Here is a 114,171-nt window from a genome sequence, read left to right on the forward strand (position 1 = left end):
GGCTGCAACTCGCCCACATGAAGCTGGAATCCGTAGTAATCGTGTCTCAAAATGGCACGGTGAATATGTCCCTGCTCCTTGCACACACCGCCCGTCAAACCACCCGAGTGAGGTCTTGATGAGGCCGTCGTATACGCGGCGGTCGAATCTAGGTTTTGCAAGGGGGGTTAAGTCGTAACAAGGTAGCCGTAGGGGAATCTGCGGCTGGATCACCTCCTAACGAATTTGATTTCGGGTTAAAAGCGGTTACTGGACAAACTGTAAAATTGCCGGTGTCGACATGAATAAGGTTCATTCGCCAGGATGGTGGCGGAGCGATCGGGTTCGAATCCCGGTGAGCCGGTTTAGATGCACCTCGAGATGTGAGTCACGAGGGAAGGGCTGAGAGTCAAACCAATGACTTTGCGAGGCCGTGTAAAGGTTGCACTCAGGACGTTAAATGGGTTTAGCGGAGCATTAGTATAATCCTACCATTGGATGGCTCGGTTCAAGTGCCGATGAAGGGCGTGCCAAGCTGCGATAAGCTCCGGGTAGACGCAAGGAATCTATGATCCGGAGATACCCTAATGGGACATCCTAACGCTTCGGCGTTTATCCGTAAGGATAGGGAACGCCCCGAATTGAAACATCTCAGTAGGGGCAGGAGAAGAAATCAACCGAGATGTCGTTAGTAACGGCGAGCGAACACGACAGAGCTCAAACCGAATCCCGCAAGGGAGATGTGGTGTCAGAAGCCCACCGTACGATCCAGGATGTGAAGCGGAAGTTGCCTGGAACGGCACACTGCAGAGGGTGATAGTCCCGTACGCAGAAGCAGACTGGATCAGGTGGTGTCTTGAGTAACGCGGGTTGGAATTCTCGCGTGAATTCGGGGGTCATCAACCTCCAAAGCTAAATACAACTTGAAACCGATAGCGAAATAGTAGCGTGAGCGAAAGCTGAAAAGTAACCCTGAAAAGGTGGTTAAAAGCGCCTGAAATTGGTAGGAGATCGCGAGTTGCGGCATGAAAGGATCTTGCATGCGAAGGAACCCGTCGCGAGGCGGTAGTACGGGCATGCCTGCCAGTGTCGCAACGTACGTTTTGAAGAACGGGCCAGAGAGTTTATTCTGTTGGCGAAGGTTAACCCAAAAGGGAAGCCACAGGGAAACCAACAAGTCCGTAGCAGCAATGCATGGGACGGCGTATTAAAAGTGCGCGGAGTCAGCAGGATAAGACCCGAAGCCGGGTGATCTATGCGTGGGCAGGTTGAAGCGTGACGAAAGACCGGAGGTCGTTGGTGAGGTAGAGCACTGATTGGGGGAGCTGGGCGGGAAACTGCTCACCCCCCTGTCAAACTCCAAACTCCCCAACACCCTAGATGGTTGGAAGTCCGCAATGCGGGGTAAGCTTGTATTGCGTAAGGGAAACAACCCAGACCGTGGTTAATGTCCCTCAATGTAGGCTAAGTGTAAACACTGAAATTGGTCCTAGGTCAAAGACAACTGGAAGGTGAGCTCAGAAGCAGCTATCCTTTAAAAAGTGCGTAACAGCTTACCAGTCAAGATTTAGGGCGGTGAAAATGGACGGGGCTAAAGCCTACTACAGAGACCACGGAGCACCGAGAGGTGATCTGGTAGGGAGGCGCTCTGCGTGGGTAGAAGCTGGGGCGTGAGTTCCAGTGGACCGCGTAGTGTTGAGAATTCTGGCACTAGTAGAAGCATAGATGGGTGAGAATCCCATCCGCCGCAGGGGCTAGGTTTCCTCGGCAATGATCGTCAGCCGAGGGTTAGTCGGTCCTAAGGTGCGTCGTAACTCGAACGTACCGACAGGGAAACAGGTTAATATTCCTGTACTGTGTGGTTTTTAGCGTAAGCCCTGACGCTTTGGGGTATGCCCGGCGGGACCGTCGTCCCGTCCAAGCGTATAACCCCCTGGAGTACCGTAATGGTGAGAATGGGGAGAAAGCGTGATGGGGTAACCAGGCAAATTCCCGGAGCCCATGAAAAGGGAATCACACATCCGTACCGAGAACCGACACAGGTGCCCCTCGCTGAAGAGGTGAAGGCGTGTCGGATTTAATCGTAGTTAAGGGAACTCGGCAAATTGGCCCCGTAACTTTGGGATAAGGGGTGCCTGCCTGGAGATCAGGCAGGTCGCAGAGACCGGGTCGCACTAACTGTCTAATAACAACATAGGTGACTGCAACTCCGAAAGGACTAGTATAGTCACTGATTCCTGCCCAGTGCGAGTATCTGAATACCGGGTTCAACCGGACGAAGGACTCGTAAACGGCGGGGGTAACTATGACCCTCTTAAGGTAGCGTAGTACCTTGTCGCTTAATTGGCGACTTGCATGAATGGATTAATGAGTGCGATACTGTCCCTAACACGAATCCGTTGAACTTTTTGTCCTAGTGCAGAGACTAGGGACTCCTGATGGGAAGTGAAGACCCCGTGGAGCTTTACTGCAGCCTGTCGCTGGATTACGATAATTCTTGCGCAGCGTAGATGGGAGGCGTTATATCCTCCACTTTCGGGTGGAGGGGAGCCAACGATGAGACACCATCCTAGTTTTGTTGTAGTCCTCACTCTTACGAGGACACCGGTAGGTAGGCAGTTTGGGTGGGGCGCCACACCCTCGAAAAAATATCAAGGGTGCCCCAAGGTCAACTCATGTGAGTCAGAAACTCACAGAAGAGTGTCAAGAGCATAAGTTGGCCTGACGCGATCATGCAAAGCAAATGATCGCGAGAGGAAACTCGGGTCTAACGAACCAATATAGCCTTTTGGTGAGGCTTATTGACTACAGAAAAGCTACCCCGGGGATAACAGAGTCGTCGCCGGCAAGAGCACATATCGACCCGGCGGCTTGCTACCTCGATGTCGGTTCTTTCCATCCTGGCTGTGCAGCAGCAGCCAAGGGTGAGGTTGTTCGCCTATTAAAGGGGATCGTGAGCTGGGTTTAGACCGTCGTGAGACAGGTCGGTTACTATCTATCAGGAGTGTTTGGAGTCTGAGGGTAAGAATGAAATAGTACGAGAGGAACTTTCATTCGGCGCCTCTGGTCGATCGGTTGTCCGACAGGGCAGTGCCGAGCAGCTACGCGCCAAGGGATAAAAGCTGAAAGCATCTAAGCTTGAAACCCGGCCTAAAAAGAGACTCCGTTGAGGACTCGGATAAAAGATCCGTTTGATAGGCTCCGGATGTACGCACGAAGGCAACGACGTGTTCAGTCCGGGAGTACTAACGTCCAAACACTAGTGCTCACCACGTTAAACCCAGACGAAATTCTGAGTGCAAACCTTATATCCTATCCTGACATACGGGATAGGGTATCATCCTACACGGTCGCCAAGGTGGCGGAGCGGCCACGCGGTTGACTGCAGATCAACTACACTCCGGTTCAAATCCGGACCTTGGCTTTCGGCGGGGTGCGAAGCAGCCCGTCGTGGAGAAGTGAGGCAAAGCCGAACTTCGACTCCGGAGAGGTTCGTAAGGACCTCGACGATCAGCAAGCATCTAAAAACAACATGTGGTGATAGCGGCCATAGCTGTCGGGACACACCTGGTCTCATTCCGAACCCAGCAGTTAAGCCGGCACACGTAGTATGTTGTACTGAGGTACGCGAGTCCCCGGGAAGCATACCAAGCTGCTATCACCTTCCTTCTTACACGGTCACTGTTTTAATGAAATTTTACTGAAGAGCGAAGGCTCTCGTTATCATGTCACCGTATCGTTTTTTCGGATACCGGCAGGTCCGCGGCCTGCGTGACATGTATAAAAGAAGGATGACAGGGTCATCCGTTCAAAAATGATCTTAACGCCTCTTCCGGATTACAATCCCTGCTGCCACGACGATTGCCCCGAGCTGAGCGTAATGGAGCGGGGCGTGCTGGGTCGTCCGCTGGACCGGAGCGGTCGTTGTGGCTGTTGCCTGGGGCGTCGGACTTCCTGCATCAGTGACCTGGAACGGGATCTCTGTATAGGTGTCATCACCATTATTGGGGTCACTGAATGCAGCAACGAGTGCCTCTGCCGCGTCGTTGCCCTGCAGGCTGCCTGGACCGGAGATCCTGAAGAGGTCCGTACCGTTGTTCAGTTGCAGGCTGCGGACGTAATCCCCGCTGACATCGATGTCGAACGTGGTGTTCTCCATCGGGTGCTGGACAATCACGAAGTACTGGCCGCTTGCAAAGTGACTGGTGACCTCCTGGAGGACTACATACTTGTACGAGGCATCAGAGTTGACAGATACAATTGACTTGGAGTAGTAGTTCTTACCGAGGATCCAGATCTGGACATTAGATGGGATTCCTTCCGCAACTCCGGAAACCGTAAGGGGTACTCCTTTTGAAATTGTTGCTGAGGAGATCTCTGCAGTTATGAACGGCTTTTTCAGGATAATCCCGACATTGGCGGCAGCCGGGCCCAGCTGGTCCTTTGCTTTCGGCTGGCTCACAGCAAAGATGGTATACGTCCCGGCATCCACCGTAACATTAGACGTATAAAAGGCATATTCCCAGGACTTATCCGCTTTTGTTTTCACTACCGTGAATGAGTCCGGGTTTCCGCTGACTACTTCCTGCAGAGGCGAGGTGAGTTTTCCCCCGCCACAGGGGATGCCGGGTCCGTTCATGAAGGTACCGGGTCCGGTGATGAAGAGGTACGTGGTATCCGAATCATAATTATGGCCACTGAGAACCACTTTTTCTCCCAGGTAATATGACTGGTCCCCTTGTGCGGCAATGGTAACTCCCGTGTTTGCGGATGCACCGGATACCGGTCCTGCATCAGTGACCCGGAATGGGATAACCGTATAAGTGTCAGCCGTATGGGTATCATCGTGCGCCGTGGGATCGCTGAATGCGGCAACGAGCGCATCTTTTGCATCGCTGCCCTGCAGGTTTCCCGGGCCGATAATCCTGAAGAGGATTGTGCCATTGTTCAGTTTCATATTGCGGACATAATCCCCGCTGACAGCGATGTCGAACTGGTTGTTTACCATCGGGTGCTGGGCAATGAGGTAATATTGTCCTGCCGGGAGATTCCCTGACATCGCTTCAGTGGCGGTAAAGGTAAATGACGCATCCGGATTGACCGGAGTTTTTGTCGTGAACGCGTAGTTTTTGCCAATAATCCAGATCTGGACCTCCGGAGGAATTCCTTCCGCAATTCCGGTGATGGAGAACGGCTGGCCTCTGGTGACCGATGCAGGGGAGATCTCCGCAGTGATGAATGGTCTTTTCAGGATCAAACTCACCGTGCCGTAGGTTGTTGTATCATCAAACTGGTCTCTGGATGTGGGCTTACTCACGGCATAAATAGTATACGTCCCAGCATCCATCATGAGATTGGCCGTATAAAAGCTATACTCCCATGTTTTATCCGGTTTTGTAATCACCGTTGTAAACGTACTGGGATCCCCATTGACCGGTTTTTGTTTTGGCGGAGTAAGAGTCACGCCACCCTCCGGAATGTTGGGGCCGGTTATGAAAAGGTACGTGGAATCCGAAGCTGAATTGATCCCGGAAAGGTCCACTTCCTCCCCGAAATAATAGGACTGGCTTCCTCTTGCAACGATGGTAACCACCGGCTTTCCCCCCGCATCAACGGAATATGCTGATACAGGAGATATCAGCAGGACTACTGTACCTGACAGGAGAAGCAGCAGGATCAACTTCTCAAACCCGTACTGGTTGTTGTGGCCTTGCACTAACATATGTAAATGTATCAATATTTACAATATAAAATCATTCCGACTTGAATTTTTACTGGTTTCCTGCCGGAACCCTGCGTACCCGGGCATTCCCGGTGCTGCTATGAACAAGGAGACCCCCTGCAGATGCCCGGGATAAAAACGGTATGAGTCTGTGTCCGTCCCTACGGATCCGGAGCCGCGTTTGTATGCCTGAAATGGCGTTTCTCATCCCCTTCGGTATTGTTCCCGCCCCGCGGGTCCGGCTGCCCGGGGATCCCTCATGGATGGGCTTTGGCCGGCTCATCCTACCTACCGGTAAAGCACGGGCCGAAGGGGGTGGCAGCACCACAAGCCCCGGCCGCCATCTCTGAACAACTGCGGATACCCGCTTTTACGAGGCAGTCCCCGGTCTCTTGCGGTCCCGTTCCGGTATGCCGGATATCCCGTTGACCGTCCTGATCCGGCAGAGGTCAGCAACCGCAACACCGGAGGCTGCAAAGACCGCACCCATCAGGATCAGGCAGGCAAGGATGAGCCCATAATAGGTTATGGGGAGCACCAGATGGCCGAGGTACATTGACTGGCCATAGCCATGGTCGATGAGCTGCTGGGGCACCTGGCCGATAATGAGCGATACTGCCGCGAGTGCGAGGACAATCCCCCCGTATACAAGGATGCAGCCCATAATCTCGAACGGTCTCCTTTTCATGACAGAGAATGACGTTGTGATGGCGTGGAACAGTCCTCTCTTCTCCAGTACCAGTACCGGTAGTATCCAGAGAATGAGGAGGAACAGGATGAAGTTGATGGCTGTTATGATCAGCCAGAAGTGGAGCGTGGTGTAGAGTTCTCCCAGGGCATAGATATAGGGAATCCAGAAAAACGCCGACAGGACGGTTCCCGCTGCAATGGCAATAGACCAACTCTGGGTGATGATCCCGAACACGAGGGTCGATATGAGGGCCATTCCCATGGAGAGAAATACCAGCGGCCAGCGGAGGCCCTTTGTGATGGCGAGTCGTTCGTGAATCGTGGGGGGCTGGTTCCTCTCACTTCCGTGTACCGCCAGGACCTGACTTGTTACCAGGAAGGAGAAACAGGACACGCAGATCATCTCTGCCAGGAAGAACCAGGGATCGAGGTATAATGACATGCTACCCATGGATAGCGTGACCGGGAACGACAGTGTATCGTTGACGTGCATATTTCCCCATGATTCTGCCACGATCAGGAATGCCATCAGGAGCCCGGAGAGGATTGCAAACCAGAACAGGTGCCGGTCCCGGGCTACCGTTTTCAGGCTTCCTGTAGCGATGCTGACCCCCTGCCGTACATGGACGGATCTGCCGGCGGGCCCGCTGCCATCCGGGCTGTCGGCTGGAACTGTTTCAGGCAGGACCATGAGGGTCGCCAGTGCAGGACGAACGGTGGGTATTTTCGGGCACAGGCACAGCCACCGCCCAGCGGTAACAGAAATAAAGCGCATCAGCTCATCTCCCTGGAAGGTTCAGCGGATCTTGGCATCTGCCTGCTCTTTGCCTCCCTGAAAAGGTCCAGTACTGCAATCCCCCCGACCGTTGCCACGACAAACACAAGGCCGGCTAGGGCAAGAACGTACAGGAGGCCGGCTGCAATCCACGCCTCACTGGGGTGCGTGAACGTAGCGTTCATTGGGCCGGCAGCCCACCACACAAGATCAACCACGGAGAACCGGAAGAGCAGGAACGCGAGCCAGGCAGCGAATACTACCATTCCAAGGCCCAGGACGCAGGCCGCCACTTCACCCCGGATGTTCTTCATCAGGGTACATGATCCCAAAACAGCCTCCTTCAGGCTCTTCCTCTCAAGCACGAGGAGGGGCACGACAAACAAGGTAAGGACGAAGAGGAATACCGTGATCGCTGAAAGGATCAGGGTATCCTCGAGCGCCCAGCTGATCAGCCACCCCTCCCCGCCAAATACCGGCGGCAGGTTGGGAACGTAGAAGGTGGGTACGAGGACGAAGTTGAAGGGGAACGTGTAGCGCACGTTAAACAGGAATTCGTAGAGTGTACTCTGGAGTGCCGAGACGATATTGAATGGCTGGAACCATGCCGGCACATAGGAATACATGCCAGCGACATAGATCAGAGTGCCAGCGAGTGCCACGACCACGGACCACCCGGTAAGAGGCCTCAGGTATTTTTTTGCCTTGCTGAGTCCCTGGAAGAATGAGACCGTATCGCCTTCCTCTGAAGAGAGGCTTAAGACAAGGCCCGCCAGTAAGAATACCAGGCAGAAGACCGTCAGGAGCTCGATCGCAAATGTCTGGACAAGCAATGAGGGCAAACCGCCATAGTGAGAATCAACGAAAAGCAGCCACCGGGTGTTGCGAACGAAGAGCTCCCCCCGGGCGATGAATGGATGAACGAAGAGCTGAATCCCTGCGAGTGCGGCGACCACGGATCCCCCGGTAAGAGGTATCAGGTATTTTTTTGCCCGTTTCAGTCCCTGAAAGAATGAGACCGGACCGTCTTTCTTTGACGAGAGGCTTAAGGCGAGGCCCGCCAGTAAAAATCCCAGGCAGAACACCGTGAGGAGCCCTGCCACAAATGTCAGGACGAGCGATGGGAGGAGAGAGCCGGTATCGTCGAAGAAAAACCACTCTGGCATTACGTAGAGCCCCGCTTGGGCAATGAGGTGCACGGCCAGCACAAGTCCGACCAGGAGCGAGAACCAGAGGAGCTGCGGGTTATGAATCAGCGTTTTCGTACCTGACAGGGCAGCCCCGATTCCCCGACGGATCGTTTCCGGTCCGCCGGCCCCGCCATCCGGGCTCCCCTCATGGGCGGGTTCAGCTGGATAACCAATACCTGTCTGCGAGGAATGGAATACCGGCGGTTTCCGGCACAGGCCGAACCAGTGTTCAGTAATTTCAGATACCCGGGTCATTTTGTGCTCTCCCGGATCTTTGCGAGCAGTTCCTCTGCCATCTTCGTCGGGTCGGCGGTCTTTTCGAGTTTTATCCCCAGCTCGGCTGCGAAGTCCCAGATGAACTCGATGCATCTTGTGAACTCTTTGCAGGAGATGCAGTCGCCATCATGCTCGTACCAGACCTGCATGCCATGCTTCTCCGAGACCAGAATATAGGCATTGGTCTGGAAGGGTACAGATCTCCCGAACAGGATGCCCCGCTCTACATCGATCTTATCAATCTGGATTCTGTTTGCCCTGGCCATCTCCCGCAGCGAGGCATCGATCTTCTCGTTCATCGCAAGGAGTGCCTGGGACACTCCCTGCCTTGTTATGCCGAGCTCGTTTGCAATAGAGACATTTGACATCCCGCTGCGCCGCATCTTCCAGAACCCGAACTGTTTCTCATTGGTTGGAAGGAACATATGTAAATGTATGAACATTTACAATATAAAACATTTGTCAATCTCTCTTATTCGCATTTTTGGGATACAGATAATACATGTGGTACCGACGGGCGTTACCGGAGGTACTGTAATTTCTTCACCTGTGTGATACAGATGGTCGATTGCAGAATCCAGAAGTTAAGCCGGCACCCGTAGTATGCTGTACTGATGTACGCGAGCCCCCGGGAACCATACCGAGCTGCGATCACCTTCCTTCTTACACGGTATTTGTTCTTATGAAATTTTATTGGAGAGCGCAGCCTTTACAAAAAATGTCATTCTGTCCATACCGGGACAACATCAGGTTCGCGCCCTGAATGATGTGTTATCAAAACCTGTAGTGAACAGCGGCCCCGGCTCTTTTCGGGCACTCGGTCCCTGCCGTTTCAGGGAGGAGAGAACGATCCGCTGTCCCGATCCGCGTTCGGAAGAATCAGGGACCTGAGGCAGGGACTCCCATTTCAGCGGCGATATGCCGGAAGTCCTCCTCCGGGATCTCGATGAGCCCAAAGCGCATGACATAGCCCCACGCCTTCTTGTTCCGGATGAACTTCAGATCGCCGACCAGGGGTGCGGCCGGCACGTCTTTTGTTGCAACGTACTTCACCCTGCGCCGGAACGGCCGGAAATCCGGCGATTCTTCTCCCTGCCAGATCTCCTCATCTTCGACGAAGCCAAGCGCGGTGAAGGCCCCGAGCGGTTCATGTCCCGAATACTCTTCCTTCGGGGAATAGTAGACGATCCCATCTCCCGCATGCATCCGTACAAGACCCGATCGTTTGCCGTGCCCTGCCTGCGCAATACCGAGCGAGACACCGTGCACGACATGGTCCTTTGAGGCGACAACGATCCAGTAGCGTGGCATGCGATAAAACTCCCGCCCATTCCTCCCGTGTTCCAGACGATAAAAACTGAAAAAATTACTGGACCTTAATCTCCCGTTTCCCCGCCCACAGGCCGTGAAGGTTGCAGTACTCGAGGGCGTGGATGACGCCGCTCTTTGGCAGCTTTACACTCAGGATTATATCCGGTTGGGTCGTTACCGGATTGAATGATACCTTGCCGAGGAAAACCGGGTTGAAGGCCCGCCCCTCCTCTTCGAACATGATCATGATCCACCGGATCGAGTGCTCGACCGTATTCGGGTGGGGCCCCACGGATACCTTCAGGCTGAAGAGTTCATCAGGCTTCACCTGAGCCGGCGCCTCGATCTTCGGCGTGTGGCTCTCCCGCTTGCCGAGCGCTTCCCCGGCTGCGGCATCATACGTGTAAATCAGATCACCGAAAGCATGTCCTGTCATACATTCACCTTTATCCGTGTCTCCCTCTCGCCGCCGCCCGTATCGTGTCGGGCTTCTTCTGCGCCGGTCCCGTTTCGAGGAAGTCCAGCAGGGCCCGGTTGAGTTGTGCCGCATGGGTCCAGTTCAGGCCATGCGGGCCACCTTCCACTACGACAAGCCGGCTGTCTTCGAGCAGCTCATGCGTGAGCTTGCCCGATGCCGCCAACGGGACGATCCTGTCCGAATCGCCGTGGACGACAAGGGCAGGCACCCGGATCGCCGGAAGATCGTCGCGGAAATCGGTCAGCCATGCTGATACGCAGGCCAGGGTCGCGATTGCTGAAGCTCCCGCTGCGACTGTCCAGCTGAGCTGGACCGCCTGGTCGCTGATCAGGTGGTTTCCCAGAAGATCGACATTGTAGAAATCATGGAAGAACTGCGCAAGGAATTTCGGCCGGTCCTCCACGATCGCCTGCCGGATCCCGTCGAATACGGCGCCGTCAACACCTGCAGGGTTGTCGTCTGTCTTTAAGAGGAACGGCGGGATCGCCGAGATGAAGGCGACGCTCTTCACGCGCCGGGAACCATAGCTGCCGATATATCGTGCAACCTCGCCGCCCCCCATCGAGAACCCGACCAGCGATGCATTCTTCAGGTTGAGCTTCGTCATAACCCTGTGCAGGTCCTCTGCGAACGTGTCATAGTCGTACCCCGAAGACGGGCGGCCGGACCTCCCGAATCCCCGGCGGTCATAGGTGACAACCCGGTAACCTGCGTCCAGCAGTACCGGCACCTGTTTCTCCCACGAGGCCCCGGAGAGAGGCCACCCGTGGATCAGGACAACCGGCTCGCCTGAGCCCTGGTCCTCGTAATAGAGATCAATAGTTCCGGAGTTTTCTTTCCCAACGGTGATGTAAGGCATTTTTTCCTCCTCTGGTTGATCAACCTGCTCCCTTTCCCGTCTCCCGATAAAAAGGTATGCGCAATTTCCATTTTGAGAATAACCGTATGAAATACCTGCAAACCCGGGAATCCTGCCAACCGGCCCGGGCATGAAGCCGGGATGTACCGTAATCGATAGGTTCATCCCGTCCGGTCCCGATACACGCCGGCATGGCACAACCGCTCATTCTTGTCACGGGTTCCACGGATGGTATCGGGAAAGCCACTGCGACCGGACTGGCCACCGGGGGAGCCGAGCTGATCCTACACGGGAGGGACGAAAAGAAAGGGAAAAAGATGCAACGGGAACTGGGACAAAAAACGGGAATCCGCCCGGATCTCGTCATCGCCGACTTCGCCCGGCAGGACCAGATCCGCCGGATGGCAGCGGATCTCGCGTCGCGGTACACCCGGCTGGACGTCCTCGTCAACGACGCCGGGACCTACCAGAAGACCCGGCACATGACGGAGGAAGGAGTCGAGCTCACCTTTGCCGTGAACTACCTCGGCCCCTTCCTCCTCACGCACCTGCTGCGTCCGCTGTTCGGGAACGGATCCCGCATCGTCACCGTCGCCTCGAGTGCCCACTTCGATGTGGACCGGATCGACTGGGAGAACCTGCCGAAGGTCCGCCGGTACGATCCCTGGGGTGCATACTCGCTCTCGAAATTTGCCGATGTGACGTTCACCTATACTCTTGCCCGGAACCTCGAAAGGACCGGGATCACTGCCAACTGCCTGCACCCCGGGGTCGTTGACACGAAGCTCTCCCGATCCGCCGCTCCCGGTATTACCACCATCACGCCCGAAGAAGGGGCGCAGACCTCGATATATCTGGCACGCTTCCAGGAGGTGGCCGGGGTATCGGGCCGGTATTTCGACGAACAGCGGCAGGTCCGGTCTTCTGCATTGACGTACGACCGTGAAGTGCAGGAACGGCTCTGGAAGATGGCGGAGGAGTTGACCGGGATCAGCGGGGTCGCAGGGGACGATCGGTAAGTGCGAATACGGTGTCCGGCCATGAATCGCCCAACTCCTTTCCCGGCGGTAATCACCCGATAGAGACGATACGCCCGCTCATCCCCAGCCGATCAGTTCATACGACTGGAACGGGTCCTCCCCATCAAGGTATTTGTTGGGAAACTGGTACCGGACCGGCACGGGAATGCCCGGTGCGACCCAGAAGGTAACCGGGGTGCCATCGCGGAACCTGCCGGTATATGTACGGGCATTGGGATACGTACCCGCCGGCACCACAACGGATTCCGTGCCTCCGCCGGTAAGGGTAATATTCATCTCGCCAAACGGCGTGATCCCCATCTCGTACGAAGGCCGGTCCTCCCGGCTGAACTGCTCGACGGCAGGGAGATTTGCCCGGGGTTTCGCCGTCCCCATTATCGTCTCTGTCGTTGTCCCCCCGAGGAACGTATTCGTGGATGCTTCATAGTACCTGTCGGTGACCCTGATCGACCCGTTCGCCGTATGAGTGAGCACACTGCCGACCCATTCCGGATAATCCGCAGTTTCCGTAATTTTGTAATGGATTGAGGGAGTCCCCGTATATGTCTCCCGGGAGCGCTCAACCCTTTCATGCATCTCCCACTGGTAGCGGGGATTGGGCGGCAGGGTCTGGGTGATATTATTCCGGTATTCCACCCAGCGGTATGTGCCAAAGACCTTTGCCTGCGCCGGTGCAGTTGTCGTCCCTGCAGTAATGGCAGGGGCCGGGGGTGGCGGTATGATTGTGTTTTTCAGAACTGCCGGTGTGGATATAATCTCCGGTGCTGGCGATGATGTCACCGGAGATGATAACGAACGTGCATCGGTGCATCCTACGGATACCGCGGCAATGATCAGGATATAGACAATAAAAATCCGGTACAATGGTTCATTCATTCACACACTTCCGATGAGTGATCGTCTTGACGCATTCCCTCAGTGTGTTGCCGATGCCTTCCTGGCTCAGTTGTTGGCCTCGAAGATCTCTTTTCCGGGAGAACACGTAGATCGCGAGGAAGATGAGCGGGATGACGAGCACGGAGGCCGCCCAGGTCAGCGGCCGCCATGCAACAACGTCGCCAAAGAGCGAGTCTTTCTCATACTTCACCCCGGCATGCAGTGTCCCGGCATCGTAATAGACGAGCAGTGCGGAAAAGACCCCGGCTATGGCGAGCATCTTGAGATCCACAAGGCAGAACAGGCCGGCCACCAGCAGAAAAATCAGGAGGACGTTTTCCTGGTATGCCGGCCGGGATTCGGCCGGGGCTGTTGTCGCGGAGGGTGGAGTGGCCGGTACAGGCGATGGCTGGGCGGGAGCCCGGCATGGCACCCCCGGATCGGGATATGTCCGGGTCTTCCGGACTGATCCCTGAGGGCACCAGCCCAGCCAGCCCCGGATCACCTCAGAGATCCTCATCATCGGACGGGCTCCGCAATTACAGGAGTATCTCTCTCCGGGACCGGTTGGACAGTATTCGTTCTCCCGCTGGCATAGAGTGCCCCGATCGCGATCCCCGTCGCCGTGGAACCGACCGCCATCAGGATTCCGCAGGCAAGGAGGAACCCATAACAGACAATGGTCATCAGGACCTGTCCGCGGGAGACCTGGAGGAAGAAGTCATAGTCATGGTTGAGCAGGAGCGCCGACTGGCCGATCAAGAGGGCGATGGCAGCGACCGGAATGAGGATCGCCCCCAAGACGAGGATGCAGCCCAGCATCTCCCGCCAGGTCTTCTTTACGAGGGTAACGGACCCGGCAAGGGCCGGGAGCAGCCCCTTGTTCTCCAGCACGATGCCCGGCACGACATAGAGTGCGATCGCGAACAGGACGATGTTGATGACCATGATCTCGAATGAGAAATAAAGCGCGGAAAAGACCTCATTGGGAATATAGTAGGCATAGGGGATGTGGAAGAGCGTGAGCGAGATGCCGAGCTCGATCTTACCGATTACCTGGCTCTGGGATGTGATCTCGAAGAGGATAGTAGCCGCGAGAGCCATCACAACGGACAGCGCTGCAAGCGGGCCGGCATTCACGTTGACACCGTCGAACCCTTCCCGGATCGTGACCGGCTTTTTTACACCGTTCCCGTTCCGGTAGAAGACAAGGCCCGCAAGCAGAAGGGTAAAGCATGACAGGCAGATCCCTTCGATCAGGAAGAGCCGTATATCAAATACGCTGAAGAACGAATCTCCAAAGGGAATGAAGATACGGGCTGGCAGGGTGGAATCATAGTGTGTTACATTCCACCCTTCCGCCACGACCAGAAAGAGGATCACGAGGCCGGCAAGGAACGAGAACCAGAGCAGCCTTTTGTCCCTGATCAGGGTTTTGATGCTCCCTGTGGCGATACTAATTCCGCGCCGGATCCGACCCGGGCCCCCGGCAGCCCCGCCGCCATCTGACTGTGCGGGATTTACGGTGACGGACGGTATTACGAGAACCGCCGGGGCTGTGCGCATGACCGGTGCGTTCGGGCACCAGCCGAGATACCCGCGGATCACTTCAGAAATTTGCATTCTGGGGACACCTCGCAGCGGTAAATGAACGGGTCTTTTTATCGAACATCAGTACGCACCCTGTCTTCCGCTCCCATAACAGGATCAGAGTGAACACGTACCAGGGAATGAAGGCAAATCCCGTAGTAAAAGCAGGGAATGCGAGTGCCCCGGAGAGCGAGATGAGGAAGAGCATCGCCGAAAGGAGGAGGACGACGCCAAGCGGGATTGCGCCGGCGATAAGAAATGTAAGAATGTACTCCTTTTGCCCGGTCTTTATTGTCGCGCCTTTCTTGAGCATCCCAAGACTGTGCCACAGCCACCACCCGAAGAAAACAAAGACGCCCAGTCCTGTAACCACTCCAAGGCACAGCATTAGCCTCGTGAGATCGGCTGCCTGGAAAATCCAAACGAGGGGTATGGAGATAAAGGTAAAAAATACTGCCCAGAGGAGAACCTGGTTCCTGAACCGCTCCTGCCATCCGGTATGTGCAGGAATCCCGGCCCCCTGCACTCGCGAACTGCCCGCTCCGTTATCATGAAACACCGGCAGTTGTCGCATCGGAGTACGTGCGTTCGGGCACCACCCGAGCCACCCGTGGATCACTTCAGAGACCCGGGTCGTCATGGATATTCACTCCCATCCCGTTTTCCCTCGAACATCGCAGACAGAACCCCTGTCTCCCCATAGGTGTAGAGACCCGCGATCGCGATCCCGAGGACGGTTGAACCGATAAAAAGCAGGACGATCATCACCAGCATATAGGCAACGACGATGGCACCCGCCGTCGCAGCACTGAACCCGATCGCGATCATGGGGACGAGGGATGTCAACAGGACAGCAAATGCAATCAGGAAGAAGATGATGAAACAAACAAGTATCTCCCTCCAGGTCTTCCTGAACAGGGATAAGGATCCGGTGATTGCATGGATCAGGCTTTCATTCCCAAGGACAAGGAGCGGTACAACATAAAGGGTGAGAAGATAGAAAACGGCCACGAATGGAATCGAAATGAAGATCAAGGCAATGTTTCCCGCAGAACCGGGCGTCGTCGTTGCAGGGTTCATGATGAGAGAGAACGCGGTTCCGATGAGTGCCCCGATCACTGCCCAGCTGAGAAGAGGCCGCAGGCAGTTCCCAGCCTGCTCCAGTCCGTCCCTGACGGTCGCGGCCCGGCCCGAGAGGATGAGCGCGACTGATGCGATCAGCGCTGCCAGAAGATAGTAACTGAGAAAGGCACTGATCAGCCCGACGGTGAATGTCAGGACAATCCAAGGCAGCGACCCTCTCACGATCAGGACGGAGGCAGGGCCGGTCACGAGTTTTGTCCCCGGAAACAGCGGAGTGCCGGAGATGAACTGGAGGTACAGGTTTATGACGAGACTGAAGATCATCACCAGGCCGGCCAGGAGCGAGAACCAGAACAGCCGCCTGTTACGGAACAGGATTTTTATGCTCCCTGTTGCCAGTCTGATCCCCCGGTCGATCCGTCCCGATCCCCCTGCCCCTCCACCTGGCTGTGCAGGATGCGTAGTGACCGGCGGAGCAACGATAACCGGTGGAGCAGTGCGCATAGTCCGTGCATTCGGGCACCAGCCCAGCCATCCCCGGATAACTTCAGAGAGACGTGTCATCATACCATCGCCTTCACTTTCACAAACAGTTCTTCTGCCATCTTCGTCGGGTCGGCGGTCTTTTTGAGCCTGATGCCAAGCTCGGTTGCATAATCCCAGAGCAGCTCGATACATTCAGTGTACCGCTGGCACGTGCTGCAGTCACCGTCGTGCTCGTACCAGACCTGCACCCCGTGCTTTTCGGAGACGAAGATGATCGCCGCGGTCTGGAAGGGGATCGACCGGCCGAGAAGGATCCCCTGCCCGGCATTGATTTTGTCGATCGCGATCTGGTTTGCATTCGCCATCTCGCGCAGCGTGGTCTCGATCTTCTCATCCATGAGCAGGAGCGCCCGCGAGACCGCCTGCCTGGAGATCCCCAGCTGGTTCGCGATGGCGATGTTGGAGACGCCGCTTCTGCGCATCGCCCAGAACCCGAACTGCTTGTCGTTCGTTGGCAGGAACATGTGTCAACATTTGCATGTTGACTATATATAATTTGCCGGATGCCGCTGTTCCTCGTATCGGGTATTTTGTCATGCCCGGAATCTTCGGAAAACGGGGAATCCGGATACGGTTCCTGATAAAAAAAGGGGGGGGAAGTTTACCGGCGGCAGGCAACCAGCGGAATCTGACAGGAAGATGCTTCTGATCTTTCATCAGCTATGCATGCACGTGGTTCTCAGGTTAATACCCACGTTCTGGTGCGGTTATTTTTTCCGGAGTGCGATCTCGATTGCGATCCTGAGATCTTTATCCTCGAAGGGTTTTGAGATGAAACCGGCCGGCTGGGTCTCGGCCGCCCGGACAATGATCTCATCGTCGCTCTGGGACGTAAGATACACGAGCGGGGCAGCAGTTACCTCTTTCAGCAGCTTCGCGGTCGTTATGCCGTCGGTGGGTCCTTCAATTTTGATATCCATCAGGATAAGATCGGGATGGTGTTCTTTTGCCATTTTCACGGCATCGGCGCCGTTGGTCGCCGTTCCGCAGACTTCGTAGCCGAGCTTCTTCAGGCGCCAGATGGCGACCCGTGAGACAATATCGTCATCTTCAACAAGAAGGATCTTTGTCATCGTTCATTCACCTGTACATCACGCACGTCTTTTTGGATCATGCTCTCTGCACTCTTCCCCTCGTACGGCCTCCATACACCTTTTGGAACCGTGATCTCGAACAGAACCCCGCTCCTGAATACCCCGGTCTCCCGGATGGTCAGGCCGGTTATTCCTAGGATCTCCCGGATGATAAAGAGGCCGAACCCGGTATTTTTGCCATATCCCTGCTCAAAAATCAGGTTCTTCTCATCGGGCGGGACGCCTATGCCATCGTCGCGGTACCGGATAAGGAGAGCCCCATCCGGCACCATCTCTGTTTCAATCGAAATGTTCCGGACCGATCCGCCATGCCTGAAACTGTTGTCCATCAGGTTATAAAAGACCCTGCCGAAAAATGGATCGGCATAAATCTCGGCATCGGATCCGGGCAGATTCAGCTGGATAGAATCCCGCCCGATTGTCGATGCCGCGTACCTGATGCTCTGGCAGAGGCTCTGCCATTGCGGAGCCTTCACCCCCACGCTCTGGTAGTCCTTGGTAAAGATAATCTGGTCCTTTATCTTGATGATCAGATCGTGGATCTCCGAGGTGAGCACCTGCGCATTGCTGTCTGGCATAATCTCACCCAGCATATCGCAGAGGCCGAGAAGTCCGGTGATATTGTTCAGGACATCGTGGCGCGTCACGCTGTTCATCATGTTCAGTTTCTGGTTCGTCACCGCAAGTGCCTTCTCGAGCCGTTTCTGGTCTGCTATGTCAACGATAATCCCGCGTATTCCCGCATATTCATTTTCCCTGACGATTGGCGACGCGTACATGATAACCGGAAGCTTCTCCCGGTCCATTCTCATGAGGGGGAACTGGAGCGGGGGCACCTCTTCACCGCCAAGAATCTTCACGCATGATTCCCTGAAATGGCCCCGGTCAGCAATATCGACGAGGGAAAAGGCATCCATTCCTTTCGTAAAGTCATCGTATGAATACCCGGTGACATTCATTGCGCCCATATTGACATAGGTGAACCGGAAATTCCGGTCCGTCTCGAAGATAAACTGCGGGATGAGCTCGGCCAGCTCCCGGAACCGCATCTCGCTTTCCCGGACTGCCAGTTCAAGGCTTTTCTGTTCCGCGATATCAACGATGACCCCCCGGATTCCCGCAACGCGGTTTTCACCGATGATCGGGGAGGCATAGATGATAGCGCGAATTTCCTTGCCGTCAAGGGTAACGAGCCCGCATTCAAGGTGGCCACTGGCACTATCCTGCAGAATGTGGGCAAAAAAGCGCTGGGCAGACGGGCGATCAGACTCCTTCAGGATATCATATATGCCGGTCCTGTTCTGCGACAGGTCGTCATAGGCATATCCCGTCATCTCAATGGTATTCCAGTTGAAGAAGGTGAACTTCAGGTTTTCATCCAGTTCAAACACGATCTGGGGCAGGAGCTCGGCGAGTTCCCGGAACCGGGTCTCGCTTTTCTGGAGCGCTTCCTGTGTCCTGAGGGCTTCGGTTATATCGACGACGATGCCCCGGAACCCTGCGAGCGCTCCGTTACGATAGACCGCGGCGGTGTAAATATTGGCGGGCATCAGGGACCCGTCCTTCCTCCTGCAGTGGTACACATCGTACGTGGTTTTCCTGCCCGTGAGTATCATGGACAGGTTTCTCTGTACCAGCTCCCATTCTTCCGGAATGATGAAATCCCGCATGTTCAGGCCTGAGTCAAGCATTTCCCGGGTGATCCCGAAGACGTCGGCAGCATACTGGTTCGCAAAGAGAAGCCTGCCGGCCGTGTCTATCTCATAGACGAACTGGGGGAGAAGCTCGGCGAATTCCCGCGACCATGCCTCGCTCTCCCGGAGTTTTATCTCCGTTACGCTGAGGTTTTCATAATTGGTCCGCAGTTCCTGCTCGACGGCAGCCAGCTGCTCGTATGCAGCATTGAGCTCCTTGTTCGTCTGAAGAATCTCCTCTTCCGCGCGTTTCCATTCGGTGATATCCCTCGCGACAGCTAAAATGACCTCCTGTCCGGAGAACTGGTATTTGCGGGCGTTCACTTCAATGGGAATTATTGCCCCGTCTTTTCTCCTGAATTCAGCATAAAATGTATTGAACCCTCTTTCGGCAATCACTTTGCTGATCTCCGCCACCTCTTTCAGGTGAGCTTCCGAAAGGATATCCTTCACGTCCATCGCGAGGAGTTCTTCCCGGGTATACCCCAGCGCGCTGCACATGAAATCATTCACCTCAACGAATTCACCGGGAGCGCCATCCTGCCCGAGATGCATAAAGATCGCATCATTTGCATTGTCGAAGACACTGTGGAACTTTGCCTCACTTTCCTGCAACATTTTCTGGCTGCTGGCAAGGTTGTCAAACTGTTGCCGGAGTTCCTGCTCTACGGCGGCAAGTTGCTTATACGCCTTGTTCAGCTCTTCGTTTTTCTGGAGAATCTCCCGTTCCGCACGTTTGCGATTGGTGATGTCGCGGACAAAGGCGATGCTGTATTCGCTGTCCTCCTTCGTGACATAGTTCGACACGATTTCGACATCCATGATTTCGCCGTTCTTGCACCGGTGCCGCGTTGTGAAAAGGAGGGTTCCTTCGTTCTTGAGATTGGTTATGAATCTCTTCCAGATATCCGGGTTGAAATCCGGGTCCAGTTCAAAGATCTTCATGGATAGAAGCTCTTCCCGCGAGTACCCGGTATTCCGCGTGGCCGAGTCGTTCACGTAGAGCATCTTCCCCTCGAAATCGAGCCAGAAGACTTCGTCATAGGCATGGTCAGCGGAGGCTTTGAACAACCTGAGTTCATCTTCCATCCGTTTCCGGTCCGTGATGTCAACGATCGACGCCACGCTCTGGCTGGTACCGAGGAACAGCCCGATCATTACGATGACATCCAGAACTTTTCCCTCGCTGCTGATGATCTGTGCCTCGTACCGGTGAGGTACGGTTTTATCGCCGCCCCTTCTGCGCTGGTGATAGTCCCGCACCTGATCCCGGAAGTGCTCATCGAAAATGGTAAAGTAATTTATCCGGTTCTCAACTTCTTCACGACGGTAACCGAGGAGATTCAAAAATAAGGTATTGGCAAGCGAGATCGTCCCGTCATTTTCAATGACAACCATCGCGGTTCCGGAGTTCTCGAAAAGGGTCTGGTATCTCTGGATGAGGTCCTCCGACGCCTTCTTGAGCAGGGCATGGACAGCAGCCCGGTCCCGGATTGCGCGATGATATTTTGATTCGAGAGAGGAGGATTCCTTTCTGGCACGGTCGAAGGCAGTATTCAGCTTTTCCTGCTCTTCCGTTGAATGCTGCGCGAGGAGCGGTTGCAGTTCGGTCCAGAGTCGGTCAAGCTGTTTCATATCCGGTCAGGGAGGAGCTCGATGGAGACAAGGCTGAGTGTCTCATTATAGAAATCACAGGTCCCGGAGAGGTTGTGCCCTATCTCGCCATAGGTGAAGAAGCCTATCAGCGGGGCATTCCAGAGACCCGATGCCGCGGAGATCTCTTCTGCTACCATAGGCCCTGAAACGTGATGCCGTGCCATGCAGGAGAAGAGGAGGACGAGATCCGCACGGGGGTGCTGCCGGTGCCAGCTCGTGAGATCCTGGACCGATTTTTCGATAGTCTCATGCCCGAACGAACTGGAGAACCGCACCCTGGCTCCCTGGGGCACGGCTCCCGCAAAGACCAGGGAACCGGTCTCGAAATCGACAGCCAGAAACGCACGGAGGACTTCGGATCCATCCGGCCTCCTCACGAGAAGGGGGAAGGATATCCCCATATCCTGGAGGTCCTCATCATTCACATGGAGGTATTCCTTGAAGAGCTCGACCGGGGAGCGGTTGTTGATGGTCCGTACCACGTTCCCTTCCGAGGCGGTTATCACCATTTCCGCCCCCACGCCCTCCCATCCGCTGGTGGCAATGCCGTTCACTTCCACCCGGGACCGGTCCAGTACGATCACTGCCGCACCATCCCCCGACCAGCCGGTATGGGAAAAAACGTAGGTCCCGGAAAATTTCCTGTCATCTCCTGCAAGCCCCCCGAATATCCGGGTCCCGGGGTGGCTTCCCGATTCAATGCCCCGGACCAATGCCTCCCCGTCATTTTTAAGGCCCGCCATGGTGACGATGAAGGCCGGGCTGGCAAACGTCTTCTTCCCCCAGGCACCGATACGCTTCCCGAAGTCAAAGGATGATTCATCGCGTCTCTCAAAGAGTGCCACGGAAAAGACGGACGGATCGATATCGAGCAGACAGCACACGGCTGACTCCTCAAGTACGGGACCTTCTCCCTCCTCCCCCTTCAGGATCTCCCCGCAGGTCGAGCAGCCGAACACGGGGAACCCGGCCGAAGCGATTTGAGAAGCCAGGCCGGGAATACCGAGCGCAACGGAACTGAAGATGATCCCGAGCGTCGGGTGAAAATCTGAAAAATTCCTGATCCCTTCGGAAATTTCCCGTGTAGAATCCGCTGAAAAACAGAAACTATGGGAGGGCATCGCGTTCATACAATGATGGAGGGTGCAGATTAATAAATCTCTTGCTGATCAATCAGGATCAGGACGAGGAAGACATCTTCGGAAGCGGCTGCCCGGACGCTATCTGTCTTCGATCCTGGGGACACCGGGTATTGCCGGAGAACGGACATGGTCGCGTTTCTCCGGGGAGGGACCCGGGCTTGAAGGATCATAAGGGCATCTCCTTATGAAACCGATGAAAGTTCCCAAAAAGGTCGCGGAACGGAAGCAGGCGGCGGGATACGTTCCGTACGGTTCGTTCCCCGGTCTCATGGATGCCGGCAGTCCTGCCGGGGATCCCGGTTCCGGGGGATGGAGTGCGTTCTGGCTTTACCGGTGATCCCTGCCCATCGCGGGTCCGGGTACCCCTCCATTTTATTTACAAGTCCTGCTAAAAGAGACTAAATAATGATCCGCGAATCTCCTGAGGAATTCCTTGAAATTATCCGATCCCATACGCCTGACCCGAAACTGCCCCTTGCAGCGGCACGTCAGGACTTCTCTGCTTTTTACAAGGATATGCAGGAAGAGACGATCGGGAGCACGACCCACCAGGTCGAAAAGGTCATGTTCAGGGACGGTGTCGCGGGGTACTGGATCTCGGTCCCGGAATCGGATCCGGACCATGTCGTCCTCTTTTTCCACGGGGGCGGGTTCACGATCGGGTCAACCGAGGACCACCTCGGCCTCTGCCTGAGGCTTGCACGAGCTGCCGGGACAAAAGTCTTCTCGGTCGATTACCGGCTGGCCCCCGAACATGTCTTCCCTGCCCCGGTCGAAGATGCAGTCGCTGCCTACCGGTACCTCCAGTCACGGGGGTATGCCCCCCACCGCATCCTCCCCGCGGGAATCTCTGCCGGGGGCACCCTCGTCCTCGGGCTCCTTCTCACGGTCCGCGACCAGCACCTGACACTCCCCCCTGCCGCGGTCTGCCTGTCACCGGAAGTCGACATGCTCTTTGAAGGGGAGTCCGTAGCGAAGAACCAGGAGCGGGACTGGATCACAGCTGGCCGCCTCCACGCGATCCGCACCGTCTACCTTGCAGGCCATGACCCCCAGGACCCGATCGCATCCCCGCTCCATGCCAGTCTCGCCGGCCTCCCGCGGCTCTATATCCAGGTAGGGACGCACGAGCTGCTGGTATCCGATGTCGGGAAGTTCGTGGACAAGGCCCGCTGGGCCGGAGTACCGGTCCAGGCAGAACTCTGGGAGGGAATGTTCCACTGCTGGCAGGTATTTGCAGAGCAGATACCCGAAGCCCAGCAGGCAATCGAGCATGCCGGGCGGTTTATCCGCAGCATACAGGCCCGCTGAGGGGGGCGGACTCCCGGGAACGGTGAAGCACCATGAAAACCCTCCCCCTTCCGGTCATCTGCGCGACCGCGGCCCTCCTGCTCGTGGCGTATCCCGCAGCCGCATCGCTCTCCCTCTCCAGCGTCACGTATCTCCCGTCCCCGCCCCTCGTGCCGGGCGGTCAGCAGCACGTGGCCGCACGGTATATCCTGGCTCCCACTGCCACGTGCTCATTTTATCCCGTCGGCGCCTGTACTTCTGCCCCTGCCAGCACGTGCTTGTATATCAGTCCCGGGCCCTGCACATTTTACAGCGGCCACGAGCTCCAGATGCAGACCGGGCTCTCCGGTGCCCGATGGACCATCCAGGTCGTCGTGGATGGACTGAATACCGCAAACCAGACTGCCCGGGGAAGTGCCGCATTCCTGAGCGGCTTCCTCCTGTCCTACTCCTCCTATCACGATGTCTCGTTCATCGTTTCGGTCGACGGGACCGTGCCGCAGGCAGCCGGATCGCAGGTCGTGCTCCTGCAGGTGGAGGAGATCGACAACAGCAACCAGCTTGTCCCGGGCAGCGTGATGGCCATCACGCTGCCGGTGGCGGGGCAGCCGGAGAAGGCCGGGCCGGCGCCATCCCCCGCGTTCCCCCCGGCCCCCGCCCCGACGGCAGTCCCGACCCCACACTCGCCCGGTCTCTCTCTTCCTGCAGTGGTAGCCGGACTGGGCCTCGGGCTCCTGCTCAGGCGCAGGGTATGAGTCCGTGAGATCCAACCTTTTGGCCCCCGCTTCGTATGCGGCATAACCTTCATCTCGTTTTACCGTCCACGCTGTTAGTATGTTTGAACGCATTGGCAGAAGTTTCGAGCTGGTGAAGACGAGCTGGAATATTCTCATGGACGACAAGAAACTCCTCGTATTCCCGGTCCTTTCGGGAATCATCACGATCCTTGTCATCCTCTCGTTCGTCATCCCGCTCTTTGTTGCCGGAAGCTTCCTGAACACGACCAGGCTCCTCTTTTACGGGATCCTCTTCCTGTATTACGTGGTCAGCTACTTTGTGGTGATATTCTTCAACACGGCGCTCATCTCCTGCGTCAGTGCACGGCTGAACGGGAAGGATATGACCGTCAGGGAGGGCCTGTCCAGTTCCGCACGGCATATTCCCGCCATATTCGGCTGGGCGCTGATCTCCGCGACGATCGGGCTCATCCTCCACATCCTCGAGGAGCGGTCAGGCCTCGTCGGGCAGATCGTCCTCTCGATCGTCGGGGGTGTCTGGAGTCTGGTGACGTATTTTGTCGTCCCCGTCCTTATCTTTGAGGACAAGGGAGTCATCGGTTCCGTGAAAGAGTCCTTCTCCCTGATCCGGAAGACCTGGGGTGAGAGCATCATCGGTTCTGTATCGATCGTGGTCATCTTCGTGGCAGTCGGGGTTGTCGGACTCCTCTGCGTGCTTGCAACCATGTTCCTCGGGAACATGCTGGTGTCTGCCGCTGCGGTCATCCTCTTCCTCCTCCTCGTCGTGGTCCTCGCGGTGCTGTACTCCGCGATGCAGGGAATTTATGTCACAGCCCTGTACACGTACGCACGGACGGGCTCGGTCCCCGCGGCGTTCAGCAGGGAACTCATCCAGAATGCCTTTGTCCCGAAGCAGGCCGGCCCCGGCAACATCTGAACCATCCCTCTTTTTGGATCGGCAGACCCTTCTTTTGCCTGCTCCCGCGATCTCCGGTTGCCACCGCCCGCCCGTGGCGGGAGAAAAAAGGTATCGGTTTCATGCGTCAGGACTCCGGCATTTTTCGCAGGTTATTAGAATACCGGTGGACAACAGTACACCATGGCAACGGATGATGAAAAAGGAGTAAAACGACAGCACGGGAGGCATTTCTTCATACCGGCGGGAGTTCTTATCGGCCTTGGCGTGGGTCTGATTGCCGGGTACCCGGGAGCCGGTGTACTGATCGGCCTCGGCCTGGGTGTCATCGGATCCGGGTTCCAGACTGGAGAGTGTGCCGCACCTTCGCGGTGCTCCCACCGCTGGATATCCATGATCGTCGGGTTGTTCCTGATCCTCGTCGGGATCGCTACGGTCTGGTCACCGGCAAATCTCTGGCCGTATTTTGCCGCTGTTTTCCTGATAGCGCTCGGGTTGTGGTTCTTGGCACGCGGCGTCACCAGAACCGGATAACTCTCATCTTTTTTTCCGGGATAGTCCGGATTATCTGAGTCTCCCGGAGCAACCCTGCCCGGACCTCGTCAGGGTGTTGTTCCTGAAGAAACTTCCGGTCACCACATGGTGTAAGCAGGAGACCGCGGTGCTCTCCGCTTCAGGTATCCGGCTGGATGTACCCGCTGCATCCCTTTCAGGGCAGGGTATCGTGTTCACAAACCCTCCGGCAACCGGCGGTCCCCAAACCATATATTTACAAAAATGCACGCCCCATATATTCTATGAATAATTCTGCTGCATGGGCGGCATTGTGCGGCACAACCGTCCGGGAAAAACTTGAATCGCTGGGGATCGGGACCGGCAGGACTTTTGATATCCTCGTTCTGGACGAGACCGCCGGGAGATATGGTATCGACGTTTTTCTTTTTTTTGAAAAAGATCTTGCGCACTCCCACACGATCGGGGAGATCATGGATATGTTCCGGGATGTCTCCGAGTACGAACGGCCCTATATTAACATCGATGCGTTCCTCAGGTTCACGCGGGAAAACGATCCCTCGTTTGCGCAGACCATGCGCGAGTTCCCGCTCATGGTCGAGATCGTCTCGTCCGGGGAATATCAGCCCGGAACCGGCGCCAAAACCGTACCTTTTGTCACCGGGCTGATGCCATTCCTTGATGAACTGGATGCAGCCGGGGAATCTCCGGAGTAGGGTGAAGCGGGCGCCGGAAAAACCGGGCCCGCGGTGACAGTTTTTTCAGGATTGCTGCTTCTTATGCGGACCCGCGTTCCGGGGGGGCTTCCGGCTTCGGACAAGACACTATAAATTTTATGAGAACGCATGTTTTAAGGCATGAGTCTGTTCCCGAAAAAGAATTTGTTCTGGGTTTTTGATACCGTTGTCCCTAGCAAATATCTTCTCAAATTCAGGAAGATCGCTGTTTTTGAGCCGTTCATCGGCAATGATATCGCGACAAGGGGCCGGCTCTCCCACTATGGCTGCGATGAGCGGAAGGAGTTCGCGAGGGATCTCCGGAAGATCCGATCGGAGACCGAACTCCTCCTCGAGGATATCGAGGCGTACCATATCTTCATGGCAGTAAAACGGACCCGGAAGGTGCCGGGCGATATCGCCGAAGTAGGGGTATACAAAGGCGGTTCAGCGAAGATCATCTGCTCTGCCAAGGGTGACAAACCTCTCCACCTGTTCGACACGTTCGAAGGGCTCCCGAACGTGGACGACATCGACATGGTCTGGCCCTTTTACGAAGGGAAGTTCGCTGCCTCGTACGACCATGTCAGGGATTACCTGAAGGACGCCGGCGGGGTCTATTTCTACAAGGGGATCTTCCCCCATACCTCGGGCCCGGTCAGGGAAAAGTCATTCTCGATGGTGAACCTCGATGTGGACTGCTATGAGAGTACGAAGCAGTGCCTGGAATTTTTCTATTCCCGCATGAGTCCGGGGGGCATCATCATCTCCCACGACTATATCACGGCACCGGGGGTAAAAAAGGCGTTCGATGACTTTTTTGAGGCGAAGGCCGAACCGGTCCTGGAAACCGCCGGTTCGCAGTGCCTCGTGGTCAAAGTATAAAAAGAGGATAAAAAAACTCAGGTGTTTTTTTTAAAATTTTCAATCTTTGAAGATAAGTATACCGAAGATAACCAGCAACAGGCCGGCCAGGACAACAACGATGCCGATGAGGCCTTCTACCGCAACAACCACTTCCGGAAGGAATACCCAGATTGCATAAACGCCAAGGGCGCATAATACCAGCCCGAGGATCAAAGAGATAATTCCTGTCTTATCCATAACATATCCCGGATACTATTTTTTTATCTGCTCATATAAGCGTATTGTTCTCATCCGGGAGCCATCCACCCTGTGAAACGGGCGTTTTCCCCGAACCGGAAAGAATCATCGGACTTTTCAGCCGGCAGCACCGTGCAGGAACGATCTCTACCTCTCGTTCGACCTGTCCGGAGCTCATACGGGCCCTGGTACTTTTCATTCCCTGGTTTATCTGGTAAAATATATCTGCTCTGGAGAAATCATCGGTTGTCATAATTGACGCTCTTAGGGGCTACGGCATCTGATGCCTCCGCCCCCGCCGCTTGGGCAGCTCGAAAATATTCTGATAAATATTTTCTCATGTTCCTTCGTCACATCTCGCAAATGTCGAAACATTTTCTCGAGCCTGCCATGCCTTTGGCGATGGCAGCATCCCCCTCTATAGAGATAGTCCCTCATAAGGTCAGTGAAAATCCTGCCAAAAAGGGGGTCGAAGGTCGGCTGATGCCTCTCTTCTCCTCTTCGAGGTCATACGACCTCTCGGAGGCTCAAGGGGATGCTCCCCTTGCGTTGCCTCCCCCTCCGGGGAGACTGCTGTTCCCGAAGGGAAGAGCAGACTGGAGAAGAACTCGTCAGAGTTCTGCGACCTGAGAGTGGGGGTCACGCTCATAACCGTCAAAGAATATAAGCGAATCACACGATAAAATAGGTTTTTTACAGAGCAACTATATCCGGTTCCCCGGTATCTACGCTGAACCCGGTTGTAAGCTTGGTAACCGTATTCCTGATGCCGCGGGACCGGGTTATTGTCTCCGTATCAGCCGCAGGATCTCGATGTCGATCTCCTGCACGTCTTTTGTATGGAAGGAGAATGTCCGTTGTATGGGAAACGAGCCGCCGACCTTCTCGGTGATCTCGCCACGTCCTTCCGTGTATGTCCTGACAAACGGGGCGGATCCCGCATTGAAGATGCCGTAGGTGACCGGTGCGAGGACGAGGGCGAGGTCGATGAACGGGCGGTCGGCGTGTTCCTTCTGCGCCCCGAACGGGGGGTTCATAACAACGGTATCGAACGTTCCCGCCCGGGAAGAGAGCGAAGGGTCTTTCACGTCGGCAACGATAAACCCGGCGTCAGCCTGGAGAAGGGCTGCGTTCTCGTACGCCATCTCCACCGCTTTCGCGTCGGCCTCGATACCGGTGACCGACTCAGCGCCGAGAAGTGCGGCACCAATCGCAAGGATGCCGGTACCACTCCCGAGGTCGCAGACCCTCTTCCCTCCGATGTCCCCTTTCATGAGGGCGTGGTACAGCAGCCGTGCCGCAAGTGGTGCGGGTGTCTGGTACTGTTCGAGGGCAGCACGCGGGCGCGTAAATCCCGCAAGGCGCTGGAGCTTCATCTCGAGGCGCCTGAGTTTCATAGGATCTCGTCGATGGCGTACTCTTCCCAGCTCCTTTTACCGCAGAGGATCTCGAACTCCTGCGGGGAGAGGACGGGAACCGGGAACCGCACCTGGTCGTCGTACGCGAGACGGGGGCAAGCCGTGTTCACGTAACAGGCAAACCCGAGGTTGAGCAGCTCGGCGGGGCTGACCTCCTGCATCAGGACAATGACCGCGCCGGGGTGGAGCGGGACGAGCCGGCGGGCAAGGTCCATCCGCTGCTGCCCGCTCTTGGAGCTGACGATGATGCCCACGCCCGTTGCCCCCTTCGCCTTCTCCATTACGGCGAAACGGCGGCGCAGGAGAGCGTCGCCGTTCACTTCCTCTGCTGTCCCGGTGAGCGGGTCAAGAGCGATCACCCGTGCGCCGGTCGAGATGGCGATTCCGACCGGATGAAAGTGCCCGGTACCGACGAAAAGGACCTGGTCCACGCCCTCAATTCTTGCTGCGGTAAAGGAGCAGCCGAGGACCTGGCCCCTGCAGGGTGTCCGTCCGCTGCCACCGCCACAAACCCGCACATCAATCCCTTTCCTGTGCAGGAACTCTTCCATGGCGGGGATGAGGTGGGCGTGCTGTACCGTGGTGACAAGCCCGGTCGGTTTCCCGGAAAGAAACGGAAGAGCCTTCTCCAGAACTGCACAGTCAAAACCGATCTCGTATGGTTCGAAAATAACCTGCGGCCGGTCATCGACCGGTGTGTGCCCGAAGTGGACCAGCACGTCGGCATATTCGAGTGCCCCGAGTGCCAGGTCACAGGCCCCGTAGCAGGGATCACCGCTGATAATGACCTCGAATCCGGCCTCCCTGAGTGTGCGGGTACAGGAAGCTGCCTTGCGTTTCAGCCCTTCCGGGAACTGGAGGGCGACCCTCTTTGCCCCCCGCTGCTTTAAAACCCCGATGAGATCAGAGGTGCCGTTCAACCACACGCACCTTTTCCGTCACTTCAATTTTGACCAGTGACTTGTACGGGCGCCCGATATCCGGGTTCCCCCGCTGGATCGCGATGCAGACATCCACGACCTCGGCACCGGCAATCTCGAGGGCCTTGAGGAGTGCCCTCATCGTCCCGCCGGTGCTCACCACGTCGTCGATAATGACGACCCGGTCACCCTTGTACACGCCGTTTAAGTAGAGTTCGCCTTTCGAGTAGCCGGTTGTCTGGTGGACGGGGACTTCGTGGGGCAGGTTGTACACCCTCTTGCGCATAATCGTCATCGGGATGTCCGTCATTGTCGAGAGGACCGCGCCGATATGGATGCCCATTGCCTCGATGACAACGATCTTGTCCACACCGTTCAGGTCGAGCACTTTTATCATGGCGCTGCACACGTCGCGGAGGAGTGCGGGTTCTACGATCGGTACGCCGTCCGTAATCGGGTGGATGAAATAGTTGTACTCCCCGCGTTTCACCATGGGGCAGGTTTCAAGGGATTCTACCAGTCTGTCAAGCATGCTGTTCTCCAATATCTGTCAGAAATGCCTCGATGCGGTCCCGGTGCACGTGCGGCATGCAGACGATCCGCAGGTGCTTCCGGCAGGTCCACGAGACTTTCCAAGGTCCGGGGACACGCTCCTTCCCGCACACGAACGTCGCCACATTGACATCCGGTGTTGCCGCCCGCCGGATACCGAATGTCTCCATGCCCGCGATGAGCCGTTCCGTGTTCTTCATGCACCCTGCCACGACCGCCTTCATGCCCTCGACCCCGAGGTAATCGAGCACGGCAAGCGCAGCAGCAACCGGTGCACCGGGGCGGGTGCCGCCAAGCGTGAACTCCTGCTTGACCGTCAGGTACGGGGTGTCGATGTTCAGGACATGGAGCAGGTCCGGGTCCCGCGTGAGCAGGCAGCCCGCCGGGATCGTGCTCATGCCCATCTTGTGGGGGTCAACGGCAATCGTCGTCACTCCCGGAAGGGCGAAATCGAAGGGTACCGGGCGGGAGAGAAACGGGACCACCATGCCGCCAAAAGCCGCATCGACGTGGAAGAAGATGTCGTGCTGCCCGGCAATCCGTGCAAGGTCTTCAATGGGGTCGACCATCCCGTACTCGGTCGTGCCGGCGACTCCCACAAGGGCAATGCTACTGGCATCGATAAATTCTGCCGCGGCATCGGCGTCCATGCGGAAGTCCTTCCCCAGAGGCACTCTCCTCATCCCGAGGCCGAGGATGTCGCAGGCTTTTTTGAACGAGAAATGGGCAGATTCGGGAACGATCACGTTCGGGGACTTCACCCCGGGCTTCAGGACCTTTGCGAGCCGGAGGGCCTGGATGTTGGACTCGGTGCCGCCGCTCGTAGCATAGCCTCCTGCATCCGGACAGTGGAAGAGTGTCGCCAGCCTGCTGACGAGGAGCCGTTCAATCGACGTGGTCCCGGGAAAGAGCCCGGGGTCACCGAGATTGGCCTCCATGAACATGCAGTGTGCCTGCACCGCAACCGGGTGGGGGAGGGTGCACATGGAGCTCAGGATAAACGAATGGTCAATGTCCTCCCCCTTTTTCCGGGAGAAAAATGAGAAGAGTTCTTCTTCAGAACAACCCTTATTCAGCATCTTTTGTTCTCGCGGCTTCCAGGACGATGCGTTTTTCCGTCCGGGCGACCGCCTCGCGGATCTTGGCGATCGCGTCGATGTTTGCCGAGATGCTGGAGATCCCGTGTTCTACCAGCCAGACTGCCATCTTCGGGTCGGAACCCGCTTGGCCGCAGATCGAGCATTCGACGTCGTAGGCCCGGCACATCTGGATCGCGCTGTGGATCAGGCTGAGCACCGCCGGGTGCTGGGGCTGGTACATGTCCGCAACGTTCTCGTTGTTCCGGTCGATCGCGAGCGTGTATTGGATGAGGTCGTTCGTCCCGAACGAGGCAAATTTGATGCCGGCCCTGATGAAGTCCTCGATCATGATGGCGCTCGACGGGATCTCGATCATGATGCCGAGCGTGATCTTCTCGACATCCACGCCGGCCTCCCGCATCATTTCCTTTGCCCGGATGAACTGGTCGGGGTGGGAGACCATGGGGAACATGATGCCGAGGTTCTCGTACCCCTCCTTCCAGAGGCGCTTGAAGGACTCCACCTGGAGCCGGAACTGGTCGGGACTCTGGAGATCGCGCCGGATCCCCCGCCAGCCGAGCATCGGGTTGTGCTCGTGAGGCTCGTTCTCGCCGCCCATCATGTTCCGGAACTCGTCGGTGGGGGCATCGAGCGTCCGCACCCAGACAGGTTTTCCGGGGAAGGCGTCGAGCACGGTCTTGATCCCGTCGTGGAGCTCAACAACAAAATCCTCCTCTTTCTTGTTCGCAATGAACCAGCCCGGGGTCTTGTTGAGCCCGAGGATCAGGTGCTCGATACGGAGCAGCCCGACGCCGTCAGCGCCGGTCGCCGCCGCCCGCTGCGCCGCTTCGGGGATGGAGACGTTCACTTTCACGCTCGTCGCGGTGATGATCGGTGCGTGCCCGGCCACGCCCTGTGCGGCTGCCGCCTTTGCGGGGGCCGCGTGGGCTATCGCGCCGTCGTAGATCAGCCCCGTCTCCCCGTCAACCGTGATCAGCTGCCCGTTTTTCAGCACACTGGTCGCCGTCTTCGTGCCCACGACCGCCGGGGTGCCCAGTTCCCGGCTCACGATCGCCGCATGGCAGGTCATCCCGCCCTCGTCCGTCACGATCGCCGCGACTTTCCGCATTGCCGGCACCATGTCCGGGTTGGTCATACGGGTGACGAGGATGTCCCCTTCCTTTACGCTCCCGGTGTCCTTGACGTCCCTGATGATTACTACCTTTCCGGAGGCGATACCGGGCGCAGCCCCCTGCCCTTTCAGGATGATCTTTCCGCTTGATGTCTGCCCTGGCATGCCCTTTGCCTCCTTCTTCCCGATCGTGGTGATCGGGCGGGACTGGAGAATATAGATAGTTTTGTCCACGATACCCCATTCCACGTCCTGGGGGATACCGTAATGGTCCTCGGCAATCTTGCCGTACATCGCGAGCTTGGTTACTTCCTCGTCCGAGAGAACCTGTGCGTCCTGGCGGGCTCCTGCAATATCCACGACTTTTGTCCCGTTATCGCCATCCGCGATGATCTCGACTTTCTTGTTGGCGATGAAATGGTCGACGACTTTCTCGGCCCGCTGGTCAAAAACATAGTTGTCGGGCGAGACCGTGCCGGAAACAACGGCTTCGCCAAGCCCCCATGAGCCCTCGATAATGGTCTTCGGCTCTCCCGTGATGGGGTGGGACGTGAACATGACGCCGGCTTTCTCGGAATGGACCAGCTGCTGGACGACCACGGCGATGTTCACGGTATGGTCGTCGAACCCCTGCTTGGCCCGGTAGTAGATTGCCCGGGCACCGTACAGGGACGCCCAGCACTTCTGGACGGCGGTCAGGAGTGCTGCCTCGCCTTTGATATTGAGATATGTCTCCTGCTGGCCGGCAAAACTTGCGTCCGGCAGGTCTTCTGCCGTGGCGCTCGACCGGACCGCTACGATGAGGTCGTCTGGAGAGATCTTTTTGTAGGCCTTCTTGATCTCGTCGCGGATCGTCGCAGGCATCTTCGCCTTCAGCACCATGGCCTTCGCACCTTCGGCCGCTTTCTCGAGGGCCTCGTTATCTTCGACATCGAGCTTGTTATATGACGCAAAGATCTTCGCTTCAAGGCCGGTCTCGACAAGGAACCTGCGGAAGGCCTGGGCAGTGACCACGAAGGCTTTCGGGACGGGAAGACCGATCGACGCCATCTCTCCAAGGGAAGCCCCTTTGCCCCCTACCGAGATGATGTCTTCCTTCCGTATCTCCTCGAGCCACAGAATATTAGGCACATCTTTCATGCTCGCACCACTGTAAATGTCAACCTCACCTGTATAATAACTATCATCGTGTTGTCCCGCCCCGGGTCCGGAACAGCTGCAGGGAAGGGCGGGATATTCCGTGATTCCGGGGGAGCACCTGCACGGGAAGAATAACTCTCTTTAAGTATTGTGCTGATATTGTATGGGTTTTTATGGCAAACGCAAAGGTGCTCGTCAGCGACCCGCTGGCGGAAGAAGGGCTTGCGATCCTCAGGGCGGCGTGCGACGTTGATGTCATGACGGGCCTTTCCGAGGACGAGCTCTGCAGGATCCTCGGGGACTACGACGCCCTGCTCGTGCGGAGCGGCACGGAAGTCACCGCGAAGGTGATAGAGGCGGGGAGAAATCTCAGGTTCATCGGGCGTGCGGGTGTCGGGGTCGACAACATCGACGTGGACGCGGCAACGCGGAAGGGCATCCTCGTTGCCAACGCGCCGGAGGGCAACACCCTTGCGGCAACCGAGCACACGATGGCAATGATGCAGGCGCTCGCCCGCAACATCCCGCAGGCGAACGCGAGCCTGAAGAAGAAGGAGTGGAAACGCTCGAAGTTCATGGGCGTGGAGCTGAACGAGAAGACGCTGGGCATCGTCGGTTTCGGGCGTATCGGCCGTGAGGTGGCAAAGCGGGCGAACGCGATGGACATGAAGTGCGTGGCCTACGACCCCTTCATCACGAAGGAACGGGCGGCACAACTCGGGGTCGAGATGATGTCCATGGAGGACCTCTTCAAGGTCGCTGATGTCATCACCGTCCACACCCCCCTGATCGCAGAGACCCGGCACGTGGTCAATGCGAAGAGCATCGCCACGATGAAAGACGGCGTCCGGATCATCAACTGCGCCCGCGGCGGTATCATCGACGAGAAGGCGCTCTACGACGCAATAAAGAGCGGCAAGGTGGCCGGGGCGGCCCTCGACGTCTTCGAGGAGGAGCCCCCGCTCGAGTCCCCCCTCCTCTCTCTCGACCAGGTCATTGTCACGCCGCACCTTGGTGCGAGTACGGTCGAGGCACAGCTGAATGTCGCAGTCTCCGTTGCAAAGCAGTGCATCGAGGTGCTCAGAGGCGGTTCGGCGAAATATGTCGTCAATGCACCCATGGTCCCGCCGGAGCAGGCGGAAGTGCTCGAACCCTATGCCCAGCTGGCCGAGAAGATGGGCAGGTTTGCCATCCAGACCGCCGGAGGGCGTCTCTCGTCCGTAGAGTGCATCTATGGCGGGGAGCTTTCAGCCTATGCAGGCAGCATGAAGTTCGTGACGCGGCTTGCCCTCAAGGGACTCCTTGACCCGATCCTCCAGGAGCCGGTCAATATCGTGAACGCGGAGTTTATCGCACGGGAGCGGGGCATCGCGGTCAGCGAGACGGTCACGCAGGAAGCAAAAGGGTTCAAGAACCTGATCACGATCCGGATCAAGACCGACAAGGGCGGGGAGTCCGTCAGCGGGACCGTCTTTTTCAAGGGCCGGAGCCGGATCGTCGCCGTCGGTGGCTATACCATGGACATGATCCCCGAAGGATACGTCATCGTCTCCCGCCACCTCGACAAACCGGGAGTCATCGGCAGGGCTTCGACCATCCTCGGGAAGTGCAACATCAATATAGCGGGCATGCAGGTCGGACGGATCAACCCCGGAGAGCAGGCGATCATGGTCCTGAACGTGGACAGCGAGGTCCCTGCAGCAGTGATGGAGGAGATCCGCGGGATGCCTGGCATCTTCACCGCAACGTTTGCCAAGATATCGAGTGAACTGATCTGAGAATATTTTTTAATTCACCTTGCAGCAATCATTAGAGAATAAATTGAGTAAGTAATTTGCGATACCAACACAACGATTGCGATGAGGATCCTGCGATACGAATGAGCAGTTCGATCCCTCGCGGGATAGCCCCCCTCTCGCCCTCTTCCGCGGCAGGGTGGGCAAGCACCCCTGCCGCATTTGGGGGTCCAGCCCTCCGGGCTTAAGTGCGGTTTCATGGACTCTCCGATTAATACCCAATAGGGAAGACACTCAGTGAGACCCATGACACTATCCCCATGGGCTGATGCCTGATCAGCGGGGACTGCCGAAGGCTGTGGAGAAGATTTTCATTTTAAAAAATCTTGGACTGCGAAGCCGAAGGCGCAGCTCTCAGGAGCGGATAACGTTGGTTTAGATCTCTCCCCCCTTGCAGCCCGATCAGCCTAAACATGCGGAGGGGGTCGGATGGGGTAAAAATGATCCTGCACGGCTAAAGGTTCTGGCGACCTGAACCTTGCCCACTTTCCGGAATGTCCGTCGTTGGATCCGCCCAGTGCGGGATTGCGGGGCAGCATATTCACGGTGCCATGTGATGGCTTCATGCGGGATTACCCCATCCGACCCCCCCACACCTTCCGGGATCTGGGCCGGAATCCAGCAAATTTACGACAGTGAATATAGGATTTCTGGAGGTGGGATGGTCAGGGGGGTCGGGTGGGTTATGATAGGAGACAGTTGGATCAATCCGACCCGGATTTTTAAAAAAGACAGGACAACTCCGACCGTTCCTGAATAAAAAAGAATACTGCCAGCAACGGCTGGTAGCTGTCTCGTGTCTACGCTTCTTCGAATTCCAAGGGGTCATAGGACCCCGATGAGGAGAAGAATGCGTCACCATTCCTCGGATTCCGACAGGTCAATAGACCTGGACGATGAGAAGAACGCATCAGCGTTCTTCGAATTTCGAAAGGTTCATCAGAACCTTAAGGACGAGAAGAGTGCCTCAGCACTCTTCGTAGATCTTCACCGGTATCGGCAGGATGTCCGGCCGCTTGTCTGTCATGATGTACGTATACGACAGCACGTGTACCATGTATTCAAGGTAGCCTTTTGCGAAATCAGAGAGTGCCTGACTGCGCTTTCCGAGTATCAGGACATGGAACCACTGGATGAACAGGACAATGAACGCGATGATCCCGTAGACCCCGAGGACGATGCCTATGAGGATCCAGTAGACGATACGGATGAGCAGTTCGAGACGGCCTGCATCGTGTTCGAAGAGGAAGAGCTGTTTCTGTGTTGGTGTTTCATCGGTCATAATATACCAGTCCAGTGATTGGGGAGTCCGGGAAATAAACCAACCGCATTATCCGCTTTCGACGCGTATCCAGCTGCGGAAACAGGACACTAATTTTTAATAATACCAGAACAGATGTTATAGAGCATCATCCTTTCGCGGGCTCGTGGTCTAGTTGGCTATGACGTCGCCTTGACATGGCGGAGGTCCTGAGTTCGAATCTCAGCGGGCCCATCGTTCTCTTTTTCGTGTAGTGTACGTGTACAACCAGGACCGCTGCGGGATAATCCAATATCCGGACGCTGCCGGGCCGGAAAACAGGATTTCAGGAATTTATGGTCCCCCCATTGTCGGAAGATCCGGGGCCGGTTTTCCCGGACCTGCATTCGGGTAACGATCTGGCCGGGGGAGTTGAGGGACAAACGTATATAGGTATATAAGGTACAGTGAACCTGACACACATGAAGAGCACCTATCTCCTTATCGGATGCATCTGCCTCCTTGCATGGGCGGTTATGCCCGCACAGGCATTCACGGCAAAAGCGCTTACCATCAACCTTGATGCGAACGGTAATGCGCAGGTGGATTTCCAGTATGACCTCTCGTTCGCGGAGCAGGCCGCGGTATTTGTCAATATTGCCAACCCCTCTGCGGAACTCAAGACAGCCCTCGAAAACAACCTGAACCGGCAGGTCACCGTTGTGAAGGCGGATAGTTCCTCTGCCGATGTGATCATCCCCTCCTTTGCCACGATCAGCCTGTCTAACGGGACAGAGACGATGACGACCCCGGCATTCTCGTTTGCCAACGCTCAAGCGGCGATCAGGCAGTACTGGTGGGCCGGGCTCATCTCGGTCGACATGTCACCCGATGTGACGACCATTACGTTCCCGGACGGTTACCAGGCAACGTATAACTACCAGATCAGTTTCCCGTCCGTCTCCCATCAGATTGGGTGAACAGGTTTCTGCCCTCCGTCCCCGATATGCAGGGAGATTGCCGGAACCGTGCAGAAACCAATTTTTATTTTTCGATGCAGGATTTGTTCCCGCCTTGGAATGCTGATCCTGGCTGATTGTCTCCCGCTGCTCATATTCACCAGTAGACGATCCCTGCCGGCGAAATTCCCGGGTACCTTCTCCTTCAGGGACCGGGCATATAAACAAAAAAATCAGAGGATAGTTTATGTACATCCATTCCCCGCTGTTTCCGGTTGGTCTGTCGAGTGACATTTCTTACGTATTACCGGTGGTTTGCTACAAATCGAAATTCTGAAAACATAAAAAACTGTTATCGGGTACCAGGAATCCTTGGATTTCCTCGTATCTCCGTTCATTTCCATAGAGATATATAGTGGCCGCCTGCCTATACCCTCCTTACCTGAGTATGGTTTTGAGAGAAAGACTCCCGGGGAAAACCCTGCGGATATCCTCAAGAACGCTGAAAAATATTCAGGTAATGGTGGAAAGATCATGAAAGACCAGCCGGAGACCAACAAGACGACGGTGCGGGATTTTTACAACCTCGCGCTGAACCTCAAGAAGCCGGAAGAGGCGGTGGCAAAGTTCATGGGACCGTATTACCGGCAGCACAACCCGGGGGCAGGAGACGGCGCCGAAGCATTCATCGCGTTCGTCAGGGAATTTGTGAAGGCATTCCCTACGCTCCATTTCAATTTCAAACGGATCGTCGCACAGGGAGACCTCGTGGTCGTGCACAGCCACCTCGTCCGGCATGCAGGCGACCGGGGAATGGCCGTGATGGACATCTTCAGGCTTGAGAACGGCAAGGTGGTCGAGCACTGGGATGTGCTGCAGGAGGTGCCGGAGACCCCGGCGAACGATAATACGATGTTTTAGAATGGGGGCACCGGGTATTGGGAAAAATTCTATCCTATGTACTAAAGACCGGAGCAATTCTCCCTGGAATCTGAAGAGTTCCGGGGAAATAATCCTCTTTTTTGAATCCTCTGAAAAAACAGGATTTTTCCCTATTCCAGTGTCCTGCGGTAGGTGACGATCCCAAGGATGAACATCGCACCGGAGAAGATCAGCAGCGCGACAAGGTCCATTCCTATCACGTCGAGCCCCTGTCCCCTGAGAATGATTCCCCTCAGGGCATCAACCCCATAATATTCAGGGTTGATCACGGTGATCCAGCGAAGCCAGCCCGGCATACCGATAACCGGGTAGAACGCTCCCGATGTCATGAACAGGATGAGGTTGAGGAATGCAACTGTAGATGCATATTCCTGCTGGGCTGAAAATCTTGAAGCAAAAGAGACCACCAGACTGGTGACGCCGACACAGGCGATCAGGATCACCAGCATGACCAGCAGGAAATCTGCGAAGCTCTGGATGACGATGCCGGTAAGGAGGATATCGATAATAAATATGGTAAAGCCTGCAATGAATGCCCTGATGGTCCCGCTCGAAATGATACCGGCGATGATGCTCGTACGCTGGACCGGTGTAACCAGGTAACCCTCATGGATTCCGGCCTCACGGTCCTTGATGAGGGCTATCCCCCCGCCGAACATGGTAGAGGTGAAAATTGCCATCATGATGACACCGACACCGAAGAACTGGATGTATTTTATGTCTCCGTAGATATTGTTGATCGCTACCGGGTTGTTCGCCGCGAGTTTGGCGAGGACGCTGTTGAGCGCTGACTCGACGAGTGCAGGTATGATCGAATCTGAGCTGTCGACGTAAAGGCGGATGGTATGGTCACTGGATGCCTCCGACGGAAATACGATGACCGCGGATACGAGCCCTTTGTCAAGTGCATGTTTGGCCGTGATCTCATCGGAATATATCGTAACATCGAGGAGTTTGGGATAATCTGTCTGCGGAATATGGTTGAGTGCGTATGTGGCGCTGGTAAAGAGGGGGGTATCGTTGTAGGGCGGCCCTTCCTGGACAACTGCAACCGGTATATGACTGATCGTCCCACCAAACGCGTTCCCGAAGATCACGAGATACATGATGGGCATCATGAGCGTCATGACGACAACGAACGGGTTGCTCAGGAATTTCTTGAAGTCCCGGGTGAATATCGCGACGGCTCCCCGGATCATGACGGCTGCCTCCTGCCTCCAGGTTTTGCCCCCTCATTGGTCCCTGAATCCAGTTTGCTCCCGGTCAGGTAGATAAATACATCTTCCAGTGAGGGTGAATGGATCGATATGGAGTTCATCGGAAGGGAATAACCATCAAAGACATTGATAATGGCGGGCAGTACTCTGCTCCCGTTCTTTGCGGAGATGTTCAGCGTATTATTCTTGAATTCTGCCGAATTGACAAGTTGGTTGTCCCTGATCCCCGGGAGTACGCGGTCATCCATCGTATCGAGACCGATCTCGATCAGGTCCCCTGCAGGGAGGAGCTGTTTAAGATTTTCGAGCGTATCGAGAGCGATAAGGTGCCCCTGGTCGATGAAAGCGATCCGGTCGCAGAGTTTTTCCGCCTCATCCATATAGTGCGTAGTCAGGATGATAGTGGTTTTCTCCTTATTCAGATCAGCAATCTGCTTCCAGACTTCGCGACGGGCCTCCGGGTCAAGGCCGATCGTCGGTTCGTCAAGGAACAGGATGAGCGGGTGGTGAATGAAAGCACGGACGATCTCCAGTTTCCTTCGCATACCCCCGGAGAATGTCTCGACTCTCGCGTGGGCACGATCGGTCAGTTCAGTCATCGCAAGGAGTTCCCATATTCTTTTATCGAGGACATTTTCAGGAACATTCACCAGTTTGCCGTAAAAATCGAGATTATCATATGCAGTAAGTTCAACGTCGAGCGTGCTGTTTTGTGGGCAGACGCCGATAATGCTCCGGACTTTTTCGGGATCCCGGGTAATTTCGTAGGTATCGAGATATGCTGTCCCGGATGTTGGTGTGAGAAGGGTCGTCAGGATCCGTATCAGGGTGCTTTTCCCGGCCCCGTTCGGCCCGAGAAGACCAAAGATCTCCCCACGGTACACGTTGAATGAGACATCGTTGACGGCCGTTACGGTCTTTACCTTGCTTTTGAATATTTTTACAATGTTATCTATCCGGATGATACTGTCAGCCTCACCCTGGTCAGGAACGGGGTCTGTCATTCAGCCCTCCCCTGTCCCGGGGTTCGCCGCTGGAATACTTCGTTGCCCATCGGTATAATCTCCTCAGTTGATCTTGGCGAAAATCCTGTGCAGTTTTTCAAGAGACAAGCAGAGTTCTTTGAGATCTTCGTCATTCAGGTCGGAAAGAATTGCTTTGATATCTGTCTTATACTCCGCACCCGCCCGCCGGAGATGTCTGCTGCCGGCAGGAGTGATGCTGATGTTGATCACCCTCCGGTCCCGGGTATCGGGCATACGCTCGACATACCCGTCCCTGATCAGCTGGTCGACGAGTACCGTCATGTAGGGTTTCGATATGTACAGCCGCTTTCCCAGTTCCGACATGGTAAGGGGAGTGCCCTCCCTCATCAGGACACCGAGCGTGCGGTACTGTGCAGCATGTATACCGGTAGCGCAGTGCCCCGACCTGAAGATTTTCTTATGGTAAAACGGCAGGATGGAGAGCATAAGCACTGCAATCCTGTCCCTGAGATCCTCGGTCACATCTGGAGGGTTGGGTTTTATGGATTAATAGTTTTATGATCAAACTATTCTGTTTATAAACTGTGTCGTACCAGAGTTTCTCAGGGAATATCCCTGCCCCATTTGCAAGGAATTTTTGCGTCTGCCCGGGCCATTTTCCCCTTCTCGAAGCCTGCAGAAAGAACAAGAAATGACGACTGACACGTACCCATATCCAGTTCATCATCTTCATGACGACCGGTTGAACGGGCAAACGAGGGTCACGGACCTGTGCCGGTTTATAGTTTTTCGTATGTTATCCGGAAATGATACAAGTCAATCTTAAAAATTTTGTGCACCCTATCCTACTTCTCCTTCCACACCAGCCACATTGCGTACAGCATCGACAAGCAGGCCACTAGCAGAATCAGGGAATAGACGTCGGCCGGGATGTCTAGCGCAAGGATCCGGGCAAGGTCAAAGACCATGAAGAGCGCAAACGTGAGGGCGATGAACCAGCCATACGTCTTTTTCTTCTGCGTTGCGATGAGGACCCCGACCACCGCGATCACGATTTCGATGAGCGTGGCGATAAGTTGCAGGATGTCAGAGACTTGCATACTACCCACCTATTCCGGATAGATATTAAGCCATGCGGATTGGGATCCGGAGGTTCAGAGTATCAGATATGGCAGCTTCCACCGCCGTGTTTCTCAAAATACCGCTGGTGGTACTCCTCGGCCCGGTAGAACTCCGTGGCAGGCACGATCCGGGTCACGACCTTGCCGAACCCGAACCTTCCGGACACTTCCACACCTTCCTTGGATTTCCTTGCAGTTTTTCCCTGTTCTGCGTCATGATAAAAGATCACCGAGCGGTAGTTCGACCCGATGTCCGGCCCTTGCCGGTTGAGCTGGGTCGGGTCATGAATGGACCAGAAGACCTCCAGGAGCTGGTCGTACCTGACTTTTTCCGGGTCATAGGTGACCTGCACGACTTCCGCGTGCCCGGTCCTGCCGGAACAGACGTCCTCATATGTCGGGTTTTTCATCGTCCCGCCCATGTAACCGACAGCGGTGTCCAGCACCCCGTTTACCTTCCGGAATGCGGCTTCAACCCCCCAGAAGCACCCCGCCCCAAACGTCGCTTTTCCAGGATTATTCTCGGTTCCCGTCATCGCACTATCCATTATGCCGTGGACTGCTGTTACTATAAGACTCTTGTTACCGGGGGAATAACAGAGCCGGTATTTTTAATCCTTGAAACCAAATTCATCAGCATGAAGCGGCTGTACCATGCAGCTGAAGGGAAGATGCCCGGGGGTGCCGGTGCCGGCCCCGGTGAACCCCTGCCGTAGACCCGACGGTCATACGGCTGGTCCGGGTCGCCGAAACCCACCTCTCCCCTGGGACCGGTCTCATCGTCTGTCTCATTGCATGGATTGTCGCCCCGGAAAAACCCGGCTCCCGGAAGACAAGAGAACCGGTTATGGGATCCGGTGGGCAGGACTAACATTTCATCAGGAATCAGGACCAATTCATCCGGCAGGAATTCATGAAGATCCTCTTTGTCGTCTGCGGCGAGGGACTGGGACACGCTTCCCGCTGTCTCCATCTCGGGCATTACATGCAGCAGCAGGGCCACACCGTCCATTTTGCCGGCTACGGGAAATCCTTCGATTTCATGAGCCAGCATGGGTGTACGCACATCCACCGGATCCACCGGGAAGTCTGGCTCGAGGGGACAAACGGGTTCTTCAGCCTGAAAAAGACGCTGTGGTACTCAAAATCGATCGTGTTCGATATGGTCAGGTCAGCCATGAGCGTAAGAAACCTCATCCGGAAATACCGGTTTGACTGCGTTGTGTGCGATACCATGTATGGCGGGGTGATTGCATCCCGGCTCCGGAACGTCCCGGTCATTTTTATCACCAACCAGAACCACTTCAACGGTCATAACGGGACGACCAATCCGGTCTGGAAAAGCCTCAACTTCCTGATCCAGCGTTACCTGCGCCTGGCGACCCATGTCATCATCCCGGACTATCCTGCCCCGGACACTGTGAGCGAATACAATATCCTGGTCCCTGAAAACGAAAGAAGCCGGTACAGTTATACCGGTCCGTTCTATGATTTCGACCCTTCACGGTACACCTATTCCAAGAAGACCATTTTCACCAGTTTTGGCGGCGAGCCGTACAAACTTCCCATGTACCTCATGCTCAAGATGATTGCTGACCGGCGGAAGGATCTGTTCTTCGATGTTTTTTACACCGGGCCCGTGCTCCCGGAATCATCGGACAACTTCGAGTCCCACGGGTATGTCCCGAACCTGTACGAGCACCTCGCCGAAGCAAAAATTGCGATCGTGCACGGCGGTCTCACGACGCTGCATGAGGCCCTGTTGTTTGAAAAACCGGTGCTGATCATCATGGACCCGGACCATCCCGAACAGCAGAACAATGCAAAAAAGATTGTGGACATGGGTGCAGGCACTTCTGTTGATGGGAGGCGTGTTACGCTGGACATGCTGGAGAAAAAAATTGCCGAGACCATGGACATCACCCCAAAACCCTTCCGGGAGGTCCATGCCGCGATCAATGGCCGGAAAAATGCGACTGATATTATAACTGCTGTTGCAGCCCGCAGGCAACTTAATATCAGGGGCAAATCTTAATCAGGATCAGGTGTATCCATGCCGGTCAGTACCGAAATAACAACGCTCAGTATCGAGGATGATCTCCGTATCTGCCCGTCCTGTGGATATGAATACGGGTTCCATACTTCCTTCATCAACATGAATGCCGGGAAAGACAACCCTGTCAGGTGCACGCGGGAGGTCTTCCGGGTGATCCTTATCTGCCCGGAATGCGGGGCACGGTATGATGTGGGGTGGCGGGTCACTTTTGCAGAACCGGTAAGCAAGGTTGTGAAGACCACTGACCTCCGGCAGGTCTGCACCGACACCCTTTTTAAAGGTGGGCAGTAAATCATCGTCAGCGATCCGGGGCAGGGCATGATGCGGTGTGCAGAGTGCAAGGGAAAAGGCATGTGCGGCCTTGCCCGCTGCCCGATCGTGAGCCGGTTCCACGCCCAGGCTGATATGAAACCTGCGAGCAGTTACCAAGGGCGTGCCCCTTCGTTGTTCATCGGCAGTTTCGGGTACCCGGACGTGAGGGGAGGGCCCCTCATGGTCAATGATTCCGACAACCCCCCGGACTGGATCGGGCGGGCTCTCGGTATCGGGGAGATCGTGGGAATCCGTGCCCGCACGATCCGGGGGAGCACCGGGCTCCACGCCGTAGAGGACGATATCCGTGAGATCGCGATCTCCTCGGTCCCTCTCGATGTGGACGTGGCATTTGAAAGACCGGTTGCATTCCGCCTGAGTTTTGACGGGACCGTCGCCCCTGTCGGCTTCACCGGGTCCGTAAAAGAGATGGACGTCATCGGGAATGCGAGGGTGGAACGGGTTGTTGACCGGATCATTTCTGACACCGATGTTGGCGCAGCCGACGCTTGCCTCGCCCTCAGGAATTCGGATATTGACGTATACCGGATCTCAGAACTGATGACCGCCGGGCTCCTTGGCAGGAAGAGGAAGTTTGTCCCCACGCGCTGGGCGATCACGGCAGTAGACGACACCATCTCGGCAGACCTGAAAAAAGAGATCGGCCGGTTCCCGCCGATTGAAGAGGTCCTCCTCTTCTTCGGGGAACTGTATGGGAACCGCATAGCATGTATCATTGTCCCGGGCGACTGGAAGTACGAGATGATAGAGATCTGGGGCAGGAAGACACTCTGGGCCGGAGACGACGAGGTGATCGTTCAGGACTGGGAAGGGATGACGAAGCACGGCTATTCCCCGATCTCGGGGGCCTATTACTCTGCCCGGCTCGCTGTCTGCGAATACCTGAATAAGATACAGCGATCCGCACGGGTGATCGTGGTGCGCAGCATCTCGAGCGAATACTGGGCCCCGCTTGGGACTTGGGTGATCCGCGAGGCAACGAGGAAAGCCATGAAACTTCCACCCGTCTCGTGCGAATCGCTCGATACAGCAATCGGGAAGGCATCCGCCGTTCTCGGGTCCGGCTCATGGGTATCGCACAGCACCCTCATCCCTGAACTCCGGACGCAGCGGACGCTCTTTCAGTTCTGATACGCCTGCCCCGAGTTCACCTGGCGGCGATAACGGTCCCTGATGCCGGCAATCGTTTCCACGTCCGTTATGTCCTTGTCGTCCCGGATCCTGATAAAACGGGGAAACCGCAGGGCAAATCCCCCTTCATACGTGGGGCTGACCTGGAGCTCCGCGTACCCCACCTCGAAAACAAGCGAAGGCTCGAATCTCACTTCCTTTCCCGCCTCCGAGATAACGGAGTCTTTCAGCAGGCCATAGACCTCGGCGAGCTGCTCATCGGAAAACCCGGTCGCCACCCGGCTGAGCGGGACGAGTTTTCCCTGGTCCTGACAGGCGAGGAGGAACGAGCCGAAGAAGTGCGCACGCTTCCCTTCCCCCCATTCGGCACCGATGACTGCAAGGTCGAGGGTATCGACTTCCGGTTTTATCTTGATCCAGTTTTTCCCTCTCTGGCCGGGAGAGTAAGGGGAAAGAGGCACCTTGATCATGATGCCTTCATGGCCCGCTGCAAGGGCCGCATCGTAGGTCTTTTCTATCTCCCCGGCATCGCTGCTGACGACCTGCGGGGCGATGTACATCTTCACGACTTCTTCAAGTTTTTTCCGCCGCTCGTGAAACGGCAGGTCGATGAGGGTCTCCCCGTCCAGATAGAGGATGTCGAACACATTCGGCACCATCTCGACAGCTTCCTGTGCTTCCGCTATGTCGTGCCTGCGCCTGAACCGGCGGAGGACCGACTGGAACGGCATGGGCCTCCCGCCCTTTATCGCGATGACCTCCCCGTCCAGAATGACATCGTGGTCGGTTGCCCCCATCAGCTGCTGGATGACATCGGGCAGGGCGCCGGTCACATCCTCAAGCCTGCGGGAGTAGAGCCGGGCCCAGTTGCCTTTTTTATGGAACTGGAACCGGGAACCGTCATACTTATACTCGGCGGCGATCTCGCCATGTTCTTTGATCATGTCGGCGATGGTGCCCTGCTGCGCGAGCATCATCCTGACCGGGTGGAATACGGTTATCCTGACCTCCTTCAGGGCAGCGGGCCCGTTCTTTGCGAGCCGGGCAACCTCGCCGATGTCATTGAGGGCCTGCGTGGCATGCTCGACAAGAGCCGGGTCTACGCTGAAGGCTTTTGCGATGGCTTCCCGCACGCTTCCCTCCCCCACACCTATACGGAGCTCTTCGAGCATAATCCGGGCCAGGTACCTCCCCTCGAGCGGGTGGGCATTGCCAAGCAGACGGCGGACGGCGAGCAGTTTCTCCCGCTGCGACTTTTTCCCTTCCTCCTCCGCGATGCTGATCAGCTCATGGTATACCCGCACGATGTCGAGGTCCTCGTGAAAGAATGTGGTCTGGGACTTCAGCGAGAGCAGTTCCTCAACCGCCTGTCCGACATCCCCTGTCCTGTTTATCTTTTCGACGACCTGCTCTTTTTTCATGCCAGATACATACCCGATCGCCTCGTAGAGGAGGTTGGGGCCGATGCCGAGTTTCCGGGAACTCCAGTCAGGGAATATCCTCCCCATGACGAACCGGATAAAGACCGGAAGTTCCTCGTCCGAAAGGTCAGGAAGGACTCTGCTGATGATATCTATCATCTCCAGGCGCCCTGAAATCCCCTCAAGTTTTTCACAGGTCCTGGAAAATTCCATAAAAAGCATTGCGGTGATCGCTTGAGATGTTGCCCTGACAATGGGATTAACGTTTTGTTTTCCCGGACAGCTTTTGATACAAAAAATCCGGTTCTGATAAAACCGGCACAAATCCGGTAATCCTCACTTTAGCAAGGGTCCGGACTCAGGTTATGTGCATACCGGGATCACGTAGGATTGCCGTTCTCCTTACAGCGTGATAAACTGGGAATTGGAGGCAGTTGTCCCTGACTGGGTGGCAATGATTACCCGGTTTTCGTCATAGAAAAGCCCGAGCCCTTCGCGGGCACTCAGCATCGCTTTTTCCGGCGTGTTATTCATTTCGCTCAGGTGGGCGAGGATGACCTTTGGCACGTCTCTGCCAAAGGCACGCAGGCAACCGGCCGCTGCCGGGTTCGAGAGATGACCCCGTTTCGAGCGGATCCTGCGTTTCAGGGATTCCGGATAGGGCCCGTTCTCCAGCATCTCCGGGCAATGGTTGCTCTCAAGCACGACCCCGTCGCACAGCCTCAGGAGTCCGACCATAGTGGGTGTCATGATTCCGGTGTCAGTGCAGCAGCCGAGCCGGAGATCCCCATCCCGGATAATAAAACCGCACGGCTCTGCTGCATCATGGGACGTTGCAAAAGGCTCAATCACGAACCCCCCGACAGAAAAATGCTCGTGAAAACGGCACACGTGGCTGGCCACCGGTTTATTGGACGTGCGCCGGTTGGTCAGGAAATCGCTAAGTGTCCCTCCCGTCGCGTACACCGGTATACCGAGACGACGGGAGAGCACGTCGAGCCCTTTGATATGGTCGCCGTGTTCATGGGTTATGAGGATCGCTTCGATCCTGCCGGTGTCCAGCTCTGCACGCTCCATGCGAAGGAGGGTCTCTTTTGCGCTCAGCCCTGCATCAACGAGGACTGAACCCTCGCTCCCAGCAACTACCATGCAGTTGCCTTTGCTCCCGCTGGCAAGAACCGTACAGTGCATCGTCTCATTATTCGCAGTCTACGTATTAGAGTGTTTAACCCGGGTCAGGCAGTTAAAGATACCAAAGCAGAAATTTATTGGATGAGCGGCTGATTTTTGGGAGTACAAAAAAGAGTTGGGTGTTGTGTATCCGGCACTATTGTAAAAATTATTTTTTCAGCTTCAGGGCCTCATACTCGGCAAGGACCGGCGCTATGGTCTTTGTGGATATGGAACGCCTCACCAGCAGGGTAAGCTTCCGGCAGTAATGGATATGCGCTATCTGGAAACTGACAATAAGCCCGAAGCAGAAGCAGGTTATGATAATAAGGGTGTAACTTACGACATCAACCATGGGGTTTCCTCCTTACGTCTCCTTGGCAAGTTCATCCACGATAGGTATAACGGAATCGGTGTCCGAGCACTCTTTTGCAACTATCATGAACCTTTTCGTATAGTACATAATCAGAAGCTGGTACCCGAGGATCATTCCAATCGTGAACGTAATAATCCCTATACCTGTATAAATCAGAATATCGGTGAGCAAATCAGACATAGCGATCTTAATGACTGTTACTTTTGACAACCTGATAAATTTATTGAATACTCTCTGGCGAAATTCCTTTCATCCTTTTTCAGGCATTTCCTACCCCGGGATGATCTCTCCCTGCAGGAAACCCGGACCGGAGATATTTTTGCTGTCCCGGCCCTTAACCCCCCTGCAGACTCCTCCTTCGCCAGATATAAGAATGCCACGGTCCTCCTGTAACCTGTGAAATCCGGGATCTGAGATTCCCTGAAGTTCAACGTTCTGATGAGGGCGATCTTCCAGGGTGCTGAGGGGTCAGGCTCCAAAAAAGAAGTGATCCTGTAGGGGATTATGCGCGGTTAAAAGATGCCTTTTTGATAACTACCAATAATTCTGGTCATGGAGCCCGGTATCTGCGGGGATAAAAGATGACAATTCACCCTGAACCGGGATTTTCTGAAGAACTAATGTGAGAGAAAAAAATACGGGATATATCCTGCTGGATTTTCAGTACCCGATCCGGTCACCATGCCTCAGGGAAGGCCATATTCGTGTAAATATCCTCAAGCCTGGCCTTGTGGGCCCTCTCCATATTTGCAAGCTGGGAAAAGAGCAGCTGCTGTTCGACATCGGTCGAATGGCTGGCAAGCTGGGTATACATCTGCATCGCTTCAAGTTCCTTCTTGATGGCGATAACAAGCCCCTCGAGAGGTTTCATGCCCACGGACAGGGCAGGTGTCGGAAGGGCATCCCCGACTTTATAGTCCTTCCCGGCATCAAAATGGAATTTTGATACATCCCGTGAGAGGAACGCCTGGAGGAATTCCCGGTGTTTTTTCTCTTCGCCAGCAAGCTCGTTAAAAAGTGATTTCAATGCCGGGTCCTTCACCTTGTCAGAAACACTGCGGTAGAATGTGTATGCCTCGACTTCCCTGTCAATTGCGAGTGAGAGTATCTTCTTTGCATCATCTGTTTTCATCGTATACGCACCTTGTTTAAATGATTATTGACAATTTCCCTATTTAAGCACATTGATTTTATAAAAAATTGAAAAATCCAATACTATTATAAGAATTTTTATGTAAAACACGGATTTTCACAGACCTCTTGTGATTATATCCGATGCCTCCGGTTTGTCAGTTTCTCCACCAAAGAAGAGAACCATCTGATGAAGAAATTCGCCCGCACAATCTTAAAGACACCAAACGTCCACCACTCAGCCCTCATGGTTTCATCACCACGGTGCGGCGCATTCCGTAAATCCGGTAAAGAACGTCCTTTTGAAAAGGTTAATTGTTATAATCGTCGTTACTTTATTCTGATTATTGTTCACCCCCGTTTCATAATTTTCGGCATGTAAAAGAAATCTGAGCTTATATTGCCTGGTCAGCCACGTATGGACACCAACACTCAGCCTCTGGATCTTCCAGTACCACTATCCTTCTCCCTTTCTGAGCTTGCGGGTTCCCTTGGGGATTTCGGGACTATCATCCCTCTTGTCCTCGCCGTTGCTCTGGTGTCGGATGTCAATCCCCGTTACATTCTTCTCTTTTTCGGGATATGGTTCATCCTGACCGGCTTGTATTACCGCCTTCCGATCCCGCTCGAACCGATGAAAGCGATTGCGGTAGTTGTTATCGCTGCCGGAGCTGTCGGGGGTATTTCAGCAGGGGAGATTGCGGCATCCGGGCTTATACTTGGTATCATATTTCTTCTGCTTGGCTACGGGCGATTATTTGAGATCATCGAACGATGGGTACCCCAGAGTGTGGTCCGGGGGATCCAGCTGGGCCTTGCCCTGCTCCTTTTCAAGTCTTCGGCCGGTTTCGTGATCAAGGACCCGCTCTTCTTCAGTATCGGTATTGCCGTCATCGTGGGTTTTCTTATCCTGGTACGCTACCGCTCGTTCCCTGACCTCTCCTCTATCTGTGTTATTGCCGTTGGCTTCATCGGGGGAATTCTTATCTCCGGTATCCCCCCGGTCAGCCTGATCCCCTTCCCGCAGCTCGTGATCCCGCTTCCTGCTGATATCCCGTCAGCCCTTTCAACGCTGGTCCTGCCGCAGGTGGTCCTCACCATAGCGAATGCGATCCTTGCGACATCGCTCCTCACCAAAGACCTGTTCGGGAAAGATGTGCCCCCAAAAAAATTCTCGGCAACGATCGGGCTGATGAACCTGACATCCGTCCCCTTCGGGGGATTCCCGATGTGTCACGGCGCGGGGGGGCTGGCAGGACAGTACCGGTACGGGGCGCGGACGGGAGGCGCAAATGTATACGCAGGCCTGATCTTCATCGTACTTGCCCTTTTCTTTACTTCGCCCCAGGTCCTTTCCATCATCGCTGTGGGGGTCCTCGGTGCGCTCCTTGTCTTTGTCGGTATCGAGATGGGGCGTCACAGCTTCAAAACTGACAGCCTCTTCGTGACCGTTATCATCGGGGTGCTGGCTCTGGTCAGCTCCATGACAATCGCGTTCATCGCCGGTATGATCATCGTCTACCTGTACGGGTGGACGCGGGGTAAGAAGGTACAGAGTAGCTGCTGAAGGTACGACCATCCAGCCGATCGGTTATTTGGGCAGGGTGAATTATCGTACTACCATGGGCTTCAGCACCACATGTTTTGCGTGATCGGAATGAGGAGCCGGCATCTGATCCTGGCCCTTTGGCAGGGTATCAGGAAATTTTTTCATAATATTTCATGGAACCGCAGGCAGCACAGCGGTCGCCTTCGATCAGGTAGTCGGGGACGGTCTCTCCGCAGACGTTGCAGGTCACGGATTTCCATTTCCGTTTGGGCTTTACCCCTACACTGACCCATTCGTACGACAGGATCTGCCGCCCTGCCCGGAAAATCTCGTCCTGGAGGGTATCCTTCATCGTAGACTTGTTAAATGCAGGACTGTTGGCGTACCAGCTGTTGATGACAGGGAACTTTCTGAGTTTTTCCAGATCCACAAAGATCCGCACCGCTCTTGTTATAGAGCCGTCCGATGCTATGTTCATGGTGATGGCGAACTTGCCGATGGGGATGATGCGGAGCCGGTTGTTGCCGGTGGTGCAATGGGCGATTGCCTGGAGTGCATCCGGGGCGCATTTCGGGGTCTCGCAGACCGCGTAGAGTTTTTCGTCCGCAGAAGCTCCCAGGAGTTCGAGCGCATAGTCAACCATGAAGGCACCGATGAGCACTCCCGGTGCCGGGTAGGAGTGAAGGTCGACACATCTGAGGATGTAGCCCTTCAGGCGCTGGCTGACACCGCAGGCGTCCATGCGGGAATTCAGGTCTTCCGGATAGTCCTTGTGCGTACTGCCCTTCATCACCATGGTATTTGCAGAGATCTCATAAACATGTTATCAAAAATTTCCGGGCATTGGTCTGGTCCCATGAAAATCCTTTGTTGGGGTGAAGCACCCGAATCCCCCCTTTCAACGAGGCGTTTCTGTTAATCCCGGCCACCCTCCCCGGGACGGTTGCCGGACGCCGATTCGGATACCGGCGGGAGTGCCGAGGGGTAATTGCACGCGGCGAGGATCGCGTCGGCGTTCAAAGGTTTTTCTTCCGTCATGGTGGCGAGAAGGGAAGAGAGCGCGACAACCGAACCGGGGAGGCGGATGCCGAACACTTCCAGGGAGGGACAGGGGCGGCGGTTCCCCAGAACATAGTTCCGCGCACTCCAGCGGTCGACAACGATGCCTGCGGTGGCAAGGTACATGGAGACACGGGTGTACGGCATCGTCAGCCCGAGGGTGATGCAGAGGTCGACCATGGGCGAGCCGATCCGGGTGCCCGGGTAGAACGGCTCGTCGGCGCACCAGACGGTCCCGCAGATCGAGCAGGAGAACCGCCGGACCTCGACCCGGACCGTCCTCTTCCGGTCATCCTCAAGGAGGACGGCGAACTGTTTTTTCCTGGTATCGTACCCGGATGCCCTCCCCCCGCAGCGGGGGCACGGGCCGGATGTGCCGAAGACCGCGCCGTCGCATGCGGAGAGCGTCCCGCACAGGAGATCGGAGAGCATCGGGGGGATTCTGGGTTTTCTCATACCGGTCATTCCTTCCGGCACCCGGGACCGTAGCGAAGGACAGCGGGTAATCGTATTTCATTATTTCCTGGCTGTACTAAGCATGTCAGGTTCGATTATTTAAATTCCCACTGTTGTTCACCAGATTTCAGGAAAAATCCAGAATGCTTATATAATGTTCCGGTGTAACCGATCCTTCATTCAAATATAACTCATTAACAATCCATGAAAACCACCGTCCGTATCATCCGGTATGGAAGATCCCCGGGGAACATTTCATCAGTGTGCATGGAAGCCGCCTTGGGATCCATCACTGTTTTTGCGGGCGGCAACTGTGTGTGAACCAAGCGTGCATGTGTGGACAATTCAGGTGAACGTAAATGGCTGAAAACACTCTGTTAAAGTATGTACCAACGACCTGCCCGTACTGCGGTGTAGGCTGCGGTCTGAACCTTGTTGTCAATGACGGCAAGCTCGTCGGGGTTGAACCCTACAAGCGCAGCCCGGTGAACGAAGGCAAGCTCTGCCCCAAGGGCGCGACCTGCTGGGAACCGGTCCAGAGCCAGGACCGGCTGACCAAGCCCCTGATCAAGAAGGGTGACAAGTTCGAGGAGGCCTCGTGGGACGAGGCCCTCGATCTTATAGCGAAGAAGTTCAAGGAGACTTCCGACAAGTTCGGCCCCAAGTCCCTTGGGTTCCAGGTCTCGTGCCGTACCGTCAATGAGGACTGTTATATCATGCAGAAATGGGCACGGGTCGCGTTCAAGACGAACAATGTCGACAACTGCGCCCGCATCTGCCACGGCCCGTCAGTTGCCGGTCTCTCGCTCTCCTTCGGATCCGGGGCAGCCACCAACCCGTTCGAGGATGTGCTGAACTCCGACCTCATCGTCATGTGGGGTTCCAATGCGGTTGAGGCCCACCCGCTTGCCGCCCGGCGCGTCGTGCAGGCCAAGAAGAAAGGGATCCCGATCATCGTGGTCGACCCGCGGTACAGCGCAACTGCACGGCTCGCGGATGACTGGATCCGGTTCAACCCGTCCACCCACATCGCGCTCGCCAACTCCATGATGTACTGGATCATCAAGGAAGGCCTTGAGGACAAGGAGTTCATCAAGAACCGTACGAAAGGGTTCGATGACCTCAAGAAGACCGTCGAGAAGTATGCCGATGCCGAGAAGATCACCGGTGTCCCGACCGAGAAGGTCAAGGATTTTGCCCGTAAGTATGCCAAAGCAAAGAACGCGGTCATCATCTACTGCCTGGGCATCACCGAGCTCACCACCGGGACCGATAACGTCCGTTCGATGGGCAACCTTTCGATGCTCTGCGGCAACATCGGGCGCCCCGGCGTCGGTGTCAACCCGCTCCGCGGCCAGAACAACGTGCAGGGTGCCTGCGACATGGGCGCATACCCGAATGTCTACTCCGGCTACCAGAAGTGTGAGACAGCCGAGAACCGTGCGAAGATGGAGAAGGCCTGGGGAGTTACCGGCCTGCCTGACTGGTATGGTGCAACCCTGACCGAGCAGATCAACCAGTGCGGGGACCCGATCAAGGCGATGTACATCCTCGGTCTGAACCCGGTGGTCTCCTATCCCGATTCGAACCATGTGAAGGCGTCGCTTGACAAGCTCGACTTCCTCGTCATCCAGGACATTTTCTGGACCGAGAGCTGCCAGTATGCTGATGTCGTCCTCCCCGGTGCCTGTTTTGCCGAGAAGGACGGGACGTTTACGAGCGGTGAGCGGCGGATCAACCGTGTCCGGAAAGCTGTCGATGCCCCGGGCGAAGCGAAAACGGATATTGAAATTTTCATGCTGCTTGCAAAGAAGATGGGACTGAAAGGCTTCGACTTCAAGACCGCCGAAGATGTCTGGAACGATATGCGGGCATGCACTCCGTCCATGTTCGGTGCAACGTACGCAAAGATGGAGAAGCCCGAGTCCGTCCACTGGCCTTGCCCGACGGTCGAACACCCGGGGACCCCGATCCTGCATAGGGAGAAGTTCGCGGCTGCCGACGGCCTGGGGACATTCTTCGGCCTCGAGTACAAACCGCCGGCGGAAGTAGCGGATGCAGAGTTCCCATACACGCTCATGACCGGGCGTTGTATCTTTCACTACCATACGAGGACCCAGACGGACCGCAGCCCGACGCTGCACTACGAGGTACCCGAGTCCTATATCCAGATCAACACGCAGGATGCAAAAGAGCTCGGCATAAAGCAACACGAAAAGATCAAAGTACGCAGCCGCCGTGGCGAGACGATCACCATTGCACGGGTGACGGATGATGTGGCCCCGAAAGTGCTGTACATGCCAATGCATTTTAACGAGGGTGCCAACAACCTCACCAACACGGCGCTCGACCCGCTCTCCAAGATGCCGGAACTCAAGCACTGTGCCGTTGCAGTAGAAAAGATCAAGGAGGCGCAGTAACATGACCAAGAAAGGCGACATGCTCTATGCCTGGACGACAGATGCAGAGATCCAGAAGAAGGCGGAACTCGGCGGTGCGGTCACCGCCCTGTGGAAGTATGCCCTTGAATCCAAAACCGTGGATGCTGTTCTCGTGGTGACCAGGGGTGTCGACCTGTACGACGCGAAGCCCGTCTTCATCACCGATCCCAAGGATCTTACAAAGACCGCCGGTTCGCTCCACTGCGGTACGCTCCTGATCCCAAAACTCATAAAAAAATACCTTGACGGTGCCAGCGACAAAAAGATCGGCGTGACCGTCAAGGGCTGCGACATGATGGCGTTCTACGAACTTGCCAAGCGCAAGCAGATCGACCTCGACAACGTGATCATGATCGGCGTCAACTGCGGAGGGTCCGTCAGCCCGGTCCTTGCCCGGAAGATGATCGCCGACAAGTACGGGGTCGACCCCGAGGCCGTCCACAAGGAAGAGATCGACAAGGGCCAGTTCATCATCGAGTACGAGGGCGGCCATAAGGGCATCTCGGTCGACGAACTTGAGGAAGCAGGCTACGGGCGGCGGTCCAACTGCCGCCGCTGCAAGCTCAAGGTCCCGCGGCAGGCCGACCTCGCCTGCGGGAACTGGGGTGTCATCGGCCCCCGTGCCGGCAAGGCGACCTTCGTGGAAGTCTGCAGCGAGAAAGGTGCAAACCTTCTTGCCGGTGCCATCAAGAAAGGCATCCTCGAGACCGAGCCGGCAAACCCCAAGGGGCTCGACATCCGCGGGAAGGTCGAAGGCGCGATGCTCAAGCTCGGCGAGAAGTGGCGCAAGAAGGACTTCGAGGGGCTCGGGGAGGGCAAGGACCGTCTCAGGAAGATCATGACCGAGACTTCCCGCTGCATCAAGTGCTACCAGTGCATCGACCAGTGCCCGATCTGTTACTGTGTCGAGTGCACGACCAAGAACCCCGCCATGGTGCCCCCCGGCGAGCTCCCGGTCAGCTTCATGTTCCACCTGATCCGGTACGCCCACATCGCCTCGTCCTGCGTGAACTGCGGCCAGTGTGAGGAAGTCTGCCCTGCGGAGATCCCCAATGCGCTCTTCATGCACGCCCAGCAGGTGGAACTCGAGAAGATGTTCGGCCATACCCCGGGCATCAGCATGGAACTCCCGATCCTTGCCTACGCAGAGGAGAAAGTCGAGCGCGAGCGCCTGCATAATACCGGCAGCGACATGATCTATGAGAATGTGTTCAACCCGATAAAGAAATAATCCTTTTTTCATACCCTTCTTTAAAAAACCCTGATTCGACGGGATCAATTCGCAGTTTACCCAGACGCAGACCGTTATTGCGAGATTTGTCCAGAAGGATCGTAGTCTGACCGCTGCATGTGCCGTCCGCGTGAAAAGGGGGATTCAGGTTCCCGGGTATCCGGCCGGTGGCGCAGTTGGCGAAAGTTCCGTCAGGGTACTATCGTCCGCCATCCCGCGGATGATACCCGCATGAGATACGTCGTACCCCCCGATCCGTTTCAGGACAGCCTGGTACGAAGGGGAACGGATCAGACCTATGATCGTGCAGATGCGGGGATCCTCGAGCATCTCCTGCTGTACTGCCAGCTCGTAATTCTCGTATGCCAGCGGCACGAACCGGAGGCCGTACTTCCCGGCAATCCCGGAAGTGCACATGCCGGCATCGGCAAACCCGTTCCGGATCGCTGTTGCAACTGCCTGAGGGCCATATACCTCCTGCAGGTACCCGTTGATCCGTGCGGCCGGTATATCCCGCATCCGGAGAAGCGCATCGAAGACCTGGCGCGATGAGGAGTCTTTCCGGGTGTTGATGAAGCGGACACCGGGCAGGTCATCGAATGCAATCCCGTCGCGGGATGCGATCCCCTGTTCTATCTTGGCGATATGTACGAATGCCAGGTCCCGGGAGGGCCGGTGCTGCATGAAAGGATCACCCGTGGAAAACAGGGGCGATGCTATGGGAAGGCTCACCGGTGCAGCATGGCAGGCATGGCGTCTGAGCGCGAAAAATCCTCCGTCATTCCCGACATTGCTGGCATGAATGAACAGCCCCTCATCGTGGGCAATGGCGGCAAGTTCTTCGAGAGCGGGGTCAATGGAACCGGGGAAGAAAAGTGTCCGGTCGACACTTCCCGGATCAGTTGTCAGGAGTACGTCAAGCTCGTGGCCGGTTTCGTACCCTTCCACGGGTGCAGGAATATGGGTATACCCGTTTGCTTTGACGGTTGCCATCTGGACCACGGGCCCGCGCACAAATGGCGTGCCCCAGAGGGTAGTGCCGATCCGTCCCACGAAGACCGGGACAAACTCGTCGAATCCAAGATCGGAGGTGAGTGCCTGTGCGAGCCTGACCCGGACCGGATATTTCGGGGACGGCGGAAATCCCCAGGACTCAAGGAGTGGGGCGGCAAATTCCCGGAGGGCTGTCTGCGCAGCAAGGGGATATCCCGGCAGGCCAAGCACCGGTTTTCCCTGGATCTTTCCGAGCAGCACCGGTTTGCCGGGCTTGACCGCCACCCCGTGGAAGAGCAGTTCGCCAAGGGAGCTGATGACGTCTGCCGTAAAGTCCCGGGTGCCGGCCGATGAACCTGCTGAGATGATTACAAGGTCATTTTCCTTCGCCGCCGCAAGAAGTGATTCCGCAATCAGGTCGGGATCATCGCTGACGATCGGGAACCGCGTGCACTTCGCGCCGATCGCCCCGAGGAAGACCTGCGCCATGATCGTGTTGCTCTCGACAACCTGCCCCGGGCCGGGCCGGACCCCAAGCGGCACGAGTTCGCTTCCCGTGGGGATGATGCCGATATTGACTGCCCGGGCCTCGATATGGGTTATCCCGTAGGTTGCTAGTGCCCCTATGTCGAATGCCCGTATCACATGGCCTTTGGGGAGTACCAGCCGCCCCTCCCGGATATCCTCCCCAGCAGGGCGGACATGCTGCCAAGGGGCTGCCGATTTCCGGATCTGGAACCGGTCGCCAACCTCCCAGGTGTCCTCGATCATGATGACCGCGTCAAACTCCGGAGGAACGATATTGCCGGTATTGACCCGGGCAAACACCTCCAGTGTAACCGGCTCCCGGTCTGTTGCCCCGACCGTATCGCGGCTCCGGACCGCGATGCCGTCCATTGCGGAGATGTTCACCTCGGGCACGGAATATTTCGCATACACCGGTGCTGCAACAACCCGGCCTGTGGACCGGGTAAGCGAGACAATCTCCGTACACTGCGGTGCCTGAAATGACGACTTCATCAGGGAAAGCGCCTGTTCCAGAGAACAGAGCGAGAGATACCGTTTCACCATGTGTATACCTGTCCTGGTTGTTTCCATGCTCCTGTTCGTTGCTGACAGCGTTCTCCGTGCTGTTACGCTCCGCCCGTATATCGTATTGACTGAACCTTTTCCAGATGTAAAATACTATATCTTAATGTTCTTGGATAAAAGAATCGATTGGATTCTTGTCCATCATTGCCAAGAAAAAGGATCCTTTTATCCCACGGTGACGTTCTTTTCCACTTTTCCTACTGCGGCCAGGTAGACCGGCCACTGGGTCTCCGGATCAAGGTTTGCCAGTTTGACCATCAGGTCGTCATGGAACATGTCTGTAGGAAAGACTTCATACCCAAGACCTGCGGCAGCGAGGATGAGGTTCTGGCAGGTATGCCCGGCCTCGATCAGGACACTCCGGTACCCGCGGTTCCCCAGTGCCCAGACCGAGCGGTACGGCACGGCAACCCAGAGGAATGTGATGGCAGCCCGGGTCATAATCTTGAAGTTTAAGCTTGCCGTGCTCATCTCGAGCGTCAGGTCGGAATCGAGCCGTTCGGCAACAATGCTGTTTGACTTCGGGAGGTACCGGTACAGCCCTGTCTCCAGCCCTTCCACATCGCTTGCCACAAAGTAGGTCTCCAGCGGGTAGCGCGCACCACTTGACGGCACATTGCGGAGCTGGATGGTCTCTGCAACGATCTTCCTGAACCCCTGCGTGCACCAGAGCAGGTACGAGAGTTCCTTAAGATTGATACTGGAGCGGGAGAAGAACCCGACCGGCTCCCAGTTCTCGATGGCTTTCCTGACCGGTACGTCCGGTACCTTGAACCGTTTCGGGCTGGGGAGCTTGATAATTGTCTGGCCTTCCCTGACCGGGAGTTCGCGGGGGGGTTCCGGGACACGGAGAAGAAGGTCGACCGTGGAATAATCCGGGTACTGCGTTCCTTTGATGAATTCCTTACCAATATTTTTCATGACAACATCCTCATTAAATGGGTATTTTGAAACTGAAGGAAAAAGGGTACCGGTTGTTCCGGCCTTATGTGTGTGACGGGCAGGCGGTTCATGCCGCTGCTTTCAGGTACAGGTTCGCATACACGACCTGGCCCTTGCTCTTGGGGTGGCGTTCCCCGAGGTCGCCGATGTAGTGGTCGAGCTTTACCTTGACACCATCTACTTCCTTCTCAACGATGTCGACCTTCTGGAACCCGGGCATCATGAACTTGATATTCCCGAGCACGTACATGTCACCCTTGACCATCTGGCCGCCGACACGGCCCTCTACATCGCCTTTGATGATGACGGTACCGCCCTCTGCATGGGTGGAGACGTGGATGAAGGCGTTCTTCTCGATGATGATGGTGCCGCCAAGCATGAAGGTGCCGATATCATTGCCGGCACTTCCCTTGATCCGGATGGTGCCGCCCTTCATGCCCCTCCAGTCGCCGCGGTAGGCGCAGCCGACATGGTTCTGGGCATTGCCGTCCACAAGGATCTCGCCGCCATGCATCTGGATCCCGCAGAAGGAATCGACGTTGCCCTTGATGTGGATCTTGCCGCCTTTCATCCAGCCGCCGACATACATATCAGCATTGCCGTTGACGGTGACAGTCCCGGCGGTCATCTTGCTACCGATATACTTGACGCGGCTGCAGTCGCCGGCAATAACGACGTCGGTGTCTGCCGCTGAATCGCCGCCATTACCGCTGACCGTGAAGAAGTCACCAATCTTGACATGGATCTTGCCTTCGTGGCCCGGGAGCTCTGCAATCTGTGCAGCGGTCTTTCCTGCGAATGCGTCAGGGGTGATGCTGTAGCCCTCGAAGATGAGTTCGGAGATCTTGGTTGGTTTTAAGGTAACAGTTGCCATGATCGCACCTCAGGCCTCCACGTCGACATCGATGACGAACGGGTGCGGGGCGAGGTAGTCCCTGACCGGGTAGTTGATGAGGTCGACTGTGTATTCTTTCGTGAAGCTCTGGGTAATATCGCGCTTGACCTGCGGGTTCTCGGGCATCTTGACATTGACCCAGACGGTCCGCTTGTGGCCGTGGCTGATAACCTCGCCGTCCTTCACCACAACTTCGCCGGACTTGATGAAGCAGGCAGCCCGCTGGAACGCCTTCTCGATCTTCTCGGGGTCAGAGGGCATGCTCTTGTAGTTGAGGTCGAAGATACCGACATCGGCGTTCATACCGGGGGCAAGGCCACCATAGATATTGGACATGCCGAGGCACTTTGCCGGACCGGACCGGGTCATCTGGGCGATCTCGAAGAGGGTGAGTTCGCGGTCGATGTTGTGGATGGTCGTGGCGTCGATGACCTTGTCCTTGTGTTTGAACGAGTCGAGCACCGCTTCACGGGCCTTCTTGGACATCAGCCACTTGATAACCCGGGGGTACCGGGTGAACGGCCCTGCGTTCGGGTGGTCGGTGGTTATGAAGGTCCGGTTCATGTCCTTTGCATAGAGGGCAAGCTCAAGGCCGATCGCCCACTGGATGTCGCAGACCTTGATGTTCGGGTCGTACACGTACGGGACGACACCGGCAGCGGTCTCCATCTCGACATCGACATTTACCCATTTGAGATGGTTGAGGCTGTGGAGGTGGTGCTCGAAGGGACCGTCGGCAGTCATCGTGGTGGTCTCATCGAGGGTGACATTCCCGGTATCGACCGTGATCGTCTTGTTCTTGTTCACGTAGTCCATGACTTCCTTGGCCTTGGACTCGAAATCGCCCCAGCTGGTTCCGCCATACGAGTGGAACTGGAGATGGGTGGAGTGCATGACCTGCTCGCGGCCGAACTTGTTTTTTGTCTTGATGCCCTCGGCAAGCTTCAGGGAGTCGATGGTGCCCTCATAGTTACCGGGGTTCCCGAGGTTATTCTGGTGAATATGCATCGAGTGCGGGAGACCGAGGTACTCGTTTGCCTTGAGGAGACCGGTGATGATCTCACGGGGGGTGATCTCGAAGTACGGGACCGGGTCATCGAGGCTTAAGCAGTTGAGGCCCCAGCCCCAGGCGGCGGTGCCGCCGGGGTTGACGCACTTGACGCCAAAGCCCTTCGTGACATTGAGGAGCCAGGCGATATAGGCCGCCGTGTTCTCGACCTCGCCCTTCTTGAGGTAATCCATGACGAACCAGTTGTTCCCGAAGACCGGGAGTGCTGCCTCGTCGATGATCGGGGTGTCGTGGATCTCTTCGTGGATATGCGGGGAGTAGAGGGGGGGCATCGCGGCTTCCATGACGAACGCGTACCCCATCCTGGCATAGTCGTACCCGGTCTTGAAGGTGCTCGGGATCGAGAATCCGGACTCTATCCGGTAGCCCTTCTGCGCCATCGCGCTCCTGCAGGTTCCTGCACAGAGCTTGTCCTCGGGCCTGAACAGGCGGCCGATATTCACCTTGGGTCCTGCGACATGGGCGTGGACATCCACAGCGCCGGCCATGACGGTCTTGCCCTTTGCATCGATCACTTTTGCGGAGGAGCTGACCTTGTCAACGATCTTCCCGTCCTTGATGGCGACATCTGCGACATCGCCGTCCATCTTCCGGGTCGGGTCGACAACGAATCCGCCCTTGATGATAATTTCTCCTGATGCCATCTTCAGCTCACCGCCGGGTTCTGGGGGTATTTACGGTCTGCCTTTGCAACGAGCCAGATCGGCTCGGTGTTGGTCAGTTCGCACATCCGCTCGTACACACGGTCGAAGAGTTCTTCGTCGCTCGGTACGCCCGGCAGGCCCTTGATGACCGACCGGAACTGGATCGGGACATTGTCCATACGATAGACTACGCCCGGCTCGTCCACACCGGCAATCCTGACCGGGATGTGAAGGTCGGCGATCTCGCTTGCCATACAGAAGTTCGGGTCCACGGTGATCCACGGGTGCTTCTTGAGCTGCTTGACCGCCGGGATGGGGAAGTGGGCGCCGGCATCGGTGCCGACATTGACAAAGCAGTCCACTTCGTCCCGCATTGCAAGGTCGATCGAGCTCGTCTCGCCCGGGTTCATGTGGGCGTGGGTGCCCTTACTGAGGTCGATACAGTACGGGAACCCGAACTGCCAGGCCCAGACCTGGCCGGGACCGGTGATGTTGTAGTGGCCCCGCATTGCCATGATCGAGCACTTGGTGTGGGTATTGAGGTCGCGGGTCAGGCTGATGGCGGCATCGATGTTGTGGTTGCGGCCATCCGTGTGCGTGCAGCCCATACCGAAGAAGATCATGCAGAACTTGGCATTCTTCATGATCTCGACCGCCTCCTTAATCTTCTCTCTCGGGATACCTGCAACCTTCTCAGGGATGTCGAAGCCCCGGAGCACGGTCCGGAAGGCATCGAAGAGCTCGTAGTCATGGCCCTGGTCGAGCATCAGGTGGTGGTCGGCGAGTTTTGCGGTATCGGTTTCGCGCGGGTCGATAGAGAGGATGGTACGCTGCATCTGGCCCTTCTGGGTGAAGAAGCCGCGGGGGAAGATCGAGTACCGGGAGGTGTGGCGGGGGTGGGCGTGCATCGGGTTGCATCCCCAGAAGACAACGACATCGGCACGGTTCTTGACTTCTCCAAGGGTGCAGCTCGGGTAGCCATTATCGAACATGGCAAGGAACGATGGGCCGTGGCAGATGGTCGCACAGTTGTCGAGCACGGCACCGGCCTTCTCTGCGATGCGGGCGACGGCGCTCATGCCCTCGCAGTTGGTGGAGCCGAAGCCGTAGATGAGCGGTTTCTTGGCCGCGATGAGCGTCTTAGCGAAGTAGTCGACCGCCTCATCGTAGCTGATCTCCTTCATCGAGCCGTCCGGCTGGCGCATCCGCGGGAGTTTCGGGCGGGTTGGATCGTTCGCGTGGTGGAAGAGGTTATTCCCGATGATACAGGCGTTGTGCACCTCAAGGATCTTGGTCTCGTCATCGGAGACCAACACTTCGATGTCGTCGCAGGATGAGCCGCAGTACGGGCACCCGACGCCTTTGATCAGTTTTGGCATATTAGTTCCCTCCTTTCCAGAGCCCGACAGCGCCCTGCACGAGCTGGAGGGCGGTCTTGAGTTTTTCCTGGGGTGCCGGCTCGATGGTGACCGGGAACCCGCTGTACTGCGGAGTGCCGGTTGACTGGGTCCGCGGCGGGACGACCTGGTTGGCCCAGACGCCCTGCCGGATGTGGGCAAGGCCGGGTGGCACGTACTGGGTCGGCTCGATGGCTTTCACAATCACACTGCCGCATTCGCTGGTGACCCGCACATTGGTGTTTCTCCAGATGCCGAGTTTCTTCATGTCTTCAGGGTTCATCTCACAGATCGAGCAGGCGTCGAAGTAGTCAGGGTTGGTCTTCCCCTTCTCCATCGCAGCGCCTTCCTCGACCGAACGCTGGGTAATCATGTTCAGGGTAATTTTTGCCATGGTTCATCCTCGGATTATATCGATACCATCGCGCCGGTCTCGCCCCGTCCGGAGAGGGAGATCACATCATACGGGCAGGCCCCGACACACACCCCGCACCCTGCGCAGAGTTCCATCTTCACGTCAAGGCTGATCGATTTCCCGTCCTTGACATGGTAGATCTTCTCTTTTGTCACTGGGTTGACCGTGTGGAGCTCGAGGGCATTGACCGGGCAGGAAGCCACGCAGTTTCCGCAACCGGTACAGCGGTCTATGTTTACATGTACTGAAAACGCCATGCACATCACATCAAAATTAAAAGTTAATGTATCTTTCACAGACAGATCTTTGGTTCATTAAAATTAATAAACCTTTTGAAAATTACATTCATGGCTATTGAATCCGGCAAAGGATCAGACGATAAGATAGCGAATGAGGGCCTGTATCCTGTAAGAATTCACCGTTCTCTATTTCAATAAATCACGGTGCGGATTGAGTCGCTTTTGGCTCCTTCATCCAGAATACCTGAAATCATGCTATTTCCGGAATCAGGTAAAATCTTCTCTCACAATAAAACGATAACATTTACCAAATTATTTTTACTCTCCTGACAAATAGTGAAATGGTGTTAACTCGTGAGTCTCAACAACATCGACACCAAGCAGGTGAAGGAGTACAAAAAGGAGATCCAGGCGGATCCCAAACAGGCAAAATTCACTGCACGGATCGAGGGCGACTGGCTCTTTGAAGATGGCGGTCCGCAGTTCAGGTCCACGGTCAAGGTGAAGGACGGGACCTATACCATGGAGGCGAGTCACCCGAACTTCGCCGGCCCCGGCATCCGTCCCGGCCCGATGGCCTTCGGCCTCTTCTGGTTTGCGGCATGCTACACAAGCACCTATGTGACCGAAGCCGCCATGAGGAACATCCAGCTGAAGTCGGTGAAAACCAAAGTCGAGGCAGACCTCGATTACACCACGCAGTTCGATCTCGGGGACAGCCCGCTCGTGAACGAGTACCGGATCATCATCGAAGTATCCGGCGATGCGACCGATGCCCAGCTCAACGATCTCAAGGAGTATGCACTGAAGCGCTGCATGGGCATGTTCACGATCACCCATGCGATCCGGCTCAGACCGGAGCTGAAGATTCTCAGGTAAAATCTCAGAGGTTAACTATGTCAGATTACACAAAAATGTGGCAGTCACTGGGTCTTGATCTGAAGAACCATGACGCACTTCTCTCGGTTCTTGGAAAAGCGTATTCGGATATTTTCCTTTCACAAAAGAACCGCCCGGAGGGAATGAAGTACTTTGATTTTGTCATGAGCGAAGTTCACGGGCTCCGCATCAAGGAGCTTATGGATGCCAAAGCGCAGGGCCGGAAAGTGATCGGCTCTTATTGCGTTTTCGTTCCGGAAGAGTTGGTCCTTGCTGTGGACGGTGTAGCGGTCGGATTGTGCGCCGGAGCAGAATTCAATTTTGAAGGCGCTGAAACGTTACTGCCGAGGAACACGTGTTCGCTCATCAAAGCCGCGTTCGGGTTCAAGCTCGGCAAGGTATGCCCCTATCTGGAAGCCAGCGACGTTGTGGTGGGAGAGAATACCTGCGATGGCAAGAAAAAGGCCTATGAGATACTGGGCCCGCTGGTAAAAGACCTGTACGTCATGGACCTTCCCCAGACAAAATCTGAAATGGGCAGGGCTTTGCTGAAAGAGGAATACCGCAAGTTCATCGCAAAACTCGAAGAAGTTAGCGGGAAAAAAGTAACCGTTGCATCGTTGAAAAAGGCGGTCGAAATCGTCAATGCGAAACGGATGGCAATGAAAAGACTTGCCGCGATTCGCGCTGCCGATCCGGCGCCGATATCCGGACTTGACGCCCTGCTGGTAAACCAGGTCTTTTTCCATGATGACCCGCTCCGGTTTACCGAATCGGTCAATAAACTCTGCAACGAGCTGGAGATCCGGGTGAAAAACGGAACAGGCGTGTTTCCAAAGGGAACAACACGTGTAGTGGTTTCAGGATGCCCCATGGCCGTTCCGAACTGGAAAGTGCCTGTACTTATCGAATCAAGCAAGGCTGTGATCGTGGGCGAAGAATCCTGCGTGGGTGAACGGGGCACCCGATGGCTGACTGAAGTAAAGGGTAACACGGTGGATGAAATCCTTGATTCTATCACCGACCGGTACTTCAATATCGACTGCGCTGTCTTTACCCCGAACCCATCACGGGTCGATTACGTGAAAGAGATGACGAAAAAGCTCCACGCACAGGGTGTCATCCACTACAGCCTGCAATTCTGCCAGCCCTACATCATGGAAAGCGGTCCGGTTGAGAGAGAGCTGGAAAAGTCGGGCGTGCCGACATTGCGCCTGGAAACTGATTACAGCCAGGAGGATACCGGACAGCTCAAGACAAGGATTGAGGCATTCGTCGAGCGCCTGAAGAAAAAATGAGATACGCGGGAATTGACATCGGATCGCGTACCATCAAGCTTGCCGTGCTTGAAAACGGCAAGCTTGTCCTTTCCCGCAAGTCGGTCACATCTCACAACCCGCTCGAGACGGCGCAGGATCTTATGGACGGTGCGGTATTCGATGGTATCATTGCTACCGGATACGGGCGGCATCTGATCAAAGGGCATTTTGCCTGTCCGGTGATCAGTGAGATAACGGCTTTTGTCTTGGGTGCCCGGTTTTTCACGACCACCTGCGGATCAATTCTTGATATCGGCGGACAGGACACAAAGGCCATTTCACTGGATAGTGAAGGCAATTTATGTAAATTCGAGATGAACGACCGGTGTGCTGCTGGGACAGGCCGTTTCCTTGAGGTCATGGCGACTGTGCTCGGGTTCACCCTGGAAGAATTCTCGGCAGCGGCTCTTTCTGCCCGGAGAGCAGGGAAGATCAACAGCATGTGTACCGTGTTTGCAGAATCTGAGGTTGTGTCTCTCACTTCACAGGGCGCGAATCGCAATGAGGTGGCGTTGGGTATTCACAAGGCCATTGTAAGCCGTTCCGCGGGTCTCCTGAAACGGGTTGCACCACCGGGGAGAATATTTTTTGCCGGAGGTGTTGCGTTGAACGACTGCGTGAGAATCCTTCTCGAAAACGAGATGGGCAGACCTGTTTTTGTCCCACCCGATCCTCAAATCGTGGGTGCGATTGGGGCCGCGCTGAGCGCATCAGAAGAGGGGTAGGTTCGCATCCCGTTTTTTTATCGATACGGTCTTGAATTCCAATATGGAATCTTTTTTTTTAACTTTGTGAAATACACGAAACAGGAAAATTGCATCGAAATCCATCCAATTTTCTCATACCGAGGGCTCCCCGCATCAGGGCCTCGCGCGGGATTGGGGTTCATCAGAAGCATGAAGGTCGGCTAGGGTCTCCCTTCACGTCATCAATGTTTTTCAAACATCTCTGACCACGAAATCGAGAAGAACCGTCAGGTTCTTCGAGTCATGACGGGGTAATTACCGGTCTCCAAACATGGCCGGATTTGAGGCCGCCACGGAGCCATCTGATTTTAAAAGAATATGACCCGCTGGTGGCCGGCCTGCACGCCCTTTGGCGGGTAAAAGAGCAGCTGACCGAGTTCCGTCATCCCGATGTCCAGCACGGCATTCAGTTTCGGGTTCTTACTCATGCCCCTCCGGTGCAGTGAGGGCTGGAATGCATAGAACTGGAGTTTCTCATTGCCGGCAACGGCATTGATGATCTCCGGGAGGCTGAAAAATTCCGACTCTTCGTCCCGCGTATGATTACCTGTGAGGGTATAAATGCCATCCTCGATGAAGATCACCCTCGTCAAGATGCCCTGGGCAGCGCAGGCGACAGCAAGGGAGAGTGCCCCGGATGCCATCTCCGTTCCATAGGGTGTCCGGGTGATAAGAATGATGAGTGGGGGAGCCCGGCCGCTTTCCCGGGGGGAGAAGGAATGTTGCTGCGCTTCCTTTATCAGTTGTATGGATACGACATTATCCCCGAGGATGGTATGGTTATGCCCGAATCTCTCGATCAGCTCGCTGATGGAACGGATCCGGAACGGCCGTATGGTACACGCCGAGACCACTTGGCCCTTCCCGTCATCCCAGGTACTGTACCCCCGTTCGGTAGCATAGCGGCTGCAGGCGATCATCTGGCACTGCAGCCCTTTCTTTGCTGCTTTGTCTGCAACCTCCTCCAGTCCCTTGCCGATATTCCCGCGCTCGGTCGGGTGCTGGCCCGTATGACTCAGGTGGACACCGTCGAGATACGCATACAACTCTACCGAGGCATGGACCTCGAGGGCTGCAGCCAGGCATCGTACCGCGGAGACTGATGAGTGGTTCATATACGGTGATTCAACCTGCAGGTACCCGATTGTGCTCGGTACCGGCTGTTCATGCTGCCGTGCGATCTTTGCCACGTCGTTCCAGAATGACTGCTGGCCACTGATGCCAAGACGATTGTGATCAATCACCTGGTCGTGGTATTTCATCTTCAGGCCTTCGATGGAGATGCCCCGGAGGGCGAGCTCGTGCCGGTCGCAGATGATCAGGACTGATGGCAGCGAGAGGATGATCTCCCAGATCCGTACCGTTTCAGGTTCAATGAGGCTGTAAAGTGCGTCCCCGGTAAGAAGGAAAGTAAAGATGCCCTCTTGTTGTGCAGTATGGTGCAGGAGGTTCTCGGGATTGAGCTTCACGAAGAAAAATTTCAGGCTCTCCTCGATCCAGCCAAGCCGCTCCTGCGTAATAGCCCCTCCGAGGAGAAAAAAATGTACGGTCATGACGTCATTCTCTGTTAAAGGTATACGAACATGATTATTATGGGTTGTGTTAAAAGCGTCTGGTTATTTTTACGGGGTTATGGGAAGATGCCACGGAAAGATAGTATTATGATGAATTATTCTCGGCCATTTTTTCGCGGACTTCATCGATATGCATCACCATATCAAACGCCGGACCGGTGAGGCAGTATCCCTGCTTGTCGAGAGCATAGACCGGGAACTTCACAAGCTCCTCCGGTACCGGCTGGGCCGTGAGTTTCTTGAAATTGAGAAGGTCCCGGATATTCAGGCCGATCTTGTCGCAGATCTCCCTGAGCTCTTTGATCCAGCGCTTTAAATCCCGCACGTCCGAACCGTCCCACTTGAAGACCTGGTAGATCTTCATGTAGGCATCACGTTCGAGGATGATATGGGTGGAGGTCTTGTCTGATTTCAGATAAAATTCAAGGAAGGTCCGGCAATCCTTGATATTCTGGGCGTTCTCGTAGGCAACCGCCCGGCACTCCTTTATGAGGGTTGTTTTATCCTCGGTTGCCATGTTTGTTTCCAGTAGCCCGATCTGCTTGGAAAGTTCCTTGAGGTCGTCCTCGGTATTTTTGAGTTCGGCAATGATGTCCTCAAACTTCTGGTTGAGTTCCACACCGAAGAAGGCCTCCATGTATTCGGACTTCTGCGTCATCTGTACATAATAGGAAAGGATATTGTATAATCGTTAGTACGGTGATAACATCTATCCATGTAAGCCACCCATAGAATGGTGCTATGTCACGACGCCAGTCACCCCCGGCCAGCCAGGATCTCTTTACCCGCGGCGGGATCATTACCGAACGCGATCCCGGCTTCTGTATCGTCCGCCTCCGCATGCCGGCCGGCATGATCACGCCTGCCCGGATGAAAGGGCTGGGGGAGATCGCAGCCAAATACGGGATTAAGAACACCCATCTCACTACCCGCCAGACCATTGAATTCCCGCATGTTGACCCTGCTATACTCGCAGAGCTTGTCGATGATCTCGCTGCGAATGGCACACCGCTCGGTGCCGAGCGTGAGGAGGTCGTGAATGTCACTGCCTGTCTCGGGAACCGGCACTGCAAGTTCGGCATCATCGATTCCGTGGGCCTGGCTGAAGAGATCGATAAGAATTTCTTCGGCAAGGAACTCCCGGTGAAAGTGCGTATTGCCATCTCCTCCTGCCCCAATGGCTGCGAGAGCGAGAGGCTCAACGAGATCGGGATCACCGGTATCCAGCGGCCGATCCGTGACCCCGGGCTCTGCACCGGCTGCGGCACCTGCACCCACTACTGCCGGGAGAAGGCGATCGAGGTCCAGGACGGCATCATCGTCCTCACTACTGCCAAATGCATGGAGTGCGGGTTCTGCATCATGCCCTGCCCGTTCCATATCATCCGGGGTTCCCCCCCGGAGTACCGCATCACGGTGGGCGGCCACCGGGGCCGGCACCCGAAGATCGGTCGGCACCTGATAGACGTAAAGTCTCAGGAAGATGTGATCCGAGTTGTGGACAAGATCATCTACTGGATCTACCGGCAGGCTTCGACCGGCTCGCTCCTGCCGGAGCAGCTGGACGAGCTCGAATTCGATGAGTTCAAGAAGTCGATTGTCAAGATGATCGAAGCATAACCGGATCGTTGCCGGTTCCGGTACCTCCAGAAGCCGGTTACCGGGTATATTCCCGGGAGCATACACTTTTTTTATCAGACATGGTAAGCACGCGCCATTCCTGTTCACGGAATCACTGGAGAAGGAGGGGGTCGTAAAGGTACATTCATTATTACAATCCGATGTCCCGCGGTCATTCTTACATTTCCTGATTGCCGGATTTTCTGACGTGACGAAGTATGAGATCCCGGTTGTTGCGGAACCATATTCTCTGGACGATATCCTCCCCGGATATCATTTGTACCCATGTGACCCCCTCAATGATAGTCTGACTTAAGGGCCATTTTTCAGAATGTTTATATCGGAGATTTGAGTGAGAGATAGTATACGGGTTTTGAGGGGGTCGCGTGGGTACATTTATTGGAGACGCCAGCCCATGCGCAGTGAATTGATTTTAAAAAAAAAATTCGTTCGTGAGAAGTCACACGTAAAGTACTATTTGGAGATCTGCACCGGGTATTTCCCTGACTACATTCCGGCACAATCCTTATCTTCTGCACCGTCCCATTGCCGCGTAAGGCACCATCCAGGGTGCCCGGGAGAAAACCATGAACATGGTCTGGGACAGATATGTATCTAATGGTATCCGTGAACTGGGATACGATGTCGCGACAAGAACAATGGCAGTGGTGTTTGCGGATAAGACCAGGAAGTACCACGCACCGATACCCTATCCGCTCTATGCATCGATCTTCCACGCAAAGTTTCCCTTACGGCTCTACAAGCAGGTTGTTGCAGGAAAAATCCCCACGGTCAGCGTGACATAAATACGGGAAAAAGATGGGAGACAGAAGAGTCGGGAGCTTTGCGTAGGTTCGATTCCGAATCCGTTTTTATCGTGATAATTCAGATTTCAGTTTCTTACCGGAGTCCGGGAGATAGCCGGATATTTACATGAGAGAGCCTTCGGTTGGGTTCCCATGGCAATTGAGCACCCTCCTGTATCCCAACTCTTATCCCCTTTTCCATTCCATTTTCACATGAGGCACTCTCGTTTGTGTCTGGGAGAGCAAACCATGACTATGGTCTGGAACAGGCACGTATCCAACCGGATTCGCGAGATCGGATACGATATCGCTGCAGGAACGATGGCAGTCGTCTTTTCGGATAAAACAATCAGGTATCATGCGCCGGTATCGTATTCCCTTTATACCATGATCTCCCACGCAACATTCCCGGAACGGCTTTACCGGCAGATGGTTGACGGGATCATCCCCACGGTAAGCGGGCCGGTCCTGAAGCGCGGCTAATAGTGAATCTCCGGAGGGGACATGGCCCTCGCAAATCAGATTTTTTTGCAATGCTTCAGGTACGAGTCACGCGCAGGGACTTTTGGGATGGGGTATCCCTTCAGGTACCAGGAGAAAATTCTGATATAAAAAGGAGCGTGAACCGAAGGTTCACCTTAGTAATTGATAGTCCGCATCGCCGTGAGGGTGTCGGGCACCACCTTGCGATAGTAGGACTTGGGGTGACCGCAGGTCGGGCACTTCCAGTCGGCCGGGATATCGGCAAAGTCCGTCCCGGGTTTGATCGGTGCTGCCGACATGATCTTGCACTCGTACTGTTGCATCCTGTCCGTGTTGCACAGGATGGTGGTGAAAGCCTTCGTTTCGCCGACCGCCGGGTCATAGACATGACCGCACATCATGCATCTGTATTTGTCCATCGTGATAACCTCCTTAAAGATCTCCTTAAAATTATTTTTTCATGAAGAGCTTGCCGTACACGGTCTCGCCCTTCCGCTTGGGGTGGCGCTCGCCAAGGTCACCGATGAACTCGACGAAGTTTGCCTTGGTGCCATCGACATCGAGCTCGACTTCCCTGACGGGCTTGTAACCGGGCATCATAACGTTGATCGAGCCAAAGACATAGATCTCGCCCTTAACGAGCTGGCCGCCGACACGGCGGTTCGCATTTCCCTTGAGGATGATCTTGCCGCCTTCCATGTGGGTCCCGAGGTGGATGTCGACATCGCCCTCAATGATCAGCGTACCACCGGTCATGAAGGTCGCGACATCGGAGCCGGCATTGCCCTTCACGCGGAGGACACCGCCGCTCATGCCGCGCCAGTCGCCACGGTAGGCTGCGCCAAGATAGTTGCCTGCGTTGCCGTTGATGGTAAATTCGCCGCCTGCCATCGCGAGACCGCAGAATGAATGGACGTCCCCGTTGACAACGAGTTTGCCGCCCTTCATCCAGCTGCCGGTGTACATATCGCAGGCCGAGTTGACGACTACTTCGCCAGCCGTCATCTTCGCACCAATGTACTTCATCTTCGTGCAGTCGCCGTTGACGATAATCTTTGTGTCAGCTGCAGTCGGGCCCGCTTCCCCGGCTATGGTGAAGTAATCACCGAGCGTGGAGATCTCCCTACCCTGGAAAGCGCCGAGTTTTGCAATCTGGTCAGCCTTCTTGCCGGCAAATGTGTCGGGATTGACGTTCTCGCATTCCAGGAAAAGTTCCGGGGTCTTTTTTACAGTGAGTGTAACCGTGTTCATCCTTTTCACCTCACTGGGTCGCATCCACGGCGATGATGTGCTGGTGCGGTGCATAGCTCTCGGGTACCGAGTAGTTGTTCTCGTTCACGCTATAATAGCGGAGGAACTTCTCGCGGACATCATGCATGACTTGCTTGTTCTCAGGCACTTTTGCATCCACCCAGAATGTCTTCTTCTGGCCCATATCGACAACCTTGCCGCCCTCGACACAGATCCTGCCGTCCTTGAAGAGGTAGGCGACCTGGGCAAATGCCTTCTCGATCTCGGGCCCGGTTGACGGGAACTTGTCGGGGTTGATGTTGTAGATGGCGATATCGGCATTCATACCGGGTTTTAAGCCACCGTAGTCTTTCATCAGGCCGAGTGCCCTAGCTGGGCCTGCACGGGTCATCTGGGCGAGCTCGTAGAGCGAGATCTCGCGGTCCATGCCGGACAGGTTCGTTGCGGAGATGACCTTGTCGGCTTTTTTGAAGGAGTTGAGGCGTTCGTTACGGACCTTCTCGGACATGAGCCACGAGTAGACCCGCGGGTAGCGGGTGAACGGTCCTGCGTTCGGGTGGTCGGTGGTGATGAAGCAGCGCATCGGGTCCTTTGCATAGAGTGCAATTTCTAGCCCGACTGCCCACTGGCTGGCGAAGACGGCGTTGTCCGGATCATAGATGAAGGGTACAACACCGGCAGCGGTCTCGAGTTCCACGTCCACGTTGAACCATTTGAGGTGGTTGAGGCCGTGGAGGTGGTGCTCGAACGGACCATCCGCAGTCATCGTGGTGGTCTCGTCAAGGGTGACGTTACCGGTATCGATGGTGAGGTTCTTCTGCCTGTTGACGTAGTCCATGACTTCCTTTGCACCGGACTCGAAGTCTCCCCAGTTCGTGCCCTTGTAGGAGTGGAACTGGAGGTGCGTGGAGTGCATGACCTGTTCGCGGCCGAAGTTGTTCTTGGGCTTGACGCCTTCTGCAAGCTTCAGGGTATCGATCGTGGTCGTGTAGTTACCGGGGTTTCCGAGATTGTTCTGGTGAATGTGAAGCGAGTGGGGGAGACCCAGGTACTCGTTTGCCGCCATCAGGCCTTTCGTGATCTCGGCCGGAGTGATCTCAAAGTACGGGACCGGGTCGTGGATGCTGAGACAGTTCAGCCCCCATGCCCAGGCTTCCGTACCGCCGGGATTGACGCTCTTGATACCATATCCCTTGGTCTGGCGCAGCACCCAGGCAACGTAGGCTGCGGTGTTCTCGATCTCCTGGTTCTTGAGGTATTCAAGGATGAACCAGTTGTTGCCGAAGACCGGGAGTGCAGCTTCGTCAATGATCGGGGTGTCGTGGATCTCTTCGTGGACGTGCCGTGCATACAGCGGGGGCATCGCGGCTTCCATCGCAAACGTGAACCCCATGCGGGCGTACTCGTAGCCGGTCTTGAAGACGGTCGGGATTGACTTGCCGCCTTCGATACGGGTGATGCCGGCTGTTTTGTGGGAGTCGAAATGCTTGTCCTCGGGACGGTACCAGCGGCCGGCGTTGACTTTGGGACCTGCCACGTGGGCATGGATCTCAAGGGCACCTGCCATGACGGTCTTGTCCTTGGCGTCGATAACCTTCGCACCGGAGCCAACTTTGTCGACTATCTTGCCGTCTTTGACGGCAATATCCGTCTTATCGCCCTTGATACCCTGTACCGGGTCAAAGACGCGGCCATTCTTGATGATGAATTCTGACATTTACGCGCCTCCCTTGGCAAGGAGTTCGTCAACACGGAGATTGATCTTCGTTAAGAGTTCCTCGTCGGTGAGCACACCTTCTGGTGGGTCGACGACCTTGCGGGTCTCAATCGGGACGTTGTCCATACGATAGGCGCAACCCCCGACTTCGACACCGACCAGGGCGACCGGGATGTGGAGATCCGAGATCTCGGTAGTACAGTTGATGTGCGGGTCGATCGTGACGGTCGGTTTCTTGGAGCTGCTGATCATTGCATCGACCGGGAAGTGTGCACCCGGGTCGGTGGCGATGTAGAAACATGCCTCGACTTCGTTGCGGTTGAGGAGGTCGACGGAGGTCGTCTCGCCAGTCTGGTGGCGTGCCTGGTCTCTCCTTGAGACGTCGACGGCGTACGGGAACCCGTACTGCCAGCCGAGCACCTGGCCGGAACCGGTAACGTTCCAGTGGCCCCGCATGGCCATGATCGCGAATTTCGTGTAGTCGTTCATGTCGCGGGTCAGATTGATGGCGATATCGATATTGTGGTTCCTGCCCATGGTGTGGGTGAGGCCCATGCCGAAGAAGATGATGCCGAAGCGGGCTTTCTTTAAGTCCTCAACGATCTCATAGATCTTCTCTTTCGGGATGCCACCAACGGTGTCCGGGAGGACTTCGCCGCGGGCTGCGACCCTGAAGGCATCCAGGAGCTCATAATCGAAGCCCTGCTGGACCTGGATGAATTCGTCGGCAACTTTTGCTGTGTCCGTGTACCGGCAGTCAACGCAGTAGATCTTCCGGCCCTTGTGGCCCTTTACAGTGAAGAAACCTCGCGGGAAGATGGAGTAGCGGGACATGTGGCGGGGGTGGGCGTGAGCCGGGTTGCATCCCCAGAAAATGACGCGATCAGCACGGTTTTTGATCTCACCGAGCGTGCAGCTCGGGACACCGACATCCTCGATGGCGATCAGGGACGAGCCGTGGCAGACGGTTGCACAGTTGTCGACAATGGCCCCGACCTTCTCGGCAATCTCATGGCCGATGCTCATGGCCTGGCAGCTGGTGGAAGCCCAGCCGTACATCAGGGTCTTTCGGGACTTGACGAGCATCTTGGCTGTCCAGTCAATCGCCTCATCGTAGGTGACCTCCTTATACGAGCCGTCAGCCTGTCTCATCCGCGGGCGCATGACCCGGCCCGGGAGCCGCTGGTGGTTGAACTTCTCGGCGCCGATGGCGCAGGCGTTCTTGACCCCAAGGATGGTCTTGTTGTCATCGGATACCGAAACGATAAGGTCATCGCACAGGGTACCGCAGAACGGGCAGATAACATCAGTAACTTCTTTTGGCATTTCTCGTCACTTCCTTATGAGGCCGCAGGCGTCCTGCAGAACCTCGATTGCGCCCATGATCCGCTCGTTCGCAGCGATCTCGACATCGACCGGGAATCCCTTGAAGCAGGGTTCTCCTGTTGAGAACGTGTAGGCCGGGACGATCCGGTTTGCCCAGGGCCCCATCGGGATGTGACCAAGGCCCGGGACGAGGTCCTCGCGGGTCTCGACAGCTTTCACAATAACGCTGCCGGCCGAGCTCGTGACCCTGACATTGGTGTTCTTCCATATCCCGAGTCTCTTCATGTCGTCGGGATGCATATGAATGATCGTGCAGGCATCGAAGTATTTCTGGGACGTCTTGCCTGCCTCCATGCCGACACCCTGCTGGATGGTCCGGCACGTGATCATATTGAGGGTAATTCTCTTCTCTGCCATTGCATCTCCTCGTATATCAGGTCAGACCTTGGCCAGGAATTCAGTTCCGCCTTTCCCGGAGAGGCTGATCACTTCGTACGGGCACGCTTCGACGCATACGCCGCATCCTGCACAGAGTTCAGCCTTGAAATCGAGGCTGACCGCGACACCGTCCTGCACCTGGTAGATCTTCTCCCTGGTGACAGGGTCAAGCGTAAAGAGCTCGAGAGCATTGACCGGGCAGGCAACAACACAGTTATTACAACCCGTACACCGTTCCATGTTTACATGTACTGCAAAAGCCATGCACATCACACACAAATTTTTGATCAAATTTGCTTAATTCAGAAGTTGACCGGGGAGAGTAATTAAAGATTGTTTTGTTTACAGACGATAAAATGGAATTAATTAATGCTCGTTCTTTTATTTTGTACATGGTTAACCCATGACATTGGTTATCTCAACCAGTTGACAACCGGTGAGAGAAAATCCTGTATGGGGAGAGTGTTTCTTTCAGGAAAAATTGTATAAAATTTATCCAAATAATTATCCGGATTTTTTATTGCCGGAATTTTCCCTTACGCGCAGGATGATAAAATCAATTGTTATATCTGTGAGTGGAATAGTATTGGGTTTCCATGCACCGGAGAGCATCACAATCACATCCGTATATCGCTCATTTTCTTTATTGTTTTCGTCCTCTCATCACGCACAATCCCCGGGTTCTGCTGATAACTGAGACCTCTGAAAATCCCGTATCTTCAAAAAACCGGGTAACTTCATCAGCAGTCAGGAACCGGACGAACCGGAAGAACCTGCCTTTGATTGTCTCCTGCCGGTATTGGGTGGCAATCTCCCCGTCTTTCTCGATGAAGCCCAGAATTAAATCTCCTCCCTTCACCAATACCCGGAAGGTTTCATGCAATACTGGAAGCGGGTTTTCCAAAAAAACAGATGACTATCATCATCAGCACATAATCGAAGGTTTCTGGTAGATACGGCAGGTGCTCTCCTTCACCTTGCACAACCGCTACCCCCCGGGTTTTCGCCATCCCAATGAGTTTGCGGGACGAATCGATGCCATAGCGGATGCCAAACGGGACAGCGAACCTGCCGGAACCAACACCCACTTCAAGACCGCGACCGTTATGAGGTACTGCTTCCCGCATCATGCGGACCTGTTCCTTATAAACATCGCCGTGCATCTCAAACCACCGGTCATAATCTCCGGCAAACTCATCAAAAAACCGGCAGGAGGAGATCATATGCCTTTCCTCTCTGCAGAGTCCAGACGGGTCTCCATCTTTTGCCGGATTGTCTCTTCAATTCCCTTCAAACGGGAAATACCGGGCTGGCCTTCCCGCTCATAGAACAGCAAAAGGTGAAAATAATCTGCCACCAGGTCCTGGAATTCTTTTTTATATCGCACTTCGACGTTACGGTCCCCGATAAATCCCTTGATGGAGATGAAATGCTCTTTCTCAAACGAGAAAAAAGGTTTCTTTAATTGTTCCAGATGACGGACCGTGCCGAATCGCTCTAAAAATATCAAAAAATTTTCGGTAAGCGGTTCATCGAGGACGTACTCTTTCATGAGCGAGCCATCGGTGCAGACCTTCGTCTGCACGGACTTAAGAATCAGCACTCTCTGCCACCTCACGGACCGCTTTAGCAGCTTTCAAGCACTCTTCCGGAGTATTGAGATAGGAAAAGCTGACGCGGATAGTTCCCTTTCCTCCATCGATCCGGTCGTGGACGAGCGGGGCACAGTGGAGGCCGGTACGGGTGATGATACCATACGCCTTTGCCAGAATGTAGCCGACCTCATCATTATCCATGTTCCTGATGTTGAAAGAGACCACCGGGAGATCGGCAGCCGGGTTGTAGAGGATGATATTCGGATCCCTGGTGAGTTTGCCGATGAAGCGTGAGGTAAGGCTCCTGCATTTAGTGGTGATTGCATCCTGCCCCTCTCGTTCGATGTAACGGATGCCGGCAAGGAGCGAGGCAATACCGGGATAGTTCGGTGTCCCGGCCTCGAACTTCTGCGGCATATTCTGCGGGTGAGCAAGTGTATGGGAATCCGTACCGGTGCCACCCTGCCGGATGGAGGCGATGGTCTCAGGGTCCTGGAGGTAGAACCCCCCGATACCCGGGAGCCCGAAGAGCGCCTTGTGCCCGGTAAAGACGAACGCACCTGCAGGGATCTCTGACAGGTTGATGGGGATCTGCCCGGTGGTCTGGGACCCGTCAACGATGAGGAAGATATCGTTTGACGCACAGTATTCCGCAACGGGCCGGATGTGTTGTAAGGAGCCGAGTACGTTACTGCCATGGGTCATGACGACAAGGCGGGTATCGGACCGTATGGCGTTTTTGATCTTCTGCAGGGTGACGCGGCCATCATCGAAAGGGAGTGTGGAGAGGGTGAGCCGCCCTTCCCCCTCAAGAGTATGCAGGGGGCGGAGTACGGAGTTGTGCTCCAGTTCTGTCGTGATCGCGTGGAATGGTGTTTTCTGGTTTTTCACAAACCCGTGGATGAGCAGGTTCAGGGAATCCGTTGCGTTCTGCGTGAAGATGAAATGGCCCGGTTCCTCCGCATAGAAAAATGTTTCAAGGGCATCCCGGGTCACAGAGGGATAGTCCGTTGCTCCTCCGGCAGTTGACCGCCCGTACTCGAAAAAGGGAGTCTGCAGGCACCGGGCAACTTCTGAAAGTACTTCCGGTGGTTTCGGCCACGTTGTCGCAGCATTGTTGAGGTAGATGAGGGGCGTGTCAGCGTCAGGTGGTGCATGCTTCATGGAGAGAACCTGTGATGAATAGCTTCAGTGTTTTTTCAAACGCAATAAGATCATCGGAAAACGAGGATGATACCGTATCCGGATGTGTGGTCTGTGGTTTCCTGCGAGGTCGGCCATGGCAATATTCTTGTTTTCCCCTTACAATAATTCCGGATCCGGAGGGGAACATAACGGGAGCCTCAGTACTTGTGAAAATTTTATACTATCCAAATTTCCCTGACGCGCAAAATGGATAGTCAGCTGATGATTGTAAATACGGGTTTTCTCAAAAGTTACCGCATCCGATAATACCACAACGCTTTATAAATCCATTCTTTAAAGTGATACTGAGGAAAGATCGTGGCAGACGATGACGTTTCATTCGAATCCGTTGAAGTAGCATTACGGTCTGAAATAGGATTGTGGTCTGCGAGAATGATGAAAGATGCATATCTGTCCCGTCCCGGGAAGACCACGGATGATCAATGGTGTGCCACGCGTTCACAACCCTCGGGCATTCTGCAGGAGGATGAAGAGCCCGGGCCAAATGCCATGGTCTACCTGACAAAAATGTCAGCCCGGACCCCCGATGTTGAAATAACCAGAATTCTTAAGGAAGATCCTGACCGTGAGGTGAACCGGCATAACCATGATTTTTCCACCTTGGTGCTCACCTGCAGTATACGAATAGGGGATCCCTCCACGACCCGTTTCATCAATGCAATCGTAACCTTTGATTTTCCTCCCGAGATAAAAATTCTCGACTACTCTCCAAAAGAGAAGGGGATCATCACAGGGATAATTGAAACCTGTGGGGATGGGATCTCCATATCCCCGGCCCTGGATTTCAGTGCGCCTGCGTTGCAGCGGATATCCGTTCACGTCAAAAATACGGAACGGTTCCGGGTCACGGTTGGGCCGGAGGAAAAAATGAGCGGTACCTACAGTAAAAAAACCGGGTACACGCTCGAAATGCCGGTATGCGAGCTGCTTGAATACGAGGGCATGCGTAATAACGGGCATGAAGTGTGCTGGGAGATATTTCCGTCGATGCCTCCACAGGATATCGAACTTCCGGCAAACGAGAGGCTGGCAGTTTTTCCCCTCATTATCCAGACTCCCCGGAATACCTCTCCCGAAATGAACGTTCGCATAGAAGGCAAGGTGAAAGGTGATCTCTGGGGGGTTATTCCCATAAAAGGCTCGGTCGTTTTATCACAAAACCGCACCGTTCCGGACATTCGTTAAATGTCTGTTCAGAAATTCAGATCTAGATCTGGAGATTTTCCCCAATCGATCTCCGTTCAACCGGGAGGGGAACGTAAAACACCTGGCATCCGGACTGACGTGCCTTCGCATCGCCCCTTCTTCCGGCAGCCGTGGCAAAGCCCGCTCCCCTCTACACCGGAGCCTCCTTCCTCCACCCCGTGGCATACGCCTGCATTCCGGGTATTCACTCTTCTCAGGAATATCCGGTCCGTCAGGTCCGAAGGCAGGACTGGTGCCGGGCCCCCTGCAGATCCATTCAGAAGAACAGGATTCTCTGGTGGTCCACCCGGACGTTGGCCGGCGGGTAGAAAAAAATCTTTCCCAGTCCGGGGAATCCGATGTCAAGGACCGCATTCAGCGTCTTGCTCTTGGTGACGCCTCGTTTCTGGAACGAAGGTATAAGGGCAAAAAAGTGAAGGTTCTCGCTGCCGGCCACCGCATTGATGACGTCCTGCAGGTTGAAGGGTACCGAATCCGGGGCAGTCTTGTGGGTCCCGGCAAGAGCATAGACCCCGTCTTCCATGAAGATGACCCGGGTGAGGATGCCCTGGTGTGCACAGGCAACTGCAAACGAGACCGCGCCAAAGGTATGCTCCGTGCTGTACGGGCTTTTTGTGACGAGGATCGTGACCGGGGGTGCAGTGCCGCTCTTCTCCGCACGATCGAAGGAGATTGCCGGCCCCTTCTTCGGGAGCTGGATGGACCCGGCATTGTCCGCAATGACGATGTGGTTCTGCCCTAACCGGTCAATCATTGCATTCATGTCCCTGATCCTGAAGGGCCTGATAGTACAGGTTGAGATGATGACCCCCTGCCCGTCATCCCAGGTGCTGTACCCCCGGGCTGTTGCACACCGGTTGCACCCGAGGATTGTGCTCTGGAGGCCCTGCCTGAAGGCATGTTCGTGGAGTTCCTCGATGGTGCGCCCGATATTTTCTGACTCTGTGGGATTCTGCCCGATATGACCAATATGAATGCCGTCGAGGTACGCATACAGTTCCACGGACATGCCGGCTTCAAGTGCAGCCGAGAGACACCGGACACCATACCAGGCTGAGCGATGCATATACGGGGACTCTGACTGGAGCCAGCCCACCGAGTCCGGGAGCGGCGGCCGGTTCTTGCGGATAAGATCGGCAACATCCTTCCAGAACGAGGGCTGGCCACGATCACCGAGGCCGTTCTGGTCGATCAGGTGGTCGGGATATTTCATCCGGAGATGCTCGATGGAGATGCCGCGGAGTTCCAGTTCCCGCCGGTCGCACAGGATTTTCACTGAAGTCAGGGAGAGGATAACCGACCAGACCTCCTGTGCATCCGGGTCCTCAAGACTGTACAGCGCATCGCCCGTGACAAAGAATGTAAATACCGGGCTCTCCGTTTTTCCCCGGTGTACCAGGGTTTCGGGATAGAGCTGGACAAAAAAAAACTTGAGGCATTCCTCGATCCACGAGAGCCGCTCGGTGGATACCGCCGTCGAGAGAAGGAAAAAATGCGTGGTCATGGTGCGCCGGGCCCTCTGGAGGGAATCATTGTCGTGTCATCCTGATCTCCCACGTGTCGGGCGATAGTCTCCGCAGATCCGGATCCATCCCGTTGTCGTGGGCCAGACTCGGAATATACGTCGTGGCAGCGGAGTTATTATTGCAGGTAATGATTAATTCATCGGATGGCTTTAAAGCCTTTGCTTCCCTCTCCACGACAAGCAGGCAGTACGGGCTGGTCTTCCTGGTAATATCAAGCCTCTTCCTCTGCATTGCTGGTACATACTTCTTTCTTAGATGAAAACCTTTCATGGAGCCGTATCCTCTACCATTAGCCCGGGACTAGGTATATTTCGCCGCCCCGGATCCGTAAGAAGTAAACCCAATAAGGAAGTACGCCCAACAAGGATTATCATGAGTGAAAAGGTTACCAAAAAAGACTTCGGGAGAATCCGGCCACACTCACAGGATCGCCTGCGCGCAGATATTGTCCTTTGCAGAAAAAATGAAAGCCGCCAGGAGAGCTGTTGGCAAGTACTGCGACTCGTTAAGGATCAAGAGCCTCTGATGCCAGCCGGGCTGTTTTGAATGAGCAGGTTCCTTCATGTCATTGCGCTCAAGGATGCCGTGGCGACGGCTACCCGGATAGCCCCGGCACCGGTTCCGGAGAAGATGCCGGTGGGATCTGCGACCGGACGCGTCCTGGCTGAGGACATACCTGCAGACATGGACATCCCCGGTTTCGACCGCTCTGTTGTTGACGGATACGCGGTCCGATCCGAGGATACGACCGGTTCTGGCGATACAACTCCTGCCCATCTCCAGTGCAGCGGTATGGTCGTCATGGGTTCTCTTGATCCCAACCTTACAGTCACCCAGGGAACCTGTGTCTATATCCCGACAGGCGGTGTCCTTCCCAAAGGTGCCGACGCGGTGGTTATGCTGGAGCATACCGAAGAGACTGCCGATACCGTGCTCGTGAAACGGCCGGTCTCCTACGGGGAAAATGTCCTCCTGCATGATGATGACTTCAGCAAAGGGGAGATCGTGCTTGCTGCCGGCAGAAAGCTCACGCCGCAGGATATGGGATTCCTTGCAGCAGTCGGCTGTACCGAAGTTACGGTTGCGAAAAAGCCGGTAGTTGGTATCATCTCTACCGGGAACGAGCTGGTCCCGGCAACCGCCCGGCCCGGGCCAGGGCAGGTACGCGACGCGAATGCCTCCATGCTTGCCGCGTATCTTGCGGAGTACGGGTGCGAGACATGGCTCTATGGGATCGTGCGCGATGAACGGGAAGCGTTTGAAACCGTGACCAGCCGGGCAGTCAGGGAATGCGATGTGGTTCTCATTTCGGGAGGGAGTTCCAAGGATGACCGGGACATGACTGCAGGTGTCATTGCAGGCAGGGGCGAGGTGCTGGTTCACGGGATTGCGATAGCGCCCGGAAAACCAACCATTATCGGGCGGATCGAAGGAAAGCCGGTCATCGGTCTGCCGGGCCATCCGGCAGCGGCATTTGTTGTGCTCATAGCGGTCGTGACCCCCCTTCTCGACCGGATGCTTGGCCTGAAGAAGCCGGTGCTCCGGGCCACCGGCGCCGTGCTGGGCGAAAGCATCCCCTCCCAGAAGGGACGTGAGGAATATGCCCGTGTCCGGATCGACAATGGTGTTGCGACCCCTCTCTTCGGCAAGGCCGGGCTCCTGAATACGCTGGTAAAAAGCGACGGCTTCGTCCGGATCCCACCCGGCTGTGAGGGTCTGGAAAAGGGAACCTTCGTTGAGGTGATCCTGTGGTGAAGCATTGCCTCGAAGTCATGACCCTTAACGATGTCACTGCACTGCTCTTCCGCGAATCTGCATACGTGGCTTCAACAGATCCGATTTCCCTGATTACCTACGATTTCCCCAGAACTGCATCCATTTGTCTTAGCCTGAAGATCCCCCGGGCCGGTCCGCACAACTTCTAAAAAAAGGTTCGTTTTCCGTGCATTCAGGGATTTACCGGTTTTACCGGGCCTGCTTCGGGGATCTCCTTCAAGATCTCATTCCTGAATTTTTCGAAATGGATCTCATCCAGCTGTTCGGAAAGGAGCCTGCCGCTCCACGCCCGCCGGTATACCCAATCGATGATCTTGCCGATCACAAAGAGGACCTGGTCCTCGGTCTCTACGGTCAGCAACTCCCGTCCGATTTTCGGGTGCCGTCCTCGCCGCCCACCGACTGTGATGAGGAAGTGGTGGTGTGCCGTCTTGAGCAGGTTGAACGAGCAGGATTTAACGCACATACCGCACTGGATACACTTCTCCTCGTTCAGTTCCGAGATTCCGTTCCTGATCTTTATGGCCTTCTCCTTGCAGTAATAGACGCAGGAACCGCAACCGGTGCAGAGGCCGGGAGTGCGGACCGGACGGATCCTCCCGATGACGCCGATCTCGTTGAGCATGGGACTCGTGCAGGAATTCGGGCAGCCTGAAAGGGCGATGCGCATCTTGACCGGCATCTCCCTCCCGAAGAGTCTCTCGTCGATCCTTTTTGCAAGGCTGATGGTATCGATATTTGCGTATTTGCACCGCTCGGTCCCGGGGCAGGAGATGATATTGACGACCTCATCTTTCTCGGACCCGATCGGAGTACCGTTCTTCTCAAGTTGCTGTGAAAGTCTCTTGAGGCGGGAGGGATTGACATGCGGGATCTCGATTGTCTGTCGTGTCGTGCAATGGACCACGCCGCTCCCGTATTTTTTTGCGATCTTCGCGATACCCCGCAATTGCTCGATGGTGAGTATCCCGGCCGGTGCCCTGATCCGGATGGTGGTGAAATCGGGATCCCGTTCGGTGATGACACCGCCTTTCATGTGAATGCCAAAATCTTTCTGCATCTACCAGTATTGAGAAGAAACTGATTATTAATCATAGGGTTATGATATTGCGTGCCGGCGACCGAAAACTCCGGACTGATACTGCTGATTGAGGGAAGATTAACGTAAATGTCAGCCGATCAACGGGGGAAAATCGGTTCTATCCCGTAACGATACGATAAATTCACCGTGAACGCGGAACGCAGACTATCTGGTGTTCCCGGTTGTCCCGCTTCGCCGAAAACTTTTTTTTAGATATATACAAGGCGGTTAGAACCTGCTGGTGTTCGGCTGGTTGCAATTGAGGTGGGAGGAATACCGGGGAGATTCCCCTTGGCATCAATAAGGAGGTTTATCTCACCCATCGGCTTTGCAACTGCCTGATGGGCGATCATCGATCCATTGACATAGACTTCGACCGTGAGCGTGTCTCCTGAGTAGTCCAGCTTCCGCACCGTTGCCTGTATGAATCCGTCACTCCTCAATGTTTTATAGAACTTGTCTCCGGAACCGGAAACCTGGTAAAGATATCCGGGATTGCCCACCGTTCCGATAAATGTGCCGGGATACACAATCCGTATCCAGATACCGCTGGGGGGTATCGTCAGAGGAGTGATCGTTGGTGTTACCTGAACAGTAACCACTGGACTGGTTTCCTGTGTGTGCAAATTGCTGGTGCTTCCGGATGAGAAGGTAGACAGGAAAAATGCTCCCCCTACGATCAGGATCACCGCGATAACTACGAGGACTGCAACCGTTCCAAGTAACTTTTTGAACGGTGGTTTGACCGGATGAGGGATATGTACGCCATCATGCACGGCTGGTTTTGGTTCCGCGGGTTCTCCAGGAATGGTTACACCCGTTTCACCACCAACAATCTCAATGAGAGCACCGCGGTCTTCCCCTTTGCGGGTTCGAGTACGTGTCGGTGTTACCATTTCTTGGGGAACAGCTGCAAACTCAGGGATCTTTTGAGAGGGTGACAAAATAATTTCCGGTTGTAATTCGTCTCCGTCACTTTTTATTGATGCATCATCTTCCGATAATTCAGGGTTTCTTCCACCGGGAGATGCCACATAAGCAGGGGTCGAAACCACGGGCTCATCGCGCGGAATTTTCGCATCCTGGTCAGAAATCAGGGATTTTGCTGCCACAAGGACCGTATCGGCAAAGGAGGTCCGGGAACTGGTCTGAGTCCCGGGCATCAGGTCAGATACCTCTTTCTGTGATTCTGCAGATGTGTGCTCCGCTGAAGATTCAGGTCTTTCTGCCGGAAGACCTGACGATTCAGCGGCAACTGGTGAACCGTCCTCTTCCTGCGTGTCCGAATCTTCTTCTGAATCAGATGTTTTTTGAATCTCTGCACCGGCCCTTTCAGTTGATTCCGAATCGATTGTCTGTTCTCCCGCAGTAGTCCAATCTTTAAAAAGTTCCGATCGTTTCAGGATGGTTGTACCTGATGAAAATTCTGTGTCACTCAGGGAAGAGAATGCGTCCGGTTCATCATGAGTCACGACAACTTCAGTGACTTCTGGAGGGGTTTTTAATACTGAGGAGTGCGGGCGGAGGTGATCGGGAGCGTTCCAGCGGCGGACAGAAGGCCGCATACCTGTGTCCTGATCTGCTGGCATGGAATCTGAGTTGGCACCGTTCTGCCGGGCCGATATTACGAGTTCAATAATTTTCTTTACCCAGAGATCCCGCTCCTCCTTCCGCAGTTCGGCAGGCTGTTGGGAAAATATCAGATTGGTCACCGTCGGCTCATCGGGGCCACCCGTGTCGCTGCAGGAGATGGAGATAACTGGTTCGCCGGTGGGGATCTTCCCGCCTTTCACGGTGAGTATTGTAGAAAAAGGGATCATCTGGGGTTCAAAGCGTGCGTACCGGTTATCAACTAGGATGATACGCCGGGTCGTGAGCATCATGTCGAAGATGGCGGAGCCGACACTGATCTTGGGGGTTGTCAGAATTATCGTTTCACCACTGTTCAGGTAGGGGCCGGCCATGGTACACCTGTCTCTTCTAATTGTGTTTTCTATGGTGATATGCTTTTTAGGTAAAGTCTGCTTTTTCCGTATCTGTATGATATGGCATCTGTTTACAGGATATTAAAATTCAGAAAGAAAGGATGAATAATAGCCAGCTTCCTGTCTTTGTGACGATCGTTTATTGATGGGATTTGGATATTGTAATGTATACTTTGGTATCGATAGACAGAGCAAGATACGAATACGAATAATAAGGATTAATGCGAAGTGAAGTTTTTGAGAATGGCCGGACAGATCTGGAATTTTTTTAGGCTAGATCTGGACAAGCCAATAACCTACAAATTAAAATTTTTTAAATGCTGCCGAATCGCCAGCTAGCTTACTGACGCAGGGAATATTTTTGAGAGTCCGATGATGAATATCCGGTAGATGAGAAAATAATTCCCCGGTTCCAGTTCACCGGGGAATTCCCCCTGAGTCAAAATACTGGTTAAAGTATGTGTGTGTATGCGTCCGGTTGGTGCGTGTTTCCAAAGGGACAATAATTATGTTAGACATCTCTGTTTATAATATTTTTTATTTAACTTCATATAAAAATTAATTTAAATTACTTAATATGGGTGTACCTGGCCCTGGAAAATTCTATATAAAAACCGAATACACGGAGAGCTGAAAGACTATTTTGATTTGAACACGCTACCGTATCGGTAATTTCCGGTATAGCTTTCTGTTACCGATATGTATTTTAAGAATGAACACAATGACCAAACCTAATCACGCATTGGCGTGTTAGAAAGTACCGGAGATGTTCGTGTATGAAAATAAGTGCAAGAAACATATTGAAAGGCAAAGTAACGCGGATCATACCAGGGAGTGTAAACTCGGAAGTCACGCTCAAACTTGCAGACGGATCGGAGATCACATCCATCATCACAAAGAAATCCGTCGAGACACTGGGTCTCGCCCCCGGTGTTACCGCGTATGCGGTTATCAAATCCAGTGAAGTGATGATCGCTGTCGATTGATTACTAACTCCCTGTTTTTATATTTCCGAATACTCTTTGTAAGATTTTATTTCTCAAAAAACTGAAATATTAATTAATTATAGTTATCAATTTTAAAAGTTAAATGAAAATAGTTTTACGTAATAAGGATCTATAGGATTGCATTCAAAGGAATGATACTATGAAACGGTCATTGAGTAAAAACAGTCTTGTCCTTATCGGTATCGTATGCGGACTCCTGCTGGCCACGGCATTCCTCGCAGGCTGCACCTCCACCGCCCCGCAGTCCCAGACCCCGGTAGCAACACCGGCCCCGGTCTCTGCAACACCTGCCCCAACGCCCCAACCTCTCGTGACGACAGCTGCACCGGTGTCAACACCGGCTGTTGCTGCGACCACGGGCACACCCAAACCTACGTTTACCCCGTCTCAGGGCAATGTGGTGGCGTACACCGCAGCCTCTCTTAGCGGGGTCTCTCCGAAGCTTGCGTCGGATTTCGAAAAGATGTATCCCGGAGACCAGGTCGTGTTCAACCTCGACGGGACCCAGGCGCTTAAGACCCAGGTCGAGAACGGTGCCTATGCAGATGTGTTCATCTCCGCCAGCAACACCTACACAAACACGCTCAAGGGAGAGGGCTATTTCGTTAATAGTACGGTGCATCCTCTTACATCAAACTATGTTATCGTCATCCTCCCTGCCAGCAACCCCGGTAATATCCAATCCCTGGCCGACCTGGCAAATCCCGGGGTGAAGATCGCGATGGAGGACAAGAGCGTCCCGGCCGGTACTGCCACCGTAGCAGTGCTTGCCAACCTTGCGAAGTCCACCTATAACGCGGACTGGAACGGCTCCGTTTTCAAAAATGTGGTCACGTATGAGACCTCGGAACCGGCTGTTGCGACCAAGGTCTCACTCGGTGAAGCGGACGCAGGATTCGTGTACGAATCCACCTATACGGCAGCGCCCAAGAACACCTACCTTGCCATTACCATACCGAAGAAAGACAATTATCTCCAGACCTACACCATTGGTGTCCTGAAAGGATCCACCAGTACGGGTGCATCTGCGGATTTCGAGAATTTCATGCTTTCTGCCTTCGGACAGCAGGACCTCAAGGATTATGGGTTCCGGCCCCTCTGAACCTCCTGATTTTTTTATCCGGACTTCTAGTACATTGGACATAACCGGTTCCCTGTCATGAAACCCGCAGGTAGTATTCCGGAACAATACCGGCGCACCGTCACGTACGTGGCCGCGGGTGTCCTGATCCTCTCCGTCACCCTCTACCTTGCTTTACCAATAGCAGCGTTATTCCTTCGCATCACACCGGATCTTTTCTTCTCGTCGCTTTCGGATCCCCAGGTGACCAGTGCGCTCTGGCTGAGCCTTTTCACCTCGGTCATCTCTCTAGGAGTCGTGATCCTAGTCGGCACTCCCTTCGCATATGTCCACACCCGGTGTTCGTATCCCGGGAAGGTACTGGTTGATACCCTGATCGATCTCCCGCTGGTTCTCCCGCCCGCAGTTGCCGGGGTCGCCCTGCTGGTCCTCTATGGGAGGGCCGGCCTCGTCGGACGGTATCTCAGTATGGCCGGCATCTCTATCGCGTTCACCACGCTGGCCGTCATCATGGCGCAGATATTCGTCGCATCGCCGTTTTACCTGAGGCAGGCCAAATCGCTCTTTGAGCAGTTTGACCTGGCTTACGAACAGACTGCACGAACGCTTGGAGCTTCCCCCCTGCGGACCTTCCTGGCCATCACGTTGCCGCTTACTGCAGGTGGACTGGTATCCGGGGCTGTGATGACATTCGGGAGGGCCCTTGGAGAGTTTGGTGCCACCATCATGTTTGCTGGCAACCTTCCCGGTGTCACCCAGACGATGCCGCTTGCGGTCTACGTGGGTATGGAAAGCAATCTCGCTTCCGGTCTGACCATCTCTATCCTGCTGGTGATCATATCCTTCGGTATCATGATTGCGGTCAGGCTCCTCTCTTCAAAAGAGGTGCAGCATGCTTGAAGCAGTCATCACAAAAAAACTACGGGATTTTACCCTGGATCTCTCCCTGAAGGTCAATCCCGGAGAAATTTTTGTGCTCATGGGAACCAACGGGTCAGGAAAATCAACGACCCTCAACATTATTGCAGGCCTCCTGTACCCGGATTCCGGCTGCATCCGTCTCAACGGAACTCTCTTCTGTAAACCTGCAGGACGAATCGATCTGCCGATCGAAGATCGTCGTATAGGGTATGTCTTCCAGAACAGTGCCGTGTTTCCCCACATGACCGTGCATGAGAATATTGCTTTTGGCCTCCGGGTCCGGAAATTTTCCCGGCAGGAAATTGCAGAGCGCGTGGAGCACCTGACCGTACTTATGGAACTGCAGGACCATGCCCAGGTAAAAGCCGGGAACCTTTCCGGCGGGCAGAAACAGCGGGTGGCGCTGGCACGCGCTCTGGCAATAGAGCCGTTGCTGCTGATGCTTGATGAGCCCTTCACTTCTCTGGATGCTGAAAGCACCTGTATCGTGAAAAACCTTACGCGATCGGTTGTTGCAGAGATGCAGATCCCCTGCATCGTTGTTACGCACCGGGTTTCGGATAGCCGGGACATCGGCGATAGAGCCTGTATTCTCAGCTCCGGGAAAAAAGAATGGGAAGGCAGACCGCACGATTTACCCGATGAGCTCTCCTCGTGCAAATGTGAATTATGTTCAGGATAATAATTTACGTGCCGGTTGTCTGACTGGCAGCCACTGACTGCGCTGCTTTCAGGTCAGCATGGATGTCGACCTCACCGTCGGGAGTTCTTGTCGTACCGCTTTTTATGAGGTTTCCATTGTTATAGACCTCTATCGTGAGGACATTTCCTGAACTGTCCAGCTTCTGGATTGTGGCCTCCACAACCCCGTCAACTGTCGGAATCTGGTAATACGTGTCCCCGGAACTGGCCACCTCCCTCATCGCTCCAGCAGTCCCGACAGAACCGGTGAAATTCCCGATGTAATTGATCCGTACCCAGACCCCGGTCTGGGGAACGACCCTTTGCACGGGGGTTGGAACTGTTGGTATTCCGGTGGTGGTTGTCGGCTGCAAGGTTACTGCTGCTGCGGGGATTTCCGTACGAACCGGAACAGGTGTTGGGGTAGAAGCAACGACCGGAGTCGTTGCCGGCGGTGCGGGTACCACGGTGTGGGCAATAAGTCCTGGGGCAAAGAAAACCACGCCGCAGACAATCGCAATGACGAAGATAGCGATTGCGCTTACAGCAATGATCGTCCGGTTCCTGGAGGGATCTTCAGGTCTCGGTCGTTTCGGTACGAGCGGGGGATTCCTGTATTTGTCCGGGAAATCCTGACCGGAACCCTTTTCACCGGATTCTCCAGCAGAGAGGAACCCCGGGATCCAGGGCGGTGCCAGATCCATGGGTTGTGCGCCATGACCTTCCTGTGAGATCACGCTGAGTTCCTTGAGTTTTGCGGCCCATGAATCGCGCTCACCGGTTCGTTTTGTCTTGGGTTGCTGGGCGAAGACAATCCCCAGTGTATGTCGTGTATCTCCCTGCGTGACGACCGTAAGAGAAAGGACCGGGTTGTTGCCGGAATTCTCCCCGATGATAACCGTCTCGATTGCAGTAAAGGGGATGTCATGCGGTCGGAACTGGGGATGACTGCTGTCTACAAGGATAAGACGTTTGCCGGTAAGTATCGCTTCGGCGGGAATCGTATTGATAACAATATTGTGCGTTGAAAGGAGGATGGTCTCATCGCTGCTGAAGTAAGGGCTTCCCATATCACCACTGGTTCAATATGCGCAGTATGTGGCAATATGCTTTTATGGTGCATCCCGTTTTCTCTCATACGGATAAAAACAATGATGGAAAACCGGTCTTTGTGCAGATAGAGGACCATTCATCTTCATATGAATGCCGTGATCGGATCACGCTACGAAACCTTAACGTGTCATGTTGCCGAAAATATTGGAACTATGTGGAAGGCAGTCGAGATCGATGCATGGCTTGGGGCACGGAAGACCAGCCTTGAGGATGCGCGAAGTACCGTTACCGGGATCATCGGGAGGGTACAGAACGAGGGCGATGCCGCGCTCCGGGACTTCGCGAAAAAATACTGCGACCTGGGTGATATCGCAGTCTCCGAAGATGAGCGTGAGGCGGCATATGACCTCGTCGATACAAAGGTTGTTGAGAGTCTCATCGAGGCCGAGGCCCGTATCGAACGCTTCCACGAACGCCAGCGCCCGCGTGATCTCTGGCTTGAGGAGATGGACCCCGGCATTGTACTGGGTGTCAAGACAACGGCGCTCAACCGCGTGGGGATCTATGTTCCCGGTGGCAGGGCAGTGTATCCCTCTTCTGCCCTCATGTGTGCCGTCCCCGCCCGGGTAGCGGGTGTACATGAGATCTGTGCCTGCTCACCGCCCCCTATTAAACCCCTGACTCTTGTCGCTCTCGACATTGCCGGGGTCACAGAGATTTATAATGCGGGCGGGGCCCAGGCAATTGCCGCGATGGCCCTGGGTACTGAAAGCATCAGCCCGGTTCAGAAAATTGTCGGCCCAGGGAACATCTATGTCACCCTCGCGAAGATGATGCTGCGGGAGAAGGTTGAGATCGATTTTCCTGCGGGCCCGAGCGAGATCGGTATTATAGCCGATGAAACAGCCAGCCCCTCGATTGTTGCTGCCGATATCCTCGCCCAGTCCGAACACGACCCGAATGCTGCCTGCATCCTGATCACCACGGATCCCGGTCTGCCGGAGAAGGTGGGACGGGAAGTGCAGAAGATGCTCGGGGCTGCACCGAGAAGAGAGATCATCGAGCAGTCGCTGAAAAATTCCGGGTATACCGTTGTCGCCGACCTGGAGGAAGCAATCGCGGCATCGGATATGGTGGCTCCCGAGCACCTGTCGATCCAGGTAGCCGATCCCCTGTCGGTAGTTACCCGGGTAAAAAATGCAGGTGCCATTTTTGTCGGTAAGTATTCTGCTGTAGCCTGCGGCGATTATGCAGTCGGAACCAATCACGTTTTACCAACAGCAGGATATTCAAAGATGTATTCGGGTCTTGATGTGCAGCATTTCTACAAGTCCGCAACTGTCGAGATTCTCGACCGGAACGGTCTGGAATCTATCGCAGATATTGTCGAGAATATCGCGGAGGCAGAAGGTCTCTATGCCCACGCGCAGTCTGTGAGGGTGAGAAGGGGACTGTGATTTTTTTAAAAAATTCTAACATGTGTTAGTAAATAAATTGCAGTAAAAAAATAATTCTTGGAAAGAAATCTCCTCTATCCTTTGTCCGATTAACTTCATTTTTAATGTAGCAAATTTGAAATTTTTAATTTCTGTATTTCAAATTTGTCCTGTCTGGCAATATTTTTTGTGATCCGGCCGGTCCGGCGATCCGGTCCGGAGGATCCGGCGTTTTCTGATTTTACGTAGTTATCGTCATTAAATTTCATTTCGGTTTGCTCTATACTAACCGAAATAAAGCATTAAATCATGCATTACTGAAAATTTCCGTATTTTGAAGAAATTCTGCCCAACTCGATCCAGTTCCCGGTGCCAGTCCCCCCAGAAAATTCCGGAGATTTTTCCGGAAGTAAAATCTAATGAAGAAGTTTGTCCGCGCGGATAATCCGCTAGGATCGCTTTTAATTGTTATTAAAGGAAAAACTAAAACTCAAAACTTTAGAGAACGTCCCATCCTAAAATTTCCGGAAAATCCGGCCCGGATACCGTATCTAGACAGGCAGACATATTCAGATCTCTTCATTAAAGATGCCCGGGAAATATTTCAGTATCCGGTCCCGTTCTGAATCCGTTATCTTGGCTTCTCTGGTTTGAATTAAACGCTCTAAAATGAATTCTCTGGCCGTTTCCTCGCCGATAATCGTGCAGAGGCTAGATTCACCCCGCTTTATGGACCAATGATGGAGATAGAAGTATACTGTTCCACTTGGTGCCCTGTGCGCGAGGAGATCGGTTCCATTGGGAACCCGGTCGCCGCTATCTGACGAATGTCGCGGTGACTGACAAAGCACCTCATCCGTTAGGGGATTCAACGATAAATTCCATCTTTCCGAATCCATATTTCGCAATCTTTCATTTCGCATCACACAATATTAAAGATTTACTAACATCTTACTAACATCCGATAATTACATAGGAATTTACTTGAATCTTATATAAATGCCAAAAAAGCACGGAAAGCCCCAGGAACAAATTTCCTATCATTGTCCTCCAGAAATACTAAAACAAATTGAGGAGGCTGTTAAAGAAGGGGGTTATTCTTCTCGATCTGATTTTATTACTGTTGCAGTTCGATTTTATTTTGAGAATAAGGATAAAAGGCTAACTGAAGAAATCAAAAAATTCCTAGTTTCGGAAGAGGGTGAGGAACATATTATGACGATATTTAAGAAAGTCAATCCAAAACAAAAACGAAATCGTTCCAATACGGATTAAATTTACATCTTGGATTTTTTTTCTTTTAATTGTAATTAAAGGAAAGATTTATCTCCTGTTTCAATCCTTGTTCTCGTGGATGTTTCGCTCGAAGTCACCGATTCCACCGCCCAGAAGTATCTGAAAGACAAGTTTCAATCCTTGTTCTCGTGGATGTTTCGCTCGAAGTGAACCCATCTGCTCCAACCGATCCTCTCATCATGGAGTTTCAATCCTTGTTCTCGTGGATGTTTCGCTCGAAGTGATCGCAAATGTACGCCTGTCCGCCATGAAGTTGGTTTCAATCCTTGTTCTCGTGGATGTTTCGCTCGAAGACCGTATTGATTCTGTGAGCTCCGGAGTACCTACTTGTTTCAATCCTTGTTCTCGTGGATGTTTCGCTCGAAGCGCTGGTTTCTCTGGTTCGGCCCGGGGCTGGAGGTGTTTCAATCCTTGTTCTCGTGGATGTTTCGCTCGAAGCGCGGGCTTAGAGGACGTGCTTTTCTTCTTGCCCTTCCGAGGTTTCAATCCTTGTTCTCGTGGATGTTTCGCTCGAAGCTTCAACAAATATGTTGAGGTGTCTGCTATACCATGTTTCAATCCTTGTTCTCGTGGATGTTTCGCTCGAAGCGGATGCTGTCGATTTTCGACATCTCTCAACTCAGTTTCAATCCTTGTTCTCGTGGATGTTTCGCTCGAAGGAAAACAAGTGAGAGAGAAGAGGTGAAGTAGATGGGTTTCAATCCTTGTTCTCGTGGATGTTTCGCTCGAAGCCAATCGTTGAGCGTAAGCTCCTCGGTCTGGTTGATGGTTTCAATCCTTGTTCTCGTGGATGTTTCGCTCGAAGGAAGGCGCGGGGGTCGGTCCGGAAGACCGGAAAAGTTTCAATCCTTGTTCTCGTGGATGTTTCGCTCGAAGCAAATCAGGCAAGAAGATCTTGGAAGAGAACTCCGGTTTCAATCCTTGTTCTCGTGGATGTTTCGCTCGAAGCCGGTGGGCTAAGCTCTCCGTCAGCCCGATCTTTTGGTTTCAATCCTTGTTCTCGTGGATGTTTCGCTCGAAGGTAGCCTGTCCCCCGAACTCCCGCGCGATATAGTCAGGTTTCAATCCTTGTTCTCGTGGATGTTTCGCTCGAAGCTATGCGTATAGGAGAGCGGTGAAAGACACATGCGTTTCAATCCTTGTTCTCGTGGATGTTTCGCTCGAAGGTGTCGAAACTTTGAACCATGAACGCATCCGACTAGTTTCAATCCTTGTTCTCGTGGATGTTTCGCTCGAAGCCGTGGTGCATACGCTATGATCGTGCGAGGTGGGAAGTTTCAATCCTTGTTCTCGTGGATGTTTCGCTCGAAGGTTCGCTTCGAGCCACGAAAAACCCGATGTCACGAGGGTTTCAATCCTTGTTCTCGTGGATGTTTCGCTCGAAGATCGCAGTCGAATCCCCATCTATCGTCGTAGTGAGTTTCAATCCTTGTTCTCGTGGATGTTTCGCTCGAAGGACGTGACGCTTAATATAACATTATAACATTACTCGTTTCAATCCTTGTTCTCGTGGATGTTTCGCTCGAAGCCGGTACACAGAGTGCACACTCCCCTTGATCCGGGTTTCAATCCTTGTTCTCGTGGATGTTTCGCTCGAAGAGCGATTACGTTATGAGCGGCAAACGGAAGGATTCCGGTTTCAATCCTTGTTCTCGTGGATGTTTCGCTCGAAGCGCCGGCAATACCGACCACCAGACCGGTCGTGCCGTGTTTCAATCCTTGTTCTCGTGGATGTTTCGCTCGAAGACACGAGTATACCGGCCACTCTGCACAAGATACGGTTTCAATCCTTGTTCTCGTGGATGTTTCGCTCGAAGGCAATTCGCTGCGCAGCCCGTCGAGCCCAGGTCCTAGTTTCAATCCTTGTTCTCGTGGATGTTTCGCTCGAAGTCCCTCAGGCCCATCCGGTCCCTCAGGTGCTACCGTTGGTTTCAATCCTTGTTCTCGTGGATGTTTCGCTCGAAGCAAATCTTGCCGGGGCGTTTACCCCGGGGTCGTATGGTTTCAATCCTTGTTCTCGTGGATGTTTCGCTCGAAGCACCACCCAAAGAGTCGTTCCGTCGTCGGCGATTTGTTTCAATCCTTGTTCTCGTGGATGTTTCGCTCGAAGGCAGATGCGATTTGCCTCCCGGGCCGACCGGGATGAGTTTCAATCCTTGTTCTCGTGGATGTTTCGCTCGAAGGGACGGGTATGCAGATATCTCTTTCACACACCCAAGTTTCAATCCTTGTTCTCGTGGATGTTTCGCTCGAAGATCTATCAGGTTCCGTACGTGGGCTCGACCCTTAGTTTCAATCCTTGTTCTCGTGGATGTTTCGCTCGAAGTATAACATAGGAAATTAAATTATAGACAAGATTCAAAAAGTTTCAATCCTTGTTCTCGTGGATGTTTCGCTCGAAGTAGGGCTGGGGCACAGACCTGCAATCCGTTAGCGACGTTTCAATCCTTGTTCTCGTGGATGTTTCGCTCGAAGCAATCCTCACAACGCACATCCTCGACTATCTTCTGTTTCAATCCTTGTTCTCGTGGATGTTTCGCTCGAAGTGTTCTGCCATAAGGGGAGTATTGTACTAATTAACTTGTTTCAATCCTTGTTCTCGTGGATGTTTCGCTCGAAGTCGACGAGTGGTTCGGATGAGCCGAAAGAAGCGGCAGTTTCAATCCTTGTTCTCGTGGATGTTTCGCTCGAAGTTCATTGACCCGTGGATTCCGGGAAACGTTACGGGTTTCAATCCTTGTTCTCGTGGATGTTTCGCTCGAAGCGGGTTGTCGTTCGTGATGAAGCCCTGGAAGGTGTGTTTCAATCCTTGTTCTCGTGGATGTTTCGCTCGAAGCGGCATTGTAGGCCGCGTTTGCTGCCGCTGCGTTGGTTTCAATCCTTGTTCTCGTGGATGTTTCGCTCGAAGGCTAGAGGAATCAGAAGAGGAGTAACGGATGGCTGGTTTCAATCCTTGTTCTCGTGGATGTTTCGCTCGAAGCATTGTGTTAATCGGCATACACCGGAGGAGATTGGTTTCAATCCTTGTTCTCGTGGATGTTTCGCTCGAAGTCTTTCAGGTACAAAATTGGGGCTTGTATTAGGGAGTTTCAATCCTTGTTCTCGTGGATGTTTCGCTCGAAGCCAACTTTGCTGGCACAGAAGATATCAACATTTCAGGTTTCAATCCTTGTTCTCGTGGATGTTTCGCTCGAAGGACATCGGAAACGTCAAAAAGGAGAATATGATATGTTTCAATCCTTGTTCTCGTGGATGTTTCGCTCGAAGCTAACGGGGTGTGCATTAGTACAATCCATACCGCCCAGTTTCAATCCTTGTTCTCGTGGATGTTTCGCTCGAAGCTATTTCGGCATCAACCTGTATTTCGTCCGAGACAGTTTCAATCCTTGTTCTCGTGGATGTTTCGCTCGAAGATGCTGCATGGGCGGCAGCGGGTTTGCCATGAGAAGTTTCAATCCTTGTTCTCGTGGATGTTTCGCTCGAAGATCATTGCGCAGGGGGTAGAGGATTTTTGTGTTGTTGGTTTCAATCCTTGTTCTCGTGGATGTTTCGCTCGAAGTTTTAGATCGTCATTCGTGCCCGCGTATTGGGTGAGTTTCAATCCTTGTTCTCGTGGATGTTTCGCTCGAAGACGAGGGTGCCCATTTCTCGAGATAGGATTTTGTATAATGTTTCAATCCTTGTTCTCGTGGATGTTTCGCTCGAAGGCGATCACGCAGTTGTATCCATCATCGGATTTCTGAGGTTTCAATCCTTGTTCTCGTGGATGTTTCGCTCGAAGTGAAGACCTCAGACGGGTCGCACCCCCCGATTGTGATGTTTCAATCCTTGTTCTCGTGGATGTTTCGCTCGAAGGCTGCATTCGCGTGGCCAGCGGGCACGACTATTCAAGGTTTCAATCCTTGTTCTCGTGGATGTTTCGCTCGAAGGAAAGATTGGGCGTCGGCAGCTGCAAATGCCGTGAAGTTTCAATCCTTGTTCTCGTGGATGTTTCGCTCGAAGCCACTACACAATAGGCTTTAGCGGGTATGTATATAGTTTCAATCCTTGTTCTCGTGGATGTTTCGCTCGAAGCTTCGAGATGGTCGACGGTGCCTTCTTTGTAGCCTGGGTTTCAATCCTTGTTCTCGTGGATGTTTCGCTCGAAGGAAAATCTCGTATTTCGTGTCTCTGTCACAACGAGTTTCAATCCTTGTTCTCGTGGATGTTTCGCTCGAAGTGCTCTGTAGCCTATGGGGTGGGAGGCCCTGCGGGTTTCAATCCTTGTTCTCGTGGATGTTTCGCTCGAAGAAAATTCCCGCCTGCCGGTGGTACTTCGGTCTGGAAGTTTCAATCCTTGTTCTCGTGGATGTTTCGCTCGAAGGCCGCGAAATTTCGCGTATTTTTCGCTTAATTGGGATTAAACTGCTTGAATTTTCCATACGAATTTCTTCATGCAGAATTATTGATTCCTATTTAAAGATAAGAATCAGGTGCAGATCGGTGCGTAACAGCAGTCGATGCACTTGTTTTTGTATTTGCCCTTGTTTGGATAAAATCCTTTGTCGATGATCTCAAGAATTTCATGGATTATCTCAAGTCCGCGTTCAAAATCCTCGTCAGAGAATTCGACCGTCTCGATGTGATTGTTGCTCCGGGTAAAACAGATGAATCCGCGTTTCACATCCATCTGATAATTTTCTCTGATCATGATTGCATGAAGTACTAGCTGATATTTATAAGTCTGGAAGATCGTGTCCTTGAACTCTGCGAATTTATACTCAAACGGTGCTGCCGTACCGTCGTCAAGGAATAACACTTCATCGACAATTCCCTTGATATGATGCTGCTTGGATGCGATGAACACGTTGATCTCTTTTTTCACCGCGCCAAGTTTCTTCCGAAGGTACTCCGGGTTAGCAATCATCTTCTCTTCATGCACCTCGCGCCCTTTCATCACCTTGAACCGCTTTTCTTCATGCTGGGGGATATCAAGACAGTGCATGTAATAGATGAACCGGGGGCAGAAGAGATATTCGAGCACATCGGAGATGGTGATGATCGTTTCGCTTTCGGTCGGCATAATCAGAAAAATTTTGTGAGCAGTACGTCACTTACCAGTTTCTTGTCGAATGCCTGGCCGAGCAGTTTCACTTTCTTGAACGAGGTATCATCCATCGGAAAAACATATACGGAATCAACTTCGGGATCGATCTCCTGCTCGCATTCCAGCGCGAGCGAATCGCGTTCGTTCGAGTTCAGGTTCCCGAGAAACACGCTTTTCTGTACGCGGTATAATCCTTTGTTCAGGCAGATGCGGACAATATGGTTCCGTGTCTTTGTTTCTGCGATATCATACACCACCCAGACCATCGTCATTTTTCCCGCCCTATTTGATCAGTTTGTTCGCGATCGTGTGGCATTCCATCTGGATCGTATTCCGGACCTTCACATTTCTCCCCTTGTAATCGATCTCACGGTCGAACATCTCGTTGACCGCCCCGATTAACAGCGCCTTGCCATCTTTGTTGAGGTAAAATCCTCCTGGGACCGGATCAAAACAGTTCTCGGAGACCTGCCGTTTCATGAACAGGTTGATAACCGTTTTGTCGATATAGGTGCGGAACAGTTCGATCAGGTCAAAGACAAAAGATCGCTTGTTGTAATTGTCGGTATGAAGGAACCCGACATAAGGATCGAGCCCCGCGATGATGCAGGATCGCTCGACCTGCGAGTAGAGAACACCGTACCCGTAGTTCAGCAGGCAGTTGAACCCGTCCCGCGCAGGGTCTCTGCTGCGTCCCTTGAACTTCCACGTTTCTGGCATGATGCTGTTGATCGCATCGAAATATGCCTGGGAAGCCATTCCTTCAATACCCATAATTGACCCGCGCTTGAAATCCAGCGTGCCTTTCATGGCCTTGAGGGATTCGAGCAGGACCTCAAGCCTTACGATGTACTGTTCAAGGGCATCTTTCTGTTCGGGCCGGTTCTTCTTCAGGTCCTTGAGAAGATCGATCTGGTCTTCGATCTTCCGGGAAATCCATCCCCGTGCAAGATAAAATCCGGTATCCTCGCCAGCAGCTTCAAGCTGGCGGCGGCGGATCAGCGTGGTGCTCCCGAGCTTGGAATGCCACACGCGCCCGAACGGGTTGCCGTGATAATCAAGGAAAATGATGTCGATGTTGTTCTCGATAGCGAACTGGATCGCGTCGGTGGTGATGGTGGCTGAAGTAGTGATGAGAATACTCTCGATCTTGTCAGCGGAGACTTCGAAAGTCTTCTCGTCGGTTTTTACCAGAAAGCAGTTATTGGATTTTTTCAGGTAGGAGCCCCTTGTGTTGATGACGAGCTGCATGTGCTGCCTCCCTCATTATTTGCTTTCAGTTGTTGTACAGCACCAAAACCGCGCGAGACCGATTTTCCTATGCCAAGCAGATCCGGTATCAGGAAATTGGTATGGAATTTCCCGGAAAAGACCATGACGCTGACATCCTTGAGCCGGTCTTTTTGGAAACGGACATTAGTATCGCATTTGATCTGGCCCGGCACATCGTAGTTGAGTGATTTTGCCATCGATAGGATGTTGCCGGTAAGGATCTTCCGCATGAACTCATCCCGCTCTGGTTTTCCTTTGAGCGTGTAAAATTTCCGGTAATTCTCTTGGTTCAGCGCGAGCCATGGGGTCATGAACACGTAGGAATGGATCTTATCCGAGATGCCAAACTCTTCATCTTTCAGCGAGATGCCGCGCTCAACGATCTGGTATGTGTTCTCACCCAGACGGATTTCCTGATAATCATTGAAGATCTGTTTGAGGACTTCCGCGCCTTCGTTGATGCCAATGACAGTCGGTACGTTTTCGATCATCTTGTACTGCACTACGGGATAGCGGTAGATGAACTTGTCTGCGTTGTGCTGGTGGAGCTCGGTGTATTCGGTGAACTTGGTTGCGAAGAAGCCGCGAAGCTCGTGGGCGGAGCCGTAGATCGGGCGGGTAGAACCGAGGGTCAGGGTGAAGGTGTGGAGGATCATATAATCATGCTCGATACTTCAACATCAACGGCAAAAGTTGCACCGATATCTGAATCGTAATTCATCTCGCAGAAGGTCATATCATCGACCACTTCTTTGTGTTTCCGGACATACCAGTACGGCATCTTCACTTCGTAAAGGCGACGATGCGATGGAGGGAAATGCGCTTCGGTAACCAGTCGTTTGAATTTGGTAGGGATGACCGGCACTTGAAGATATTCCTCTTTCCGGGTCTTATCCTCAAATTTATTCGGGTTATCAAAAATTGCCATCAGAGTGTTCTGGACTTCTGAGTATCGTTTGCTCGAATTGATAAAATTCTTCGATTTTTCGATCTCGGTACCCGAATAAACCTGCTCAACAATCGAAATCAGATCCGATTCGGTCAATTCCGAATACGAGTTTCTGAAAATTTCAAAGGATCGTGCCAGCAGTCCGGAAACATCTGGATCATAGATCCGTTCGGAAGTCTTTGATGCTGGGAAAATGTAGATCCAACTATCGGTTTTTGTTCGCCGTCTGTTCACCCGGCCAGCTCTTTGGACAAGTGCATCCGGGGGGGCGCATTCGGTAAACATTACATCAAAGTCGATATCAAGGGAAACTTCCACAACCTGTGTCGCGATCAGGAGTTGTGCCTCATCGATTTTTGCTTCTTTCCGTCTGCGATCATCGAAGGTGAACTTTGAGTGATAGCAGAGTGGCTTGAGGTGAGAAAGCGCCTGATACAATTCCTGGCATTTCAGTACGTTATTAACAACAACAAGAGTTTTTTTCCCGGCATTCACCGATCGTTCAATGTCGGGAATGGCATCATCAATGGATTTCTCACACGTCCGATACCGGTTGCGGCATGATGTGAGCAATGTTTCATCTCGGATTATTTTTACGTCCGGCAGTGTTTTAGAGAAGAGATCGAGTAAATACTGCGGCAGAGTTGCGCTCATCAACATAAACCGGGTGCCGAGTTTTGAGAAGTGTTTAAGGGATTCAATGATGAGCCCCAGCGTCCAGGGATCATACGAATGAATCTCGTCGATGATCACAACGCCGTTTGCAGCATTGGCTTCGATAAGAGTCCATTTACCGGTGTTGAATCCGGCAGCAAGGAGTTGATCGACGGTTGCGACTGTGGCTGGTTTGATGAATGACTTGTCGAAGAGAACCGTCCGCCCTTCTCGATCTTCTTCTTCATTCTCGCGCATGAACGTTGCAGTTGAATGAGAAAGCCCCACGTTTCCTTTGCCAAAATAATCTTCAAGTCTCAGGAAAATACTATTGGCGGTTACCATCGTCGGCAAGAGGTAGATGAGTTTGGCGTCCTTCATCTCGCTGATATTATAGAGCGCCCAGAAAAGCGCGGCCTCGGTCTTCCCGCTTCCCGTGGGGGCTATTGCAATAATATGCCCTCTCACATCTGCACATTCCTGCTGGAATGGTCGTAGTCCTGAAAAAGCGATCTCTTTGTTGATACAACGCTGCTCGATCTCCCTGAACAGATCTTCTCCGTTGAGTTCGACTGAATAAGGAATATCCCTGCCAGCTGATCCTAACCAATCCGAGTAATGGAGAATTGCTTTCAACAAGGAATAGATCGTGCGGTTCGCGTCTGTGTTTTGCTCATCTTCTAAAAGTCTGCTGAACTCGGAGTAGTTTCCAATAAATTTGCTCGCTTCTTTATATGGATTGTATTCATGAACAGGTATTTTTGGGAAGTAGTACCCTTCGCTTCTGAAGATTTGCTCCGCGAGTGCTAATGCAGACATCATCCCCTCTTTGCAGATCTGAGGTTTATCGCTTACCTCTTCACGATGAAAAGAATCAAGGGAAGGATCAATTCTCTTATGATGTCCCAGAACTGCGAGAGCTTCAAGCGGTAATTTTCCCGGCAATAATCCACCTTCACGAGCGGATAAAGCGATGGCACCCCGCATTACAAAACAAAATGATTCCAGTTCGTGACGGTAATTTTCACGATAGTCAAAACTTCGTCCCTGCTGTATCGCCTTCATCATATTCTGGAAGGGTTCGATATTTTTCCCGATATCGTGAAGGACAACAGTCAGAAGAGAACTTTTGAGGAATCTCTCTTCACTGAATCCATAATGTTTGCCGAGCCGGTTGATCAGATTCTTCTTCGCATATACTGTGGACTTCCAGGCATGATACGCAGCGTTGATATGCTCTTCGTATGTCTGATCAGGCTTCGCCCAAAAAATGGTTGATGTCATTGGAGGACAACCGCTTTTCCATCGATGCAGTAGCCGTCAAGAGGTAAGCTGAATGTCACGGGTGTACTGATAAATGTGAACGGTTTTCGCTCGATGACTCGGCGTTCTTCTCCTTTGAATTCAAACTTAGTTGGAAGCAGAAATACCTGAGGCGTGAAGAGTGTCTGGGTGATCGGAACCTGTTTCAGATCGATATCATGTTTGTAGAATCTGGACATATCCCCGGGCACGAACGTATTTCTGAAACGGTTGATTTTTTCCGGTTTCAGTGATTGGATATCAGATATGGAACAAATTTTCAGAAGATCGTCGCTGTTTCCGGCAGTTAAGGCGTAATGAGGGGAACTGAATGCATTTTTTAACATGTCTAATGGTTCTGTCTTCTCCGCAGCAAAGAAGAAAGTAAAGTCGTTGGAATACAGAAATTCGCGGATCAGAATGCTATATTGCCTCCTGTTTTTGATATCATCGAGTGTGTAGCTCTTTTCTTTTCCGGTTAATTTCCGGTAATTCCATAGGTCTTTCATTATTCCTTCATGGGTTCCGTAGACACTGACGAGGATATTGTTCGTATCGACAAACGCATGAGCTTCATCCAGACGCAGCCCTAAGGCGGCGCCGATCATTCCGATAATTGTAGTTTTCGGAGGAAGGGGCAGGGTCTGATGGAAGGTATGCGTCTCCGGGACTCTGAAGGATGCCGTGATCGCCTTTGCAGTGATCGAGAAAGAGAACATATTCACTCTCTCATTCAGGTGTAGTATTCATTGACCCATTTTGCCATTTCATCGAATGCGTCACCAATAGATTTTGCACCATCGGGCGTTCCCTCAAAGAATCCCTGCCGCATGCCTATAGTGGAAGCCACAACTTCCGATTCGTAATCCTTGAGGGTTTCCTTAATCATACCAGTATTGAGTTTTTTTCCGTCAACCTGGACGCTCTCAAGGAAGATCGGATTTTTCGTTTTGAGCATTGCCGCCGCAACAAATTTCGGAGCAATATCCGCGAGGAACCGGCTCTGGCGCCCTGAAGCCCAAAGGTTTTTAATTGCGTTGAGAAGATCCTTGACCCGTTGAGCCTTCTCTTTGTTATTTAGTTCTTTATCGAACCCGTCTCCGGACCCGACGCGGTCGAGTTCAATGAGGATTGATCCCCGGTAAAGGCCAGAGTGAATTTCCGTCTCGAAAATGTTGGGATCTCCCCCGGCTTTTGTTCCCATGTAATTTGTCCCGAAATCAAGATCGCCCTGGTAGGGATTGAGTGCAACAAGCGGTGAGACGCGGACAACTGAAGTACGCTTCGTTGCCTTGCCTTTTTTCCCTGCCGATGCCTCCTCAGTTCCCATATAACCGAAGAGATCATCATCGATATAGGTGGCAGGTTCTTGTTTTGTAGTCGCTGCACCCTTGGCTATTTTCGCCGCCTCTCCTTCGGATAATGTGCGCCCCAGAACTTCCAGCTGATTTCGTAGCGCCCTGCGCACAGCTTGGGATGAGACATAGGGATAGTCTTCTTTTCCGACTTTGATCTTCTTAATGCTCGATATGTTATCCGCTTCCTTGTCCGAGCCATTCAATGATGCGAATGAAACTGGTGTCAGATATGTCAGGGTCAATGCCTTTGTCGATTTCATTATGTTGCCTCCGTTTTGAGTTTGTCTTCTTTGCCGGGTACCGCAGGGTTTCCTGCATTATACGTGTTCAATGCCGCGATCATGCAGAACTGTTTGAACTCGGCGAAGTTCTCTTCCATGCTCTGGCCTTTGTTGTAAAGTTCTGCGCTTACCCGCGTACCATATTTCATCTGAATTCGATTGATCTCGTTCAGAAAATCTTCGGGTTTTCGTGTTTTCCTCAACCGGAAAAGATCGCCTTTTCCTTTTTTTCCACTCGGTGCGATACTCATTCCAATTGTCTTTCCCACACTTACTGCGATGTCAATTGTTTCCTGATTCATAGTACTACCGCCTTCTCTGATGATCTTCTCATATAAAATTACAAAATCGGATAATGGTTTGATATTCTGGGTTTTTGACTTGTTAATCCTGAAAATGTGTTGTTCGATCAGGGCAACAATGCTCTGTTTTTTCAGGATGCTTTCACAAACCCGGTTTCTCAAAATCGTTTTGCTCTCGTTTTTCGGCTGATCGAAATCCACGAGCAGCGTCATTACTTTTTTGATATCAATCCTGTTCCGTTCAAGATAGTCCAATAATCGGAAAAGATATACCGATTCCTGGAATGACCAGATCATCTTTCCCATCTGGGCGTCACCAAGAGATTCGGTGTAAACGACGAAAAAGTCAAGAGGGGATTTATTCAAATTTACTTCAAAGAGTTTTTCATAATCCAGTTCGTATTCATCTTCTTCAGAAGACGAAGAGATTTTTTTTGTAAGAACAACGCGATACAACGAATAAAGAAACGAGAAGAATTGTTCGTATGGCCTCTGGATATACCCTCCAAGTTTATTTTCGAAATTCCGAAGTAAAGTGGGATCTTCTTTCTTGCCCGCTTCTAGGCTCCGGAAAACATCATTCATTTTTTCAAGACTTGACGAGTAAGGGAAATAGATGTGATAGGTACCATTATTCATGATGTAAAAGCCGGTTACCGGGACAAATTTTCCAACAAAATCACATTTCCAGCAGACTTTCTCCGGATTACCTGCTGCTGAATTAAAGGAAAGAACACCGGAAGACCCGGTAATCATCGGGAATACTGTTCCGCCAATTTCACTCAGAGATGAAGAGGATTCTCCGCACAGGAAGCAATTTCCTTTAGGTTTGTCATTTTTAAGTTTGACTTCAACTTTTGGCTGAAGCGCATTTGGCCCATCAAGGAGCAAACCAGACGAGCCGATTTTTAATTTATTTTCCTGAAGGAAAGAATTGAGACGCTCCTGAAGTTGCCGGTAGTTTTCTGGAAGGATCCCCTTTTGTTCCTTTGTTTTATCATATTTTATTTCACCTTTTGTCGGGCGTGGGGCTTTATTAAAAATCAGGCCTGCAATACCCATTGATTTTACTTTGGGGAACCGGACAAATTTGTCAGATTTTGAATCGAAATAGAACCCTTCCTTCTTTTCAATCTGACTCTGTGAAGAAGTATTGTAATAGCGTTCAAGCAAAACACTGTAGGATTTTTGCAATAATAAGTGCACATTTTTTTCAGTACCTTTGAATGACACGCCCGAATCATCTAGTTTGATCTCTACTCCCGATTCATGTGATTGCTCTTTCTGGACAATCCGATAGAGCCCCAATAGACCGGCATCCATCCAGAAATGATTGAGTTTTGGAAAAATAATTTCAATAATGGATTCACTCAAAGAAATCACAATCCTTTTAGAATTTTTCAATTATACCCGCACATTTATTCAACAACCATCCGTTCACTGTACCATACGATAAATATAACGAACCGTACCGTGAAAGTAAAAACTTTTCAATAGAGATCTTTATCTTATTTCGGAGAAAGGAGAAAATTATATTATAACTCTCATTGAGAAAACTTTGAGAACCAAACGATAAACTTTTGATTTTGCAGAATTCCTTAATAAAATTTTTACGGTTCTGATACGTTAGGGGTTGGTAATCGATTTTCACCTCGTTAAAAAATACCCTATCAACTACCGATTTACCAAAATTTATGAGGATTACTGGGTCCTCAAGTCTTCTTTCGAGTTGATTGTGTCTATCGGTGATGGGGGTATACTGGACTTGCATTTTATATGGCACCGTTTGCCAAATATCTCTTTTAATTTTGGATAAATCTCGGTCTTCCAGTTAGAATCTTTCGACGAAAAAAACATGGCCTTTCCACAAACGGAACACGAAAGAATGAACTTTCCTTCATTCTCCATTTCCTTTATCCTTCTCTCTAATTCCTTGTTTTTTGAATCTAGTTCGAACGCCCATTCTTTACAGGCATCATAATTATTTGCCAATTCTGATATTTCCTGTTGGGGGGCGATTTCACCATTAATAAAATTAGCTACCCACTGGGAGAGAGGTTTGCCCGATTCCTCTATAATTGCATCCAGTTTTTCCTTGTCTGGTCGTTTCAATCGAAACGATGAAGCAGGATGATTCTCCCGGTACCGCTTCTGCGAAGGTAAATCACATCTTTTCATAATTGACCTCCTGGATTCCGAACATGAGTTTGCAAGTTGCATGCTGCATAGCGATCTCTGTAACAATCTTCACTGCGGTCGGCATAGCGATCCGTATAGGAATCGATATGTGGTGATCTGCACTCTGGCAGTGCGATTTTTGATTGCCCAAGGGCGACACGGGTAATGACAGGTAATACGTCGTATATAACCGTCGTTCTCCGTATCTCTCCAATGTGTAAAATTGAAAAGAAAAGACGCGGATCTTCACGTTCGGATACGGTCAAAGACCATTCGATCACTCCCCTCTGCGATTCCAAGGGTCTAAGGTTTATACAAGACATTACCTCACATCCTGAGGAAAGGGGGAGCATTCATGGCCCCCCGCTTATCTGGTCGTTTTGCTTTACGCGGGTTGAAGACCGCATCCCAGGCAGTTTACAGGAGGCTTTGCTTCCACTCCCGCTCCGGGGCATCTGGGTTCGGCCAACCGCAGTATCCTGTTTCGTGGTCTTCACCGGGGGAGACTGGGGATCTACAGGCTGCGGTTGCGGGGTCGCAGCGATGGGCAGGAAAAGCACACTGCCTTCATGCTCGACTCGCTTGACGCGCATGGTTTCACCATTGTTCCGGCTCCAGACCTCAACACCGTCGCTATCGGGTGTTGGTGAACCCCTCGCCTCCGATGTTTGGGAGGGGGTATCGACCGGGGGCGTGGGTAATGAACTGACGGCTTTTGCCGCCCCTGGCTTGAGCACTTGTGTGCAGAGATACCTACCGGGGTCCGTTGGATGCTTCCAGCACGCCATAATAACAGGTTCCTCCGTGTTCTCGTGCGGTACGTCATTCCCCTCAGATGGGGAGGGGGAAGTTGACCCATTTGGGGTCTCGGGGGCATCTTGCTTGCCCGAAGTAGATATATCCATTTTACTCACTCCTTCAGTGTTCTCTCTCGTCAGACTGCGTATCGTCGGACACGAGCTGGACGAAGCCGTCCCGCACCATGACCTCGCACAATGCCCGGTAGAGTAACGGAAGACCTTCTACAATGTGGCGGGGAATCTGGACCGGGACAACGTCAGCCGGTTTTTCTCTCCCTCCACCTTTTTCTTCCGGTTGTCGGCGCCTCACGGAGCCCCGGGCATTGGTTCTCGTCATATGGTCATCCACTATCAGGCCGGCACTTCGGTGCCGATTCACAGTCTGACGATTACCTATTAGTCGTACCTTCTATAAATTGTACACTCAGATATCAAATATTTGTGATGATACACATAGTTTAAGTGTGAGTAACTACTATTACTTCTCATGCCACCGGATAAAAGAGAGGAAGAGATGCACCAGAAAATAGTAAAATTTCTCCGGAGCCGCCATCAACCTGCCACGAAACAATATGTCTGGAAGATAATCGAGAGGCTGGAGCAGGAAAGAATAAAAAACATTCAAGATAACGTGAAAAAGTCAGAGATAGGGTGGGTCAGGGTCAGGACACTTCTGGATGATCTCGTAGGAAAAGGTGACGGCAAAATCGAAAACGCAACAACGTTCTACCGGCTGCTTCACGATCTTTCAGGGGAACGACTCATTGATAAACGAGTTCTCAAGATGGCTAAAGAGAAGGGTCCTAAGGCAACTTTTTACCGGACGCTATTTGATTATCAAGAACGATGGTTCTATTCGCGCGAACTTTTGGAGAAATCAATTGACGAATATGAAGTATATATTCGTGATTTATTCGAACAGTTTATGATCGCCCAGGATCTTCTCACGGAAATGGGCTGCGTGAACCCCCACGAAATAATTATTGAACGGTTTACCCGTCTGAGAAAGAGGGAACCGTTCTACATCGTGCGCCGGGATCCAAATCTCGATCATGAATTTATGGAACAAATAACGCAAATTCCCGATCAGGAAACTCCCAAAAGGAGTCGGATATATGGGCCGAAGAAAGTGGAAGCTCTTATTTAGCGTAGCAGTTTCCCGGATGATTCAATCCGCGGTACCCCTATTTTGTGCGACGATCTCCGCGATAGCCGCGAGTTGCTGAGGGGTAAGGTTCAGTGCAAGGCGATTGAGTTTATCCATGGCCGCGCGCTGTTCTTCTGATGTCTGCTCGATCAGTTGCAATCGCTCCTGAAGTGCTACGTTCTGTTCCTGTATTACCGTCATCTGATTTTTCAGGTTCATATTCTCGTTTATTACCATCACCAGGGTATCAGCGTGCTTTTCGGTTTTGGCGGACTGTTCCGCCATCTTCTCCTTCAGCTCGTTCTCCAGTTCTTTTACCTGCTTGCTGCCGGTGATGGAGACCATGTGCATTGCTTCAAGATACGCAGCAGCAACGGTTTCCTCATCATATCGCCTGTATGAACCTGATAAGTATGAAGCGTGACCGGCTAAAAATTCCGGGATCTCCTTGCTGATAACCAGACTCATCTGGGACAGGAAAAATTTTCGGAATCCGTGAATCCTCAACTGGTTCCGTCCTGTCACATCGTCTTTTGTCAGTTCCCCGCTTGCTGCCAGTGCATCATTCCACCATGCTGTAACGCTTGCATCGCTGAACGGGAATAGGCGGGTATCCCCCGCACTCTTGACGCTGGCGAGCCCTCTCTCAATCAACTTCTTACTTTTGGCATTGCACATCGTGATATATTGTGGACGTACCTTTAACCATGCCGCCGTCGCTGCCGCCGCTTCGTCGCTGATAAATGTATATCGCTGTTGCCCGTTCTTTGTGTTCTCCCCTCTGAAAGTCATCTTTACCGGGTGGCTGTTAAAATCCACATCATTGATACTGACGGACAACATTTCATTAAGGCGGGCTCCATTTGATCCCAGGCATAAAAAGAGGGCCTTTCCCTGTATCGTGCAGTGCTGGAGTGCTGCGTTGATGATCCTAGTGTTTAGCACTCGGTCAACCGTTGCCGCGCTGCCCTTCATGGTTTCCCTCCGTATGTCCTGACTGGTACCCTTGCTGATGGATATCCCATGATAAGTCATTGCGTACCTGGTCAGGGTCATTGCTTGTTTTGCTGAAAGTGCAGGTCTCGTCTCAATCAGGTGTTCAGAAAATCGGATAAAATCCGCATCGTTGTCACGCTTGGAAATCAAGTACATCTCGAAAAGTGCATTATAATCCGGCGCAGGAATTTTCCCCGATTTTATATCTTCACTTTTTATCCCATAGATGCAGCGCAGGAAACTCTCTATGGCGGTTTTGTATCCCGCCCGGCTGCTTGCATTACTGTACCCTGCCAGAAACTTTGCCAGTTTTGGTACTGTGGTTTCCCCCCTCTGTTTCTTCTCCGCCTTCTTTGCCATGCAGGAGTGTACGCGATGTGAGAATATAACTGTTGCGCGAAAATACTAACACTTGTCAGTATTTATTTTAAAAAATTATATTAATGGAAAATTGACCCGCTGCTCCCCCTCACGCCAGCCCTGCCCCCGGCGCGGGGGCGTTTGGGATGTCCTCTTCAGAGATTGTAAGGCTTCCCGAAAGTTGGATATTTTTTTCATCGGGTGTTCGCTGGGGAAAGTCTTGGATCATGGCATCGTTCCGGATCAAGGTAAATGCGCAGCGCAAAACCCGGAAGGAATCAGTAGTCGCATCAGCGAGGACTGATTTGAGAAGGTCAGACCTTCGAGAGCTGAGTGGTTTGCCAGAACCACGAAGCAGAGAAGCCATTAGGCTTCGAGTCGTTATGCGCGTAGGGCATCGCTCCGGGCCGGTAAAACCGGAACCCGTTGCCACGTTTCAATCAAGGGTTGTTCAAATTTTTGCTCTGTAGAAAACCCGTCAGTATCCATTTTTTTGTAAACCATCTAAAGAAGCTATGAGTGTGACCCCTCTCTCCCCCAGAGGGGGAGGCAACCCAAGGGGTGCATCTCCTTGACCCCCACCTATCCCACCTATTATTCCTCCATTCTCTCGAGAATTTCTCGCTACCCTTATGAGTGACTATCATATTATGGGGGATTTCCTGGCAGCTGGGGCGAAAGCAGCGATTGCCGTAGCCCCCAAGAGCGTCAGAATATCGTTCCAATGATTTCTACAGAGCACAAATTTTTTCAATTAAGGTTCAATGGATCCGGAACTGTTTTTCAATCACGATTATGATCGCGTTGAAATTTTTTCAACCAAGGTTTGATAAAAAATTTCAATATGAGTCCGCTCAAAAAAAAAATAAATCAAGGTTTACCTGAAAAAAGTTAAACATGTGTAAACAAATCAGGAAAATCATTTCCCATCGGAAGACCCTATACGGATCCGGTTTTTCAATTAAGGTCTGCTGAAAAAATGTTAGTCAGGATCCAGTTGAAAATTTAAAATCAATGTTTGATTGTTCCGGATCAGTTCTTCGATTGGGGTCATGACTGCGATGAACGAATGCCTGCCGATCTCAAATCAGTACGGTGAATTTTCGATACGTACATCATTGTCACGCTCTGGTCAGAACTCGACGACCATCACGGCCTCCTCTTCCTTTTTCAGTTCTCCTTTGAGATGTCCGGCATCGAAGTCATAAGCGTCCGCAGGGTTGTAATCAGGGTACAGTTCGCATTTGTCGAGGATATCGACAAACTCTTTCAGGAAAATGCGGGGGATTACATCAACCCTTCCCCCGAAACGCGTGGTGATCTTCCTGATCATTGCCCGGATAAACCGGTGAGAGACCCGTTCGCGGTCGGGTTCGCCATAAGCCTGGGCATAGACATCAATCACTTTGATTGCTACCAGTTCAAGCTTGGCGGTATCAAATTTCGACAGAACAATCTGGGGCTGGCGCGGATTCCTGAACGAATCGCTCTGCACCACGCTGATCCGATCGTAAAGCGGGGGGATAGACCGGATACCCCGCGAACCGTCAAACAGTGCCGGAGTCCCGGTAAACAGGAAATAACAGCGGGGCATATCCCCGCTGTCAAGGGCATCGATGATCCGGACCAGCGTCTGATACCCTTTCTCCCGCTGGTTCCTCTGCAGGCCCTGGGTTGTCTCCAGTTCGTCAACAGCGATCGCGAGCCCTTTGTAGCCCGCCCCATGAATGATCTCCACGAGACCCCGGAGAAAAATGAACGCGAGGGTATCATCGATATCCCCGCGTATCCCTGCTTTCTGCTTGAGGTCCCTGCCGATGTTCGGTTCGGCTGAGATCCATCCAAGTGCAGACTGGGCGAGCGGGAAATTACCCGTATTGTTTGCTGCATAATATGCACGCAGGACTGCTGCCAGGGCCGAATTCGTCTCGGAAATACCTGAGAACGCTGATTCAATCTCCCGTTCTGTGGCAGACTCAAGAGCTGCATCCTCGCAGCTGCTTCCGCTGACGGACAACATCCGTTCCTCAATGGCATAAAGCCAGTTGTCGACAATGGTCTTGATCGCGTGCTCTTCTTCATTCGTCCCCAGGTTTGCGCAGATCTGCTGATAAACGCCCCTGAGTTTGTGAAGTGGTGCTGAAGCCGAGACGACGACATGGGTAGTAACAAAACCTTTGTTCCGTGCAATCTCAAGGGCCCGGGCAACAAGGAAGGTCTTGCCGCTGCCATACTCCCCCCGGATAAATTTTGTATCGCCACCACCCTCAGCGACAAAGGCCAGCTGCTGGTCAATCACGCTCTCTTCGATTTCGAGCCCTACCGCGATACGCTCCAGTCCGCCTGCCGGTACCGTGCCCCTCCTGAGTGCATTGATGATGTTGATGCTCTCAAGCTGACTACGGCCCATCCGTTCAGATTCCGGTATATTCATAGACCTCTCCATCCTCACCAACTCCTTTCTTCTCGACAAGAGACAATCCCTGGGATGCAGCTTTTTGAACCAGTTTATTCACGATCCCGGCGACCCGCCGGGTACCCAGGACTTTACGCAGCTCCATCTCGCTCGCCTTACGGTGCGACCGGAGAAACCCGATAATCTTCTGCTCTTGGTCAGAAAGTCCGAGCTGGTCGAAGACTGCCTGTGGTTCTGCGAGCTCCCGTGTATCTTCCTGTGGAGTGTGCATGATCGGGTGGTCGGCAACAGATTGTTCCTTGCAGGCCCTGATCAGCTGGAGGTAATTTTCGAGACGGATGTCACGGGCATATGCGGGCATGACATCCATCCCGCAGAGACAGTAATACTTACAGTGTGTATAGTCAGTCTCTTCAAGTGCATTGGTTGCAGCGATAAAAAAAACAACGGCAAGCAGCTCCATTCCTTCCGAGTTCAGCGTGCCCCTCCTTTCCCAGAGTCTTCTGATCAGCTGTTCCATCAGTCGTTTCATGCAGGACATCGGCCCTTTTTTATCAATAACGACTGCGGCCACCCGTGTAAGGTCTGTCCCTTTTTTTACATTGGACAAGATGTACAGCATCACTTTTTCGCACTCGCGCAATTCCCCGTTATCTGACAGGAATTTCGCGTAATCAAGTCCGCCGCTTAAAAAATCAGTCCTGTACGCCCGATAGTACCAGGCCCGGGCCTCGCTGGTATTTCCCTCTTCCTGGTAGAACCGTGCTGTCCCGAGCAGGCTTACTACGTTGATATCACGGGTAACAAGGTCGAGGAACCGTCGTGCGGCTTCGTCTGCCGGAAGACTTTTTTTCAGGTACTGCCGGTATTTGCTGATCACAAGGCCGAGGGTATCAGGATCATCCCTCGTGCCCTGTTCCTCCCGGATAAGCCTTTCACAGGCCAAAAGAGCGTCCTCATCCCTTCCCTGCGCTGCAAGAAGGTCACATTCGACCAGACGGTACTCCGGTTTTCGTGTACAGGAAAGAAGGGATTGCGTGGCTTGCAGGGCTTTGGCATATTCCCCGTTCGATTTCAGGAGGAGGATGTAATCGCAGAGGATATCGCGGTCAGGGTTGTCAGCAATAACCGACGAATAGGCATCAAGGGATGCCGGGACATCATACCCGGAGAGAGCGGCCAGGTACTTGCGGAGGATGGAGATATCCTTTGTCTCACGATAGATCGCAGATGCAGACTCGG

The 114,171-nt window shown here is 53.7% G+C and carries 107 protein-coding genes, 2 tRNA genes, 3 rRNA genes and 1 CRISPR repeat array (1 of these 113 only partly in view); of the genes, 40 read left to right on the plus strand and 72 right to left on the minus strand.

Translation table 11 applies throughout. The annotated features are described in order from the left end of the window. The 4 genes from ABSB80_RS02960 to rrf all read left to right on the plus strand — a co-directional run. Positions 1 to 218 (plus strand): 16S ribosomal RNA (locus ABSB80_RS02960); the annotation flags it as partial. A gap of 233 nt (positions 219 to 451) precedes the next feature. After that, positions 452 to 3,247: ribosomal RNA gene (locus tag ABSB80_RS02965) — 23S ribosomal RNA — on the plus strand. An 84-nt stretch (positions 3,248 to 3,331) separates the two neighbouring features. Then, a tRNA-Cys gene (locus ABSB80_RS02970) sits at positions 3,332 to 3,403 on the plus strand. 115 nt (positions 3,404 to 3,518) lie between these two features. Next, positions 3,519 to 3,640: ribosomal RNA gene (gene rrf, locus ABSB80_RS02975) — 5S ribosomal RNA — on the plus strand. Between the two features lie 159 nt (positions 3,641 to 3,799). Here rrf and ABSB80_RS02980 read toward each other — a convergent pair. Then, entirely contained in the window at positions 3,800 to 5,701 is a 1,902-nt protein-coding gene (locus ABSB80_RS02980; protein WP_428368008.1) for a hypothetical protein, read from the minus strand. 185 nt (positions 5,702 to 5,886) lie between these two features. Here ABSB80_RS02980 and ABSB80_RS02985 point away from each other — a divergent pair, with 185 nt between their 5' ends. Next, positions 5,887 to 6,051 (plus strand): hypothetical protein, encoded by a 165-nt coding sequence (locus tag ABSB80_RS02985; protein WP_428368010.1) that lies wholly within the window; start codon positions 5,887 to 5,889, stop codon positions 6,049 to 6,051. A gap of 20 nt (positions 6,052 to 6,071) precedes the next feature. On the opposite strand, the gene ABSB80_RS02990 is transcribed toward ABSB80_RS02985, so the two are convergent. The 6 genes from ABSB80_RS02990 to ABSB80_RS03015 form a co-directional block, all read right to left on the minus strand. After that, on the minus strand, positions 6,072 to 7,166 hold the full coding sequence (locus ABSB80_RS02990) for a hypothetical protein (protein WP_428368012.1): 1,095 nt from the start codon (positions 7,164 to 7,166) through the stop codon (positions 6,072 to 6,074). Further along, entirely contained in the window at positions 7,166 to 8,611 is a 1,446-nt protein-coding gene (locus tag ABSB80_RS02995; RefSeq protein ID WP_428368014.1) for a hypothetical protein, read from the minus strand. Before ABSB80_RS02995 ends, ABSB80_RS02990 begins: the two co-directional genes overlap by 1 nt. Beyond that, positions 8,608 to 9,057 carry a hypothetical protein gene (locus ABSB80_RS03000; protein ID WP_428368016.1) on the minus strand — a complete coding sequence of 150 codons (450 nt, stop codon included), beginning with the start codon at positions 9,055 to 9,057 and terminating at the stop codon, positions 8,608 to 8,610. Before ABSB80_RS03000 ends, ABSB80_RS02995 begins: the two co-directional genes overlap by 4 nt. 454 nt (positions 9,058 to 9,511) lie before the next feature. After that, a complete protein-coding gene (locus tag ABSB80_RS03005) occupies positions 9,512 to 9,943 on the minus strand; it encodes an EVE domain-containing protein (protein ID WP_428368018.1) in 432 nt (143 codons plus the stop codon). A gap of 55 nt (positions 9,944 to 9,998) precedes the next feature. Continuing rightward, positions 9,999 to 10,379, minus strand: coding sequence for a class II SORL domain-containing protein (locus tag ABSB80_RS03010; protein WP_428368020.1), 381 nt, complete (start codon positions 10,377 to 10,379; stop codon positions 9,999 to 10,001). Between the two features lie 10 nt (positions 10,380 to 10,389). Next, positions 10,390 to 11,280, minus strand: coding sequence for an alpha/beta fold hydrolase (locus ABSB80_RS03015; RefSeq protein WP_428368022.1), 891 nt, complete (start codon positions 11,278 to 11,280; stop codon positions 10,390 to 10,392). A 191-nt stretch (positions 11,281 to 11,471) separates the two neighbouring features. On the opposite strand from ABSB80_RS03015, the gene ABSB80_RS03020 reads away from it, so the two are divergent. Further along, the gene (locus ABSB80_RS03020; protein WP_428368024.1) at positions 11,472 to 12,299 is read left to right on the plus strand and encodes an SDR family oxidoreductase; all 828 of its coding nucleotides are present in this window, start codon (positions 11,472 to 11,474) and stop codon (positions 12,297 to 12,299) included. Between the two features lie 78 nt (positions 12,300 to 12,377). Here ABSB80_RS03020 and ABSB80_RS03025 read toward each other — a convergent pair whose 3' ends face one another. From ABSB80_RS03025 to ABSB80_RS03065, 9 genes are all read right to left on the minus strand, one after another. Then, on the minus strand, positions 12,378 to 13,196 hold the full coding sequence (locus tag ABSB80_RS03025) for a hypothetical protein (RefSeq protein ID WP_428368026.1): 819 nt from the start codon (positions 13,194 to 13,196) through the stop codon (positions 12,378 to 12,380). Further along, positions 13,189 to 13,719 carry a hypothetical protein gene (locus ABSB80_RS03030; protein WP_428368028.1) on the minus strand — a complete coding sequence of 177 codons (531 nt, stop codon included), beginning with the start codon at positions 13,717 to 13,719 and terminating at the stop codon, positions 13,189 to 13,191. The genes ABSB80_RS03025 and ABSB80_RS03030 overlap by 8 nt, the downstream gene beginning before the upstream one ends. Then, positions 13,716 to 14,819: a hypothetical protein gene (locus ABSB80_RS03035; RefSeq protein WP_428368030.1), complete on the minus strand. Its 1,104-nt coding sequence runs from the start codon at positions 14,817 to 14,819 to the stop codon at positions 13,716 to 13,718. The genes ABSB80_RS03030 and ABSB80_RS03035 overlap by 4 nt, the downstream gene beginning before the upstream one ends. Further along, entirely contained in the window at positions 14,806 to 15,426 is a 621-nt protein-coding gene (locus ABSB80_RS03040) for a DUF1673 family protein (protein ID WP_428368032.1), read from the minus strand. Before ABSB80_RS03040 ends, ABSB80_RS03035 begins: the two co-directional genes overlap by 14 nt. Then, positions 15,423 to 16,436 (minus strand): DUF6159 family protein, encoded by a 1,014-nt coding sequence (locus ABSB80_RS03045; RefSeq protein ID WP_428368034.1) that lies wholly within the window; start codon positions 16,434 to 16,436, stop codon positions 15,423 to 15,425. The genes ABSB80_RS03040 and ABSB80_RS03045 overlap by 4 nt, the downstream gene beginning before the upstream one ends. Further along, the gene (locus tag ABSB80_RS03050) at positions 16,433 to 16,879 is read right to left on the minus strand and encodes a hypothetical protein (protein ID WP_428368036.1); all 447 of its coding nucleotides are present in this window, start codon (positions 16,877 to 16,879) and stop codon (positions 16,433 to 16,435) included. Before ABSB80_RS03050 ends, ABSB80_RS03045 begins: the two co-directional genes overlap by 4 nt. 243 nt (positions 16,880 to 17,122) lie before the next feature. Beyond that, positions 17,123 to 17,488 carry a response regulator gene (locus ABSB80_RS03055; protein WP_428368038.1) on the minus strand — a complete coding sequence of 122 codons (366 nt, stop codon included), beginning with the start codon at positions 17,486 to 17,488 and terminating at the stop codon, positions 17,123 to 17,125. After that, the gene (locus tag ABSB80_RS03060; RefSeq protein WP_428368040.1) at positions 17,485 to 20,838 is read right to left on the minus strand and encodes a PAS domain S-box protein; all 3,354 of its coding nucleotides are present in this window, start codon (positions 20,836 to 20,838) and stop codon (positions 17,485 to 17,487) included. The genes ABSB80_RS03055 and ABSB80_RS03060 overlap by 4 nt, the downstream gene beginning before the upstream one ends. Further along, on the minus strand, positions 20,835 to 21,989 hold the full coding sequence (locus tag ABSB80_RS03065) for an FIST signal transduction protein (RefSeq protein WP_428368042.1): 1,155 nt from the start codon (positions 21,987 to 21,989) through the stop codon (positions 20,835 to 20,837). The genes ABSB80_RS03060 and ABSB80_RS03065 overlap by 4 nt, the downstream gene beginning before the upstream one ends. Before the next feature lie 196 nt (positions 21,990 to 22,185). On the opposite strand from ABSB80_RS03065, the gene ABSB80_RS03070 reads away from it, so the two are divergent. From ABSB80_RS03070 to ABSB80_RS03100, 7 genes are all read left to right on the plus strand, one after another. Beyond that, on the plus strand, positions 22,186 to 22,338 hold the full coding sequence (locus ABSB80_RS03070; protein WP_428368044.1) for a hypothetical protein: 153 nt from the start codon (positions 22,186 to 22,188) through the stop codon (positions 22,336 to 22,338). Between the two features lie 68 nt (positions 22,339 to 22,406). After that, positions 22,407 to 23,312 (plus strand): alpha/beta hydrolase, encoded by a 906-nt coding sequence (locus ABSB80_RS03075; protein ID WP_428368046.1) that lies wholly within the window; start codon positions 22,407 to 22,409, stop codon positions 23,310 to 23,312. A gap of 32 nt (positions 23,313 to 23,344) precedes the next feature. Beyond that, positions 23,345 to 24,046 (plus strand): hypothetical protein, encoded by a 702-nt coding sequence (locus ABSB80_RS03080; RefSeq protein WP_428368048.1) that lies wholly within the window; start codon positions 23,345 to 23,347, stop codon positions 24,044 to 24,046. A 79-nt stretch (positions 24,047 to 24,125) separates the two neighbouring features. Then, entirely contained in the window at positions 24,126 to 24,965 is an 840-nt protein-coding gene (locus ABSB80_RS03085; RefSeq protein ID WP_428368050.1) for a DUF6159 family protein, read from the plus strand. 162 nt (positions 24,966 to 25,127) lie between these two features. After that, the gene (locus ABSB80_RS03090) at positions 25,128 to 25,478 is read left to right on the plus strand and encodes a hypothetical protein (protein WP_428368052.1); all 351 of its coding nucleotides are present in this window, start codon (positions 25,128 to 25,130) and stop codon (positions 25,476 to 25,478) included. A gap of 263 nt (positions 25,479 to 25,741) precedes the next feature. Then, a complete protein-coding gene (locus tag ABSB80_RS03095; protein ID WP_428368054.1) occupies positions 25,742 to 26,173 on the plus strand; it encodes a hypothetical protein in 432 nt (143 codons plus the stop codon). A 141-nt stretch (positions 26,174 to 26,314) separates the two neighbouring features. After that, positions 26,315 to 27,058, plus strand: a complete 744-nt coding sequence (locus tag ABSB80_RS03100; protein ID WP_428368056.1) for a TylF/MycF/NovP-related O-methyltransferase — start codon at positions 26,315 to 26,317, stop codon at positions 27,056 to 27,058. A gap of 39 nt (positions 27,059 to 27,097) precedes the next feature. Here the strand turns inward: ABSB80_RS03100 and ABSB80_RS03105 are convergent, their stop codons facing one another. From ABSB80_RS03105 to ppsA, 6 genes are all read right to left on the minus strand, one after another. Then, a complete protein-coding gene (locus tag ABSB80_RS03105; protein WP_428368058.1) occupies positions 27,098 to 27,277 on the minus strand; it encodes a hypothetical protein in 180 nt (59 codons plus the stop codon). Between the two features lie 782 nt (positions 27,278 to 28,059). Beyond that, positions 28,060 to 28,674 (minus strand): METTL5 family protein, encoded by a 615-nt coding sequence (locus tag ABSB80_RS03110; protein WP_428368060.1) that lies wholly within the window; start codon positions 28,672 to 28,674, stop codon positions 28,060 to 28,062. Next, the gene (gene dph2 / locus ABSB80_RS03115; RefSeq protein WP_428368061.1) at positions 28,671 to 29,621 is read right to left on the minus strand and encodes a diphthamide biosynthesis enzyme Dph2; all 951 of its coding nucleotides are present in this window, start codon (positions 29,619 to 29,621) and stop codon (positions 28,671 to 28,673) included. Before dph2 ends, ABSB80_RS03110 begins: the two co-directional genes overlap by 4 nt. Then, positions 29,599 to 30,147: a hypoxanthine/guanine phosphoribosyltransferase gene (gene hpt / locus ABSB80_RS03120; RefSeq protein ID WP_428368063.1), complete on the minus strand. Its 549-nt coding sequence runs from the start codon at positions 30,145 to 30,147 to the stop codon at positions 29,599 to 29,601. Before hpt ends, dph2 begins: the two co-directional genes overlap by 23 nt. Then, positions 30,140 to 31,246, minus strand: coding sequence for a tyrosine decarboxylase MfnA (gene mfnA / locus ABSB80_RS03125; protein ID WP_428368065.1), 1,107 nt, complete (start codon positions 31,244 to 31,246; stop codon positions 30,140 to 30,142). Before mfnA ends, hpt begins: the two co-directional genes overlap by 8 nt. Further along, complete coding sequence (gene ppsA / locus ABSB80_RS03130) at positions 31,236 to 33,518, minus strand: phosphoenolpyruvate synthase (protein WP_428368067.1); 2,283 nt, start codon at positions 33,516 to 33,518, stop codon at positions 31,236 to 31,238. Before ppsA ends, mfnA begins: the two co-directional genes overlap by 11 nt. A gap of 173 nt (positions 33,519 to 33,691) precedes the next feature. Here ppsA and serA point away from each other — a divergent pair, with 173 nt between their 5' ends. Next, complete coding sequence (gene serA / locus ABSB80_RS03135) at positions 33,692 to 35,296, plus strand: phosphoglycerate dehydrogenase (protein WP_428368069.1); 1,605 nt, start codon at positions 33,692 to 33,694, stop codon at positions 35,294 to 35,296. A 985-nt stretch (positions 35,297 to 36,281) separates the two neighbouring features. Here the strand turns inward: serA and ABSB80_RS03140 are convergent. Beyond that, entirely contained in the window at positions 36,282 to 36,596 is a 315-nt protein-coding gene (locus tag ABSB80_RS03140) for a DUF4389 domain-containing protein (protein WP_428368071.1), read from the minus strand. Between the two features lie 139 nt (positions 36,597 to 36,735). Between ABSB80_RS03140 and ABSB80_RS03145 the strand changes: the two genes are divergently transcribed. The 3 genes from ABSB80_RS03145 to ABSB80_RS03155 all read left to right on the plus strand — a co-directional run bounded on the left by ABSB80_RS03145 (position 36,736) and on the right by ABSB80_RS03155 (position 38,434). Further along, positions 36,736 to 36,809 (plus strand) — tRNA-Val (locus tag ABSB80_RS03145). A 227-nt stretch (positions 36,810 to 37,036) separates the two neighbouring features. Beyond that, the gene (locus ABSB80_RS03150; RefSeq protein WP_428368073.1) at positions 37,037 to 37,534 is read left to right on the plus strand and encodes a hypothetical protein; all 498 of its coding nucleotides are present in this window, start codon (positions 37,037 to 37,039) and stop codon (positions 37,532 to 37,534) included. A 513-nt stretch (positions 37,535 to 38,047) separates the two neighbouring features. Beyond that, positions 38,048 to 38,434 carry a nuclear transport factor 2 family protein gene (locus ABSB80_RS03155; RefSeq protein WP_428368075.1) on the plus strand — a complete coding sequence of 129 codons (387 nt, stop codon included), beginning with the start codon at positions 38,048 to 38,050 and terminating at the stop codon, positions 38,432 to 38,434. Positions 38,435 to 38,565: 131 nt separating this feature from the next. Here ABSB80_RS03155 and ABSB80_RS03160 read toward each other — a convergent pair whose 3' ends face one another. From ABSB80_RS03160 to msrA, 5 genes are all read right to left on the minus strand, one after another. Further along, positions 38,566 to 39,654 (minus strand): ABC transporter permease, encoded by a 1,089-nt coding sequence (locus ABSB80_RS03160; RefSeq protein WP_428368077.1) that lies wholly within the window; start codon positions 39,652 to 39,654, stop codon positions 38,566 to 38,568. Further along, the gene (locus ABSB80_RS03165; RefSeq protein ID WP_428368079.1) at positions 39,651 to 40,676 is read right to left on the minus strand and encodes an ATP-binding cassette domain-containing protein; all 1,026 of its coding nucleotides are present in this window, start codon (positions 40,674 to 40,676) and stop codon (positions 39,651 to 39,653) included. The genes ABSB80_RS03160 and ABSB80_RS03165 overlap by 4 nt, the downstream gene beginning before the upstream one ends. Before the next feature lie 63 nt (positions 40,677 to 40,739). After that, positions 40,740 to 41,180 (minus strand): MarR family winged helix-turn-helix transcriptional regulator, encoded by a 441-nt coding sequence (locus tag ABSB80_RS03170; protein WP_428368081.1) that lies wholly within the window; start codon positions 41,178 to 41,180, stop codon positions 40,740 to 40,742. Positions 41,181 to 41,503: 323 nt separating this feature from the next. Continuing rightward, positions 41,504 to 41,758 carry a hypothetical protein gene (locus ABSB80_RS03175; RefSeq protein WP_428368083.1) on the minus strand — a complete coding sequence of 85 codons (255 nt, stop codon included), beginning with the start codon at positions 41,756 to 41,758 and terminating at the stop codon, positions 41,504 to 41,506. Between the two features lie 62 nt (positions 41,759 to 41,820). Beyond that, positions 41,821 to 42,327 carry a peptide-methionine (S)-S-oxide reductase MsrA gene (gene msrA / locus ABSB80_RS03180; protein WP_428368085.1) on the minus strand — a complete coding sequence of 169 codons (507 nt, stop codon included), beginning with the start codon at positions 42,325 to 42,327 and terminating at the stop codon, positions 41,821 to 41,823. A 6-nt stretch (positions 42,328 to 42,333) separates the two neighbouring features. Between msrA and ABSB80_RS03185 the strand changes: the two genes are divergently transcribed. The 4 genes from ABSB80_RS03185 (at position 42,334) to ABSB80_RS03200 (ending at position 45,299) form a co-directional block, all read left to right on the plus strand. Next, positions 42,334 to 42,495 (plus strand): hypothetical protein, encoded by a 162-nt coding sequence (locus ABSB80_RS03185; protein ID WP_428368087.1) that lies wholly within the window; start codon positions 42,334 to 42,336, stop codon positions 42,493 to 42,495. 197 nt (positions 42,496 to 42,692) lie between these two features. After that, positions 42,693 to 43,814, plus strand: coding sequence for a glycosyltransferase family protein (locus tag ABSB80_RS03190; protein ID WP_428368089.1), 1,122 nt, complete (start codon positions 42,693 to 42,695; stop codon positions 43,812 to 43,814). Between the two features lie 18 nt (positions 43,815 to 43,832). Continuing rightward, the gene (locus tag ABSB80_RS03195; RefSeq protein WP_428368091.1) at positions 43,833 to 44,126 is read left to right on the plus strand and encodes a hypothetical protein; all 294 of its coding nucleotides are present in this window, start codon (positions 43,833 to 43,835) and stop codon (positions 44,124 to 44,126) included. A 27-nt stretch (positions 44,127 to 44,153) separates the two neighbouring features. Then, positions 44,154 to 45,299 (plus strand): hypothetical protein, encoded by a 1,146-nt coding sequence (locus tag ABSB80_RS03200; RefSeq protein ID WP_428368093.1) that lies wholly within the window; start codon positions 44,154 to 44,156, stop codon positions 45,297 to 45,299. On the opposite strand, the gene ABSB80_RS03205 is transcribed toward ABSB80_RS03200, so the two are convergent. From ABSB80_RS03205 to ABSB80_RS03230, 6 genes are all read right to left on the minus strand, one after another. Further along, complete coding sequence (locus ABSB80_RS03205) at positions 45,290 to 46,942, minus strand: ATP-dependent DNA ligase (protein ID WP_428368095.1); 1,653 nt, start codon at positions 46,940 to 46,942, stop codon at positions 45,290 to 45,292. The genes ABSB80_RS03200 and ABSB80_RS03205 overlap by 10 nt on opposite strands. 180 nt (positions 46,943 to 47,122) lie before the next feature. After that, positions 47,123 to 47,911 carry an MBL fold metallo-hydrolase gene (locus ABSB80_RS03210; protein ID WP_428368097.1) on the minus strand — a complete coding sequence of 263 codons (789 nt, stop codon included), beginning with the start codon at positions 47,909 to 47,911 and terminating at the stop codon, positions 47,123 to 47,125. Between the two features lie 148 nt (positions 47,912 to 48,059). Continuing rightward, positions 48,060 to 48,245 (minus strand): hypothetical protein, encoded by a 186-nt coding sequence (locus ABSB80_RS03215; RefSeq protein WP_428368099.1) that lies wholly within the window; start codon positions 48,243 to 48,245, stop codon positions 48,060 to 48,062. A gap of 12 nt (positions 48,246 to 48,257) precedes the next feature. Next, positions 48,258 to 48,446 carry a hypothetical protein gene (locus tag ABSB80_RS03220; protein ID WP_428368101.1) on the minus strand — a complete coding sequence of 63 codons (189 nt, stop codon included), beginning with the start codon at positions 48,444 to 48,446 and terminating at the stop codon, positions 48,258 to 48,260. Positions 48,447 to 48,463: 17 nt separating this feature from the next. Then, the gene (locus ABSB80_RS03225) at positions 48,464 to 48,745 is read right to left on the minus strand and encodes a hypothetical protein (protein ID WP_428368103.1); all 282 of its coding nucleotides are present in this window, start codon (positions 48,743 to 48,745) and stop codon (positions 48,464 to 48,466) included. Between the two features lie 197 nt (positions 48,746 to 48,942). Further along, positions 48,943 to 49,398: a ferritin-like domain-containing protein gene (locus tag ABSB80_RS03230; protein WP_428368105.1), complete on the minus strand. Its 456-nt coding sequence runs from the start codon at positions 49,396 to 49,398 to the stop codon at positions 48,943 to 48,945. A 417-nt stretch (positions 49,399 to 49,815) separates the two neighbouring features. Between ABSB80_RS03230 and ABSB80_RS03235 the strand changes: the two genes are divergently transcribed. Beyond that, on the plus strand, positions 49,816 to 50,964 hold the full coding sequence (locus ABSB80_RS03235) for a putative sulfate/molybdate transporter (protein WP_428368107.1): 1,149 nt from the start codon (positions 49,816 to 49,818) through the stop codon (positions 50,962 to 50,964). Between the two features lie 130 nt (positions 50,965 to 51,094). Here ABSB80_RS03235 and ABSB80_RS03240 read toward each other — a convergent pair whose 3' ends face one another. After that, entirely contained in the window at positions 51,095 to 51,736 is a 642-nt protein-coding gene (locus ABSB80_RS03240; protein ID WP_428368109.1) for an FmdE family protein, read from the minus strand. A 125-nt stretch (positions 51,737 to 51,861) separates the two neighbouring features. After that, positions 51,862 to 52,461, minus strand: coding sequence for a hypothetical protein (locus ABSB80_RS03245; RefSeq protein WP_428368111.1), 600 nt, complete (start codon positions 52,459 to 52,461; stop codon positions 51,862 to 51,864). Positions 52,462 to 52,820: 359 nt separating this feature from the next. On the opposite strand from ABSB80_RS03245, the gene fdhF reads away from it, so the two are divergent. Both fdhF and ABSB80_RS03255 read left to right on the plus strand, forming a co-directional pair. Continuing rightward, the gene (gene fdhF / locus ABSB80_RS03250; RefSeq protein ID WP_428368113.1) at positions 52,821 to 54,881 is read left to right on the plus strand and encodes a formate dehydrogenase subunit alpha; all 2,061 of its coding nucleotides are present in this window, start codon (positions 52,821 to 52,823) and stop codon (positions 54,879 to 54,881) included. Position 54,882: 1 nt separating this feature from the next. Beyond that, positions 54,883 to 56,133 carry a Coenzyme F420 hydrogenase/dehydrogenase, beta subunit C-terminal domain gene (locus ABSB80_RS03255; RefSeq protein ID WP_428368115.1) on the plus strand — a complete coding sequence of 417 codons (1,251 nt, stop codon included), beginning with the start codon at positions 54,883 to 54,885 and terminating at the stop codon, positions 56,131 to 56,133. 144 nt (positions 56,134 to 56,277) lie between these two features. Here ABSB80_RS03255 and ABSB80_RS03260 read toward each other — a convergent pair whose 3' ends face one another. From ABSB80_RS03260 to ABSB80_RS03290, 7 genes are all read right to left on the minus strand, one after another. After that, entirely contained in the window at positions 56,278 to 58,197 is a 1,920-nt protein-coding gene (locus ABSB80_RS03260; RefSeq protein ID WP_428368117.1) for a molybdopterin biosynthesis protein, read from the minus strand. Between the two features lie 186 nt (positions 58,198 to 58,383). Continuing rightward, complete coding sequence (locus tag ABSB80_RS03265) at positions 58,384 to 59,139, minus strand: SagB/ThcOx family dehydrogenase (RefSeq protein ID WP_428368119.1); 756 nt, start codon at positions 59,137 to 59,139, stop codon at positions 58,384 to 58,386. A gap of 88 nt (positions 59,140 to 59,227) precedes the next feature. Next, positions 59,228 to 60,034 carry a formylmethanofuran dehydrogenase subunit C gene (locus ABSB80_RS03270; protein WP_428368121.1) on the minus strand — a complete coding sequence of 269 codons (807 nt, stop codon included), beginning with the start codon at positions 60,032 to 60,034 and terminating at the stop codon, positions 59,228 to 59,230. Positions 60,035 to 60,043: 9 nt separating this feature from the next. After that, positions 60,044 to 61,768: a formylmethanofuran dehydrogenase subunit A gene (locus tag ABSB80_RS03275; protein WP_428368123.1), complete on the minus strand. Its 1,725-nt coding sequence runs from the start codon at positions 61,766 to 61,768 to the stop codon at positions 60,044 to 60,046. Between the two features lie 2 nt (positions 61,769 to 61,770). Continuing rightward, positions 61,771 to 63,147: a formylmethanofuran dehydrogenase subunit B gene (locus tag ABSB80_RS03280; RefSeq protein ID WP_428368125.1), complete on the minus strand. Its 1,377-nt coding sequence runs from the start codon at positions 63,145 to 63,147 to the stop codon at positions 61,771 to 61,773. Between the two features lies 1 nt (position 63,148). Continuing rightward, positions 63,149 to 63,559: a molybdopterin dinucleotide binding domain-containing protein gene (locus ABSB80_RS03285; protein WP_428368127.1), complete on the minus strand. Its 411-nt coding sequence runs from the start codon at positions 63,557 to 63,559 to the stop codon at positions 63,149 to 63,151. A gap of 14 nt (positions 63,560 to 63,573) precedes the next feature. After that, positions 63,574 to 63,837, minus strand: coding sequence for a 4Fe-4S binding protein (locus tag ABSB80_RS03290; protein ID WP_428368129.1), 264 nt, complete (start codon positions 63,835 to 63,837; stop codon positions 63,574 to 63,576). Positions 63,838 to 64,173: 336 nt separating this feature from the next. Between ABSB80_RS03290 and ABSB80_RS03295 the strand changes: the two genes are divergently transcribed. Genes ABSB80_RS03295 through ABSB80_RS03305 form a run of 3 tightly spaced genes read left to right on the plus strand, consistent with a single transcriptional unit; the run spans position 64,174 to position 66,742 of the window. Beyond that, a complete protein-coding gene (locus ABSB80_RS03295) occupies positions 64,174 to 64,698 on the plus strand; it encodes an OsmC family protein (protein WP_428368131.1) in 525 nt (174 codons plus the stop codon). Positions 64,699 to 64,715: 17 nt separating this feature from the next. Next, complete coding sequence (locus tag ABSB80_RS03300; RefSeq protein WP_428368133.1) at positions 64,716 to 65,996, plus strand: double-cubane-cluster-containing anaerobic reductase; 1,281 nt, start codon at positions 64,716 to 64,718, stop codon at positions 65,994 to 65,996. Further along, a complete protein-coding gene (locus tag ABSB80_RS03305) occupies positions 65,993 to 66,742 on the plus strand; it encodes an acyl-CoA dehydratase activase (protein WP_428368135.1) in 750 nt (249 codons plus the stop codon). Before ABSB80_RS03300 ends, ABSB80_RS03305 begins: the two co-directional genes overlap by 4 nt. A gap of 329 nt (positions 66,743 to 67,071) precedes the next feature. Here ABSB80_RS03305 and ABSB80_RS03310 read toward each other — a convergent pair whose 3' ends face one another. Continuing rightward, entirely contained in the window at positions 67,072 to 68,316 is a 1,245-nt protein-coding gene (locus ABSB80_RS03310) for a DsrE family protein (protein ID WP_428368137.1), read from the minus strand. Positions 68,317 to 68,422: 106 nt separating this feature from the next. After that, positions 68,423 to 68,995, minus strand: coding sequence for a hypothetical protein (locus ABSB80_RS03315; RefSeq protein WP_428368139.1), 573 nt, complete (start codon positions 68,993 to 68,995; stop codon positions 68,423 to 68,425). Between the two features lie 83 nt (positions 68,996 to 69,078). Here ABSB80_RS03315 and ABSB80_RS03320 point away from each other — a divergent pair, with 83 nt between their 5' ends. The 3 genes from ABSB80_RS03320 to ABSB80_RS03330 all read left to right on the plus strand — a co-directional run bounded on the left by ABSB80_RS03320 (position 69,079) and on the right by ABSB80_RS03330 (position 71,246). Beyond that, positions 69,079 to 69,957, plus strand: a complete 879-nt coding sequence (locus tag ABSB80_RS03320; RefSeq protein ID WP_428368141.1) for a ferredoxin-like domain-containing protein — start codon at positions 69,079 to 69,081, stop codon at positions 69,955 to 69,957. Positions 69,958 to 70,544: 587 nt separating this feature from the next. Further along, the gene (locus ABSB80_RS03325) at positions 70,545 to 70,763 is read left to right on the plus strand and encodes a hypothetical protein (RefSeq protein WP_428368143.1); all 219 of its coding nucleotides are present in this window, start codon (positions 70,545 to 70,547) and stop codon (positions 70,761 to 70,763) included. 249 nt (positions 70,764 to 71,012) lie between these two features. Further along, positions 71,013 to 71,246, plus strand: coding sequence for a hypothetical protein (locus ABSB80_RS03330; protein ID WP_428368145.1), 234 nt, complete (start codon positions 71,013 to 71,015; stop codon positions 71,244 to 71,246). A gap of 155 nt (positions 71,247 to 71,401) precedes the next feature. Here the strand turns inward: ABSB80_RS03330 and ABSB80_RS03335 are convergent, their stop codons facing one another. The 9 genes from ABSB80_RS03335 to ABSB80_RS03375 form a co-directional block, all read right to left on the minus strand. Beyond that, positions 71,402 to 71,665, minus strand: a complete 264-nt coding sequence (locus tag ABSB80_RS03335; RefSeq protein ID WP_428368147.1) for a rubredoxin — start codon at positions 71,663 to 71,665, stop codon at positions 71,402 to 71,404. Positions 71,666 to 71,696: 31 nt separating this feature from the next. Further along, entirely contained in the window at positions 71,697 to 72,497 is an 801-nt protein-coding gene (locus ABSB80_RS03340; RefSeq protein WP_428368149.1) for a formylmethanofuran dehydrogenase subunit C, read from the minus strand. Positions 72,498 to 72,507: 10 nt separating this feature from the next. Further along, complete coding sequence (locus tag ABSB80_RS03345; RefSeq protein ID WP_428368151.1) at positions 72,508 to 74,214, minus strand: formylmethanofuran dehydrogenase subunit A; 1,707 nt, start codon at positions 74,212 to 74,214, stop codon at positions 72,508 to 72,510. Beyond that, entirely contained in the window at positions 74,215 to 75,540 is a 1,326-nt protein-coding gene (locus ABSB80_RS03350; protein WP_428368153.1) for a formylmethanofuran dehydrogenase subunit B, read from the minus strand. It lies immediately after the preceding gene. Positions 75,541 to 75,546: 6 nt separating this feature from the next. Then, entirely contained in the window at positions 75,547 to 75,957 is a 411-nt protein-coding gene (locus ABSB80_RS03355; RefSeq protein ID WP_428368155.1) for a molybdopterin dinucleotide binding domain-containing protein, read from the minus strand. 21 nt (positions 75,958 to 75,978) lie between these two features. Further along, complete coding sequence (locus ABSB80_RS03360; protein ID WP_428368157.1) at positions 75,979 to 76,242, minus strand: 4Fe-4S binding protein; 264 nt, start codon at positions 76,240 to 76,242, stop codon at positions 75,979 to 75,981. A gap of 611 nt (positions 76,243 to 76,853) precedes the next feature. Further along, a complete protein-coding gene (locus tag ABSB80_RS03365; RefSeq protein WP_428368159.1) occupies positions 76,854 to 77,201 on the minus strand; it encodes a class I SAM-dependent methyltransferase in 348 nt (115 codons plus the stop codon). Beyond that, positions 77,198 to 77,581: a hypothetical protein gene (locus ABSB80_RS03370; RefSeq protein ID WP_428368161.1), complete on the minus strand. Its 384-nt coding sequence runs from the start codon at positions 77,579 to 77,581 to the stop codon at positions 77,198 to 77,200. Before ABSB80_RS03370 ends, ABSB80_RS03365 begins: the two co-directional genes overlap by 4 nt. Further along, a complete protein-coding gene (locus ABSB80_RS03375) occupies positions 77,568 to 78,737 on the minus strand; it encodes an aminotransferase class V-fold PLP-dependent enzyme (RefSeq protein WP_428368163.1) in 1,170 nt (389 codons plus the stop codon). Before ABSB80_RS03375 ends, ABSB80_RS03370 begins: the two co-directional genes overlap by 14 nt. A 417-nt stretch (positions 78,738 to 79,154) precedes the next feature. Here ABSB80_RS03375 and ABSB80_RS03380 point away from each other — a divergent pair, with 417 nt between their 5' ends. Beyond that, positions 79,155 to 79,964, plus strand: coding sequence for a hypothetical protein (locus tag ABSB80_RS03380; protein ID WP_428368165.1), 810 nt, complete (start codon positions 79,155 to 79,157; stop codon positions 79,962 to 79,964). Between the two features lie 277 nt (positions 79,965 to 80,241). On the opposite strand, the gene ABSB80_RS03385 is transcribed toward ABSB80_RS03380, so the two are convergent. Both ABSB80_RS03385 and ABSB80_RS03390 read right to left on the minus strand, forming a co-directional pair. Then, entirely contained in the window at positions 80,242 to 81,489 is a 1,248-nt protein-coding gene (locus ABSB80_RS03385) for a DsrE family protein (RefSeq protein ID WP_428368167.1), read from the minus strand. 25 nt (positions 81,490 to 81,514) lie between these two features. Further along, positions 81,515 to 81,742: a sulfurtransferase TusA family protein gene (locus tag ABSB80_RS03390; protein ID WP_428368169.1), complete on the minus strand. Its 228-nt coding sequence runs from the start codon at positions 81,740 to 81,742 to the stop codon at positions 81,515 to 81,517. A 315-nt stretch (positions 81,743 to 82,057) separates the two neighbouring features. On the opposite strand from ABSB80_RS03390, the gene ABSB80_RS03395 reads away from it, so the two are divergent. Next, a complete protein-coding gene (locus ABSB80_RS03395; RefSeq protein WP_428368171.1) occupies positions 82,058 to 83,266 on the plus strand; it encodes a molybdopterin molybdotransferase MoeA in 1,209 nt (402 codons plus the stop codon). 193 nt (positions 83,267 to 83,459) lie between these two features. Here ABSB80_RS03395 and ABSB80_RS03400 read toward each other — a convergent pair whose 3' ends face one another. Beyond that, positions 83,460 to 84,347: a ferredoxin-like domain-containing protein gene (locus tag ABSB80_RS03400; protein WP_428368173.1), complete on the minus strand. Its 888-nt coding sequence runs from the start codon at positions 84,345 to 84,347 to the stop codon at positions 83,460 to 83,462. Between the two features lie 230 nt (positions 84,348 to 84,577). Then, a complete protein-coding gene (locus ABSB80_RS03405) occupies positions 84,578 to 85,840 on the minus strand; it encodes a hypothetical protein (protein ID WP_428368175.1) in 1,263 nt (420 codons plus the stop codon). 277 nt (positions 85,841 to 86,117) lie between these two features. Here ABSB80_RS03405 and ABSB80_RS03410 point away from each other — a divergent pair, with 277 nt between their 5' ends. From ABSB80_RS03410 to ABSB80_RS03430, 5 genes are all read left to right on the plus strand, one after another. Beyond that, positions 86,118 to 86,321 carry a hypothetical protein gene (locus ABSB80_RS03410; protein WP_428368177.1) on the plus strand — a complete coding sequence of 68 codons (204 nt, stop codon included), beginning with the start codon at positions 86,118 to 86,120 and terminating at the stop codon, positions 86,319 to 86,321. 808 nt (positions 86,322 to 87,129) lie between these two features. Then, entirely contained in the window at positions 87,130 to 87,339 is a 210-nt protein-coding gene (locus tag ABSB80_RS03415) for a TOBE domain-containing protein (RefSeq protein WP_428368179.1), read from the plus strand. Between the two features lie 160 nt (positions 87,340 to 87,499). Further along, complete coding sequence (gene modA / locus ABSB80_RS03420; protein WP_428368181.1) at positions 87,500 to 88,462, plus strand: molybdate ABC transporter substrate-binding protein; 963 nt, start codon at positions 87,500 to 87,502, stop codon at positions 88,460 to 88,462. Positions 88,463 to 88,519: 57 nt separating this feature from the next. Beyond that, positions 88,520 to 89,341, plus strand: a complete 822-nt coding sequence (locus ABSB80_RS03425; RefSeq protein WP_428368183.1) for an ABC transporter permease — start codon at positions 88,520 to 88,522, stop codon at positions 89,339 to 89,341. After that, entirely contained in the window at positions 89,334 to 90,044 is a 711-nt protein-coding gene (locus ABSB80_RS03430; protein ID WP_428368185.1) for a sulfate/molybdate ABC transporter ATP-binding protein, read from the plus strand. The genes ABSB80_RS03425 and ABSB80_RS03430 overlap by 8 nt, the downstream gene beginning before the upstream one ends. A gap of 4 nt (positions 90,045 to 90,048) precedes the next feature. Here the strand turns inward: ABSB80_RS03430 and ABSB80_RS03435 are convergent, their stop codons facing one another. Continuing rightward, positions 90,049 to 91,113, minus strand: a complete 1,065-nt coding sequence (locus ABSB80_RS03435) for a hypothetical protein (protein WP_428368187.1) — start codon at positions 91,111 to 91,113, stop codon at positions 90,049 to 90,051. Positions 91,114 to 91,308: 195 nt separating this feature from the next. Between ABSB80_RS03435 and hisD the strand changes: the two genes are divergently transcribed. Together hisD and ABSB80_RS03445 are read left to right on the plus strand one after the other, a co-directional pair. Then, positions 91,309 to 92,553, plus strand: a complete 1,245-nt coding sequence (gene hisD, locus ABSB80_RS03440) for a histidinol dehydrogenase (RefSeq protein ID WP_428368189.1) — start codon at positions 91,309 to 91,311, stop codon at positions 92,551 to 92,553. A gap of 978 nt (positions 92,554 to 93,531) precedes the next feature. Then, a complete protein-coding gene (locus ABSB80_RS03445; protein WP_428368191.1) occupies positions 93,532 to 93,807 on the plus strand; it encodes a ribbon-helix-helix domain-containing protein in 276 nt (91 codons plus the stop codon). 57 nt (positions 93,808 to 93,864) lie between these two features. Then, positions 93,865 to 98,191: direct repeats of the CRISPR family, unit length 37 nt; unit sequence GTTTCAATCCTTGTTCTCGTGGATGTTTCGCTCGAAG. A gap of 105 nt (positions 98,192 to 98,296) precedes the next feature. Here ABSB80_RS03445 and cas4 read toward each other — a convergent pair. The 10 genes from cas4 to ABSB80_RS03495 form a co-directional block, all read right to left on the minus strand. Continuing rightward, complete coding sequence (gene cas4, locus ABSB80_RS03450) at positions 98,297 to 98,890, minus strand: CRISPR-associated protein Cas4 (protein WP_428368193.1); 594 nt, start codon at positions 98,888 to 98,890, stop codon at positions 98,297 to 98,299. Positions 98,891 to 98,892: 2 nt separating this feature from the next. Continuing rightward, on the minus strand, positions 98,893 to 99,186 hold the full coding sequence (gene cas2, locus ABSB80_RS03455; RefSeq protein ID WP_428368195.1) for a CRISPR-associated endonuclease Cas2: 294 nt from the start codon (positions 99,184 to 99,186) through the stop codon (positions 98,893 to 98,895). Positions 99,187 to 99,196: 10 nt separating this feature from the next. Further along, positions 99,197 to 100,165 (minus strand): CRISPR-associated endonuclease Cas1, encoded by a 969-nt coding sequence (cas1, locus tag ABSB80_RS03460; RefSeq protein WP_428368197.1) that lies wholly within the window; start codon positions 100,163 to 100,165, stop codon positions 99,197 to 99,199. Beyond that, positions 100,129 to 100,842 (minus strand): CRISPR-associated endonuclease Cas6, encoded by a 714-nt coding sequence (locus tag ABSB80_RS03465; protein ID WP_428368199.1) that lies wholly within the window; start codon positions 100,840 to 100,842, stop codon positions 100,129 to 100,131. Before ABSB80_RS03465 ends, cas1 begins: the two co-directional genes overlap by 37 nt. After that, the gene (cas3, locus tag ABSB80_RS03470) at positions 100,839 to 103,073 is read right to left on the minus strand and encodes a CRISPR-associated helicase Cas3' (protein ID WP_428368201.1); all 2,235 of its coding nucleotides are present in this window, start codon (positions 103,071 to 103,073) and stop codon (positions 100,839 to 100,841) included. Before cas3 ends, ABSB80_RS03465 begins: the two co-directional genes overlap by 4 nt. Continuing rightward, complete coding sequence (gene cas5, locus ABSB80_RS03475; protein ID WP_428368205.1) at positions 103,070 to 103,810, minus strand: CRISPR-associated protein Cas5; 741 nt, start codon at positions 103,808 to 103,810, stop codon at positions 103,070 to 103,072. Before cas5 ends, cas3 begins: the two co-directional genes overlap by 4 nt. A 14-nt stretch (positions 103,811 to 103,824) precedes the next feature. Then, a complete protein-coding gene (gene cas7i, locus ABSB80_RS03480; RefSeq protein WP_428368207.1) occupies positions 103,825 to 104,709 on the minus strand; it encodes a type I-B CRISPR-associated protein Cas7/Cst2/DevR in 885 nt (294 codons plus the stop codon). After that, entirely contained in the window at positions 104,709 to 106,406 is a 1,698-nt protein-coding gene (locus tag ABSB80_RS03485; RefSeq protein WP_428368209.1) for a hypothetical protein, read from the minus strand. Before ABSB80_RS03485 ends, cas7i begins: the two co-directional genes overlap by 1 nt. 327 nt (positions 106,407 to 106,733) lie before the next feature. Continuing rightward, positions 106,734 to 107,210: a hypothetical protein gene (locus tag ABSB80_RS03490; protein ID WP_428368211.1), complete on the minus strand. Its 477-nt coding sequence runs from the start codon at positions 107,208 to 107,210 to the stop codon at positions 106,734 to 106,736. 918 nt (positions 107,211 to 108,128) lie between these two features. Continuing rightward, entirely contained in the window at positions 108,129 to 108,347 is a 219-nt protein-coding gene (locus tag ABSB80_RS03495) for a hypothetical protein (RefSeq protein WP_428368213.1), read from the minus strand. A 150-nt stretch (positions 108,348 to 108,497) separates the two neighbouring features. Here ABSB80_RS03495 and ABSB80_RS03500 point away from each other — a divergent pair, with 150 nt between their 5' ends. Beyond that, entirely contained in the window at positions 108,498 to 109,157 is a 660-nt protein-coding gene (locus ABSB80_RS03500) for a hypothetical protein (RefSeq protein ID WP_428368215.1), read from the plus strand. A 21-nt stretch (positions 109,158 to 109,178) separates the two neighbouring features. Here ABSB80_RS03500 and ABSB80_RS03505 read toward each other — a convergent pair whose 3' ends face one another. From ABSB80_RS03505 to ABSB80_RS03515, 3 genes are all read right to left on the minus strand, one after another. Continuing rightward, positions 109,179 to 110,513 (minus strand): site-specific integrase, encoded by a 1,335-nt coding sequence (locus ABSB80_RS03505; protein WP_428368217.1) that lies wholly within the window; start codon positions 110,511 to 110,513, stop codon positions 109,179 to 109,181. A 1,132-nt stretch (positions 110,514 to 111,645) separates the two neighbouring features. Continuing rightward, the gene (gene brxD / locus ABSB80_RS03510) at positions 111,646 to 112,947 is read right to left on the minus strand and encodes a BREX system ATP-binding protein BrxD (RefSeq protein WP_428368219.1); all 1,302 of its coding nucleotides are present in this window, start codon (positions 112,945 to 112,947) and stop codon (positions 111,646 to 111,648) included. After that, positions 112,928 to 114,171 carry the 3' portion of a tetratricopeptide repeat protein gene (locus tag ABSB80_RS03515; RefSeq protein ID WP_428368221.1) on the minus strand. Its footprint extends 565 nt past the window's final position, so 1,244 of the gene's 1,809 nt are visible here — the last part of the coding sequence; its start codon lies beyond the right edge, outside the window; it ends in the stop codon at positions 112,928 to 112,930. Before ABSB80_RS03515 ends, brxD begins: the two co-directional genes overlap by 20 nt.

This window comes from Methanoregula sp. (assembly GCF_050010295.1).
GTDB lineage: Archaea > Halobacteriota > Methanomicrobia > Methanomicrobiales > Methanospirillaceae > Methanoregula.

What these genes read in the sequence shown, in the direction of transcription:
- ABSB80_RS02980 (WP_428368008.1), bottom strand. Translation starts at nt 5,701, where the DNA reads ATGTTAGTGCAAGGCCACAACAACCAGTACGGGTTTGAGAAGTTGATC.
- ABSB80_RS02985 (WP_428368010.1), top strand. Translation starts at nt 5,887, where the DNA reads ATGCCTGAAATGGCGTTTCTCATCCCCTTCGGTATTGTTCCCGCCCCG.
- ABSB80_RS02990 (WP_428368012.1), bottom strand. Translation starts at nt 7,166, where the DNA reads ATGCGCTTTATTTCTGTTACCGCTGGGCGGTGGCTGTGCCTGTGCCCG.
- ABSB80_RS02995 (WP_428368014.1), bottom strand. Translation starts at nt 8,611, where the DNA reads ATGACCCGGGTATCTGAAATTACTGAACACTGGTTCGGCCTGTGCCGG.
- ABSB80_RS03000 (WP_428368016.1), bottom strand. Translation starts at nt 9,057, where the DNA reads ATGTTCCTTCCAACCAATGAGAAACAGTTCGGGTTCTGGAAGATGCGG.
- ABSB80_RS03005 (WP_428368018.1), bottom strand. Translation starts at nt 9,943, where the DNA reads ATGCCACGCTACTGGATCGTTGTCGCCTCAAAGGACCATGTCGTGCAC.
- ABSB80_RS03010 (WP_428368020.1), bottom strand. Translation starts at nt 10,379, where the DNA reads ATGACAGGACATGCTTTCGGTGATCTGATTTACACGTATGATGCCGCA.
- ABSB80_RS03015 (WP_428368022.1), bottom strand. Translation starts at nt 11,280, where the DNA reads ATGCCTTACATCACCGTTGGGAAAGAAAACTCCGGAACTATTGATCTC.
- ABSB80_RS03020 (WP_428368024.1), top strand. Translation starts at nt 11,472, where the DNA reads ATGGCACAACCGCTCATTCTTGTCACGGGTTCCACGGATGGTATCGGG.
- ABSB80_RS03025 (WP_428368026.1), bottom strand. Translation starts at nt 13,196, where the DNA reads ATGAATGAACCATTGTACCGGATTTTTATTGTCTATATCCTGATCATT.
- ABSB80_RS03030 (WP_428368028.1), bottom strand. Translation starts at nt 13,719, where the DNA reads ATGATGAGGATCTCTGAGGTGATCCGGGGCTGGCTGGGCTGGTGCCCT.
- ABSB80_RS03035 (WP_428368030.1), bottom strand. Translation starts at nt 14,819, where the DNA reads ATGCAAATTTCTGAAGTGATCCGCGGGTATCTCGGCTGGTGCCCGAAC.
- ABSB80_RS03040 (WP_428368032.1), bottom strand. Translation starts at nt 15,426, where the DNA reads ATGACGACCCGGGTCTCTGAAGTGATCCACGGGTGGCTCGGGTGGTGC.
- ABSB80_RS03045 (WP_428368034.1), bottom strand. Translation starts at nt 16,436, where the DNA reads ATGATGACACGTCTCTCTGAAGTTATCCGGGGATGGCTGGGCTGGTGC.
- ABSB80_RS03050 (WP_428368036.1), bottom strand. Translation starts at nt 16,879, where the DNA reads ATGTTCCTGCCAACGAACGACAAGCAGTTCGGGTTCTGGGCGATGCGC.
- ABSB80_RS03055 (WP_428368038.1), bottom strand. Translation starts at nt 17,488, where the DNA reads ATGACAAAGATCCTTCTTGTTGAAGATGACGATATTGTCTCACGGGTC.
- ABSB80_RS03060 (WP_428368040.1), bottom strand. Translation starts at nt 20,838, where the DNA reads ATGAAACAGCTTGACCGACTCTGGACCGAACTGCAACCGCTCCTCGCG.
- ABSB80_RS03065 (WP_428368042.1), bottom strand. Translation starts at nt 21,989, where the DNA reads ATGAACGCGATGCCCTCCCATAGTTTCTGTTTTTCAGCGGATTCTACA.
- ABSB80_RS03070 (WP_428368044.1), top strand. Translation starts at nt 22,186, where the DNA reads ATGAAACCGATGAAAGTTCCCAAAAAGGTCGCGGAACGGAAGCAGGCG.
- ABSB80_RS03075 (WP_428368046.1), top strand. Translation starts at nt 22,407, where the DNA reads ATGATCCGCGAATCTCCTGAGGAATTCCTTGAAATTATCCGATCCCAT.
- ABSB80_RS03080 (WP_428368048.1), top strand. Translation starts at nt 23,345, where the DNA reads ATGAAAACCCTCCCCCTTCCGGTCATCTGCGCGACCGCGGCCCTCCTG.
- ABSB80_RS03085 (WP_428368050.1), top strand. Translation starts at nt 24,126, where the DNA reads ATGTTTGAACGCATTGGCAGAAGTTTCGAGCTGGTGAAGACGAGCTGG.
- ABSB80_RS03090 (WP_428368052.1), top strand. Translation starts at nt 25,128, where the DNA reads ATGGCAACGGATGATGAAAAAGGAGTAAAACGACAGCACGGGAGGCAT.
- ABSB80_RS03095 (WP_428368054.1), top strand. Translation starts at nt 25,742, where the DNA reads ATGAATAATTCTGCTGCATGGGCGGCATTGTGCGGCACAACCGTCCGG.
- ABSB80_RS03100 (WP_428368056.1), top strand. Translation starts at nt 26,315, where the DNA reads ATGAGTCTGTTCCCGAAAAAGAATTTGTTCTGGGTTTTTGATACCGTT.
- ABSB80_RS03105 (WP_428368058.1), bottom strand. Translation starts at nt 27,277, where the DNA reads ATGGATAAGACAGGAATTATCTCTTTGATCCTCGGGCTGGTATTATGC.
- ABSB80_RS03110 (WP_428368060.1), bottom strand. Translation starts at nt 28,674, where the DNA reads ATGAAACTCAGGCGCCTCGAGATGAAGCTCCAGCGCCTTGCGGGATTT.
- hpt (WP_428368063.1), bottom strand. Translation starts at nt 30,147, where the DNA reads ATGCTTGACAGACTGGTAGAATCCCTTGAAACCTGCCCCATGGTGAAA.
- mfnA (WP_428368065.1), bottom strand. Translation starts at nt 31,246, where the DNA reads ATGCTGAATAAGGGTTGTTCTGAAGAAGAACTCTTCTCATTTTTCTCC.
- ppsA (WP_428368067.1), bottom strand. Translation starts at nt 33,518, where the DNA reads ATGAAAGATGTGCCTAATATTCTGTGGCTCGAGGAGATACGGAAGGAA.
- serA (WP_428368069.1), top strand. Translation starts at nt 33,692, where the DNA reads ATGGCAAACGCAAAGGTGCTCGTCAGCGACCCGCTGGCGGAAGAAGGG.
- ABSB80_RS03140 (WP_428368071.1), bottom strand. Translation starts at nt 36,596, where the DNA reads ATGACCGATGAAACACCAACACAGAAACAGCTCTTCCTCTTCGAACAC.
- ABSB80_RS03150 (WP_428368073.1), top strand. Translation starts at nt 37,037, where the DNA reads ATGAAGAGCACCTATCTCCTTATCGGATGCATCTGCCTCCTTGCATGG.
- ABSB80_RS03155 (WP_428368075.1), top strand. Translation starts at nt 38,048, where the DNA reads ATGAAAGACCAGCCGGAGACCAACAAGACGACGGTGCGGGATTTTTAC.
- ABSB80_RS03160 (WP_428368077.1), bottom strand. Translation starts at nt 39,654, where the DNA reads ATGATCCGGGGAGCCGTCGCGATATTCACCCGGGACTTCAAGAAATTC.
- ABSB80_RS03165 (WP_428368079.1), bottom strand. Translation starts at nt 40,676, where the DNA reads ATGACAGACCCCGTTCCTGACCAGGGTGAGGCTGACAGTATCATCCGG.
- ABSB80_RS03175 (WP_428368083.1), bottom strand. Translation starts at nt 41,758, where the DNA reads ATGCAAGTCTCTGACATCCTGCAACTTATCGCCACGCTCATCGAAATC.
- msrA (WP_428368085.1), bottom strand. Translation starts at nt 42,327, where the DNA reads ATGGATAGTGCGATGACGGGAACCGAGAATAATCCTGGAAAAGCGACG.
- ABSB80_RS03190 (WP_428368089.1), top strand. Translation starts at nt 42,693, where the DNA reads ATGAAGATCCTCTTTGTCGTCTGCGGCGAGGGACTGGGACACGCTTCC.
- ABSB80_RS03195 (WP_428368091.1), top strand. Translation starts at nt 43,833, where the DNA reads ATGCCGGTCAGTACCGAAATAACAACGCTCAGTATCGAGGATGATCTC.
- ABSB80_RS03200 (WP_428368093.1), top strand. Translation starts at nt 44,154, where the DNA reads ATGATGCGGTGTGCAGAGTGCAAGGGAAAAGGCATGTGCGGCCTTGCC.
- ABSB80_RS03205 (WP_428368095.1), bottom strand. Translation starts at nt 46,942, where the DNA reads ATGCTTTTTATGGAATTTTCCAGGACCTGTGAAAAACTTGAGGGGATT.
- ABSB80_RS03210 (WP_428368097.1), bottom strand. Translation starts at nt 47,911, where the DNA reads ATGCACTGTACGGTTCTTGCCAGCGGGAGCAAAGGCAACTGCATGGTA.
- ABSB80_RS03215 (WP_428368099.1), bottom strand. Translation starts at nt 48,245, where the DNA reads ATGGTTGATGTCGTAAGTTACACCCTTATTATCATAACCTGCTTCTGC.
- ABSB80_RS03220 (WP_428368101.1), bottom strand. Translation starts at nt 48,446, where the DNA reads ATGTCTGATTTGCTCACCGATATTCTGATTTATACAGGTATAGGGATT.
- ABSB80_RS03230 (WP_428368105.1), bottom strand. Translation starts at nt 49,398, where the DNA reads ATGAAAACAGATGATGCAAAGAAGATACTCTCACTCGCAATTGACAGG.
- ABSB80_RS03235 (WP_428368107.1), top strand. Translation starts at nt 49,816, where the DNA reads ATGGACACCAACACTCAGCCTCTGGATCTTCCAGTACCACTATCCTTC.
- ABSB80_RS03240 (WP_428368109.1), bottom strand. Translation starts at nt 51,736, where the DNA reads ATGAAGGGCAGTACGCACAAGGACTATCCGGAAGACCTGAATTCCCGC.
- ABSB80_RS03245 (WP_428368111.1), bottom strand. Translation starts at nt 52,461, where the DNA reads ATGAGAAAACCCAGAATCCCCCCGATGCTCTCCGATCTCCTGTGCGGG.
- fdhF (WP_428368113.1), top strand. Translation starts at nt 52,821, where the DNA reads ATGGCTGAAAACACTCTGTTAAAGTATGTACCAACGACCTGCCCGTAC.
- ABSB80_RS03255 (WP_428368115.1), top strand. Translation starts at nt 54,883, where the DNA reads ATGACCAAGAAAGGCGACATGCTCTATGCCTGGACGACAGATGCAGAG.
- ABSB80_RS03260 (WP_428368117.1), bottom strand. Translation starts at nt 58,197, where the DNA reads ATGGTGAAACGGTATCTCTCGCTCTGTTCTCTGGAACAGGCGCTTTCC.
- ABSB80_RS03265 (WP_428368119.1), bottom strand. Translation starts at nt 59,139, where the DNA reads ATGAAAAATATTGGTAAGGAATTCATCAAAGGAACGCAGTACCCGGAT.
- ABSB80_RS03270 (WP_428368121.1), bottom strand. Translation starts at nt 60,034, where the DNA reads ATGGCAACTGTTACCTTAAAACCAACCAAGATCTCCGAACTCATCTTC.
- ABSB80_RS03275 (WP_428368123.1), bottom strand. Translation starts at nt 61,768, where the DNA reads ATGGCATCAGGAGAAATTATCATCAAGGGCGGATTCGTTGTCGACCCG.
- ABSB80_RS03280 (WP_428368125.1), bottom strand. Translation starts at nt 63,147, where the DNA reads ATGCCAAAACTGATCAAAGGCGTCGGGTGCCCGTACTGCGGCTCATCC.
- ABSB80_RS03285 (WP_428368127.1), bottom strand. Translation starts at nt 63,559, where the DNA reads ATGGCAAAAATTACCCTGAACATGATTACCCAGCGTTCGGTCGAGGAA.
- ABSB80_RS03290 (WP_428368129.1), bottom strand. Translation starts at nt 63,837, where the DNA reads ATGGCGTTTTCAGTACATGTAAACATAGACCGCTGTACCGGTTGCGGA.
- ABSB80_RS03300 (WP_428368133.1), top strand. Translation starts at nt 64,716, where the DNA reads ATGTCAGATTACACAAAAATGTGGCAGTCACTGGGTCTTGATCTGAAG.
- ABSB80_RS03305 (WP_428368135.1), top strand. Translation starts at nt 65,993, where the DNA reads ATGAGATACGCGGGAATTGACATCGGATCGCGTACCATCAAGCTTGCC.
- ABSB80_RS03310 (WP_428368137.1), bottom strand. Translation starts at nt 68,316, where the DNA reads ATGACCGTACATTTTTTTCTCCTCGGAGGGGCTATTACGCAGGAGCGG.
- ABSB80_RS03315 (WP_428368139.1), bottom strand. Translation starts at nt 68,995, where the DNA reads ATGACGCAGAAGTCCGAATACATGGAGGCCTTCTTCGGTGTGGAACTC.
- ABSB80_RS03320 (WP_428368141.1), top strand. Translation starts at nt 69,079, where the DNA reads ATGTCACGACGCCAGTCACCCCCGGCCAGCCAGGATCTCTTTACCCGC.
- ABSB80_RS03325 (WP_428368143.1), top strand. Translation starts at nt 70,545, where the DNA reads ATGAACATGGTCTGGGACAGATATGTATCTAATGGTATCCGTGAACTG.
- ABSB80_RS03330 (WP_428368145.1), top strand. Translation starts at nt 71,013, where the DNA reads ATGACTATGGTCTGGAACAGGCACGTATCCAACCGGATTCGCGAGATC.
- ABSB80_RS03335 (WP_428368147.1), bottom strand. Translation starts at nt 71,665, where the DNA reads ATGGACAAATACAGATGCATGATGTGCGGTCATGTCTATGACCCGGCG.
- ABSB80_RS03340 (WP_428368149.1), bottom strand. Translation starts at nt 72,497, where the DNA reads ATGAACACGGTTACACTCACTGTAAAAAAGACCCCGGAACTTTTCCTG.
- ABSB80_RS03345 (WP_428368151.1), bottom strand. Translation starts at nt 74,214, where the DNA reads ATGTCAGAATTCATCATCAAGAATGGCCGCGTCTTTGACCCGGTACAG.
- ABSB80_RS03350 (WP_428368153.1), bottom strand. Translation starts at nt 75,540, where the DNA reads ATGCCAAAAGAAGTTACTGATGTTATCTGCCCGTTCTGCGGTACCCTG.
- ABSB80_RS03355 (WP_428368155.1), bottom strand. Translation starts at nt 75,957, where the DNA reads ATGGCAGAGAAGAGAATTACCCTCAATATGATCACGTGCCGGACCATC.
- ABSB80_RS03360 (WP_428368157.1), bottom strand. Translation starts at nt 76,242, where the DNA reads ATGGCTTTTGCAGTACATGTAAACATGGAACGGTGTACGGGTTGTAAT.
- ABSB80_RS03365 (WP_428368159.1), bottom strand. Translation starts at nt 77,201, where the DNA reads ATGATCTCCTCCTGCCGGTTTTTTGATGAGTTTGCCGGAGATTATGAC.
- ABSB80_RS03375 (WP_428368163.1), bottom strand. Translation starts at nt 78,737, where the DNA reads ATGAAGCATGCACCACCTGACGCTGACACGCCCCTCATCTACCTCAAC.
- ABSB80_RS03380 (WP_428368165.1), top strand. Translation starts at nt 79,155, where the DNA reads ATGAAAGATGCATATCTGTCCCGTCCCGGGAAGACCACGGATGATCAA.
- ABSB80_RS03385 (WP_428368167.1), bottom strand. Translation starts at nt 81,489, where the DNA reads ATGACCACGCATTTTTTCCTTCTCTCGACGGCGGTATCCACCGAGCGG.
- ABSB80_RS03390 (WP_428368169.1), bottom strand. Translation starts at nt 81,742, where the DNA reads ATGCAGAGGAAGAGGCTTGATATTACCAGGAAGACCAGCCCGTACTGC.
- ABSB80_RS03395 (WP_428368171.1), top strand. Translation starts at nt 82,058, where the DNA reads ATGAGCAGGTTCCTTCATGTCATTGCGCTCAAGGATGCCGTGGCGACG.
- ABSB80_RS03400 (WP_428368173.1), bottom strand. Translation starts at nt 84,347, where the DNA reads ATGCAGAAAGATTTTGGCATTCACATGAAAGGCGGTGTCATCACCGAA.
- ABSB80_RS03410 (WP_428368177.1), top strand. Translation starts at nt 86,118, where the DNA reads ATGGAGATAACTGGTTCGCCGGTGGGGATCTTCCCGCCTTTCACGGTG.
- ABSB80_RS03415 (WP_428368179.1), top strand. Translation starts at nt 87,130, where the DNA reads ATGAAAATAAGTGCAAGAAACATATTGAAAGGCAAAGTAACGCGGATC.
- modA (WP_428368181.1), top strand. Translation starts at nt 87,500, where the DNA reads ATGAAACGGTCATTGAGTAAAAACAGTCTTGTCCTTATCGGTATCGTA.
- ABSB80_RS03425 (WP_428368183.1), top strand. Translation starts at nt 88,520, where the DNA reads ATGAAACCCGCAGGTAGTATTCCGGAACAATACCGGCGCACCGTCACG.
- ABSB80_RS03430 (WP_428368185.1), top strand. Translation starts at nt 89,334, where the DNA reads ATGCTTGAAGCAGTCATCACAAAAAAACTACGGGATTTTACCCTGGAT.
- ABSB80_RS03435 (WP_428368187.1), bottom strand. Translation starts at nt 91,113, where the DNA reads ATGGGAAGCCCTTACTTCAGCAGCGATGAGACCATCCTCCTTTCAACG.
- hisD (WP_428368189.1), top strand. Translation starts at nt 91,309, where the DNA reads ATGTGGAAGGCAGTCGAGATCGATGCATGGCTTGGGGCACGGAAGACC.
- ABSB80_RS03445 (WP_428368191.1), top strand. Translation starts at nt 93,532, where the DNA reads ATGCCAAAAAAGCACGGAAAGCCCCAGGAACAAATTTCCTATCATTGT.
- cas4 (WP_428368193.1), bottom strand. Translation starts at nt 98,890, where the DNA reads ATGCCGACCGAAAGCGAAACGATCATCACCATCTCCGATGTGCTCGAA.
- cas2 (WP_428368195.1), bottom strand. Translation starts at nt 99,186, where the DNA reads ATGACGATGGTCTGGGTGGTGTATGATATCGCAGAAACAAAGACACGG.
- cas1 (WP_428368197.1), bottom strand. Translation starts at nt 100,165, where the DNA reads ATGCAGCTCGTCATCAACACAAGGGGCTCCTACCTGAAAAAATCCAAT.
- ABSB80_RS03465 (WP_428368199.1), bottom strand. Translation starts at nt 100,842, where the DNA reads ATGATCCTCCACACCTTCACCCTGACCCTCGGTTCTACCCGCCCGATC.
- cas3 (WP_428368201.1), bottom strand. Translation starts at nt 103,073, where the DNA reads ATGACATCAACCATTTTTTGGGCGAAGCCTGATCAGACATACGAAGAG.
- cas5 (WP_428368205.1), bottom strand. Translation starts at nt 103,810, where the DNA reads ATGTTCTCTTTCTCGATCACTGCAAAGGCGATCACGGCATCCTTCAGA.
- cas7i (WP_428368207.1), bottom strand. Translation starts at nt 104,709, where the DNA reads ATGAAATCGACAAAGGCATTGACCCTGACATATCTGACACCAGTTTCA.
- ABSB80_RS03490 (WP_428368211.1), bottom strand. Translation starts at nt 107,210, where the DNA reads ATGAAAAGATGTGATTTACCTTCGCAGAAGCGGTACCGGGAGAATCAT.
- ABSB80_RS03495 (WP_428368213.1), bottom strand. Translation starts at nt 108,347, where the DNA reads ATGACGAGAACCAATGCCCGGGGCTCCGTGAGGCGCCGACAACCGGAA.
- ABSB80_RS03500 (WP_428368215.1), top strand. Translation starts at nt 108,498, where the DNA reads ATGCCACCGGATAAAAGAGAGGAAGAGATGCACCAGAAAATAGTAAAA.
- ABSB80_RS03505 (WP_428368217.1), bottom strand. Translation starts at nt 110,513, where the DNA reads ATGGCAAAGAAGGCGGAGAAGAAACAGAGGGGGGAAACCACAGTACCA.
- brxD (WP_428368219.1), bottom strand. Translation starts at nt 112,947, where the DNA reads ATGAATATACCGGAATCTGAACGGATGGGCCGTAGTCAGCTTGAGAGC.